This window comes from Streptomyces sp. ISL-96 (assembly GCF_018614035.1).
Taxonomy (GTDB): domain Bacteria; phylum Actinomycetota; class Actinomycetes; order Streptomycetales; family Streptomycetaceae; genus Streptomyces.
Window position 1 is genome coordinate 282926 of the sequence record NZ_JAGGPA010000011.1, and the last position, 98695, is coordinate 381620.

Below are 98695 nucleotides of genomic sequence, written 5' to 3' on the forward strand. Positions count from 1 at the left end.
CGGGGTCGTCCAGGTCCCGGCCGGGACCATGCCAGCACAGTCTCGACAGGGGTATGCCGAGGACGTCGTCGGCGGTGCGGTAGTAGCTCTCCACCAGATCGGGCCGCTGGGCGAGCAGGTGCCTGCCCATGCCCACTCGCTGTGAGCCCTGCCCGGGGAAGACGAATGCGGTGCGGTTCATCCTGTCACGTCCTTGTCATCGGTCAGCAGGGGTCGCGGAGCGGCCGGTACGCCTCAGCAGGCGAGTGCCGGCAGGGCCGGCCCGGGTACGTCCGCTGGGCCGCCGGTGGGGCGGGTGCACAGCCAGTCCCCGTTCAGCCAGCGGATGTTGACCGAGCGGGGAGCCGGCCCCCGGACCGCGGCCGCGGCGGAGTGTGTGGCGGTGCAGGGGATGTCGAGTACGGTCCAGCCGGGTGGGTGGAGCCGGTCGTCGGCGCCGAGGTAGTCCTGCGCGGGGGGACGGCTCAGCCCGGTGCCAATCCCTTTGAGGAAGGCCTCCTTGCGGGTCCAGATCTGGCCGAAGCGAGACTTCAGTTCCTGCGCCGGGGTGTCCGCCAGCTCGCGTTGTTCGCCCGGGTGCAGGGCCTTGCCGCAGATCTCGACGCTCTCCTGGCGCGGCAGTCTCTCCACATCTACCCCGACCGGGGTTGCCGCCACGCCCACCAGGGCGATGCCGCCGCTGTGCGAGAGGGAGAAGTGCAGGGGCGGCCGGGCCGGCGTGGGTGCCACCGCCGGCCGGCCGTGTGGCCCGCCGCAACCCGGGCAGGGCTCGCGGACGAACCGGATGTCCTGGGGCATGGTGTCGGTGTAGCGGCTGAGCAGCCTGCGCAGGGCGACATGGGCGGTGGCGTACAGCAGCCCGTCCGCCGGGCGGATGAACGATGCGGCCCGGCGCCGCTCCGCCTCGTCGAGCTGCGATGTGTCGAGCGCCGCTGCGTCTGTCGCGTCGAGGCGGTGCATCAGCCACAGGTCGACCCGGTCCATGGAGACGGTGAACTTCTCGCTTTGCGGAGCGGGTTGGTGTGAAGGCGGGCCGGGCACCAGTCTGTGCGCCCCCGTCATGCCATGACCCCGGAGCCGCTGCGGCGGGAGGTGCGGGCCTGTGCGAGCTGGCCTGCCAGGCAGTCGACGAGTTCGGCGGCGCTGTTGGCCAGCAGCAGCATCTGCAGGTTCAGTTCGACCTGAAGGGCGGCCTCCATCCGGTACTGGAGCTCTAGGCCGGCAATCGAGCCGATGCCCAGGCTGTTCATCGGCCGGCCCGTGGTGTCCACGCTCTGCGGTGCGATACCCAGGACCCGGCCGAGCTCCTGGCGTACGTAGGTGTCGAGCATGCTGCTGCGCTCGCTGTGATCGGCCGCGGCCAGCGCGGCGCGATCGGGCACGCTCACTTCGGCGGCGGACGGGCACGTCCGGGCGGCTTGTGGCGTCGCTGTCATGGTCTGTCCTGAGGTCGGTGACGTGAGTGAGGCGTGGCTCTGGCCGAGCGAGCGGGGTGAGCGGCTGTGTCCGCCACCCGCCGCGACCGCAGGCCGCGCAGTGCTATGGCCAGGCCGGCGAGTCCGACGGCCGTGATCAGGGCGAGTACCGGCCCGCGGCCCGCCGGGTACAGCGCGGCGCAGAGCACGGTCATGAGTGCCGCCGCCAGTTGGACGGCGCTCTGGTAGAGGCCGCCGGCCATCGCCTGCTGCGCGGCGGGAACCGATCCGGTGGCCTGCACATGGAAGGCGGTGAAGGCGAGGACGAACGCGGCGCCGACGAGCAGCAGGGTGGGCAGGACGTCGGTGGCGTAGTGGACGGGGTCGTCGTGGCGCGGGTAGAGCGCGTAGCCGAGGGGTGCGGCGGCGGCTCCTGCGGCGATCAGGCGGGCCGGCCCGAACCGGGTGACGATCCGCCCGGAGTGCAGTGCGGTCAGGGCCAGTGGTACGGCGGCCGGCAGGAAAGCGAGGCCGGTCTGCAGGGGGCTGAAGCCCGCCTGCTGCTGCAGGTCCAGGGTGCTCACCACAAGCAGTCCCAGATAGGAGCCGTTGAGGGCGCCGGCGCCGAGGGCGGAGCGTACCAGCGGCTCGTGGGTGAGCAGTGCCAGGTTCAGCAGGGGGTGTGCGGCGGTGAGTTCGACGCGTACGAAGACCACCGCCAGCAGCAGCGCGAGCGTGAAGGCGCCGATGGTGTGCGGGTGGTTCCAGCCGGCGGCCGGCCCGGAGGCGATCGCGTACACCAGGAGCAGCATCGCCCCGGTGAGGCTGAGGGCGCCTGCGGCGTCGTAGTGCCGCGGGGTCTTGGGGTCGGGCCTGTCGCGGGGGATCAGCCGCAGTCCGGCGGCGAAGAGGAGCAGTGCGACCGGCGTCGGGAAGGCGAAGGTCCAGCGCCAGCTCACCTCGGTGAGTGCCCCGGACAGGAGCAGTCCCAGCGAGAAGCCGCTGGCGCCGAAGAGCGAGTAGACGGAGAGGGCCCGGCTGCGCGCCGGGCCTTCGGGGAAGGTGGACGCGATGATGGCGAGCCCGGTGGGCGCGGTCAGTGCGGCGCAGAAGCCTTTCACGAAACGGGTGGCCACAAGCAGCGTCGCGCTGTCCGCGAGTGCGCTGACGAGGGACGCGGCGGCGAACACGAGCAGGGCGGTCAGATAGACCGGTCGGCGGCCCAGCAGTGCCACGACGCGGCCGCCGAAGAGGAGCAGGGCGCCGAAGCCGACGGCGAATCCGGAGACGACCCATTGCAGTTGGGCTGTGGGCAGGCCCAGGTCGTCGCCGATGGCGGGCAGTGCCACCAGGGCCACGGACACCTCGAGGGCGTCGATGAGCATGTTTCCGGCGAGTACGAACAGCAGGCCCCACAGGGCGGGGCTCCACCGTCCGTCGGCGTCGGCCGGCGCGGTGGCCCGGGGTGTCCTCGAACGTGTCATGGTCCCGTTCCGCCGTAGGGGTTGGGTGAGTGGCTTTGGTCAAAAGGGGTGGGCCGGCCGCGGAAGGGATCCGCGGCCGGCCCGGCCGGCGCGGCGGGGGATTTGCGCGCCGGCGGTCTGTGGGGCCGGGCGGGTCAGCCGAGCAGCGTGCCGCCCGTGGCGTCGACGAAGGAGCCGGTGATCCAGCGGGCTTCGTCGGTGGCGAGGAAGGCCACCACGTCGGCGATGTCCTCCGGCTCGCCGACGCGGTTGAAGGCGGACATCTGTGCCATCTGTTCCACGACTTCGGGGATGGTGAAGACGGGGTTGTCGTTGCGGGTGATGCCCGGTGCGACGGAGTTGATGGTGATGTTGCGGGGGCCGAGGTACTTCGCGAAGTGCAGGGCGAGCTGGTCGACGGCGCCCTTGGTCATCGCGTAGGCGATCTCGTCGGGGTTCGCGAAGCGGGTCAGGCCGGAGGTGATGTTGATGATGCGGCCGCCGTCGGGCATGTTCTTCAGGGCCCGCTGGATGAGGAAGAACGGCGCCTTGGCGTTGACGGCGAACAGCTCGTCGAACTTCTCCGGCGTGGTGTCCTCGGGTTTGACTCCGCCCATCACTCCGGCGTTGTTGACCAGGATGTTCAGGTCGGTGCCGCCGGTGCGCTCCCGCAGGCCGCTCTCCAGCCCGAGGAACAGTTCGTGTACGTCGCCGGGGACGCCGAGTTCGGCGCGGACGGTGAAGGCCCGGCCGCCGTCCTTCTCGATGGAGGCGACGACGTCGTCGGCCGCGTCCTTGCGCGAGGTGTAGTGGACGGCGACCAGCGCGCCCTCCTCTGCGAGGCGTACGGCGGCCGCGCGGCCCATGCCCCGGCTCGAGCCCGTGACGAGCGCGGTCTTGCCCGTGAGCCTGCCCATATCTGTTCTCCACTTCTTCGCCGTTGCTGTGTCCGGCGACTTGGTCGCTGCCGAAGTCGCCGGGGTCTTGTGGGACCCGGCGGATACCGGATCCCCGGGGGCCTGCCGGGACGTGGCCGGGCGTGCGGGTGCCGGTGCGCCGAACCAGCGGTTCAGTGCCTGTTCGAGGTCCGCTCCCCCGGTGCCGGCCCAGGCGATGTAGCCGTCGGGGCGCACCAGGAGGGCGTCGGCGCCCGCCACGGCGCCGGGTTGCGAGGTGGCGGTCACCGTGTGCACCGGGCCGGCCCAGCGGGCGGCGGCGGTGCGCATCTCTTGCTGCCTGGTGTGGTCGCCGGCAAGCAGGAGCAGGGCGCCGCGCCCGGAGCGCAGGATCTCGGTGCTGGTGAGCGGTCCGTCCTCGGTGGTGAGCCGCCAGTGCGGCATGCGCAGGCCGAGCAGGGGGTGGTCGCCCGCTGCCATGTCGTAGCGGATGTCCAGGCCGGAGATCTTCGCGGCCAGGTGGGCCCGTACGTTCTCGCTCTGTTCGGCCAGTTCGGCGAAGACCTGGCGCACCGCGTCGACCTTTTGTGATCCGAGGAGCAGCAGCGCCTGGGTCCTGATGTTGCTCAGGACCTCCTGGCCGACAGCGTGCCGTTCGCTGTGATAGGTGTCGAGCAGGCCGTCCGGGCCTTGCCCGGTCACCTGCGCGGCGAGCTTCCAGCCGAGGTTGGCGGCGTCCTGCAGGCCGAGGTTGAGGGCCTGGCCGCCGATCGGCATCTGCTGGTGTGCCGCGTCGCCTGCCAGAAAGAGCCGGTGGTCGCGGTAGGTGGCCGCCTGGCGGGAGGCGTCACCGAAGGAGTTCACCCACAGCGGTGTGCCGCCGCTGATGTCCTCGCCGGTGACGCGCTTGTAGGTGTCGGCGATGTCCGCGAACTGTGGCTGCGTACCGCGTGGCCCGGCACCGAACTCGTGCACCATCACCCGGGTCACTCCGTCGGGACGCCGGGCGGCGATGGCCAGCCCTTGGTCGAGCCGCTCGAAGCGGCGATTTTGGATGTCGATGCCCGCCACGTCGGCGCGCAGCAGTTCGCGTTGTGCGTCGGCGCCGGGGAAGTCGAAGCCTCCCAGGCGGCGCACGGCGCTGTTCTCGCCGTCGCAGCCGACGATGTACGTGGCCCGGAAGAACGCCGTTGTTCCCCCGGCCGTGCGCACTTGGGCTTCGGCGTGGTCCTCGCTCACGGTCAGGGCGGTCACTTCGTGACCGCGCCTGATGTCCGCGCCGAGGTCTTTCGCCCACTGTCCGAGCAGTTCCTCGATGCGGGTCTGCGGAACCTTCCACTGGCCCGGGTAGGGGGTGGGGAGGGTGAGGTCGAGCGGGATCCCCCCGAAGTGGCCCTTCGGGTCGTTGGGTATCTCACCGAGCGGTGCGAGCAGGCCGCGGCTGTCGAGGATCTCCATGGTGCGGGCGTGCAGGGTGGAGGCGCGCGACTCGGTGGTCGGCGCGGTGAGCTGCTCGAGGACCACCACGTCCGCGCCGGCGAGCCGCAGCTCGCCCGCGAGGAAGAGCCCGACCGGGCCCGCCCCGAACGATCACCTGGGTTTCGGTGCAGTCCCCGGCCATGGTCATGCCGCCTTGCGCTCGGCGTAGTCCTTGGCGTGGCCCAGGGTGGCGCGGCTGTTGGTGCTCAGCGCGCTCTGGACGTAGTTCCTGGCGTCGTCGACGCTCGCGTCCGCACCGAGGATCCTGGTGATGTTCTCGGTGTTGATGGTCACGGTGTGCTGGGACGAGGCGGCTACGCCCTGGTCGTTGGGGGCGAACGTCCAGTAGCCGGTGTGCAGGGTCATCAGCGCCGGCAGTGTCACCTGCTTGTAGGCGATCTTGTCGTGCGGGAAGGTCACCCGGTACGACTTGGTGGTGTGCACCGAGCCGTCCTTGGCGCGGGTGTCCATCTCGAGTTCCTGCAGGCCCGGGGACGGCTCCGTGAAGCGGACGGTGGCGACGTGCGGCAGCCGCTGGGGCCACTGGTCCGCCTCGTTGATGAAGTCGAAGACGTCCTTGGCGGAGCCGTTGATCTGGACGGTGTCCTCGAAGGAGAACGTCAGGTCCTCGGCCGCGTGGGCCGCCTCGACGTTGTTCTTCAGCGCGGCGAGCTCCGAGCGTGAGTTGCGGTCGACGGCCTCGTCGATCCACGCGAGGCTCTGGGGGTCGTCGTCGATGGCCCGGTAGTCGTGCAGGAGCCGGATGCGGGACTCGCTCGCGGAGAGGGCCTCGATGATCCAGGTGCCGCCCATCGAGGCGATCGGGGGCGCGGAGATCTCCTGGCGGAAGGTGATCCGCAAGCGCTCCGGGTCCAGGGTTCGGCGCGACGTCCAGTTCTTGGCCTCGCCGTTGGCGGTGGCCCAGATGCGGATGCGCTCCTCGCCCTCGCCCTGCTCCACGTGGTCGACGTGGATGGTCGGCGGGAAGATCCGGGGCCAGTTGTGCACCTCGGCGATCAGCCGGTAGACGGCGGCGGCCGGGGCCGAGACCGTGATCTCGTGCTCCACCTCGCGCAGGGCGGGCTGCGACATACTCATGCTCCTCGGTTCGGGATTCGGATACGCGTCGGGCGGTCGGCCCGATCGGGCGGTCGGCTCAGAAGTTGCCGAGGCCGCCACAGACGTTGAGCGCCTGCGAGGTGATGGAGGCGGCGGTGTCGGAGGCCAGATAGCCCACCAGGCCCGCGACTTCCTCGGGCGTCGAGTAGCGGCCCAGCGGGATCTTCGACTGGAACTTCTCCAGGATGGCCTCCTCGGTGGCGTCGTACGCGGCCGCGTAGCCCTGACGGACGCGCTGTGCCATGGGCGTCTCGACGTAGCCGGGGCAGACCGCGTTCACGGTGATGCCGGTCGGGGCCAGTTCGTTGCCGAGGGCCTTGGTGAAGCCGACGACGCCGTGCTTGGAGGCCGAGTAGGGGGCGCCGAGCACGACGCCCTGCTTTCCCGCGGTGGAGGCGATGTTGATGATGCGGCCGCGGTCCTTGTCGCGCATGCCGCCGGTGGTGAGCACCTCGCGGGTCAGGCGGAAAACGCTGTTGAGGTTGGTGTCGATGACGTCGTTCCACAGTTCGTCGTCGATGTCCGCGGTGACGCCGCCACCGCTGCGGCCGGCGTTGTTGACCAGCACGTCCACGGTGGCGAAACGGTCGACGGCGGCAGTTACGAAGGAACGGGCGTCAGCGGTGGAGCGGACGTCCAGGGTGGTGCCGTCGACGTCCAGGCCCTCGCTCTGCAGCTGCTTGACGGTCTCGGCGACGTTGTCGGCGTTGCGCGCGCCGATGAACACCCGGTGGTGGTGGGTGGCCAGGAGGCGGGCGACGGCGAGCCCGATTCCACTGGTGGCGCCGGTGACGAGGGCGACCCGCTTGTCCTGCTGCGACATGGCTTTTTTCTCCAAAGGAAAGGGGGGCTCGATGGCTTGGGCACCCGCCGCGCCGGGCTGCGGCGCGGCGGTGCCACAAAAAAAGGGGGGCACAGGGGCCCGGCCGGGCGCTACGCGGCGGACGCGAGCTCCCCGAGGTAGGCGTTGATCGCCACTACGAGGGTTCTGGGGGTGCGGTTGTCGGTGAATATCTCGTCGTCGAGGGAGATGCCGTACTCCCGCTCGATGAGGCCGCCGGTCTCCAGGAGCGCGAGGGACTCGTAGCCCAGCTCCTCGAAGTCGGCGTCGAGGATGTCGCCGTCGAGGTCGACGCCCTCCTCGGCGCCGGCGCCCTCCAGCAGAATGCGCTTGAGGTCCTCGATGGTGAATTCCTGCTTCGACATGGGGGTCCCTTCATACGTTGCCGCACCTGGTGCACGGGCTCGGGGTCGGGTAGAGCACCCACCGCCTCCGTGGGGGAAGGAGAGCGGGGGCGGTGAAGCACCCGCCGCCTCCGTGGGGGGAGGGCGGCGGGTACTGGCTGGGGGGCTAGTCGACGGCGCGGATGACCACGGCGGAGTTGAAGCCGCCGTAGCCCCGGGCGAGGACCAGCGTGGTACGCACCGAGGCGGTGCGCGGCTGGCCGGTCACCAGGTCGATGTCGTAGTCGGGCGAGAGCACCACGTTGGTGGTCGGCGGAATCAGGCCTTCGCGGATCGCCAGGACCGCGGAGACGACATCGACCGGAGCCGCGCCGGAGTAGAGGCGGCCGATCATCGTCTTGGGCGCGGTGACGGGGACCTTGGCGGGGCCGAACACCGCGGTGATGGCGTCGGCTTCCTCGCGGTCGAGCCGCGGGGTGCCGGCCGCGTCGGCGAAGACCACGTCGACCTGGCCCGCCTCGACGCCGGCGTCGGCGAGGGCCACCTCGATGGCGCGGCGCAGCCCCGGCTCACGGCCGCTGCCGGGCTTCGGGTCGAAGGTCGCCCCGTAGCCGGCGACCTCGCCGTAGACGTTTTCGGCGTCGCGCTCCAGGGCCGTCTGCTGGTTCTCGAGGATGAGCAACGCGCCGCCCTCGCCCGGCACATAGCCGTCGGCCGCCGCGTCGAAGGGCAGATAGGCGCGCTCCGGCTGGTCGCTGGTGGACAGCCGGCCGCCGGCGATCTGCGCGACCCAGCCCCACGGGCAGATCGACGCGTCGAAGCCGCCGGAGAAGATCAGTTTGCTGCCCTTGCGGATCTGGCGGCGCGCCTGGGCGATGGCGTCGAGACCGCCCGCGTGGTCACTGACGACGACTCCGCTGGGACCGCGCATGCCGTTGCGGATGGAGATCTGGCCGCTGTTGACGGCGTAGAACCAGGCGAAGGACTGGTAGGCGCTGACGTACCGGCTGCCCTGGCTCCACAGCTTCTGCAGTTCGTTCTGGCCGAATTCGAAGCCGCCTGACGTCGATGCGGTGACGACGCCCATGTCGAACTCGGGAATGTCGCCCGGTTTGACGCCCGCGTCCTCGAAGGCGCAGTCCGCGGCGACCAGGGCGAGCCGGGTCATCCGGTCGGTCTGCGGGATCAGCCTGCTGGGCAGGTGGTCCGCCGCCTCGAAGCCCCGTATCTCACCGGCCAGTTGCGAGGGGTAGGACGAGGCGTCGAAGCGGGTGATCTTGTCGATGGCGTTCTTGCCGACCCGGGTCGCGGCCCAGAAGTCGTCCACGCCGAGCCCGTTGGGGGTGGCGACGCCGATACCGGTGATGATTGTCTTGGTGTTCACGCCGGGCTCCTGTCGGGACGGGCCAGCACCATCGCGCTCTGGAAACCGCCGAAGCCGCTGCCGACCGTCAGGACCGCGTCGGTGCGGTGATCGCGCGCGGTGAGCGGGACGTAGTCGAGGTCGCACTCCGGGTCGGGGGTGTGCAGGTTCGCGGTGGGCGGCACCACGTGGTTCTCCATCGCCAGTACGGACGCGGCGATCTCGATCGAGCCGATCGCGCCGAGTGAGTGACCCACCATCGACTTGATGGAGCTCACCGGTGTGCGGTACGCGTGCTCGCCGAGGCTCAGCTTGAACGCGGCGGTCTCGTGCCGGTCGTTCTGCTTGGTGCCGGAGCCGTGGGCGTTGATGTAGTCGATCTGGTCCGGGTTCATGCGCGCCTCGGCGAGGGCCACGTCGATGGCCTCCGACATCTCCCGGCCGTCGGGACGCAGGCCCGTCATGTGGAAGGCGTTGCAGCGCGAGGCATAGCCGGCGATCTCGGCGTAGATGTGCGCTCCGCGCTTCTTGGCGCTTTCGAGTTCTTCGAGGACGAAGACGGCGCTGCCCTCGCCGAGGACGAAGCCGTTGCGGGTGCTGTCGAAGGGCCGCGAGGCGTGCTCGGGGTCGTCGTTGCGGGGCGTGGTGGCCTTGATCGCGTCGAAGCACGCCATCGTGATCGGTGAGATCGGGGCGTCCGTCGCGCCGGTGATCATGACGTCGGCGGTGCCCTCACGGATCAGCTCGACGGCGTGGCCGACCGAGTCGAGACCGGAGGTACAGCCGGTGGAGACCACGGTGGCCGGGCCCTCGGCGCCCACGGCCCAGGCCACTTCGGCGGCGAACGAGCTCGGCACGAAGTGGTTGTACAGGTGCTGCGGCGCATAGGTGTGGTCGACCAGGTCGAGCCGGCCGTCGTTGCTGACCACGCGGTACTCGTCGTCGAGCCCGGTGGTCGCGCCGACCGCGCTGCCGATGGTGACACCGGTGCGGTGCGGGTCGAACCCGGCGAGGTCGATCCCGGAGTCGGCGAGCGCCTCCCGTGCGGTGACCACGCCGAACTGGGCGGCGCGGTCCATGCGGCGGATGTCCTGCGGAGTCAGCCCGTGTGCGGCGGGGTCGAAGTCGGCCTCGGCCGCGACCCTGGAGCGGAAGGAGGAGGGGTCGAAGAAAGTGATCCCGCGGGTCGCTGTGCGTCCCTCGCTCAGCAGACTCCAGAAGTTCTTGGCGCCGATACCGCCCGGCGCGAGCACTCCCAGCCCTGTGATGACTACCCGGCGGCCCATCAGTGGTGGCCTCCTGTCGTGTTGGCGTCGAACGGCATCACTGAGCGGCCGTCCAGTTGTAGAAGCGGGTGGCCATGGCATCGGCCGGGGACCGCCAGGTCGCCGGGTCGTAGGCCTCGATGTACGGCTTGAGGTCCTGGCTGATCCGGACGAACCGCGGGTCGGTCTTGGCGTCCTCGATCAGCTCGCCGCCGTTGTCGCCGTCGAAGTCCTGCAGGTGGAAGTACAGGCCCTGGTACGAGAACAGCTGGCGGCGCCGGGTACCCATGCGGTGCGGCATCTCGCTCTGGTCGAACTCGCCGAAGAGCTTGGCGACCTCGACACTGGACTGCACGTCCATCCGGGCCACGATCAGGGTGCTGTGCATGTCTTCTCTCTTCCGTGGGTGGGCGGCTGTTCGTGGTTCAGCGGACGGATGCGGGGGCGAACAGGCGGACGAAGTCCGCCACCCCGTCGGCGATCAGCGCGTCGGTCTCGAAGTTGGCGAGCGGGAGCGCGCCGTGGAACGACCGCTGCACGATCTGGCCTGCGACCAGCTGGATGAAGCGTCCGGCGGCGTGGTCGGTGTCGGCGATGTCGAGGAGTCCTTCATCGGCGATACGCCCCAGCCGGCGGGCCAGTTCACGCTGGGCCTGGCGGGGTCCCGCGGTCTGCCACATCTCCAGCACTCCGGCCGGCAGCCGGGTGACCTCGCCGCCGAGGTGCCGCACGATGGCGAAGTGCTCGGGGAAGGCGGTCAGCGGCGTCAGCCAGGCGCGGCCCAGGGCGGTGAGGTCCTGCTCCAGGTCGGTGACCTGGCTCAGGTGGTTCTCGGCGACGACCGTCAGTGCGGCGGCGACGGAGGCGGCGCTGTCCAGCAGGACGGAGAGCAGCAGCTGCTCCTTGTCCTTGAAGTAGTGCTCGACCATGGCCTGTTCGACGCCGGCCTCGGCGGCGATGGCCTCGATGGTGGTGTGCGTCCAGCCTTCACGGGCGAAGACGGTGCGCGCCGCCCGTACGACGGCCCGGCGCTCCTGCGCCGGACCGGCCTGGACCCGTGCGATGGTTGCCTGCGGCGTAGCCATTGGGTGTTCCTCCCTTTGAGGTGCTGGTCTGATCGGATGCGCGGCGGTGCTCAGGCGGCCGGCGGTTTGCCGAACCAGCGCTCGATGGCCATCGGCAGGTCGTGGTGGCTGCCGGGGGCGGCCCAGGCGACGTAGCCGTCGGGGCGGATCAGCAGGGCCGTGGTGCCTTGGAGTTCGCCGGGCGCACAGCCTGCGCGCGGGGTGGCGGTGACGATGTCGATACGGTCGGACCAGGCCGCGGCACGTGCGCGAAGGCGGGGATTGTCGGCGAGGTCGAGCAGCACACCGCGAGCGGGGTGCAGCAGTTCGGTGCTGGAGGTCGTGCGCCCGGGGCCGGTCAGCTCCAGATGGGGCATGCGCTTGCCGAGCAGCGGGTGGCTGCCGGTGCCGACGTCGTAGGTGATCTCCAGGCCGCTGACCATGGCGGCGAGGTGTCTGGCGACGTCTTCGTACGTGATGAGCTCGCGCAGTACGTCGCGCAGCGGCTGCACTTCGGGTCCGCTGAGGAACAGCAGGCCCTGGGCCTGGGTGTTCATCAGGAGCCGTTTGCCGACCGCGTGCCGCTCGCTGTGGTAGGTGTCCAGGAGGTCCGGCGAGGCGGTGGCGTTGACCACGGCGCCGAGTTTCCAGCCGAGGTTGACCGCGTCCTGGATGCTGGTGTTCATGCCCTGCCCGCCGGCGGGCAGGTGGATGTGCGCGGAGTCGCCGGCCAGGATGACGCGGCCGCGACGGTATTCGGTGACCTGGCGGGTCGCGTCGCCGAAGGCACTGACCCAGACGGGCTCGGCGTGCGAAATGTCCTCTCCGGTCAGCCGCTTCCAGGCGTCGGCGACCTCGTCGAAGGGCGGCGGGCTCTCGCGCCGCTGCGGCGGGGTGCCGCGCTCGCAGACGATGATGCGGGTGATGCCGCCGGGCAGCGGGCCGACCATGACCATGCCGCCGGGCAGCGTCTCGCCGATCATGCGCGGCGCGAGCTCGATGCCCTTGATGTCGGCGAGGTACATCTCCATCGTGGCGGGGGTGCCGGGGAAGTCGAAGCCGGCGGCCTTGCGCACCATGCTGCGTCCGCCGTCGCAGCCCACCAGGTAGGCGGCGCGCAGCGTGTGTTCGCCCTGGGGGCCGCGGACCTCGACCGTGACACCGTCGCCGTCGTCTCTCAGCGAGAGCACCTCGTGGCCGCGCCGGATATCGGCGCCGAGGCTGGCGGCCCACTGCTCGAGGTGCGTCTCGGTGACGGACTGCGGGACGGTCTTGGCCGCCTGCAGGGCGCCTTCGAGAACGCCGAAGTCAATCGGCAGACCGCCGAAGTGCCCCTGGTTGCTGGTCTCGACCTCGCCGAATCGCGGCAGGATGCCCCGCTGGTCGAAGACCTCCATGGTGCGGGCGGTGAAGCCGAGCCCGCGGGACTCCCCGGTGCGCTTCTCGAGGCGCTCCAGGACGACGACATCGACTCCCGCGAGCCGCAGTTCGCCCGCCAGCATCATTCCGGCGGGGCCCGCGCCCACGACAATCACTGCTGCGTCCATGTACCTCTCCTTGGCCATCTCGGGGATTCCTTCAAGGGTTGGCGTATTCGCACTTCCCGGTCGTACGAATACGTGAGCACTCGCGGCTCAAGACAGAACAGCGGAAGCTAGTAATGAGCTTCTTCGCTCCGGAAAGGAATGACAAGGGCCTGCTGTTCAGGTCTCCGTGATGTTCCGTCACGCAGCTACATGACGGGAACCTGCTGGTCAGAGGAGTTACAGAGGCATGCAAACTCCGCCCGTCAAAGGCGGGGCGCGTCAGCTCTTTCGCGGCATGCGAGAGAACATTGAAATGCATGTCAGAGATTCCACAGAATACGCTCCGGTGCTTGTCCCGTACTGAATACAGGAATTACGTTGCCAGTGCTGCAGACAATGATGAGCGGGGGCTACGGTGATCCACAAAACGGTCCGTACGGCTAGAGGGACCATGGCGTGCGCGGGCGCGGGATGCCGGCGCCGTCAGTCCGCCGGGCAGGCCGGGCGTCTGGCCGTCACCGGAACGCGGCTGTGCCCGGTCTGCCGGGAGCGCCTGGTTCAGGAGCTCGGGAGGCTGCCGGCCCTGTACGAGGAGTGCGCGCGGCGCCTGGACGGCAGCTCGGACCGTGCGCGGGAGAAGACCTCCGGTGGTGCGCTGCCGGGCATGCCCCTGAACACCGCCGCGCTGGAGGTGCGTTCAGCGATGGTCTCGGTGCTCGCCTCCTGGTCCACCGTGGTCGCCGAACAGCGCCGCGTGCGTGGTCCGCGGCGCACGGTGGCGCTGCTCACCGAGTTCCTGCTGCGGCATGCCGACTGGCTCACCTGCCATGAGGCGGCGGGCGATCTGTCCCTGGAGGTCGCCCGGCTGGCGCGCGGCGCATGGCGGGTGATCGACCCGGGCCTGCAGCGCCGGGTGGCCATCGGCGAGTGCGTGGAGGACGACTGCTCCGGCGCCCTGACCGCCGTGGTCCGCCCGGACCGTCCGGCGGTGCCGGCCGAGATCACCTGTGACGCCTGCCCGGAGCACCACTGGTTCGGCCACCAGTGGCTGCAGTTGAGCCGCCGGCTCAGCGCTCGCAGGGCCTTGGCCGCGGGCGGCGAGGACGCGGGCGGGACACCGGCCGACGGGCACGAAACGGCCGAGCCCGAGGCGCAGCCGGTGACCTGGTTCGCCGCGGCCGATGTCGCCCGGCTGTGGAGCATTCCGTCGGGCACGGTCTACCGCCACGCCAGTCAGCAGAACTGGCGCCGCCGCAGCACGCGGGGCCGCACCTACTACCACCACGCCGACGTCCTGCAGACGCTCAGCGCCCTGCGCCGCCCGGCCTGACGCCGCCCCTGCCCCTGGTCACCAGCGAAACGAGCGGTGCTTCGTGCGACCGCTGATCGTCGTGTACGGCCTCGCGGCCGCGCCGGGAAGTGGCTGCAGCGCGAGGCTCCGCAGGCGGCAGGCGTCGACGCGCTGCGTCACGACCGGGTGGAGTCGGTGGCGGAGTGGGATGCAGCCGTCGCCCACACCGGGCTGCCCGCGGTCTGAAGATGGCAGGGATGCGCGGCTTGGTGAGCGGCTCGCGGATGGCGGTGTGCACCGGCGGGTCGCCGGCGGCCGTCATCGTGCCGGCCGCGAAGTCGGTGCCGCCGAGCACGGACAGCAGGTGCTGCGGTTCGGGGTGAAGCGGTGTGGTCGCGCAGGACGTCGTTGACGTCGTGGTACTTGGTGATGACCGGCCGCAAGGACCGGCCGTCGGGCAGCTCCTGGCGGTGGACGGGCGCGCGGGCGCGGCTCGTGCAGATGGGGTGCGGAGGGGGCCGGGCAGCCGGCGGCTGCGCCGGCTGCCGGCTTGTCCTCGGCCACTTGGGCCGGTTCGGCGATCGTGGGGTTGTGGTAGAAGGCCACGGGCCGGCACGGACACCTCGTAGGCGGTGGCCGGCCGGGCGGTGATCCCGGTGGCCGTCGGGAAGTGCCCGCCGGGCTCGAAGGAGTCGTCGTCGACACCCACTTCACCGAAGCCCGACGGGTCGGCCCACAGCTCGACGAGCGGGGTCTCGACGCCGGGTGGCGGGGCGCGGTGTTCGCTGCTCGCATCGTCAGCGATGCGGCCCGTGCCGCGTCTGCCGGCACGGCGGCGGCCGGGCTCGGTGCACCGCCCGCCGGGGGCCACGGTCGCGATCGTCGTACCGCCATACCGCCATACCGCCATACCGTCGTGCAGGGTGTGGCCGCCTCGGGTGCCCGGCCGGAAGTCCATGGGCGTGTCGAGCGGCGGCACAGCCGGCAGGGTGACGGCGGGAGGGCCCTGGAGGTGAGCGGCGGCCGTGCCCGCGAACGTCCCGACGCGCAGCCTGCGTTGGCGACGGCCTGCGGGCCGTTGTAGCGGCGGGTGTTGGTTCAGTCCTTGATCTCGCAGATCGCGGCGCCACAAGTGAGCGAGGCGCCCACGGCCGCGCTCAGGTCCTTGATGGTGCCGGCCTTGTGCGCGTTGAGGGGTTGTTCCATCTTCATTGCTTCGAGGACGACGACCTTGACGATGGTGCCCTGCATCGGGGAGGCGAGGGTGTCGCCGGAGGCGGCGGGGCCGGAGTTCTTGGCGGCCCGGCGCTTGGGCTTGGCGCCGGCGGCCATGGCGGTGCGGGCCGGTGTCATGCCCAGCGAGGAGGGCAGGCAGACCTCCAGGCGCTTGCCGCCGACCTCGACGACGATCGTCTCGCGGCCCGTCTCGTCCTTGGCGTCCGTGTCCGGCACGGTCGAGAAGGGCTTGATCTCGTTGACGAATTCCGTCTCGATCCAACGGGTGTGGACACGGAACGGGTCGGCGGTGAACGCCGGGTCGGTGACGACGGCCCGGTGGAAGGGGATGGCGGTGGCCATGCCCTGCACCGTGAACTCGCCCAGCGCACGCGCCGCGCGCTGCAGGGCCTGCTCACGGCTGGCGCCGGTGACGATCAGCTTGGCGAGCAGGGAGTCCCAGGCCGGGCCGATGACGCTGCCCGTCTCGACGCCCGCGTCCAGCCGGACACCGGGACCCGACGGCGGGGTGAAGAGCGTGACGGTGCCGGGCGCGGGCAGAAAGCCGCGGCCCGGGTCCTCGCCGTTGATACGGAACTCGAAGCTGTGGCCGCGCACTTGCGGATCGCCGTAGCCGAGTTCCTCGCCGTCGGCGATGCGGAACATCTCGCGGACCAGGTCGATGCCGGTGACCTCTTCGGTGACCGGGTGCTCCACCTGCAGTCGGGTGTTGACCTCCAGAAAGGAGATGGTGCCGTCGGTGGCGACCAGGAACTCCACCGTGCCGGCGCCGACATAGCCGGCTTCCTTCAAGATGGCCTTGGAGGCGGCGTACAGCTGGTGGTTCTGCTCCTCGGTCAGGAACGGCGCCGGGGCTTCCTCGACCAGCTTCTGGTGGCGGCGCTGCAGCGAGCAGTCCCGGGTGGAGACCACCACCACATTGCCGTGGCTGTCGGCCAGGCACTGGGTCTCGACGTGGCGGGGCTTGTCCAGGTAGCGCTCCACGAAGCACTCGCCCCGGCCGAACGCCGCGACGGCCTCACGGACGGCCGAGTCGTACAGCTGCGGCACCTCTTGCAGGGTGCGGGCCACCTTCAGGCCACGCCCGCCACCGCCGAAGGCGGCCTTGATCGCGATGGGCAGGCCGTGTTTTTCGGCAAACGCCACCACCTCGTGCGAACCGGTCACCGGATCCGGGGTGCCGGCGACCAGCGGGGCACCGGCGCGCTGTGCGATATGGCGGGCGGCGACCTTGTCCCCCAGATCACGGATGGCCTGCGGCGGCGGACCGATCCAGGTCAGCCCCGCGTCCAGCACCGCCTGGGCGAACTCGGCGTTCTCCGACAGGAAGCCGTACCCCGGGTGGATGGCATCCGCACCCGAATCCTTCGCCGCGGCCAGCACTTTGGAGATGTCCAGATAGGACGTCGCCGGTGTGTCACCGCCCAGGGCGAATGCCTCGTCCGCGGCACGCACATGCGAAGCGCCCCGGTCCGGGTCGGCGTAGACGGCTACGCTCGCGATCCCGGCATCCCGGCAGGCCCGGGCAACACGGACAGCGATTTCGCCTCGGTTGGCGATGAGCACCTTGCGCACGATTGGCTCCCTCCTGCGGACAGTTCCGGACAGTCCGGATACCTTCGCTCACCCTCACCGCAGCGCGCTTCAGGGATCAACGCCCTTGAGTACAGACCTTGGTCAACTCCCGTGCCGCGCCTGACCGGCGGGCCGGCCGGGCCGACGGGAGCGACGACGGCGAGGCGAGCCGGTCGCCTGGGAGCAGTCGAGGTTCGACGGCGAGCGGCACGACCGGCGCCCTGGCCGCCGGCGGCGAACGCTCAGGGATGGCCGAGCCGGAAGCCGACCCCTCGTACGGTGATGACCCAGCTGCTGGCCCCCAGCTTGCTGCGCAGGCTGCTGACATGCGTATCGATGGTGCGTCCCGGCCGCGACCAGGAGTCGTCCCAGACCTGGGTCATCAACTGCTTGCGGGAGACGACCGTTTCGGGCTGGGAGGCGAGCAGGTGCAGCAGGTCGAACTCCTTGCGCGTCACCTCGACGGACCGGCCGTCGAGGCGGATCTCACGTGTGCCGGCGTCGATCCTCAGCGGACCGCGCAGGATGATCTGCTCCAGGGGCTGCGGCGGCCTGACCCTGCGCATGATCGCTTCCATCCGGGCCATCAGTTCACGAAAGCCGTAGGGCTTGACCATGTAGTCATCCGCGCCGGCCTGCAGGCCCAGCACCCGGTCGAGTTCGGAGTCCCGTGCGGTGACGGCGATGACCGGGGTTTCGCAGGTGGCCCGGATACTGCGGCAGACCTCGAGACCGTCCAGGTCGGGCAGATCGAGGTCGAGCAGGATCAGGTCCGCGCTCCGGTGCACCTGCAGCGCCTTGGCGCCGGTCGCGGCACTTTCCGCCCGGTAACCGTGCCGGCGCAGGCCGAGCACCAGGGAGTCGGCGGCCCGGGTCTCGTTCTCCACCACGAGGATCCGCAGCGCCTCCCGACGGGGACGGGCGGCCGGTTCCGCCACCGGTACGTAAGAGACCTGCCCCACCAGGGACTCCGAGTCGCGGTGTCGTGGTATCCGCGGTGCCAGCAGGTCCGTCAGCTGCCCATCCATCGTGTCTCCCCCATGTCCGCGCACCCTGCGCATCCAAGCTAGACGTTCGATGCGAGATTACAAACCGCACTGGCGGTTTGTCAAAGACCTGTGCCTCACCTGGGGTTTTCCATGAACCTCACCCGGACCACGGTCTGGATTGAGCCAGTTGACCGCATCCCCCTGGGCGCCCGTGCGGCCCTCCATGCCAACATGGCCCTCGCCCGGCCGGCCCCGCGTTCTGCGAAGCGGAATAATCGATACTCGGCCATTCGGGAATACCGGACCCAACGCTGGAAATTAAACCGGCATGCTGGTTTGATGTATCCGCTGGTCAACACGTTCGCAACGGGAGCCAACTAGTGAGCAAACAGGAGCGGGCCGCCCGTACCCGCAACGCTCTGATCCACTCGGCAGCCGAGCTGTTCGAGCGGCACGGCTATGTCAAAGCCAGTCTGGACGAGATCAGTTCGGGCGCCGGGGTGAGCCGCGGCGCGCTGCACTTCCACTTCGCGAACAAGGCCGCCGTGGCCGACGCCGTCGAGACGGCCGCCGCCCGCTCTTTGCGCCGGGCGGCGGACGATGCCGGGCTGGCGCACGTGAACGCCTTGCAGGCGCTGGTGGACCTCTCGCACGCACTGGCACACCTGCTGCACCGGGAGGTGGTGGTGCGCGCCGGATTCCAGCTCAACTGCGACACAGGGCTGCACACCGACCTCAGCCTCCGCCGGCAGTGGCAGCGGTGCGTGCAGGGACTGGTGGCACAGGCCGCGCGCGAGAAGGCGCTCGCGAGGGGGGTGTCACAGGAGCGGTTCGTCGCCACTGTGGTGGCCGCGACCACCGGATTCGAAGTGCTGAACAGAGGCGACAGGAACTGGCTGTCCCACTATTCGCTCACCGGTTTCTGGCAGCTGCTGCTGCCGGCGGTGGCCGCCCAGCGGGCACTGGGCGAGCTCAATCCGAGGGGTACGGACCCGGCATACGACAGCCCGCCCGGTATGCCGGGTATTCCGGGGCAGTTCACGCCCACCACAGAGGCCCGGTCTCACTGACGCCCTTGGGCGCCAATCACGCGCGTCCGCGCAGACGCGCGCCCCGTGGGGGCTGAAGCTGCCGGCTGCCTGCCGCCAGTGCCACGGGAGTTCAAGCCCTCCCCCACGAGGCTCCGGCACACCCGGTCGCACGGTGTTCGCGGACCGGCCCGGTGAGTGCGGACCAGCACGTCGGCCTTGATCGCGACGGAGAGGACCACCGCGGCCGGCGACGAGGCTTCGATGCCGAAACCCGGCCAAATGGTTCAAGTCAAGGGTGACTTGTCCCCAGGCCGGCCGGCCTGCGAGGCGCGGATCCATAGAGCCGTGGGCCGTTGAAGCTCGGCAAACAGGCACACCGGTTTGGTACTTTCCGTACCCGCCCGCCTTCAGCCTCAGTCCGCGGAGACCTCCGTCGGCATACCCGAACGAGGTGCGCCGGGGATTTACGGCCGCTCTGCAGCGCTGGAGCGCCGTGGTCTCCCCGCCACAGCACGCGGACGAAGAGGAGTGGCCCCACGGTGTGCTGCCCCATGGGGCCGGTGCGATCCTTCGCCTCTTCGAGCACCGGCTGCACCCGGCACTGGAGTTCGACCGTGAACTGGAACTGGACACATTCGCGGTACGCACAGCGCTGGGCGCCTGCGCTCGCCGGATCCTCGATGACGGCGGGGTGAAGGCCGGCGGAGCAGCCGCCGAACCTGCGCCCCACGGCCCTGGCTTGCCGGCCCTGAGCCCGGAACTGACCTCTGCGACGGGCAGTCTGCTGATCGAGTGCGCGCTGCTCCACGTCCTGGCGGGCACGCGTCCACGCAGGCCGTTGCCCGCGCGATCGCGCTGATGCCGCTGCCGGGACCTGCTTGCGTTCAGCGCTTGGTCACGCGCGCGACCTGGTCACCGGCCTGCGCGAGGAGAGCGTGGTGCCACCGCTGCGGGAAGCGGTCGAATCCTTCACCGCGCAGGCGCGCCCGACTCGGTCCGAGTCACCTTCCGCGCCACCGGCGCCGAGCGTCTGGTGCCCGATTCCTCGCGGCGTCAGCTCTTGCCCGCCGTACGTGAATGCCTGCGCAACTGCTTCGAGCACGCGGCGGCCGGCCGGATCACGGTGACCAGCCGCGTCACACGCCGCTGGGCCCATGTCCGGGTGAAGGACAACGGCATCGGCTTGAACATGCATGAGGGCAACGGACTTCGCTGTGTGTCAGAGCGCATCGCGGAGATCGGCGGGCGCATCACGGTCGACAGCGTGCCCGGAGAGGGAAGCAGCATCGACGTCCATCTGCCGCTCCATGTACGGCCCAGGATGCGCGACGCCGGCCTTCTCCAGCGCCCGGGTAAAGCCTGTCGAGGCCGAAGCCGCACGGGGACGGCATGACGTAGTGGGCAGCCGGTGCGCCTGGTGCGCTCTGGCTACCCACTACTGGAACATCCCGGAACCGCACGTCACAGACGCAATCGCGGGTCTTTGAGGTGCGAGAGCGCAGGGTGCGTGACTCAGGCGGGCCGGAGCACGACCGGAAGGGTGTCGTAACTGTTGATCACAAAGGTCGGGCTCGGGCGGAGTTCCTCGGGAGAGCACGCCAGCGCCATGTCGGGGTAACGTTCGAACAGCGCCTCGAAGACGGCGGTCGCCTCCATCTGGGTCAGGCTGACTCCCAGGCAGCGGTGTACGCCGTGGCCGAATCCCAGAGTGTCCTGATCACGCCGCAGCACGTCGAAGGCTGCCGCGTTCGCGCCGTACCGCTTGGGGTCCAGACCGGCCGCCGCGAAGGACACGACGATGGGGTCGCCCTTCTTTATGAGGACGCCGTCCAGATCGATGTCCTCCACCGCGAAACGCATGGGCGCAAACGCCCCGGGCGAGTGGACGCGCATGGTCTCCGCGATCACATCGTCCCAGCCGGCCCGGCCGGCGCGCAGGTGCTCCAACTGCTCAGGGTCCGACAGGAGCGCACCCGCCGCGTTGACGATCAGCGCTGAAGTCGTGTCCTGGCCTGCCGCGATCATCAGGTACAGGGTGCCCAGGAGCTCCTGCTCGGTGAGTTGCTCGTCGTTGTCGCGTGCCGCGATCAGCGAGGAGGTCAGATCGTCCCCCGGCTCGGCCCGCTTTACGGCCACGTGGTGGGCAAGAAGCCCGAAGGCCTCCATACGCGCCCGCTCCATCTCCTCGGCCGGCACGGTGGTGTCGAACACCGTGTGCAGGGCGGCCGACAGCGCCTGCATGCTGCCGTCACGGGCGACGCCGAACAGTTCACAGATCACCCGGAAGGGCAGCTGGTCGGCGAAGGCCTTGCGCAGGTCCACCACCTGGCCGGGCGGCACCGAGTCGAGCGCATCGAGCTGCTCGGCGGCGATCTCGCCGATGCGCGGCCGCAGGGCTTCCAGGCGGCGGGGGGTGAATGCTCCCGCGACCAGCCTGCGCAGCCTCGAGTGGCTCTTGCCGTAGGAGAACATCATGTTCTCGTTGGCCACCCAGGGGTACAGCGGCCACGTTTCGGTTATCTCTCCGTCGATGAAACTCGGCCAGTGCAGCCTGGCGTCCCTGGAAACCCGCGGGTCGATCAGCAGGCGCTCCACGTATTCCTGACGGACGACCCCCCAGGCGATCACTCCGCCCGGCAACTCCACCTGGACCGCGTGGCCTTGCTCGCGCAGCAGGGCGCCCTCCGCGGCAAGGTCACGCCCGGTGATGTCTAGGGTGTACGGGCAGGCAGTAACACTTTTCATCAGTTGCGCTCCGTTTCGACTGTCCATGACACGTGCGCCCCGGGGGCGCACGTGTACACAGAAGGGGACGTGTGTCCCCTCCCCCTCAGCTGATGGATCGGTCGCCTCCTACGCGGGCACGAGCTCCTCCTGCTCGCGACGGCGTTCCATCACGGCCTGGTACACCCGCTGCGCCCTGTCCGCGGAGAAGTCGATCCGCACGAGCACGCCCGGAACCATGATGGAAGTCAGCAGGTAGCGCTGCATCTCCAGCACACGCTCAACGATGTCGGCGTGGTCCGTCATGATCTTCGAGAGCACTTGGGCGCCGGTGAACGATGCGACGAAGGCCTTGGAGGCCGCGCTCACCTCGACGTGCGGCAGGAGCTCTCCGGCCGCCTTCGCCCTCGCCAGGAGGTCGTCGTTGAAGTCGAGCCAGGACTGCATCGGAAGCCGGCGGTCCAGGCCGTTGCGCGGAGCTCCCTGCTCCACGGTGAGCCGTACGCTGCCTCGCACAAGCGGTTCTCGCCTGCTGAGCATGCACGCCAGCAGGAGCGCCCCGTCCAGCCCCTGCTGCATGATCAGCTCCTGCTCCGGGGCGGGAGGCATGGTCGTGAGCTGATTGCCCAGCACGTGCTGGGCCAGGTCTTCCTTGGACGTGAAGTGGAAATAGAGCGCCCCCTTGGTGACCTGGGCTCTCTTCAGGATCTCTGAGATGGTCGTGGCGTCGTAACCGAACTCATCGAATACCTCTGCAGCCGCGAGAAGGATCTTCTTCCGCGTCTGGATGGCCCGCTCCTGGCGTGCCATACGCAACCTCCCCAGCAAAGCAAACCGAAAGGTTCGTATGCTACCACTGTGACTCCAGGTCACCACATGACGGACCAGCCGGTGAAGCGTGCTACGCAGAGTTGAGTGCACCCTCCGGGCCCGCCAGAAACGACCGTAGCGGCAACAATAAAACCGGCTGCCCGGTTTTTCAAGGCTTCCGGGGTGCGGAGATCCGGCCACTTCCGGGCGCACGGTCCAGGCCATGAGTCCATGTCACCTCCCCCGCGCGCCGCCATCGGCCGGGATCGGAGGTCATCCGCTCCTGACGTCGGGTTCTCTCCATCGGGCGGCACGACTTCGCGAAGTGCCTTGAAAACAAAACCGGTTGGTACGTATCTTGTGGGCCTGAGCTTCCCGAGCTGCCGGGAAACTCACCTACGGGGGGAAGAATTCCATGACTGTGCTGACGTTTGTCGAGGAAAGACCTGCCGGCGACGCGACGGCTGCCCGCACCGCGACCTGCCACAGACAGGCGCCGCCTCAGGCTGGTGACCGGACCACCGGCGAACTCAGCTATCTGCTGTTCGACGGGCAGGAGCGGGACGAGATCCACACCGGCTGGCGCACGCTCATCGCCAGTGAGCCGTTCCGTCCCCGCCACGGCTTGACGCCGGACGAGCGCACGGTGCTGTCGTACGAGCGGCTGCGGCTGGTCAACGACACAGCCGCCGACCCGCTGGCGCTCGCGTACGACCCCCACCGGCTCGCGAGCCTGCACGAGTGGACCGGGGTGGTCGACAGCGGGCTGACGACACTGACCGGCATCCACTACAACTTGTTCCTCGGCAGCCTGCTCGACCATGACGGGTACCAGCGGGACCTGGCCGCCTTTACCTCGCTCAACCGCATCGGAACGTTCCTGTGCACGGAGCTGGAGCACGGCAACGACGCCGCCGCGCTGGAGACGACCGCCGAGTTCGACCGCGAGTCCGGCGGGTTCATCCTGCACACCCCCACTGCGGGGGCGGCGAAGTTCATGCCGAACACCAGCGTCACCGGTGGACCGAAGGCCGCTCTGGTGGCGGCACGGCTGGTGTCCGACGGCCAGGACCAGGGGGTGTTCCTCTTCCTGACCCCGCTCAGCGACGAGGTCGGCATCCTGCCCGGGATCACCGTGCGCGAACTGCCTCAGCGCATGGGCAGCCCGGTCGACCACTGTCTGACCACCTTCGACCGGGTGTGGCTGCCGCAGGCCGCCATGCTCCAGTCCGAGCACGGGAGACTGGACGACAAGGGCGCTCTGCGCAGCACCCTCGGCAACCGCCGCAAGCGGTTCCTGCGCTCCATCAGCAGGGTCACGGCAGGAAAGCTGTGCATGAGCGCCGCGGCCGTCGGTGTCTCACGCACCGCCCTGACACTGGCCGTGCGGCACGCCCACTTCCGGCACATCAGCGGACCTCGCACCGGCCAGTGGGCACCGCTGGTCGCCCACCGCAGCCACCACGGCCGGCTGCTGCAGGCGATGGCCACGGCCTACGCCATGACATTCCTGCACCGCACCGTCGTCTCCCGCTGGGCCGAGCACCAGGAGGCCGACCGGAGCGAAACCGAGCGTCTGGTGGCGATCGCCAAGAGCTGGAGCACCTGGCAGGCACGCGACATCATCATCGAATGCAGGGAACGGTGCGGGGCCCAGGGCCTGTTCACCCCCAACCGTCTGGCCGAACTCATGGCAGACATCGAGGGCACCATCACCGCCGAGGGCGACAACCTCGTGATCTGCCTGAAGGCCGCAGCCGAGATGATCTTCAACCATGAGGTGGACCTGCCCCCCACCGGCGCACTGCCCATGAGCGAACGCACCCTGAGCGATCCGGCGTTCCTGCAGGAACTGCTCGGCGAAGTCGAGGCGATCTGGCAGACCCGCGCCCGCCTCGCCCTGCGCCAGGGAAAGAAGGGCGATCCGACAGCACGGTGGAACGCGACCTCCGCCCCCGCCCTGGAAATAGTCTTCGCGCATGCCGAGCGGCAGGCCGCCCAGGCCCTGCTCACCGCCGCCGGCCTCGCCACCGACCCACTGGCCAGGTTCCTGCTCGACCGGCTGGGCCGTCTGTTCCTGCTCAAGCAGCTCAGCAAGCACACCGGGGACCTGCTCGCCGAGGAACGCATGACGGCCGACCATGTCCGCGCGCTGCCGCAGGCTGTCGAGACGGCCATCGCCGAACTCGCACCACACCTCATGACACTCGTCGAAGCCTTCGACATCCCGGAAGAAGCGCTCAGCGCCTACCCCCTCGCCCGCGGGGCGTACGTCGGCGACGACCTCACCACACCGGCGCACACCGCTGCCACCCGCACCGCCCGCCGTTTCGACACAGCGCCCCAAACTCCCGCGTAGGCCACGGCAAAAAGCCGCCCCCGCCCGCCCCGCCCGGCCTTGTGGCCCCGGTGTGCGGAGCTGGGGCGGCCGGCCGGCCGGGGCCACGGCCCGCCGCCAGCTGTCGCCCCGGCCCGGCCGCCGCCCACACGCACCTGCCGCCGCCTCACCCCTGGGCCGGCCCCCCGGCCCGGCCGCCCGGCTCGCGCACCTGCCGGCGGCGGCCGGTGCGCCCACGCCGTCGTACACGGCACACGCGGTCATACCGCCGCCCCGGCAGGGGCAGGGGCCCGGCAGGGGCAGGGGCCCGGCAGGGGCAGGGGCCCGGCAGGGGCAGGGGCCCGGCCTCAGGGCCGTGTCCCCCGCCCTTCGCTCACACCGCGGTCAGTCCCCGGGACCATGACACCCGAGCAGGTCAAGGACCGCGGCCAGCCCCCGTGGACGGTCCGGGCCCCGGTCGGCCGAAAGGATGTACGCGGGGATGCCCGCGGCTGTGGCCGCGCCGTCCCGTACCGCGTCATCGCCCACCATGAGGGCATCACCCGGCATCACCCCCAGCCGGTCGCAGGCAGCCCAGAAGATCGCCGCGTCCGGCTTCTGGACACCCACTTCGCAGGAAAGGACGAACTCCCCCACCAGAGGGGTCAGACCGGACCGGGTGAACGAGCCCCGAATGTCCCAGCCCGTGTTGCTCACCACAGCCGTCGCAATACCCGCCTCGTACAGCAGTCCTCCGGAGTGTGCAGTACCCAGACGTGCAGGGCGTCACGGGATTCGGACAGCGTCAACCAGGCGCCGTTCCCCAGTGCGGTCGGCTGGCAGGAGACCGGCGTTGGATAGGCGACCGGCACGAGCCCGTTCGTCCCCGAGGTGTCGAAGAGCCAGTGCCGGCTCTGTCCCCACTCCTCGTCGCACTCGACAGTCGAGACGAGCAGGGTCCCCTCATCGACGAAGCCACCCGCCCAGTCCCAATAGACAGGAACCTCGTCGTCATCGCCGGAAGGAGCGTCAGAGTGCCTGGGAATCACCGATTCGGCGTCCCACTCCAGCCCCTCCACGACGGCGCCACGGGAGTCGCGAACGGCGAGCGAGTCCTGGTCATGGGAAACGGTCATGAGCCTCTCGCCTGAGGGACTCACACTCAGCAGGCAGAGGTCGCCCTCCAGGTAGTCCACGTCCAATTTCTGCCCGTCCCACCGGCCCCAGCGCAGGGGCGCCCCGTCCTGCCCTTCGCCGATGCTCAGCCCCATCTGATGCGGATCGGTCGGGTGGGCAAGGTGGAAGCTGCCGGCCGCCGCGGCCTCGGCGTTGACCCGCGCGAGCACTCGACCGTTCTCGGCGTCGAGAACGAGCCACTCGTCGACCGTGTCCGGGTTCAGCTCGCCCTCGGGCAACGGGCCGCGTACGTGCGCCCAGACGAGTTTGCCGTCCAGTGAGAACCCGACTGAGCCGCCGTCCGGGTACCGATGGTCCTGGCGATCCGCATATTCGTCGTACGACTCGTGTATCTCCTGGCATGCGCCGTACCAGCATCCATGCCGCACCTCCCAGCGCGTCGCACCCGACGGCTCCACCGCCCGCACAGCATGGACCCCGGCGAAGACGGCCACACTTACGTCTGGCGCCACCTCCCACGTCCCACGGCGCCGCGGCCAGGGCGCGGGGAATCGGACGACGCTCGCCTCGGGGCGTGCGACGAAGGCGTCGTCCAGAGCCTGGACCACGATTTCCTCGTCGCTCCGCTGGACGAGGATCCTGCGCCCTGGCAGCCCGGCGATATCTGGCGGACCGGCCTGTGACGAGGACATGAGAGCGGGGATGGTGGCACAGAGCCGAGCACGAGCAGACACACGAATCTCCCAGGTGAGGCAAACTCCGGGAACCGTACGGCACACCTCGGACATCGTTCCGGGCGCCCAGTAGTCCGCATGTCAGCAGCACTCGATCACGCCCCCGGAGCACTCCGGACGACTCATCCGCCACCGTCGCCTTCGGCTAGGAAAGCGCCGTCCATGACGCCCCCACGAGGCAGCGAACTTCGCCGGCCGCGCAAAAGGTACGAGGCATTACTCAGCGTGCGCAGACCACAGAAGGTGAGCCAGAGCTCGAGTTGGATCGAGGCGGTTTCTGTCTGTAAGTGGCTGCTCGAGGTTCGAGGGAAGCAGGTCCCATACGTTTCTCCAGGCGCACTGGCTCCTTCTGCCAGGTCGGTGAATGGAGTACTTCGCTGACCCGTACCAACCTGCCGTGGGTGCCGGGTGGTTCGGTGCGGATCTCGATGCCGGGAAACGTCTTGTCGAATCCGGACGCCTTGATTCCGTGGGTGACGAGGTTGGCGAAGGCCCGCCGGATCACCGGCCGCTTCGCGAATCTCGGTTGACGGCGCCACGGCGATCCTCGGAGCATCGGAGTGCGGTCTTCGTGTGTGCCCGCACCGCCGCACGAGAGAAGAGTGGAACACCGATGAGGCCAGAGACCGTTGTGGCGTTGCTCGCCGAGCCCAGTCGGCCTGCGGGTCTTCTCCGCGGTCGTCCTCGGGACGTCCTCGCCCGCTGCCGTGGCCGGGGCGGCCGGGGTATCTGGCAAGCAGGCCGCCGTAGCGCTGCGGCGGCTGTGCGCCGGCGGACTGGTTTCGGAGACGGATGGGCGGCTCAGTGCGTACGCCGATCAGTTCAAGGGCATCGTGCGCGACAGCCTCACCACCGAGGCGCCCGAGCGCCACGGGTACGCCGACGAGGAGGTCGAGTCGCTGCTGCGCACGTTCGTACGCGATGGCCGGCTGGTACGGCTGCCCTCCCAGTGGGGGCGCCGTCGCATCGTGCTCCAGCACCTGACGCACCGTACGTTCGACACCGACACCACCTACGACGAGCGCACCGTCAACACGAAGCTGAAAGCCTGGTGCGAGGGGGCCGACACCGACCACGTGACGGTACGCCGCTACCTCGTCGACCTCTGCCTGCTCGGCCGCGAGGCCGGCCGCTACTGGTTGCGCACCGACATCCAGCCCGCGCTCTGACCCCGGCCGGCCGTCGGCCGGGGTCCGCCTTCGTGGGTCAGACGGAGGTCCCGTCGGCCAGGGCGTTCAGGGCCGCTGCCAGGGCCGGGCCGATCTCCGCCAAGGGGGCCGGGTCCATGAGGGCGTCGTGGTGGGCGGCCACCGGGATGTTCTTCACGCGGCCGGTCACGTGCGGGTGCCAGGCCTCGTGGGTGGCTCCGTTGGCCGGGGGGCTGTGGTCCGCCGTGAAGAAGAGCAGGTCTCCGTCGAAGCGGGCCGCCACCGGCTCGCGCAGCAGGTGCACGTGGCGGGTGTAGATGTCCGGCAGTGCCGCCAGGGCCTCGGGGCCGAAGCTCGACACCGCACTGTCCGCCGCCCGGAGCCGTTCGACGAACTGGGCGCGGCCCAGCGTGCCGTCACCGAAGGCGGCAGGTTCGAGGCCCAGGCTGGTCAGCAACTCGGCCAGCAGGTCCGGCTCGTCGAGGGAGTCCGCCAGTTCCTGCCACTCGGGCGGGTAGGAGTCCAGGAGTGCGAGCAGGGCCACCTCCTCGCCCTGCTCCCGCAGCCGGGTGGCAAGGGTGTGCGCCACGTTCCCGCCGAACGACCAGCCGAGCAGGTGGTACGGCCCGGCCGGCTGGACACGGCGGATGTGTTCCAGGTATTCGCCGGCCAGGTCCGTCATCGACCCGGCCGTCCGTCGCGCGGCCAGGCCGGGAGCCTGGAGTGCGTACAGCGGCTGGTCAGGAGGGAGATATCGGGTCAGGCCCGCGTACGACCAGGCGATGCCGGTGGCCGGGTGCACGCAGAACAGCGGGGGCCTGCTGCCCCGGGTGCGCAGCGGGAGCATGATGTCCGGCTGCTCCCGGCCCGGCACGGCGGCCAGGGCTTCACTGAGCAGCGCCACCGTGGGTGCCTTGACCAGGTCTCCTATCGAGAGGCCGGCGCCGAGTGCGTCGCGGATCGCGACGATGAGCCGCATACCGAGCAGGGAGTGGCCGCCCAGCTCGAAGAAGCCGTCGTCGATGCCGACCGACGGAAGCCCGAGCGCATCGGCGAACAGCGTGCAGAGCAGCTTCTCCTGCGGCGTACGCGGCAGGCGGCCCTGCTCCGGTGCGGTGAGGCCGGCAGGAGCGGGCAGCGCCTTCGTGTCGAGCTTCCCGTTGGCCGTCAGCGGGAGTGAATCCACCGGGACGAACGCGGTGGGCAGCATGTACGCCGGAAGCGTGGCAGCCATGTGGCGGCGCAGGGCGGCCGGGGAGATGGTCCGTCCGTGTCCGACCACGTATCCCACCAGGCAGCGGTCACCCGGGCGGTTCTCCCGTACGACGACGGCGGCCTGGGCCACACCGGGAGCGGAGCCGAGAACGGCCTCGACCTCTCCCAACTCAATGCGAAATCCCCGGATTTTGACCTGCTGGTCGGCCCGCGCGACGAATTCGAGCTCGTTTCGTTCGTTGTACCGCACCAGGTCTCCGGTGCGGTACATCCGCGAACCGGCGGGGCCGTGCGGATCGGCCACGAAGCGCTCCGCGGTCAGCCCCGGGCGCCCCAGGTAACCCCGGGCCAACCCGGCGCCCGCCACGTACAGTTCACCGGTCACACCCACCGGCACGGGTCGCAGCCGGTCGTCCAGGACATAGGCCCGGGTGTGGTCCAGCGGGGTGCCGATCGGGATGACGCCCCGGTAGTCGTGCGGGGTCCGCAGGCGGTGGCCGGTGGCGAACGTGGTGGTCTCGGTCGGGCCGTACCCATTGTTCACGACCGTATCGGGGCAGAACTCGGCGACCCGCCGCATCGCGACCGGAGAGGCCGCCTCGCCGCCTGTCCAGATCTCGCTGAGCCGGGCGAGGGTGGAGCTGTCCTCCTCCGCGACGAGGTTGAACAATGAGGTGGTGAGGAAGGCGGCGGTCACCCGGCCTTCAACGATCACCTTGCCCAGTACGCCGATGTCCAGGTCGCCCGGAGGCGCCACGACCACCTCTCCGCCCGAGAGCAGCGGCACCCACAGTTCGTACGTCGAACCGTCGAAGGCGAGCGAGGAGTGCAGCAGCACCCGGCGGTGGTCCCCGGCAGCGAAGGCCGAGTCGGTGGCCAGCTCGGCAACGTCGCGGTGGGTGACGGCAACGCCCTTGGGGGTGCCGGTGGAACCGGACGTGAACATGGCGTAGGCCAGCCCGTCCGGGTGGAGGGACGGCTGCGCCCCGGCCGGTGCGGCCGGCTCGTTCGCCGCCCCCGCCAGCAGATCGGCCAGCCGGATCACCTTGCTGACCTCGGGCAGGTTCAGGTGGTCGGTGGTGCGGTCGGTGATGACGAGGGGAGGCTCGCACGTCCGCAGGATGGTCTCGACCCGCGACTTCGGATACCGGGTGTCGAGCGGGACGTAGGCGCCCCCGGCCATCAGCACGCCGAGGACGGTGGCCACCAGGTCGACCGAGCGATCGAGGAAGAGGACCACCGGCGTCTCGGCCCGTACGCCCTCGGCCGTCAGCCGTCGCGCCAACCGAGTGGCCAGGGCGTCGAGTTCCGCGTAGCTGAGCGCCTCGTCGCCCATGCTCACGGCCGCCCGGCCGGGGGTACGGGCCGCCTGCTCGCGGAACAGTTCCGGGAGCGTACCGGCGGCCGGAGAGCGTTCCGCCCTGCGCCATCGGCGCTCGAACTCCTGCTCTTCCCTCTCGGTGAGCAGGGGCAGTTCACCGATCGCCGCGTCCGGCGTCGCGGTCGCGCGCTCCAGCAGCCGCACCAGGTGCGCCGCCATCCGCTCCACCGCGACCGCGTCGAACAGGTCACTGTCGTACTCGAAGTACGCCCGGACCGCGCCCGCCTCCTCGACGAAGCTGAGCATCACGTCGAATGCCGCCGTGGGGTTCGGCAGCGGGCGCCGGCGCACCGTGAGGCCGCCGGCGACGGTGCCGCTCTCCCCGTGCTCCCAGTGGTTGATCACCATCTGGAACACCGGGTGACGGTCGGCCACGCGCGGCGGATTCACCTCCTGGACCAGCCGTCCGAACGAGGCCCCCTGGTGCCGCAGCGCCTTGACGACCTTGGAACGGACCTGCTGGACCAGCCCGTTGAAGGAGGTGTCCGGCGTGATGCCCACCCGCACCGGCAGGGTGTTCACCAGCAGTCCGACCACCTCGTCGGTGCCCGGCATCATGCGGCTGGAGAGCGGCACACCAAGGGTGAGGTCGGTCTCCGAGGTGTAGCGGTGCAACAGGGTGAACGCGCCTGCGGCCAGGGTCATGAACAGGGTTGCGGAGTTCCCCGCGGCCACTTCACGCAGTCGTACGGCGAGTTCCGCCGGAATGTCCTGGCGGTGGCTTACCGCCCGACGGGTGCGGTCCGGCGGCGGTGTACGCATGAAGGGCAACTGCAGTGGCGGCGGAACGGTCCGCAGCTCCTCCAGCCAGTACGCCAGGGACCGCCCCGCGCGGGGCCCGTCGCACCTCTCCCGCTCCTGGAGCACGTACGCGGTGTAGCTCAGCCCGGGCGCGGGAACCGGCGCCCGGTCAGGACCTGCCGCGTAGAGGGCGGTGAGATCGCGGACCAGGATGTCGCAGGAGGCGCCGTCCGAGACGATGTGGTGCATGACGAAGAGCAGTACGTGGCGCTGCTGCGCCGAGCGGTAAAGCGTCGCACGGAACAGCGGTCCCTCGTCGAGCCGGAACGGCTGCTCCTGCTCCACCGCGATCAGCCGGTCAAGGACCGTTTCCGCTGCCGCGGGCACCTCGACCTCGGTGATCTTCAGTGGCGCGGTGGGCGAGACGATCTGGACGGGGGTTCCTGACTCCTGCACCAGGCGGGCGCGCAGCGCGGCATGCCGGCCGGTCAGCTCCCGCAGCGCCCACGTCAGACGGTCGCGGTCCAGGGGGCCGTCGAGGTGGAGGGCGAAAGAGACGTTGTGGGCGCTCGGCCCGGAACCCTCGATGAGCCACAGGCCCTCCTGCGCGGGCAGCAGCGGGAGTCGCTCCTGTGCCGAGGTGACCGGCGCGGTGTTCGCGCTGTTCGCGGTGGCGCTCATGCGAGTTCTCCCCAGAGACGGGCTGTGACGTCGTCGAGCACGGCGAACCGCTGGTTCAGGCGTTCCATGACGGCGCCGGAGCCGGTCGCCTCGTACCGCAGGGCGAGAACGCCCAGGGCTCGCCAGTGGCGGATCGCCTCCTCGCAGAGCTCCTTCGCCTCATCGGACGCCCCGGCCGCCTCCAGGGAGCGGCCCATCAGGGTCAGACTCGGCACGCAATAGAGGACCGTACTGTGGATGAAGAGGCGCCTGGCACCGAATTCGGTACTGCGGCCGGGGTCGTCGAAGCACTCCACACACAGCCGCTGGTAGTCCTTGATCGCATCACGGAAACGGTCCTCCGTGGCGAAACGGCGGGCCTGCTCGCGGAGGCTGCTCTCGAGTACGTCCGGTCCCTCGCGCTCGCCCGTCCCGGTGACGACGTAGAAGAACCCCATGCAGTCGTGCGCGTCACTCTGGATCCGGTCGCTGATGGCCTTCTCGAATTCGGCGAAGTCCAGCCGGGCCCGGCAGCTGAAACGCTCCGTGTCGACCACCATGCAGTCGAAGACGCGCAGGTCGGAGAGGTCTTCGGCTACCTCGTCGATCACGATGGAGTGAAGGTAGGAGCTGGTACGCCCGTAGACCTCGGCATAGCCCAGGTGGGAGGTGTTGACCCAGACGACCACCCCGCCGAACCGGTCGACCAGGTCCTTCAGCTGGGCTCCCACATCTCCGTACGCAATGGGTATGGCCTGGAGTCCGAACCCCATGCGGCGCATACCGAGGACGCCGGCCTCCTCGACCGGGAAGATGTATTCGGGGTAGCCCGATTCGTCGAGACCGGCCTGGAAGAGATACGCGTCGCCCTGCTCGAACAGGCTCTGTTCGGCGATGTCGCGGCCCAGCGTTCCGGCCAGGGCGCTGAAGCTGCCGGTGAAGCAGTTCACGGCGAATTCGGGGTACTGCTCGGTGATATGGCTGTTCATCAGGGCCCTCCTGGCCTGTCGTCGGGGTTCGGCGGTCCGTACGGCCGGCCCCCCGCACGGAGAAGAGTGAGCGGCTCCTGGGAGACCGCGGCGGCGACGGCACCCGAGTCCCGGGCGGTCCACCCGCGCACCTGCCACCGGGCGTCGTCGGCGCCGGATTCCGCGGTGCCGGATTCTGCTGTCGCGGGCCCGAAAAGGGACCCGTGTCCCACCTTCACCAGCGCTTCCTTGCGAACCCAGCGGCGGAGGAAGGCGAGTGCGGGATCGGCCGCCGTACGGACGGCAGCAGCCGCCTCGGCGCCGAGGACCCGCTCGGCGAGGCGTGGGTCGAAGACGAAGCCGGCCGTGGTCTCCACATCGATGCCCACGGGCGAACGACCGGCCGCCGCCGCCACCGTGCCCCTGGTGTGCGAAAGGCTCACCGACAGACCGGGATGGTCTCTGACGTACGGCCGCCCGTGGTCCGTGGCGCCGCATCCGGGACACCGCTGTTCGATCACAATCGACTGTGGCGGTACGTCGGCGAGCCGGGCCGCGCAGATCCGTACCAGAACGTGCGCCGCCACATAGTCGGGCCGGTCCGCACCGGTGAGGAGAGTGGCGCGGGCCTGCTCCTGGGGAGTCAGCAGCGTCTCGTACGAGCCGATTCCCCGGAGCACGCTGCGGCTGTCCTCGACCATCATGAGCGGACCGGCCACCGTCAGTGGCCCATGCCCATTCCGCCGTCGACCGGCAGGACCGCACCGGTGATGTACCCGGTCAGGTCACTGGTCAGGAACTCCGTCGCGGCGGCTACCTCTTCGGGCCGCGCCATCCGGCCGAGCGGAATCCGGCCGATCAGCTTCTGCTGGTGCTCCTCGGAGAGCACCGCCACCATGTCGGTGTCCGTGAGCCCCGGTGAGACGACGTTCACCGTGATGCCATGGCCGCCGAACTCCCGGGCCAGGGAGCGGGCCATTCCGATCAGCCCCGCTTTGGAGGCCGCGTAGTTGGCCTGCCCGGCCTCGCCGGACAGGGCCACGACGGAGGAGATGAAGACGATCCGGCCGAAACGGCTCCGGATCATGCCGCGTGCGGCGTGCTTGGCGGCGAGGAACGCCCCGGTGAGGTTGGTCCGCAGCGTCGCCTCGAACTCCTCCTCCGTCATGGCGTACAGCGGCTTGTCCCGGGTGATACCGGCGTTGACCACCAGGATCTCGACGGGTCCGTGCGCCTCCCCGGCCTCCTTGACGGCCCGCTTGACGTCCTCGGAGCTGGTCACGTCGCACCGTACGGCGAGCGCTCCGTCCGGGCAGTCGCCTGTGCGGTACGTCGCGGCGACCCGGTCGCCGCGCTCGACCAGGCGTTGCGCGATGGCACGGCCGATCCCTCGGTTTCCGCCGATCACCAGAGCGGATCGGGACACGGTTTCCTCATTTCACAGACGTGCGGGGAGGGGACGGCGGGGTGACGGGGGGATCAGACGGGTTGGACATCGCCTTCGGCGCTCCGCTCCGGTTCGCGCGCCGGCTTCACAAGCTGGTTCTCGCCCGATGCGGCGGCCCGGCGGATGCGCCAGAAGTAGAGCGCGCCCATAACGCCCTCGAACAGCGAGTACACGACCCAGATCAGCACCAGCACACCGGAACTGTCCCGGTTGGCCAGCGCGATGATCAGGATGGTCGGCACGCTCAGCACCCAGACCACCGCGATCCGGGTGAGGAAGACGAAACGGGTCAGCCCGAAGCTCTCCAGTACGGCGCCGCCGAACATGGAGAACATGAAGGCCACCGAGTACATCCAGAGCACCCGCGAGGTGTCGACGGCCGTACTCATCGTCGCCGGGTCCGCGCCGTCGAGGCCGAACGGGGAGAGCAGCAGGGTGGGCAGGAAGATCTGGAAGAAGGCGACGGTCAGGACGTACACCGAGGCCACCGCGAGCGTGGCCCGCAGGATGAGCGGCACGCGCTCGTGCTTGTTCTCGCCGACGGAGTTGCCCGACAGGATGCTGCACCCGATGCCCAGGCCGATCAGCGGGATGATCGCCACGTAGTTGAGCGAGAGAGCGACGTTGTTGGCGGCCAGCGCGACCGGGCCCAGGAGGCCGGCGATCCACACGAACGATGTGTGACCCATTTCCTCGAGACCGCTGGAGCCGCCCGACGGGGCCCCCTTGCCCAGCCGCGCCCCGATCAGCGCCGGGATCCTGCGGGCGCCGTTGCCGAGCAGCCGGGTGAACCCGGAGTAGAAGGTGCGGGGCAGACACACCACGTAACCGGCGAACATGACGGACACGGCGATGAACGTGGCGATGCCCGAGCCGCGCATGCCGAGTTCGGGCAGCCCGAACCTGCCGAAGATCAGGCCGACGCACATGACGACACCCACCACCTGGCCGACGACGCCCACCACCATCGGTACCCGTGTCTTACGGGTGCCGTTGAAGTACGACGCCAGCGCCATGTTGATGGTCATCACGGCGCCGAAGCGGGCCGACCACTCCAGGAACACCGACTCCAGCGCGACGCTGTCGGCCGGCCGGCTGCTGAGCTCCGGAATCCGGGTGATCAGCGGAGTGGCGAGCAGCAGCAGTACGGCCAGCCCCACGGCGAGCAGCACCCCGGCAGCGCCTTCGTCGGCGGCTGCGTCGCTGTCGCCGCGGCCGTGTGCCTGGGCGACGTACGACCGCGTGATGCCGGCGATCCCGGTGACGAACATGATGATCGTCATGCCGGTGAAGACGGCCGGGCCCGAGGCGATGAGGGTCGCCTCCGAATAGCGCGCCAGCGCGATGCGGTCGACCAGCATCATCACCAGGTTGCCGGCCATGCCGAACATCAGCGGCAGGGAGACCTGGACCACTTCCCGCGCTATGGACGGGTCGACCCAGGTACGGAGTGACTTCATGCCGCGGCTTCCCCGACCAGCTCGGTCACGCTCTTGACGAGGTTCTCGCGGGACGTCAGGTCGAAGGGGAAGACCTCGCCGACCTCGAGCATCGTGTCGAGGCGCTCCTCCACGGCGACCAGGAACCGCATCTGGTCGAGCGAGCTGACGATGATCTCGGCGGGCTGGGCGTCGGCCGGCACATCACGGGCCGCCGCGAGTTGCGCGAGCAGTTCGTCCACGATGGCTTCGATGTTCTGCATTGCTGAGAATTCCTATGGTCGGTGGTGGGTGGCGCACCCCTGCCGGTGCGCCACCCGGAGTCGGTCGGTCAGGGAAGCAGGCCGTACGCCTTGAGCGCGTAGGCGAGCCGGTCGAGCCCGATGCCCGCGCAGCAGGTCGCCTGGATCTTGCCGTCCTGGCTCAGCCCGAAGGAGTCGACGAACGCCGCGCCGTGCGAGTTGACGCTGGCCACGGAGAGTTCACCGTCCTCCATCGGGATCCGCACCTCGAACTTGCTGCCACTCATCAGCTGGGCGTTGCGCGTGAGCGTGGGGTCGTCGCCGAAGAAGGCGTCGGACGCACTCACGATACGGTGCGGAAGGCCGAGCGCCGCGAAGAGCTCGGTGTACGCCTCCAGGAGGTCCTGGAAGTACGTGGCGACCTCGTCCTGCGTGCCCATGCCGACGAGTTCGTACATGGTGAACTCGGCGAGCCGCGTCGCGGTGTGGTTGTGCGACTCATGGCGGAACACCGGGCCCTCGATGCCGAACATGCCGCCCGTGTGCCGCTCCATCAGCGCCTGCGCCTTGGCGTACACGTGGTAGCAGGTGACCGGGTTGAGCACCATGTCCGACGCGACGTAGAACGTCGCCAGCGCCTCGTCCTGACCGGGCCGGAGCTGGGACACCGAGACACCGTCCCAGTAGTCGGACCTGATCCGGGACACCGCGTTCACCAGGTTCGGGAACTTGCGGTAGTACCCCGCCTTGACCAGGACGTCACGCGAGATCAGAGCGGACCCGCGCAGTTGCGGTACGTCGAACCGGTCCGCCAGGTGCCCGCGCACCAGCGCGCGGGTGGTGTCCATCGCGTCGGCCCAGTCGGGTCCCTGGAGGTACGTTCCAGGGCCGACCTCCATCCGGTCGTCGTGCGGCAGACCGCACTGGGCACCCGGGCGGCCGGCGTTCTCGGCGACGACCTTGCTGGGCACCTCGCGCTGGCCACGCAGGAAGTGCCGTACGACGTCTCCCAGTTCCTTCTCGGAGAGGTCCGCGGGCACGCTGACCGTGAATCCTGGGTCGGCCTCGGTGACGGTCGCGTCGCCGTAGAAGAAGACGAGCGCCTTCTTCAGCTCCTGCAGTGCCGACTCGTCGGTCGAGCGCTTGTAGTGAAACGTCATCAGATGAGCTGCCGCATCGGAACGAAGTCCGTGAGCAGGATGGCGCGCTCGCCCGGGCCCTCGCCGGCGCCCTTCCTGATCGGGCCGACGTAGTGGCTGACCAGCTTGTCGGTGATGCCGTACGCCTCAAGTGGGCGGGTCAGCTCGAAGGAGGCCATGACCTCGCCCTCGGGCACCTGGTGGGGCTGCATGCCGCGGTACTTGGGCGGGGCGATGATGTTGTCGCCGCCCTCCGCGTTGCGCCGGTACATCAGGTGGGCGAAGACGAACGGCTCGCCGTCCTGGTGCAGTTCGTTCGGGGACGAGACGGCTTCGCCGCCGTCCTCGTCGATCGAGAGCTTGATGAAATGAACGCCGACGTGCAGCGGCCAGACCGAATCGACGTCGTTCCGGCGGGTCTGCTGGAAGTCGAAGTCGATGATGTCCAGCAGCAGTTGGTTGTTGCGGCCCCGCTCGCTGATGGCGGGAAGGTTGCGCACCACGCCCGGGTATTCGGGGTTGTGGTCGCCCTGGTAGTAGCCGTTCATCTCGTCGCGCGACTGGTCCTCCGTCGCGGGAATCCAGCTGAACTCCTTGGACCACGGCAGGTACATGCCGCGGGCGTATCGGCGGTAACGACCGGAGCCCGCGGCGTACGGGTCCTCCGGGAGGTCGTCGTACTCGCCGGCCAGCGCCCGGTAGTTACTGTCGCTCTCCGTGATGCCGAAAACGTCGGCGAGGTTCCACTTGTCGAAACCGTTTTTGGAGAGTTCCGAATCCAGTACGGACACTATTCAAATCCCCCTAAACGCAAACCACTTCAAGGATCCCAAGAAGATCACGGCCGCGGAACTTTGTAAACTCTCTGTGACCATGATCACTGGGGGTGGTTGGCCCCTCTGTGCGGCTGCTACGGTGACGCCGATCGGGCGTCCATGTAGTGCCCGATTCATGTACAGCCGGGGGGCATAGAGTGATTCAGGGCATCCTTCCCGCGCGGGTATTCGGTGAGGAGCTCTTCGTTGACCTGCCGTCAGCGGACCTCTATGCTGCCGAAGTCGACGCGCTGGGCGCGGTATCGTACGGACGGCGAATGGAGTTCGCCTCCGTCCGGCATTGCGCGAGACGGGCAATGACCGGGCTCGGTCTTCCAGCGGCGCCGGTCGTTCCGTCCCAAAGCGGCGCCCCGCAGTGGCCCGCCGGAGTCGTGGGCAGCATGACCCACTGCTCGGGCTACCGGGCTGCGGCACTTGCTCACAGGTCTGACCTGCACAGCATCGGCATCGACGCCGAACCGCACGGCCCGCTGCCCAGCGGAACCCTCGGTAAAGTGGCGCTGCCCTCGGAGCGTGCCCACTTGGCGGAGCTCTCCGGCGGCGAGCCCCGCGTGCACTGGGACAAGGTGCTCTTCACGGCGAAAGAATCGACGTACAAGGCTTGGTTTCCGCTGACCGGACGCCCGCTCGGATTCAAGGACGCGGAAATCACCCTGGACCCGGAACAGGGAACATTTGACGTCCGCCTCCGCACACAGGGGCCGCTCACCGATGGGCGCGAACTGAGCGGTTTCAGCGGGCGCTGGACCATTGGGCACGGCATTGTCGTGTCGGCTATCACGGTTTCTACTATTGAGGGGTTTCTCCATGTCGAACGCAATTGACTCCAGGATTTCCGATGTTCTGCGCAGCGTCGCCGAGCGTCCCGACTCATTCGAAATTACAGGTGAACAGCGCCTGAACGCCGACCTCGGAATCGACTCCCTGAAGTTCATCGACGTCATCGTCCACGTGGAGGCGGCGTTCGACATCGAGCTCGGCGACGACTTCTCACGCGACCTGGTGACGGTGGCGGACCTGGACACGTACATCGCGGGCATCGCCGCCAAGTAATCGCACCTGCTGCTGCTCCTGCCGTCCGGCATCAGCGGCTCTGCCATGGAGAGACACGTGTTTAAGTTCAGCCTTGACCGAGTCGCGATGTGTGCGGTGGATCCGGAACAATCACCGGGCGAGGCCCCCGCGGGCGCGCCGGAGGACTTCCACCTTGTCGTCGGAACCGCCGGCGACCAGTTCCGCGACTGGTTCACCCGGCTGTGTCTGTACCTCGTACTCCAGGACGAGTACGAGCGCGAGAGCGGCGAGACGGTGATCATCGGGACCGAGTACGGGAACTTCGGCGCCATGGCGGGGCTGCAGCGCACGGCGGCGGCCAAGGGCCGGCTGATGTCGGCCCAGTACTTCCCCAACGCCCTGACCAGTTCCGCGTCGGCCTTCGTCAACCTGGCGATCGGCGCCACCGGCCGGAACATGACCCTGAACGCCGCTCAGCTCACTCCGGTCGTCACCCTCTGGCAGGTGCTGGCCGCGCTCGGCAAGGGCAGTTCGTCGACGGGCCACCTCCTGATCGGCGATGTCTACTCCCCGGAGGCCCTGGGCGACGCGCGGCGCGAGGACGCGGACCTGCCCTGCGAATCCGGTGTCACGCACGCCCGGTTGAGCACGGGCGACGCATACTCGGCGCGCTTCGACTTCTGGCAGGAGGACGCGGCCTCGGCCGGGCCCTTCCCGGCAAGCGGCCGGGCATGGGTCGTAGCGCCGGGAGAAGGCGTCGTGCAGACCGCCGAGCCGAAGGAACACCTGGGCAGGAACGGGGCGTTTATCACCGCCGAGTTCCTCCGGATGCTTCAGGGGCTGGGCCCGGGCGGGAGTGCGGTCGTCGAATGCCGTGCCACGTCCGGCAAGCGCGCCAGTGTGACCGTAACGAAGAGGAGTTCGTGATGAGCCGAGGACCTGAATCCGTATTCGTCACCGGTCTCGGAGCGATCTCACCGGCCGGAGCGGGCAAGGAACGTCTCTGGGACGACCTGTGCACCACGACGGCCCGCTTCGAAGAACTGAAGCCCATCTACCCGGGCATGAAACCGGGCATCCTGAGCGGCCGCGTCCCCGGACCGGCCCGCGAGCGCGCCCAGGAACTCACCGGCCACCGCCCGGCGTACGGGACCGCTCGCTCGGCCTCGCTGTTCGCCGAGTACGCGGCGCTGGAGGCACTCGGCGACGCCGGGTTCACCCCCGGCCACCCGGCACTGCGTAACGCCGTGGTGTGCGTCGGCAGCAGCGACGGCCAGGCGGACGCCCTGGAGGACGTCGTCGCCGGCCGGTGCGACCCCGCCAGCTCGGGCGGCTACTCCAGCTACTCCATCTCGGACGACGTCGCCCGCGCCGTCGGCTCGGTCGGCCCCACCTTCACCGTGCACAACACCTGTGCCTCTGCCAACGTGGCGCTGTCGTGCGCGCTGGAGATGCTCCAGGCCGGGGTGGCCGACACGGCGGTCGTCGGCGGCGTCGACCCGTACTCCGAGAAGAACCTGATCGGTTTCAACACGCTGCAGGCGATCGGCCCGCACGCCTGCCGTCCGTTCGCCAAGGAACGGCGGTACGTGACGCCTTCCGAGGGCGCCGGCTTCCTCGTCCTGCAGACCGAGCGGTCCCTGACGGGCGCCCGCTCTCCGTACGCCGAGCTGCTGGCCTCCGCCGTGAACAACGACGCCAGCCACCCCACGGCCCCGGACCCCGGCGGTGTCGCGGCCTGCCACCGGATGGCGCTCGCACAGGCCGGCCTCGAAGAGTCGGACATCGACGTGATCTTCGCCCATGGGACAGGCAGTCGCGCCAACGACAGCATCGAAGGGGCGATCTTCCAGGAGCGCTATCCCCGGGCGGCGATCACCGCCATCAAGGGAACCGTCGGTCACCTGATGGGCGCCGCCGGAGCGGTCGGCGCCGTGGCTTCCTGCATGGCCCTGGAGCGCCGCCTGGTGCCGCCGACCAACATCGGCCGCGAGGACGTGGAGCTGGACATCAACCTCGTCACCGGCGCCCCCCGGTCCGTGCCAGGGCTGCGCCACGTACAGAACAACGCCTTCGGCTTCGGCGGCAACAACGCGATCAGCATCTTCCGGAGCGTCACGTGACGGACGAGCACCACGTGACGGACGCCCTGGGGTACGGGTCTCCGCTCCGGTTGACCATGGACGGCCCGCTGGCCGTCCTGACGATGGACAGTCCGCCGAAGAACCTCTTCGACGCCCCGATGTGGGAGGCCTGGAAGGCCGCGCTGAAGTGGCTCGCAGACCATCCACCGCGCGGGCTGCTGATCCGGGCCGAGGGCACGGTCGTCAGCGCGGGCGTCGACGTCGAGGTCTTCCGTCAGATGTCGCCGGACGACGCCGAGTCGTTCTGGGCCGGGCAACTGGCCACGACCCGGGCACTGGAGCAGCTGCCGTTTCCCACCGTGTTCGCGGCGCACTCCATGACGCTCACGGCCGCCTTCGAGCTCGCGCTCGCCTGCGACCTCATCGTGGCAACCGGCTCGGCGCGCTTCGGCCTCGTCGAGCGGGTGGTCGGGTTCACCCCCGCCATGGGCGGCACCCAGCGGCTCGCGGAGCGCGCGGGCCCGGGCCGGGCCCGCGAGGCGGTGATGACGGGCAAGCTCTACCGAGCAACCACCCTGGAGCGCTGGGGGGTCGTCAATGAGATCTTCGAGCTGGCCACGTTCCGGGAGGACGCTTATGCGTACGCCATGGAGCTGGCCACCGGGCCCACCGTCGCGCACGCGGCGACCAAGCAGGTCGTCGCGCACTTCCTGGCCGGTGGCACCGGGGCGGCGGACGCGGCTCTGCCGGGCATCGCCGCGGAGGTGTCGAGGAGCGAGGACCACCGTCGTTCGGTGGAGGCGTTCCTGACCGAAGGGCCGGGTCACCGGACCACCTGTCTCGGCCGCTGAGCCAGTGACGTGATCCGAGTGACCGAGACCCATGTGCCCGAGACCCATGTGACGGAGACCCATGTGACGGAGAGCCGCATGTCGGACAGAAGCAGGGGGCCTCGATGCCGGTGACCTCGGACCTGGTCGGGCGGAGCTACCCGACCACCGAGCCGTACGAGGTGTGCCGGGAGAAGATCCGGGAGTTCGCGGCCGCCATCGGCGACCCGCACCCGGCCTACCGGGACGTGGCCGCCGCCCGCGCGCTGGGCCACCCCGACGTGATCGCGCCACCCACGTTCGTCTTCGCCGTGGTCCACCGGGCCATGGCCGAGGTCCGCGGCGACCCCGCGATCGGCCTCGACATCGACCGGGTGGTCCACAGCGATCAGCGCCTGGAGTTCCACCGCCCGGTCCGGGCCGGGGACCGGCTCACCGTCACCCTGTACATCGACGCGGCCCGGAGCCTGGCGGGCAGCGGGATCCTGTCGACCCGGGGCGAAGTGGCCACGGAGAGCGGCGAACCCGTTGTGACGGCACACATGACGCTGATCTCCCGCGCACCACAGAACACAGACTGACCCACACCAGAGGAGCGAGTCTCGTGCCCATCGCCGATACGATCCATCCGGCACAGCACACCGTCCAGCCCGTCAACGCCCGCGTGGCAACCCCGCGCCGGCTGCTGATGTGCCGCCCCAGCCACTTCGACGTCACGTACTCGATCAACCCGTGGATGCACCCGGAGAAGCCCTGCGACGGCGGTCGCGCGGTGGCCCAGTGGGAGCAGCTGTACGAGCTCTACACGTCGCTCGGCCACTCGGTGGAGGTCATCGACCCGATCCCCGGGCTGCCCGACATGGTGTTCGCCGCCAACGGTGCGACGGTCGTCGACGGCAAGGTGCTCGGCGCCCGTTTCCGCCACGCGGAGCGGACCGCGGAGGGCCCTGCCTACCTGAACTGGTTCGAGAAGCAGGGCTTCCAGGAGACCCTCTGGCCGGAGTACATCAACGAGGGCGAGGGTGACTACCTCGTCGTCGGCCGGCGCATCCTGGCCGGAACCGGCTTCCGTACGGACCCCCGGTCGCACGCCGAGGCCCAGGAGTTCTTCGGTCTGCCGGTCACCGGCCTCACCCTGGTGAACCCGAACCACTACCACCTGGACACCGCGCTGTCGGTGCTCTCCGACACGGAGATCATGTATTACCCGGAGGCCTTCTCGAAGGGCAGCCAGTCGGTGCTGCGGGCGATGTTCCCGGACGCCATCCTGGCCCGCCACGAGGACGCCGCGGTGTTCGGCCTCAACGCCTTCAGCGACGGCTACAACGTCCTGTTGCCGCAGGCGGCCACCAACCTCATCGCGCGGCTCAAGAACAGGGGCTTCAACCCCATCGGCGTGGAGCTGTCCGAGCTGCTCAAGGCGGGCGGCAGCGTCAAGTGCTGCACTCTGGAGCTTCGATGAAGATACTCGTACTCGGCCGCGAGGAAGACTCCCTCGACTACCTGCGCTACTGCGAGAGCCACGGCATCGAGGCCACGTTCACCGAGCCGCCCTCGCTCGCCGGCATCGACCGGGACGCCTGGCAGGAGGCCCTGCCGGCGGTGGTGGCCGAGACCACGGACCTGGCCTCCTTCGACGAGATCGTCTCGTTCCGTGACGGCTACCAGGTGCATACGGACCTGCTGCGCCGCCACCGCGGCTGGCCGGCCCGTGACATCGACGCGGTGAACTGCCTCACCGACAAGACCGTGTTCAAGTCCCACCCCGCGGTACGGGACTTCGTCGCGCCGTACGTCGAGATCGCCCTGGCCGCCGATCCCCGCGAGGCACTGGACCGGGTCGAGGCGGAGCTGGGCTTCCCCGTCGTACTCAAGCCCTCGAACGGCTTCTACAGCGCGGGAGTCGTGCGCGTCGACCGGCCCGAGGACTTCCGTAAGGCCTTCGTCTCGGTGAAGCGCGTGTGCGGTCTGCTGCGCGACAGCCGGGGCCCGTCCCAGATCATCGCGGAGCGGTATCTGGACGGCGACGAGGTGATGGTCGACGGGTTCGTCGTCGACGGCAAGGTCACCTGCCTCCTGTTCCACATCAAGCTGCCCCGTCTGACCGGTCTGCCGTCCTTCCACGAGACGGGTTGCGTCACCCAGCCCTTCGACGGCGTGAAGGGCCCCGAGTTCCAGGAGATGCTGGAGCGCGTCATCTGGGGCACCGGCCTGGACAACTCGGCGTTCAACGCGGAATTCCGCTACGACGGCGACGGCCGCCTGTACATCCTGGAGTGCGCCCCGCGTATCTCCGGCGGGGGTGCCTCGGTCCACAACCTCCTGCGCATCTGCACCGGCCTCGACGCGTACGGAATCCAGCACCGCCTCGGCCGCGAGCCGGTCGGCCTCACCCCCACGCGGCGGAGCGCCGCGCTGGAGTACGACTTCTGCGCCGCCAAGAACGGCCACCTCGTACGCCTGGAGGACACGGTCGCCCTCCTGCGGGACCTCGACGCGGACACGATCCTGCAGTACCGCGAAAACGGTCAGTTCGTCTTCGCTCCCCCGCTCAACGTCGAGACCGTGCTCACCGCGTACTTCGCCTGCGAAACCGCGCAGGCCGCCGAGGAGCTGCTGGACGTGGTCCAGCACAAGTGCGTCATCGAAACCACCGAACAGCCCTGACCCACCGGTTTCACGAACCTCCCGAGCCCTGGCCGTTACGACGGCCAGGGCTAGGTCTCATTCAGCCGGTGCCGTCTGCGCCGCCAAGCCGTCCAAAGGCGCGCCGCATGGTCTCCGCGATGTTGACGCGGGCCTTGGCATTGGGCGGTGGGGAGAGGCCGGCCCGGCATTGGTGAGGATCCCCTGAGCAAGGGCACATGTGGTGGCCGAGCGCCTCTCCCACAAGGCGATGAAGGGCCGGCGTCGATGGTGCGGACAGGGACGACGAACCGCAGCCGTCGACCAAGGCCGGCAGTCCATCGCCGCGGCGATGGTGTCGGCGCGCATCCGGGCAGCCATACCCGGCGGCGGCGACCAGGTCACCCGTCGACCAAGAAGCCCTTCCCTTACGGTCGGGGTCAGCGGCGGACGCGGGCGATGAGCAGGGCGACGTCGTCGTGGTCGTCGGGATGGCGCAGCGCGGCCAGGAGGTGGTCGCAGGTGTATTCGAGGTCGCGGTGAGGGCCGCCGAGGAGAGTGGCGAGGGCGTCCAGGCGGGTGTCGATGTCCTGGTCCCGGGTCTCCACCAGGCCGTCGGTGTAGAGGACCAGCTGGTCGCCGGGGTCCAGGTCGATGGCGGTGGTGCGGAAGGGGACGCCGCCGACGCCCAGGGGCGCGCCGGTGGGCAGGTCGAGCAGTTCGGGGGCGTGGCCGGCCCGCATGCGGACGGGCGGCAGGTGGCCAGCGGTGGAGATGCGGCATTGCGCGCTGTGGGGGTCGTACAGCGCGTAGGTGCAGGTGGCGAAGTAGGGGTCCAGTCCGGCGGTGATCCGGTCCAGGTTGCGGAGCACCTCGGTCGGTTCAAGGTCGAGGCCGGCGAGGGTCTGGGTGGCGGTACGCAGTCGTCCCATGGTGGTGGCGGCCTTGACGCCGCTGCCCATGACGTCACCAACGACGAGGGCGGTCTTGTGGTCGGGCAGCGGGAGGATGTCGTACCAGTCGCCGCCGACCTCGCTGGCTGCGCTGGCGGGCTGGTAGCGGGAGGCAACATCCAGGCCGAAGAGCCGCGGTGGTGGGTCGGGCAGAAGGCTGCGCTGGAGGGTCAGGGCGGTGTCGCGCTGCTGCTGGTACCAGCGGGCGTTGTCGATACAGACAGCCGCGCGAGCGGCCAGCTCGCCGGCCAGGGTGGCGTCGTCCTCGGTGAACGGCTGCGGGTTCCGGGCGCGTACGAGATCCAGGGCGCCGATGACCTCACCGCGAGCGATCAGCGGCACAGCCAGGTAGGAGTGCACGCCGGCCCGGGCCAGCAGCGCGGCGGCCCGCGGGTCGCGGGCGATCAGGGACAGATCGGCCTCGCCCACGTGCGGCACCATGACGGGCCGGCTGGTGTTGACCGCCCGGGTGACCAGCCGGTCGGCGTCGTAACGGGCGACCTCGCCCGGAGGGTCGGTCGCCGCGGCGGCCTCGGTGGGATAGGCGACAGCGACAGCCAGGGCTCGGAACAGCGCCGGTCCGTCGGCGGGAACGATGGTGCGCTGGCCCGTCAGAGCGGAGTCGAGCACGTCCACGGCCGCCATGTCGGCCAACTCCGGCACGGCGACATCAGCCAGCTCACGGCAGGTCTCCTCCAGATCCAGCGTGGTACCGATGCACACGGAAGCGTCCGCGACCACGGCCAGCCGATGACGGGCCCGGTCCGCATCCAGAGCAGCGCGGTGCCGGTCGGTTACGTCCACCGACGAGGTGGCCACCCCCAGCACGTTGCCGGCAGAGCCTTCCAAACGGTAGTAGGACACCGACCAGGCATGTTCGGTGTCAGGGTCGGCCTGAGTGCTACCCACGGTGTACTGGTCCAGCAGCGGCACGCCGGTGGCGAGGACCTGCCGCATGGCAGATTCGACGCTCTTGGTGTCCAGGAACGGCAGCGCTTCTCGCACAGTTCGACCGAGGTGTTCTTCGGCGGGGAGGCCGTTGATCCGCTCCAGCGCCGGATTGACCATGACGTACCGCAGCTGGGGGTCCATGACGGCCAGCCCGATCGGTGACTGGTCGACCAGCCGCACCGACAGCGCCAAGTCCCGCTCCACCCGCCGCAGCGTCGCCTGGTCAGTGGCCAAGCCGAGGGCGTACAGATCACCGCGGTCGTCCAGCAGCCGCATGTTGCGAAACTCCAGCAACCGCATGCCACCATCTTTGTGCCGCACGGGGAAGACACCCGCCCAGCTCCCTTCACCCTCCATCACCTGGGCAAACAGCCGCAGCACAAGATCGACATGCTCGTCCGCCACCAGCAGCTGCGCCGCGAACCGACCGAGCGCCTCCGGGGCGCTGTAGCCCAGCAACGCCTGGGCCTGCGGGCTCCAGAACACGATCCGCCCGTCGGCGTCCAGAACGATCGCGGCCACACCCAGCACGTCGAGCAGCCCGCCCGGCGGCGACGGCCCCAGCTCCGCCCGCCCGGCATGGCCAAGATCAGCCTGGAACCCATTTGCATCCATGGCCGGCTGCTCCTTCCGCCCCGTCGACACGGTAGGTGATCGCACTGCTGGCAGCGGGCGACGTGGTCTCTTCCATCGTCGCCCCGCAACACCGGCCCGGCAGCCCGTTGGCCCAGCCTGGCTTCTGCCGTCACACGCAAGGGACACCTGTGGCTCTGTTCGCGAGCTGCGTTTCCGGGAGGCACCCGGCCCGGACCGGAGTCGGTGTTCACGAGAACGGGTTCTGGATCATTTGGGGCGGCCACTCTGCGCGACGATTGATTTTGATGACGGCTCCTGGGAGGTCGCCCGAAAACAGCCGTGGGCACTCCTGTCGTGGCTGACAGTTCTCGACTGTGAACGAGGTCTTGCTCCGCCTGGAGGAGTTGCTGTTCCTCTCGGCTCCAGAGGTTGGCGTGGTGTCGGTGAATGCTGTGGAGCTTGGTCGAGCCGGATGCACGGTTCCTATCTGCGGTTTCCTGCGGATTGCCGAGCACGGGGCGCCGTGTTGTCTGTGCCTGCACGTCCGTCGGTTCACCTGCGTGGATTCTTTGTGCGACCGGCGGACGTTCGCCGAACAGGTCCCGGGGCTGACGCGTCGGCACAGCCGGTGGACCGAATCGACGCGCTGCGCCACGAGCGGTACCGGTGGAGCCCAGTCGGTGCCGATGCGCGGCAGCTCGCGCTTCTCGGCGCCGGTCCCCTTGAACGCGAGGGAGCGCACCTCGGCCTTGCGCGGCTTCAGTCCGTCCTGCGCCGGGTCCGCGTCGGGATTGGCGATGGCGACGGTTACCGCCCCTGCACCACCGAGTACGACCGCGCCGACGGTCAGTCATGCTCGGCGTTTCATGCTCAGCGGTCTGTAGGCATGCGACTTGCGCGGGCTCAAATCCCTTACACCTCATGAGAGTTCACTTGCGGCGAACCTCTCACAGAGGCGGCCCTGCGGTACAACGGCCACACCCACGTCGAGACCCTGACCTCTAATACCGGTGACATTCACCGGCATTGACAAGCCGGATACGGCTGATCCGGAGAAGGAGGCCTACAACCCGTACCGCTTCAACGCCAAGCGGTGGGACTCGGCGTCCGGCACTTACGATATGGGTTTCCGCGAGTACGACCCAGGCCTGAACCGCTCACCACCCGGGACATGTACAACGGTGCCTTCGCCGACATGAACCTAGCTCAACGCGATGATCGAGCGGTGGGACGAGGCCGATGACGCCCGGCGGATCCGGTCCCGGCCCCGCACAATCGGCGAGTACTTAACAGCCGAGCAGCCACTGCTGGACCCGCTGCCGGACGAGCCGTTCGAGACGGGCCGGCTACAGGGTCAAGTACGTCCTGGCGACGAAGCTGGTCAACGAGCTCATCGAGACCGGCACCAATCCCCCGGCCAACTGCGCAGCAGGTTCACAACTCTACGAGCCACCAAGCTCTCCTGCGGTGTGCGGCTCCCGCCCATCCGGGTGCCGTTGGCAGGATGTCCAGGGGGTGAGCGCCGAGGCCGAGATGACCTCTCGGCCTGTGGGGTATCCCAGGTCGATCCGCGCGGCCTGGTCGAAGGAAAAGTCGACCTCGACAAGCCGCACGGCAGCAGCCGGTGCCGCAGGCAGCTCGGACACCAGAAGCGGCTGCGTTGGCACGCCGTATCCCGTGTAGCGATCGTCGTGCTCCTCGTCCCAGGTGAACAGATACGGCGCCCATGCCACCTCGACGATGCAGTGCTGAGGACAGTCATCCTCCACGCACCCCGCATCGAACCACTCCGGGTGCCGCGTCCTGGCCCAGGCCGTCGCCTCGTCCAGGGTCTGTTCATGGGCGTTTGCCGCCGAGGGCACCGGGCCGAACGCGGAGTAGAACAACCCGACTCGGCCGAACGGATCTACCGCCCACCAGTGGAACTGGAGTCCCCAACGGGGATGCGCAAAGGTGCTCGATACCGCCATGGGACAAACATATTGGAGGCGTCATGACTCCTTCTGTGCCACCGAGCCTGACCTACGGCGAAGCCTGGCGTTCATTCCGTTCCGATCCGGTCGTACCCAGTTGTCCAGCTGGGCACCGCAGACCCCGGTCTCGAACGATGACCGCCTGGCCGACTCGGGTGCTGCTATTTCTCAGCAACATCTGAGCCCGGCACAACAACGACTGATCCTCAAACCCACCGACAAGTGTTCTCGGGTTACACCTACGCAGCCACCATGACCGATCTGATGGCCCGCCGCCTCATCGGCGAGGAAACTCAAACGACTGGGTGCTCGCCATGCCCCAGGCCATGGCCGCTATGCCCCACCGCTTACGCGTCATGAGGCCGGCACGGCTCACCAGGCGCGGAGACAGGCGCTTACCTTGCGACAAAGACGTGCCGTAGCAGCAGGTACCAGCTGGCGTGCAGGCATACGGTGAGCGGTAGCCAGCGAATGGGGATCCGGCGCTGGTGGAGGACTTGGAGGCCGTCGGGTGCAGGGTCGGCGGGTGTCAGGTAGGGCTGTACCGCCCTGCGGATCCGCTTGGCGGTCCGGTATCCGGACCACCGGCCGCCGTTGGAGCGTGGCACTACGCGGCCGGCTACTGCACTGCCATCTTTCAGTTCGACGCGCAGACCGTCGTGCGTGGTCAGCCGCCGAATCAGCGCAAAGGGCACGACGGTCACTGTCAGATGGTTCTTGAGAAGCAGCGCTTCGGGCTCCAGACGGGCCTGGGTGCCAGCAAGTACGACGAATACTCCGGTGATCACGGTCGCTATCCCCCCGTTCACGAGCGATCGCTCGAGCAGCGGGATGGTTTCTAGCTTGCCCTGCTGCGCTGTGAACCAGAGCGAGGCCACGTTGATCCCGGCGATGAACAGACACCCGAGCCAAAACTCGTCGCTCCTGAACTTCCGCTGCGAGACGGGAGTTCCACGCACCTTGAGGCCTCCCGTGCCCGTATGTCATCGACAAGTCACTGCTCTTCCTTACCGAAGAGATCGCCCTCGCACCAGAGGGGGAGAGCGGTGGATTCGGTTTCGTGCGTGCGCATGATGCGGCGGTGGGGTGGCGTTACGGGCGCAGGCGTGCGGTTACTTCTTGCGCGCCACATAGACGGTGTTGGTTGCGATGCCACCCTGAAGCGGGTTGTCGAAGTCGACGACGAGGGCTTCGGCCGCCTCGAAGACGTCGGCGAGTGCGGCGGTGAACTGTTGGTCCGGTGGGTCGTTGGACCACAGGGCGAAGACACCGTCGGAGTGGAGGTGCTCGGTGAGGGCGCGAAGCCCTTGCGGACGGTAGAGAGCGGCGTGGCGGGGGTTGAGTACATGGCGCGGGGAATGGTCGATGTCCAGCAGGATCGCGTGGAAGCGGCGTCCCGGTGACCGCGGGTCCAGTCCGGCCGCGCTGCCGGCCGCCTCGAAGAAGTCGGCCCGCACCATGCGGCAGCGGGGATCGCCGGTCAGGCGTGCGCCGAGGGGTACCAGATGGCGCTCGTGCCAGTCGATGACCTCGCCGAGCGCTTCCACCACGATCAGGGAGCGCACCCGGGGGTCTTCCAGAGCAGCCCCGGCGGTGTACCCGAGGCCGAGCCCGCCCACCGCGACATCGAGCTCGGCACCGGACAGCGGAGCCAGCCCCAGGTCTGAAAGAGCGACCTCTCCGGCGGTGAAGAGGCTGGACATCAGGAACTCGTCCCCGAGCTTCACCTCGTACACATCGTCGTCCGACCCCGGATACCTGCGGCGCCGCAAGCTGATGTCTCCCAGCGGTGTCGGTCGCCAGTCGATTTCCTTGAAGCGCGCGCTCATCGGTGCTCCTCGTCTCTGTCCCGGCCGCCGGTCGGCAACTCTCGGGGGGCTCGGCCCGGCTCTGCCTCAGGCGTCGATGATGACGGGGATGATGAGCGGCTTGCGGCGGTACGTCCTGAACGCCCAGGCGGCCACGGCACGTGCGATCAGCTGCTCCAGCTGATGCGCGTCTCCGACGCCTTCCTCGGCCGCGGTGGCCAGTGTCTTCTCGATCACCGGGACGACCAGTTCGAAGGTCTTCTCGTCGTGGACGAACCCGCGGGCCAGGAAGTCCGGGGCCTCCGCCAGGGCGCCCGTGTCGGCGTCGACGATCGCGACGACGGTGAGCACGCCTTCCGCCGCGAGAGTGAGGCGGTCCTTGAGGGACGCCTCGGTGGCGCCGCCGACCTCCATGCCGTCCACGTAGACGTATCCCGCGGGCACCTTGCCGGTGATCTTCGCACGGCCGTCGACGAGGTCGACGACGACACCGTCCTCCGCGATGACGACGCACTCCGGTTCGACTCCGGTACGGATGGCCAAGTCGGCGTTGGCGCGCAGGTGCTTCCACTCGCCGTGCACCGGCATGACGTTGCGCGGCTTGACGATGTTGTAGCAGTAGACGAGCTCCCCGGCGCTGGCGTGGCCCGAGACGTGCACCTTGGCATTGCCCTTGTGGACCACGTTCGCGCCCCACCGGGTCAGTCCGTTGATCACCCGGTAGATGGCGCTCTCGTTGCCGGGGATGAGCGAGCTGGCCAGCAGGACGGTGTCGCCCTTGCCGATACGGATCTGGTGGTCGCGGTTGGCCATACGAGACAGGGCCGCCATCGGTTCGCCCTGGGAGCCAGTGCAGACCAGCGTGATCTGGTGGTCGGGGAGCTTCTCCAGCTCCTTAATGCCGACGACCAGACCGGACGGCACCCTCAGGTAGCCCAGCTCGCGAGCGATGCCCATGTTGCGGACCATCGAGCGGCCCACGAAGGCGACCTTGCGGCCGTGCTGGTGCGCGGCGTCCAGGACCTGCTGGATGCGGTGCACATGGCTGGCGAAGCTGGAGACGATGACCCGCTTCGGGGAGGTGCGCATGACCTGCTCAATCGCGGGGTTCAGCTCGCGCTCGGAGGTGGTGAAGCCGGGGACCTCGGCGTTGGTCGAGTCGACGAGGAAGAGGTCGACACCCTCCTCGCCGAGCCGGGCGAAGGCCCTCAGGTCGGTGATGCGGTCGTCCAGGGGGAACTGGTCCATCTTGAAGTCGCCGGTGTGCAGTACCAGGCCGGCGCCGGTACGGATCGCGACCGCGAGACTGTCGGGAATGGAGTGGTTGACCGCCACGAACTCGCACTCGAAGGGGCCAAAGCTTCGCCGGTCGCCCTCCCGTACGCGCACCGTACGCGGCTTGATGTTGTGCTCTTTGAGCTTGGCCTCCAGGAAGGCCAGCGTCAGCTTCGAGCCGACGACGGGAATGTCCCTGCGCTCGCGCAGCAGATACGGCACACCGCCGATGTGGTCCTCGTGCCCATGGGTGAGCACCACGGCCACGACGTCGTCCAGGCGGTCCCGGATCGAGGTGAAGTCCGGCAGGATCACATCTACGCCCGGCTGGGTCTCCTCGGGGAAGAGGACGCCGCAGTCGACGATCAGAAGCTTGCCGGCGTACTCGAAAACGGTCATATTGCGGCCGATCTCGCCCAGGCCGCCCAGAGCGACGACCCTCAGCCCCCCTTCGGGCAGCGGCGGGGCGGGCTTCAATTCTGGATGCGGATGACTCATGCCCTGACGTTATCGGAGAGTCCTCCCAGTGATCCATTGCATGTATCACCAATCGGTTTGACGCTGCGTGGCACAGACGCCCACGGAGCCGCCGGCGTTGTCGGAGGCGATGGCGAGAGAGCTGCCGCCTTCGGGGCGGCCTGGAAATCAACCACAGGGTGCCGCTCGCCCAATCGTGGGATTCCAAGTAGGCGGAGTTGCATCGGCCGCATCATTCCGCCTGCCGAGGTGACGGGCTCTGACCTGGTCGAGCGCCGCGGGCGGGTCCCCCATTCAGGTGACGGAAAGGGCTTTGTCCTCGGCCGACATCGATTCGACGCCACAAGGTTGCGTCTCATGCAACTGCGGGAGCGGCCGTGGATGGAGTCAATGCGCCGGGTGCGATGCGCCTGGTGGTGCCGGGGACTATCCGAGCGCTGGATCCACGCCGACGAGGAAGCAGATGGGTTTCCGGTGGAACCTGCGCCGGCTGATGATCACGAGAAACATGTTCCAGACCACCGATCTGGTGCCGAAGCTGGCCGAGTACGGCATGCACCTGTCGCGGGAGCAGGTGCGGGCTCAGTCCTGACCCGCCACCACCAAGTAGACGACGCGGCCGGCCGATGCCGGGCAAGCCAGGGCAGTTTGGGCAAGCCGCCCCGCGGGAGAGCTTGCCCGGCCACCGGTTGCGACAGCGGGCGGGAAAGCCCAGTCCTGTCGCAGTGAAAGCAGCGTGCTCTCCCCGGCTCCTGCGGGTGCCGTCGGCACCCGCAGGAGCCGGGTGAGACGCTGTCATGCCAAAGACCACCACCGCGCCGCTCGCCTCGCTCCCCGGCCTACCCCTGCGCGTGCCCCTCGCCCAGTGGACCGAGGCGGGACTGGAGCAAGTCTCGTCTGGTCGCCGAGCTGGTCGAATGGTCTCTCGAACTGGCCGGTCCGGCGATATCCGCATCGGCCAGTGGCGCAAGGCGTCACCTCGTTGGCATATCAGTGGTGGCCTGGAGGGACTGCCAGTTGGGCGAGCGTCGAGGTATGCATCTCGGTGGCGAAGACGCTGCGGGACGTTACCAACAGGCGGTGGGCCTTGGACAGCTGGGTGGGCAGCGCCACCGCCTCCTCGGAGATGATCCGCCGGTGTGAGCGGTCCAGTTCCACGCGCACGATGAGGTCCAGGACGCGATCGCTGATGATGGATGAGCCCAGAAGCCACAAGCCCGGGTGGCGGCCGGGCCGAGGAGGGTCGAAGGCGATGTGCAGCAGGCCGGCCGAGCGTGCCATGGGAGAGGACAGGCGGTACCAGCTGATCCGCCCGTGCTCGTCGATTCGGCCGAAGGTGCCCGTGCCTCCGCGCTCGGTGCCGAGCAGCGCCACCCACAGTGCGCCCAGACCGGCGATCACTCCGACCGGGGTGGAGCCGTGTTTCGCCGGGACGGCGATCTGCGTCGTGCGGCCGGACGGGGAGGGGATGCGCAGCAGGGAACTTGCCTTGTCCTGGCTGGCGTAGAACTCCCCGCTCACCGGATGCCGGCCGACGAAGACCGGCTGGGATCGGGCGTCGAAGAACCAGTGGCGTTCAGGGTGGCGGTGGTCGATGGCCAGCACCTGGTTGCTGCCCTTGAGGCTGACCCACAGCAGGTCCCCGTACTCCCCTACATAGTGGGGGCCCTTTCCCCCGTCGGGGATCGGGATACTGCGCAGCACCCGTGGCGCTGCCTTCAGCGAGTGGGCGGCCGGGTCCAGCAGCAGCAGATGGTGCCCTCCTTCCAGCGTGGCTCAGATCCGGCCGGGATAGCGGGTGGAGGCGGCCAGGCCGTGCGGCAGGTCCGTGTCTTCTCCCAGCGGGAACTGTGCCAGCCCGGTGACCTGTTCGGTGCGCGGGTCCAGTGCGAGCTTGAGCAGGCGGCTGGGATACCACTGGGTGACGAGCAGCAGCGGGGCGCCGGGGACTTTCAGCGGTTCGTGGGTTTGCTCGGCTTCGGGCAGTGCGTACTCGGTGAGCGACCGGTGCCGGAGCGACTCCCCCGTGGGGCGGTCGGGTGCGGGGCGCGTCGGCGTGGCCAACGCGGGGGCCGGGCCGAACGGGAGACCGGCTCCTGCTGCGGCGCCGAGCGCGATGAGCCCTCGCTGAAACGTACGACGGTCCATGGGTTCCTCCCCGGTTCGAGTCCTGTGCGACTGCCTACGCCATCTGCCGTGGGGGGCCAGCGCATGGAGGCCGCCCTGTGTCGAGTCGACGCAGGGTTGGGGCAGTCACGCGCATGTGGCCTGTCACGTCAGTAAGCGCGTGTGCCGTCCCGGCCGAAGGGTGGAACAGGCAACGCTCACCAGGCGCGTGACGCACATGATTCACGGCAGGAGCCGCTCGTTGCCCCAGTGACGGCGTTCGCCTCGCCGCGACCACTCTTTCGAGCGAGGCCGTACCGCGCCGTGCTGCGTGCCCTTCCGGTGGAAACGTCATGTCTCACAACAGAAACGTGAGGGCGGTGATGGAGCACAGGAGGAAGCGAGGACGGGCCAGTACAGCAGTTTGGGTGCCCGGTTGTCCCGCCACTGGTTCAGCGCGAGGTGCGTGATGCCGTGCCCCCTTGTAGCCGTGCTCCAGGGCTTGCGCTCGCACGACGAGCGCCTGGTCAAGCAGCTCGCTTCCCGCCCCCTGTCCCGTGGCCAGCACGAGCGGCGGGTGCACGTCCAGCGTGACGAGGACGGCCGGATCGTCGGCGCCGACGGCAAGGGTGAGGGCGAGGACCAGGAGCAGGACGACACGCAGGCCGCTGCCGAAGCAGCACTGCTGCACTTCTCCAGTCCGCGGGACGCGGCGATCATCACGGCGTTCCTGCGGAGCGGATGTACCGGCCAGAGTTGCTGGTGCGGGTGGAGAGCTACCAGGCCCTGCTCCGGGGGCGGGCGGAGAAGGAGATCACCGGCCTGCACGCCGAGCCCTACGACGTTGAGGTCGAAGTAGGGGTGACGAAGAACCTTCCGCTGGGCAGGTGGGTGCACCAACAGAAGAAGGCTTTGCGAGCTGGTGAGTTGGAGTACCGAACGGCAAGCAGCGGCATCACGCTTCGCGATGCTGTGACCAGGGCGACGCCATCGTCGATCTCCTCTGTCCGCCACGCGCACCGCTTGGCCTTGACAGAGGCTCACGGACGAGCGCCGGTCGGCCGATGACTGTCGCATGGAAACACGTTCTCCGGTCACCGCATGTCGTCTTGTGTCCCGCCGTCTGCACCTGGTGGCTGGCGGAGTGTTCGCTGCGCTGTGGGCGAGTGCGTCCGGATTCCTTGCTTCGTCAGCACGGCGCTTGGGGGCGGGGCGCGAGGGCGACCCGGTGGCGGGTGCGTCTGTGCGGCACCTACCGGCATGAGGGCCTGGAACTGGAGCGGGAGGACTGCCTCATCCGCTACGGCGTACCGCCCGATTCACCAGGGCGGGTCACGCGAGTGCGGCAGTACATCACCCCGCTGCCGTGCTCGATCCTGATGCCGCGGGGCCTCGCCAACGCGGGAGCCGCTACCCCGGACACGCGTCCGGCGAGCTCCTCGGCAGCATCACATGCTCGTGAGGCATTCCAGGTCCTGCTCGATCAAAGGAACCAGCCGAACCCTGCCAGGACCAGCCGTGCCGTTTCAGCAGCCGCCACACCGTCGCCACCGACACCCTCACACGCAGACGGCGGTGGACAGCATCTGGACCCGGGCCAGAGTCCATCGCTCATCCTCGTATCCGTGCGCTGTCGGGCCTTTGCCCAGTTCCTCCTCAAGCACGGCGAACTGGGCGTCGGTGACGGTCGGAGAGTTCGCCGGACCTGCCGAGCCTAAGGCATTCATTCCGCCCTCTCGCGTGCTGGCAGTGGTTCGCCGGCAAGATCGCCATAGACCTGGGGCAGGCGGGACAGGTCGCGGCAGTCGTGTCGGTGATCAGCCTGGGGCTACGGCTGTCGCCGGTGGCGCCGGGCCCCACCAGGCGCCCCAGGGCGGGGATTGCCTCGGGCAGGAGCAGGGCTGTGCAGCCGCTGGTGGTGAGGATCTACTGCCACTGGGCGTGCCTGCGGATGCTGGTGTAGGCGAAAGTGCGCAGTCCGGCCGCGAACGAACTCGGCCAGCCTGCGGCTGTCTTCGTGCATCGCCGCCATCGACACCTGGCAGATCACGATGTCCGCTTCCGCCCGTCCGCCCCGCGTGTACGCGACCGGCGGGAGTGTTCCGTCCACTTCCTCGTCCACGATGTGCGGCACGCTTCCCGCAGCCCGCAGGACTCCGGCGATGCGCAGCAGATCCAGGGGCGGCAGCAGGTTACGCGCACCGGGGTTGACCGTTCCGAGGCCGCCCGCGTATGTGCGCTACAGCTTGGGCCCGAACGATGTCTTGGGGCTGATGAGGAGCACCCTCTGGACGGCTTCAGGCTCTGCTTTTTTGTGCCCTCCATATCAATGCGGTCCCCTTCCGCTCCGCCAGAACGCGATTGAGTGCAGGGGTTGTTCTCGCTCGCCAGGGTCAATGCTTACCTGCCGGCAGACGCGCCGCAACGCACAGAATCCAGCCAGAGCGATCAAAAGCTCCGCCGGTGCCCGGCCTGATCTCGGCCTGGTCACCAACACGGTCACAGACAGCCTTCGCCAGCCCCCGTCGCGGGGAAGCCGTAAGCGTCCACGAGCAGGACGGGCCGCGCTGTGGGAGGCGTTTTCGGACGTGGGCTCTGGCTTGTCCGGTGGCGAGTGGCCCGCTGACCTATCTTCACGGTATGCATCGGCTGACTACGTCCCGCATTTGTCGCTGCCCGCCACGGAACCCCTGCGTCGGTGGCATAAAGAGGGCTACAAGGGCGACTTGGCCGGAGCTCCTCCTATCAGGACGATCCCGGCCACATCGACACGCGCGACGGAGGGGGAAGTCCTCAGTGGCATCGACGTGTTCGCTCCAGCGCTGCGCTGTATGCCCAGAGGCGGGAGGCCTCGCTCTCCCGGCTCGGTGACGAAGAGCGGCTCCAGCCTCAAGTGATCGGGGGATATATGACATCGACTTTCGGCAGTCAGAGCGCTGGGGCGTCACCACCTGGGGTGCGGGCAGCCGGGGCGGGCGTGCCTGTCTGCCGGGTGCTGGTGACCGATCTGGACGGCACGCTCTTGGGTGGGTCTGCGGCCGCGCGCGGCCGCCTGCAAGCTGTGTTGGCGGCGCACCCCGAGATCACTGTGGTGTTCGCCACCGGGCGGGGTCTGTCTTCCGTCCAGGACATCCTTCGGCGTGACCCGCTCGTCCCCCAGCCGAGATGGATCATCGGGGACGTCGGGGCAAGCATCGTCGACACGAGGGACATGAGTCACCTTGACGTGTTGGAGGAACGGCTGCGGGCGGGATGGCCCGGTACCAGCTCGGTGCGCGACGCTCTGAACCGCTTCCCTCAGCTGGTGTTTCAAAGCGGCGTACGGCAGGAAGGGCGCTGCTCGTACTACCTGCGGCCCGAGCAGCTCACCGAAGAGATCACCGACGCTGTCGCCCAGTTGGGCTGCCGGTGGACGTACTCCGCCGGCCGCTACTTCGACGTGCTGCCGCCGGGCGCGAGCAAAGGAAATGCGCTGGAGCTGCTGGCCGAGAACCTGCGGTGGCCCATGACCTCGGTGCTGGTCGCCGGCGACTCCCTCAACGACCTGTCCCTCTTCCTCCTCGGCGCACACGGCGTGATCGTGGGCAACGCCGAACCGGCCCTGCGTGCGCACGTCCCGGAGCTTCCTGCGGTGCGGCGTCCGGAGGAGGTGGGCGCGGCGGCGATCGCGGAGACGGTGTGTGATCTCGGCTGGGTGGAGCGGGCGCGTCCGGTCGTCATCGGCTATCACCGCCCGCCGGTGCGCTGGGCCGGTGGCAGTTGGAGGCAGCCCTCAAGCCCCAACGGGATCCTGCCGACCCTGCGAAGCGTCCTCGATCCCGCGGTCCCCGGCTCCCGAGCCGCTTTGGACGCGGTGTGGGCGACCGCGCTGGTGGGCGACACGAGCCCCGGCCCCGCCGGGCACGGAACCGGTCTCCCCCTGGCGTTCCTGCCCATCACGGCCCGCCGGTGGGCCGGCTACTTCCACCGCGCCTGCAAAGAAACCCTGTGGCCGGTGCTGATGTCTCAGCCCGACCGCATGCGATTCGACCCGTTGGCCTGGGCCGACTACGAGAAAGTCAACACGGCCTTCGCCGACCACATCAGCGCCCACGCCGATCAAGGGGCGACCGTGTGGCTGCACGACTACAACCTCTGGCTCGTCCCCGCCCGTCTGCACACGATGCGCCCGGACCTGCGTGTGGGGCTGTTCCACCACACCCCTTTCCCCGCTCCCGGCGTCTTCGCCCGACTCCCCGTCGCCCGGCAGATCCGTGCCTCCTTGGCCTGCCTCAACTGGGCCGGCTTCCACACGGATGCCTTCGCCAACAACTTCCACGACACCCTCGCCGGCGCCCCGCGAATTCCCGCCACCGGCGTCCATCCCCTCGGCATCGACCGGACAGCGGTCGAAACCCTCGCCCGTAACCACACCGCATTCACCTCGGGGCCCGAAACTGAGGGCGGGATCAGGGAGGGCAGCGACGAGATGTTGGTGCTCTGCGTCGAACGCCTCGACTACGCCAAGGCCCCCGTCCAAAAGATCCACGCATTGTGGCGACTGTTCGACCAGTACCCGCAGCTACGCGGCCGGTTACGCCTCCGCCTCATCTGCCCGCCTCCCGAGCCCGGCCTGCGCGCTTACGACACCACCCGCAGCCGGCTCGAAACCGCCATCACCGAACTCAACACCGCTCACGCCACACCCGGGTGGCAGCCGGTCCAGTACATCCCCCGATCTCTGCCCTTCGCCGACCTCGTCCACCACTACGTCGCCGCGGACGTGTTCTGGGTTACCTCCCTGGCCGACGGCATGAACCTCACGGCCAAGGAGTACATCGCCGCCCAGCACGCGACCGGCCGGCACGGCACCCTCGTGCTGTCCCGGTACGCCGGGGCCGCCACCCAGCTCGCCCCCGCAGCCGTCGTGACCGACCCCCACTCCCCCCACGACGACCTCGCCCGCGACCTCCACCAGGCCCTGACCATGCCCGCCACCGAACGCCGCGCCCGCATGGCCCACCTCGCCCGCCTCCTCGACGACCACAGCCCCGCGCAGTGGGCCCAGCAGATCCTCACCAGCATCCGGGTCGCCGGCGGGGCGCCGTCCTGAACGCCGGGAGGGTCACCTGTTACGTGGTTATGTGCCGTACCTGGGTTTCTTTCCGTATGTCCGCTCCCTGGTGGCGGGGGAAGCGCTCCCCCGCCAGCAGCGTCATGTCGAAGCCCTGCTGTGTCAGCAGCGTGGCCGCTGCGGTTCCCGCGAGCCGCCCCCGGTGATCAGTACCTGTGTCCGCTCGCTTACCTGCCGCTCCCCGTAGTCGAGAGAATGTCGTCTTTGCGTCCTGCCTCACGCTTACCGCCCGTGACAGCATGCTGACCATGACGAGTACAGGGCGTACGGATGCCGGTACACAAGGACTGCTCGCAGGCTACGGCCGAAGCCGCACCGTCGCGGCAGGCCGGTCCCGTTGACGGTGGGAGCGGAGGAGGAATTCCTGCTGGTCGCCCCTGTGTCGCGCGCAGTGAGCCCGGAGGCGGAAAAGGTGGTGGCCGAGGCCGCGGGTGAACTCGGCGATCGCGTCGGCATGGAGCTGACGCGCTACCAGGTCGAGGTACGTACCGACCCGCACACCAGCCTTGCCCAGTTCGCCGAGCAGGTCCGGTCCACGCGGGCGGCGGTCGTTCGGGCCGCCGCGCGTCAGGGTCTGCGCGTCATCTCCAGCGGCAGCCCGGTCCTTGGCCAGGCCTGCCCGCCGCCGCTGACCGCCGGCCCCCGCTACACGTTGAGTGCCGCAATGTTCCGTGCCCTGGACGATGAACAGTGTGCCTGCGCATGTCATATCCACGTCGGCGTTCCCGACCTCGCCACCGCGCTGCAGATCAGTAACCGCCTGCGCCCCTGGATCCCGGTCCTGATCGCTCTTACCGGCAACTCGCCCTTCTGGGCGGGGCGTGATACCGGATACGCCAGCTGGCGTACGACGACCTGGGGCCGGTGGCCGGTGGCCGGGCCTCCCCCGTACTTCGAGTCCCCTTCCCACTTCGAGGACCTCGTCGCCGGCTTCATCACCAACGGCAGTGTCATGGACCGCGGCGGCCTGTACTGGGACATCCGGCCCTCCCACCACGTGCCCACGCTGGAATTCCGCGTGGCCGACGCGACCGCCACCCCGGGTGAGACCGTGCTGCTCGCCGGTCTCATCAGGGCGATGACCGCTACCGCCCTGCAGGCCATCGCCGCCGGCGACCCGGTTTTCCGGCCCGGGCCGGAAATGCTGCGCGCCGCCTGCTGGCGCGCGGCCCGCGACGGCCTTGCCGGGCAAGGTATCGACCTGTCCACCGGCGGCCTGTCCCCCGCCATCGGCCAGGTAGACCAACTCCTGTCCTGGCTGCAACCCGCGCTGGAGAACCACGGCGACACGGAAATGGTCAACACGCTCTGGTCACGCCTGCGCGCTGCCGGCAGCGGCGCCGACCGGCAACGCGCCGCCTACCAACGCCGAGCCAGTCTCACCGACGTCATCGACCACCTCATCTCCGCGACAAATTCGTCGGGTTGATGACGTGCACCCGACTCCGGCTCGACGGCTCAGGAGCCGACCGGTGCAGGGGTGGTCAGAGACGGATAAGGGTGATGCCGGCGCTGAAGCCGCTGGCGAATCCGACCAGGGCCACCAGATCGCCCGGGCCTGCGTGGCCGGTCTGCTGGGCAAGGGTCAGTTGGAGGGGCAGGGAGGCCGAGGCCGCGTTGCCGTGTTCGGCGACGGTGAGCAGGCAGCGTTCTTCGGGCAGGCCCAGTGCGGCGATTGTCTGGTGGAACTGGGCCACGGTGATCTGGTGGATGGCAATGAACTTGCTGGTTCTTACGAGTTCGAGTTCGTGCTGGTATGCGGCTAGCGCGCGGGAAGCGTGCTGCTGCCCGGTGGTGGACAGGTTGCCTTGGAGCCGTACGTAGGTCGGCTCGTCGTCGGTGGGGCGCCAGTTCATCGACCCACCGGCCTGGACGGTACAGATTTCCCATGCCGTGGAATCGGCGCTGAAGACCGTGGTGAGGACGCCGGGGTCCTGTTCCCCGGCGGGCCCGGGCTTCAACAGGAGGGCGGCGCCGGCGTCGCTGACGGTGTAACCCGCCGCTGCCGCGTGGAGGGCCTTCACGTCCGGGAGGTGCCAGCGGGTGCCGAGGGTGGGTGTTTCTCCGCAGGTGATGAGGATGGTGTGGTGCTGGCTCGACTCGATGAGGGCTCGGGCGATCTGAAGGGCATTGAGGACGCTGTTGCAGGCGTTCTTCACGTCGAACACGGGGCATGAGGCGCCGAGTTTCGCGGCCACGATATGGGCCGTGGCGGGTTCGAGAAGGTCCTGGCAGGAGGAGGCGAACAGCAGCAGGTCGACATCTTCGATCGCGGTTCCCGCGGCGGCGAGGGCCTTGGCGGCGGCCTGGACCGCCAGGTCCGATGCCTGCTGGCCGTCGTCTCTGACGTGAGCCTCCAGGAGCCGCCGCTGCACATCCGACACCAGGTGCTGGAGTCTTCCCGGCCGCACACCCTCCCGCGCCATCCACTCGTCAAGGCGCGGACACAGATGCCGCACCATGCCCACTCCGTGGCGACGAAGCACTGAACGGCTGATCGAGATCTCTTCCTGAAACTCTCTCCGGAGATCATCGGTCCAGCCCTGTTCGCGGTCTTCTTGTTCCAAAGGAGCCTTGAGAGTGGCGACGGCCTCATCGAGAACCGCGAGCAAGTCCATGACTCCTCCGAAAGATCGCCACGCGCGCCCCAGCGCAGGAGCCAACCCGACCCAGAAACCGTAGCGGGTGCTCGCCAACTATCGCTCAAACCCGCCGCCCTACCGGTCAAGTCGCAGATGTCACGGAAAGCACCCCGTCCCCCGTCCGATGCCCGGACTCTGTCCACAGGTCCGGGCCCGCACCGTAGGGCGACGGGTCGAGCGCAGCAGGAGCCCGGCCCGCGAACAGCAAGGAGCCGTCATGGATACGACGTCGCCGCAGGTGCCGAACCCCCGGTGTGCTGCCGGGCGGCGGAGACGTGCTCAAACGCTTCCCAGCGGCACCAGGTGGCGGTGGACGGGTTGGTGAATTAATCCGCATGTTGAATGCTGGCCTTCGTTCCTCCACCCTCACTGAATGACTTTCAGCATCCAGTGACGCGGCCTCCTGACCACGGATCTCCAAATTCACTCAGGCGTCGGCTCGCGCCGGTTTCCTTGTCCAGCTGGGGGTGGCGCCGTTGCGGGCCAGGCGCCGGGTCATGAGGGTGATGGCGGCCCAGGTGATCAGGGTTTCGGAGTGCTGGACGAGCCGTTCGTAGTCCCGGGCATGGCGGCGTGCGTGCATCATCCACGCAAGACTGCGTTCGATGACCCACCGGCGGGGCAGCACGACGAAGCCGGAGGCGTCCTTGGGGCGGCTGACCGGCTTGTTGGTGAATGGCCGCCCAGCCCCAGGGCCAAGGGACACGGCGCGTCCCCCGGGGAAGTCGAATGTGAGCGACCTCAGCACCGCCTTCCCGCGGCGGTAGCCGAAAGCGCACTTACAACAGTCGACTGTGGGGTGGTCCGCGGCTGCCGAATGTGCTGCCGTTGATCTCCACGATGGCGAAACGGGCCGGTTCAGGACAGGCGCTCGTAACGGAAGAGGCGGGAGCGGGCGTCGGGTTCCGTCATGCCGAGCCCCTCGGCGATGCGGGACCAGGGGAGCTCATCTCCACGCAGGGCGAACGAAGCGGCCGTTGGGCCGATCCACGCGGTGATCGTCTCCAGTTCGTTCACCACCTTCAACGCGGCCAGCGGGCTGTCGTCGACCAGACGCTCCACGTACGCGCGAAGCTCCCGCAGCAACTCGGTGACGGCCTCGGGCAACGGCACGGTGAGGGCTTCGACCTCGTCGAGATGGGTCGCCCAGTCATTGCTTGGGCCGGAGGTGTCGTATGCGTAGGGATCCTCGCGGCACACCTCCTCCCAGTCGATGTGGTAGGTGTTCTCTCCGCGCCATCCGCAGGAGCACTTCCCGCGCATCCGGGTCGCGGTAGAGGCCCGCAGGGTACCGTCGTACACGAACCAGGCCGTGGATTCGTGGACGTAGCTGCCGCTTCCCGTGTCGAAGTAGGCGGGCCCCGGTTCACTGCCGTCAGCGAGCAGTACCCCGACCGCCCCTTTGTGCGAAGCGAACCCGTCGCGCTCCCAGTCCATGGACACCTCCCACGTTCCCATGCCAACAGCATGCGCCGAGCGCGATGCATCGACTGCTCCACCATGCAGGAGCCCGACATCGCCGCGCAGCCGAACCAGCTCAACCGGCAGACTGGTTGGAGGGCGAGAGAGGTCCGCGCGCCTCCCTGCCGGTCAGGCCCACCCCATGGGGCTATCGACGCCCTTCGGGCCTGATCGGGACATGCCGTTCGTAGTGGAAGAGGCGCCGGGTCCCCGGCGGAGAGCTTCACTCCGGCGGGACTGAGCCCGGTGAGGTCCATGCGGGCCCGCGCGGGCTACCGTCCGCGTGCGGCGGCGCGCGGGGTGCGCGGCCGGACGTACACGATTGGTGTGCTGTTGGACAACGTCCGCAACGCGTTCTTCGCGGACGTCCTCGACGGCATCAGCGAAGAGCTCCGCCAGAGCGAGTACACCGTGCTGATCGGCGCGGCCGGATTCGGGCCGGAGGAGCAGGCCAGGACCATCCGCGCCATGGTGGACCGTCAGGTGGACGGCCTGATCCTCATCGCGCCGGGAACTCCGCGCGCCGAGGTGCTGGCCACGGCCGCGTCGACGCCGAAGACTTCGGCGCCGACTTGGTGGTGGATCACCTGGTCTCGCTCGGACGCCGTGACATCGCCCTCGTCTCGCCCGCGGGTACCAAGGCCGGCCAGTGGAAGCGCATGCCGGAGATCGTGCTGACCGACGGCTACCTCAAGGCCATGGAACGGCACGGCCTCGCGGAGGACGCGGGGGTCCACCACGCCGCGTACTCCGACGAAGGCGGCTTCAAGGCGGGCATGACCCGGCTGACGGCCGAGCACCCGCCGACCGCGGTCATGACTGGCGCCGACGTCGCCGCCCTGGGCATCTACCGCGCGGCCCACGAACTTGGACTGCGCATCCCTGACGACCTCTCGCTCGTCGGCTACAACAACACGGCCCTCGCCGCCTTGGCCCCCGTACAGCTCACCAGCGTCGACCAGTCGGGCCACACCATGGGCTGCGCCGCCGCCAGGATTCTCATCGAACGGGGTGGAGGGCCGACGGGACAGGGCCATGCAGACCACGGTGACGCCCCGCCTGGTGGTGCGCTCCAACACCGCGGCGCCCAGAGGCCGCTAGGCCGTGGACCGACCGCGGGGCAGCTCCACGGGGGTTCGGCGGGTGAGGGGCAGGAGCACTGCCGAGACCAGCGCGGTGACCAGGCCGAGCAGTCCGACGGCCGCGGCGAGACCGCCGAGCGCGCCCTTGCCACCGAGGAGTACCAGCGGGCAGACGAACTGGCCGAGGAAGAACGCCGACGTCCACAGACCGGTGCCGCGCCCCCGGTCGGCGAAGTCGAGCCGGGACATCGCCAGCGTCAGCAGTGACGGCAGAAGCAGCCCCGTACCGACGCAGTTCACCACGGCCCCCACGATCAGCAGGGGCAGGCTGTCGGCCGTCCCCATGACGAGGAAGCCGACGGCACACAGCAGGAAGACGGCCGGCAGACGGCGTCGCGGGCGGTCGGTGAGCCGGGTGAAGGCGACGGAGCCGAGGACGGTGGCGACACTCGCGACCGCTGTGACAGCTCCGATCACGCCGGTGGAAGCCACGCCCAGGTCGTCGAGGAGGTACGCCATCTCCACCGGCACGGTGTAGAACACGACGGCGCCGAAGACGGTCAGCAGGCAGATACCCGCCATGCGCCGCAGGGGAAACGGCCGCGGCTCCCTCTCGGTCTCCGCTCCGGTGGGGCCGGCCGGGCCGGACGCCGGCAGGGCCCGGGCCATCAGCGGGGCGAGCAGCAGGCCGACCGCGTACAGCCAGAAGGGCGCACGCCAGCCGACCGCGCCCAGGGCGCCTCCCAGCACGAAGAAGACCGTGGCGGACGACGAGGCGCACATCGTCTGCAGTGCGAGGTACCGGTCGCGGACCCGTCCGGTGTAGTAGTCGCCGATCACCGTGGTGCAGGCGGTCATGATGGCCGCCTCGGCGATGCCCACCAGAGCCCGGCTGAGCACAATGGCGTACAGCGAGTCCAGCCACAGCGGGGCGGTGCCGAACAGCGTGTACAGGACGGTGGCCGTGACCAGCAGGCGTTTGCGGCCGAGCCGGTCGACGACGACGCCCGCGAACGGGGCGAGCAGAGCCAGCGACAGGGCCGGGACCGTCAGCACGAGAGGCACCAGGGCCGCGTTGCCGGCCACCCCTTCGAAGGCGTCCTGCATGCGGGGCAGTACCGGGGCGAGCAGAACCGCCCCGAGGACGGGCAGGCAGCTGCCGGCCATCAGCAGGACGGCGGGCAGCCTGCCGCGCACAGCCGGAGAGGGACCGTGGTCACGGGCGGGCAGGGCAGCGGGTGCGGGCATGGCGGCACTCCAGGGCGCGAGGCGGGAGGGTGGCGCCGCACGGCGGACGGGTCCGGTGGCGAGTAGGCGTCGGCGTACGGGCGTGTGATGTGCCACGACTATGCGTTCCGGGCGCTGACCTGCCCACCCCTGACGCGATCCAAGTTTGCGATGCCCCTGATCCAGCGCGTGGATACCCCCGTTGGATCCAGGGCGGGAACACAGGATGCACGCGGGGCGTGCCCGTCACGGTGCGCGCCTCACACCCGTGGCGTGTCCGCCAGTCGCCTGCCGACCCGTGCGGCCGTTTCGCGCAGCCAGATGTGGGCCGCGTCGTGCGTGTGCACCGGGTGCCACCACAACGCCTCGCGCAGGGGTACGGCCTCGTACGGCGGCTCCAGCACGCGAACGGCGGCGAGCGGCGCGAAGAGCCGGGCGAGACGTGCCTGTACCAGGGCGATGCGCCGGGTGCCCGCCACCAGCAGCGGCAGCAGCTGGAAGCTGTCGACGGAGACCTCCACGCGCGGTTCGATGCCGAGCATGCCGAGCTGACGTACGGCCGGGGCGTCGTAGGTCCGCTGATAGGTGACCCACGGCAGCCGGGCCAGGTCCTGCCGGGTGAGCCGGTCGTCGACGCTCGGGTGGTCGTCCGCGACGACGAAGACCCAGCGGTCCTCGTAGAGCTCGGTGGCGGGGAAGTCACTGATCACGCCGTGCGGCATGAGCAGGCCGTCGGTGGCGCTCAGCAGGGCGGCGGTGTCGTCGACCACGGTGGGCGGTGTCTGCGTGAAGCGCAGGCGGATGCCGGGGGCCTCCTCATGCACGACGCGGGCCAGTTCGATGCCGAAGACGGCGACGGCGTAGTCGGACGCCACGAGCCTGAACTCGCGGCTCTCGTTGGCCGGGTCGAAGTCGGCCTGGCTGGCGAAGAGGCGCTCCAGCACGTCGTAGGCGGTGGAGGTGCGGTCGAGGAGGACCTGCCCGAGAGCGGTGAGCTCGTAGTGACCGCCGACCCGGGCGAGCAGATCATCGTCGAAGTGGCGGCGCAGGCGGGACAGGGCGGCGCTCATCGCGGGCTGGCTGAGCCCGACACGCTGCCCGGCGCGGGTGACGTTGCGTTCCTCCAGGAGCGCGCGCAGGGCGACGACGAGGTTGAGGTCGAGGCGGGCCAGGTTCACGGGACTTCCCCTTGCGGTACGGCGCCGAACAGGGACGTATAAACGCCATGGATGTCAGTCATCCACAGAATCGATTTCCCTGATCGTAGGTGGCGGGTCCAGATTAGTCACACCGCAATCAGGAGGACATGTTCGTGAAACCCGATTCCGAATCCGCGTCCGCGCTCTTCGCCGGTCCCTTCGCCCTTGGCACCCTCTCGGCCCCGGACGGGCCGGCCTTCCCCGCCCTCGTCACCCCCGATGCCCAGGTGCTCGATCTGGAAGTCGCCTTCGAGGAGGAGAGGTTGACGGTCCGAAACCTGCTGGACCGCTGGGAGACGGCTCTGCCACGGCTGCGGACGCTGGCCGGTGAGAGCGGCCTCGAACGGCAACCGCTGGCGGACTTCCGGGTGCACGCGCCCGTCGAGCCGCGCCAGGTGTTCCAGTCGGGGGCGAACTACCGGCAGCACGTGATCGACCTGCACGTCGCGCACCGGGCCCCGGACGACGACCGCTCCGAGGCGGAGCGGCGCGCCGAGGCGGCGGAGATCATGGACCGGCGGGCGGCCGAGGACCTGCCGTACGTGTTCATCGGCCTGCCGAGCGCGATCACGGGTCCGTACGACGACGTCGTGCTGCCCGCCCGGGCCGGGAAGCCGGACTGGGAGCTGGAGTTGACGGCCGTGATCGGCCGGCCCGCGCACCAGGTGAGCGTCGAGGAAGCTCTGCGGTACGTCGCCGGATACACCATCGCCAACGACCTCACGGACCGCGCCACCGTCTTCCGCCGGGACATGCCCCAGATCGGCACCGACTGGCTGCGCAGCAAGAATGCGCCCGGCTTCACCCCGCTCGGGCCCTGGATCGTACCCGCCGAGTCGATAGGCGACCCCGACGACCTGCGGCTGACACTGAAGCTGAACGGCGAGACCATGCAGGACGAGTCCACCAAGGACATGATCTTCAACGTGGCGCGCATGGTGGCGTACGCCTCGCAGTCGGCCCGTCTCCTGCCCGGCGACCTGGTGCTGACCGGCTCCCCGGCCGGCAACGGCATGCACTGGGGCCGGCTGCTGCGGGACGGCGACGTCATGGACGGTTCGATCACCGGGCTCGGCGCCCAGCGCACCCGCTGTGTGGCGGAGGCTGCCTCGTGATCGACCGTACGGATCCAGAGGGTGCGATAGCCAAGTCGGCCCGGGAGTGCTCGAACTGGGGGCGCTGGGGCGCCGACGACCGGCTGGGGACGCTCAACTTCCTGGACGAGGCCAAGCGCCGGGAGGGCGCCGCGCTGGTCCGGCGCGGTGTGAGCTTCTCGTTGTCGCAGCGGTTCGACATGAACGGCCCCCAGAAGGGCTGGCGGCGGCGGACCAACCCGGTCCACACCATGCTGGACACGGGCACCGACGCGGCCCTCGGCAACCAGGGGTTCCCGCACGGCATCGGCGGCGCCGACGACGTGATCGCCATGCCGTTGCAGTGCTCCACCCAGTGGGACGGCCTGGGCCACATCTTCGACCACGGCAAGGCGTGGAACGGCCGTCCCGCCGAGAAGGTCGTCACCTCCGAGGGCGACCTCGTGACGGGAATCGAGCACATGGCTCCGTACGTCGCCGGACGCGGCGTACTGCTCGACGTCGGCCGTGCCGTGGGTGAGGACGGCGAACTGCCCGACGGCTTCCCCATCACCGAGGAACACCTGGAGCGCACCGCCGCCGCCCACGGTGTGACGGTCGGCCGCGGCGACATCGTCGTCGTACGCACCGGACAGCTCACCCGGACCCGCCGGGAGGGCTGGGGGGACTACGCCGGCGGCCCGGCGCCCGGCCTTTCGTTCACCACGGCCGGCTGGCTGCACGGCGCGGAGGTCGCCGCGATCGCCACCGACACCTGGGGCTTCGAGGTGCGGCCCAACGAGTTCGAGAACGCCTTCCAGCCGCTGCACCAGGTTGCCATCCCCAACATCGGCCTGCTCATCGGCGAGATGTGGGACCTCGACGCGCTCGCCGAGGACTGCGCCGGCGACGGCGTGTACGCGTTCTGGCTCACCGCCGCGCCCCTGCCCATCACCGGCGCCGTCGGGTCCCCGGTCAATCCGATCGCCGTCAAGTAACCAGCGGAACAAGGGAGTTCCCCATGAGCACACCGAGCACACCGAGCACACCCCGTACGGCCCTTGTGATCGGCGGCGGCGCGGCCGGCAACGCCGTGACGGTCCTGCTGCGCCGCGCCGGCATCACCGTGGAACTGATCGAGGCCAAGGACGACTGGAACGCCACCGCCGGCTCCGGCATCACCCTCCAGGGCAACGCCCTGCGCGTACTGCGCGAGCTCGGTGTGTGGGACCGGGTCAAGGAATCCGGCTTCAGCTTCGGGTCGGTGGGCATCAAGGCCCCCGACGGCACCGTCCTGCACGAGCAGCGCGACATCCGCGCCGGCGGCGACGACCTGCCCGCCACCGTCGGCATGCAGCGCCCCCAGCTTCAGCGGATCCTCATCGACGCCGTCCGCGCCAGCGGTGCCACGGTGCGTCTGGGCACCAGAGCCGAGTTCCTGGAGCAGGACGCCGACGGCGTGAACGTGCGGTTCAGCGACAGCACCGAAGGCCGCTACGACCTGGTGATCGCCGCCGACGGTCTGGGCTCCGCCACCCGCGCGGCCATCGGCATCACGGCCAGACCCGAGCCCACCGGCATGGCCATCTGGCGCATCGCCGCCCCGCGCCCGGCCGGCGTGGTGCGCACCGACCTCGCGTACGGCGGCCCGGCCTACATCGCCGGGTACTGCCCCACCAGCGACACCACCCTGTACGCGTACGTCGTCGAGGCCGGCCGCGACCGCGCCTCCATCCCGCCGGAGTCGTACGCCGACGAGATGCGGCGCCTGGCCTCCGCGTACGGCGGGTTCTGGCCGGAGATCACCGCGCACATCACCGACCCGGCGAAGGTCAACTACACCTGGTTCGACCGGATGCTGGTCGAGGGCTCCTGGCACCGCGGCCGGGTGGTCCTCGTCGGCGACGCCGCCCACTGCTGCCCGCCCACCCTCGCCCAGGGCGCCGCCCTGTCGCTGGAGGACGCGTGGGTGCTCGCCCAGATGCTGTCCGGCGCCGAGCAGTGGGACGACGCGCTGTTCCAGGCGTACTACGAGCGGCGGATCGCGCGCGTCCGTCCGGTCGTGGAGGCGTCCGTGCAGATCGGGCGGTGGCAGCTCGACGGCGCCCGGAACGCCGACGTGCCCGGCCTGATGGCCCGCACCATGACGATGCTCCGGGAGCTGCCGTGACCGCCGCCGCTCCGTGGCCGACCGTCGACGTACACGCTCACGTCCTGCTGCCCGAGGTCGAGGCGCTGGTCGCGGACCTGCCGGGGCTCGCCGGGGCGAAGGTGCTGGACGCCCGCCGCAACGGCCCCGCCGCCCTCGCCGTCAGCGGCCCCATGGTGCGCGAACGCATCCCCCGGCTGACCGACACCGTCGTACGCCTGGCCGCGATGGACGCCCAGGGCGTGGACGTCCAGCTGGTCAGCCCCTCCCCCTCGCACTACCACTACTGGGCCGACGAGGAGACGGCCGAGAAGGTGTACCGGCTGGCCAACGAGGCGACGGCCACGCACTGTTCGGCCGCCCCCGACCGGCTGCGCGGACTCGGACTCGTACCGCTCCAGCATCCGGAGCACGTGGTGCGCGCACTCGACCACGCCCTGGCGCAGGGGCTGTCCGGAGTGGAGATCTCCAGCCACGCACCGGGGCGGGAACTCTCCGACCCGGCCTACGCGCCCTTCTGGGCGCGGGCCGAGGAGACGGGCGCGATCGTCTTCCTGCACCCGTTCGGGTGCACACTCGACGAGCGCCTCGACCAGTGGTACCTGTCCAACACCGTCGGCCAGCCCACCGAGAACGCCGTCGCCCTCTCGCACCTCATCTTCTCCGGCGTGCTGGACCGCCACCCCGGCCTGAAGCTGATCGCGGCACACGGCGGCGGCTACCTGCCCACCCACATCGGCCGCTCCGACCACGCGTGGTCGGCCCGCTCCGACGCGGGCGCCGCCTGCGCGCAGCCGCCGAGCAGCTATCTGAAGCGGTTGTACTTCGACTCCCTGGTCCACGATCCGCATGTCCTGCGGGAGTTGGTCCGGGCCGCCGGTCCCGACCGGGTGCTGCTGGGTTCGGACTTCCCCTTCGACATGGGCACCGAGGACCCGGTGGCCGCCCTGCGCGCCGCGCGTCTTCCCGAGCCCGAATTCGACGCCGTACGCGGCGCCAACGCTTCCGCCCTGCTCAACCTCGCCCTCGCCTGAGGAGGAACCGTCATGAGCACACGTCTGCTCACCCATCTGCGGCACGTCGACCTCGCCGTGCCCGACTACGACAAGCAGCTCGACTTCTACGCGGGCGTCTGGGGCCTGACCAAGGTCGCCGAGGACTCCGGCATCTCCTTCCTGGCCGCCGAGGGCAGCCCGGAGCAGTACGTCGTACGGCTGCGCCAGGCCGAGGAGAAGCGCCTCGACCTCGTCTCGTACGGCGCCGCGAACCCCACGGACGTCGACACCCTCGCCGAACGCCTGCTCGCCGGCGGCGGCCGGCTGATCTCGCAGCCGGGCAGTGTCGACACCCCCGGCGGTGGCTACGGCTTCCGCTTCTTCGACGTCGACGGCCGAACCATCGAGGTCTCCGCCGACGTCGAGGTGCGGCAGCACCGCAAGATCGAGGAGAAGGAGGCCATCCCGGTCAAGCTGTCGCACGTAGTGCTCAACTCCCCCGACCTGAACCGCACCCGTGAGTGGTACGAGCGCCACCTCGGCTTCGCGCTGTCCGACACGCTCAGTTCGCCGCACATGGGCGAGGTCATGCACTTCATGCGGATCAGCAACCAGCACCACTCCATGGCCATCGCCCAGGGCCCGCACACCGCCCTGCACCACGTCTCCTTCGAGATGCGCGGCATCGACGAGTACATGCGGGGCTCCGGCCGCGTGTTGCGCGCCGGGTTCCGCAAGGTCTGGGGCCCGGGACGGCACATGGCGGGCGACAACACCTTCACGTACTTCCTCGACCCGCACGGCAACACCGTCGAGTACACGACGGAGCTGGAGGAACTCGACGAGGACACCTGGCACCCGCACGTCTACGACTTCTCCCAGCCCGAGGTCACCGACCAGTGGGGCACCGCCAACCCCATGAACGAACTCATCGCCAAGGAATCCTTCAACGACGTCGACCGCGGCGTGTTCGTCGCCCCGCCCGTCTGATTCCCCCGCCCCAGGGGGTCCGCTCACCCGCCTCACGGCTCCGTACCGGCTCCGCATCAACGACGATCGAAGGAACCGTCTCGTGACCGGACCCACGCCCCGCCGCTCCCGTCGCCTCTCCCGTCGCAGCCTCCTGGCCGGCAGCGCGGCCGCGACCGCAACCGCGCTCTCTGCCGCCCCGCAGGCCGCCGCGGCGCCGCGCCCGAAGCAGGATCGCAACGAGGCAACGAAGGACCGTACCGTCGTGCATCTGCTGGGCACGGCGGGCGGCCCTCCGCCGTACGGAGAGCGGATGGGCATCGCGTCCGCCGTGACCGTCGGCGGCGACACCTACCTGGTGGACTGCGGCCGGGGCGCCGTGACCCAGTACCTGCGGGCGGGGCTGTCCATGCCGTCGCTCAAGGGGATCTTCCTGACCCACCTGCACGCCGACCACATCGTCGACTATTTCGATTTCCCGCTGCTGTGCGCGGGGGTCATGCCGCCCCAGCCCGGGCTCGGGGGAACCGTGCGGGTATGGGGGCCGGGGCCGAGCGACACCGTCGCCTCGGGCCCCGTCTCCCCCGAGCGTCCCGCGCCGGGCATCGCCGAGACCACCCGCCGGGCGAACGCCACCTTCGCCGCCTCCACCAACGCCTTCATCGCCGAGGGGTTCGGCGTCGATCCCGTGTCCATGCTCGACGTGACCGAGCTCTCGGCGCGGCCCGGTTCGGTGGTGACCGTCCTGGACACGCCCGCGCTGAAGGTGACGGCGACCAGAGTCCCGCACGGCAACATGTCGCCCTCGTACGCCTACCGGTTCGACACCGCGGACGGCTCCGTCGTCTTCTCCGGCGACACCAGCCGCAGCGACGACCTCATCGCCCTGGCCCGGGACTGCGACCTCCTGGTCCACGAGGCCGCCGACACCGCGTGGTTCGAGCAGCAGGGACTGCCCGCCCGCCTCGTCGAGCACATGCGCGAGGTGCACACCGACATCAGCGAGGTGGGCGCGATAGCGACCGCGGCGGGTGCGCGCCATGTGGTCGTCAGCCACCTGGCTCCGGCCGACCCGACCCAGTTCCCGCAGCGCGAGTGGGCCTCGGCCGCCCACGCGTCCGCGCGGGCGGCGGGCTACCGCGGGCGCGTCACCGTGGGCCACGACCTCATGCGCATCCCCCTTCACTGACCTCCCCCCTCCCCTCTCCCCCTCCCCCCAACAGGAGTCCACCATGCGTTTCGCCGCCTACGAGCACCGGCACCGCCACCGAGTGGCCGTCGTGGAAGAGGACGGCACCCTCTTCCCCCTGCCTGGCGTCACCTCACTCACCGCTCTGCTCACGGAAGCCGAGGGCCTGCCGGGACTGCTCGACGCCGGAGCGGCGGCGCTCGACGTGCCGCCCGGCCCCCATGTCTCACAGGTACGGCTGCTTCCTCCCCTCCGGCCTTCCTCCATAAGGGACTTCGTCACCTTCGAGGAGCACGTCGAGGGCGTACGACGGGCCGTGGAGGGCACCGGCGGTGTCCCCGAACAGTGGTACGCGGCCCCGACCTTCTACTTCACCAACCCGCACGCCGTCTTCGGCCCGCACGACGACATTCCCGTGCCGCCCGGCTCCACCGCCCTGGACTTCGAGCTGGAGGTCGGTGCGGTGATCGGCCGCGAGGGCCGCGACCTCACCCCCGAGCAGGCCCGCGAGCACATCGTCGGCTACACCGTCTTCAACGACTGGTCCGCGCGCGACCTGCAATCGGCGGAGATGAAGGTCGGCCTGGGCCCCTGCAAGGGCAAGGACACCGCCACAACGCTCGGCCCGTACCTCGTCACCGCCGACGAGCTGGAGCCGTACCGGGACGCCGACGGCTTCCTGCGCCTCGCCCTGAACGCCGAGGTCAACGGTGAGACGGTCGGCAAGGACCTGCTGTCCAACATGAGCTGGACCTTCGAGGAGATGACCGCCTACGCCTCCCGCGGCACCCGCGTCGTGCCGGGCGACGTCCTCGGCTCCGGCACCTGCGGCAACGGCGGCTGCCTCGCCGAACTGTGGGGCCTGCGCGGCGAGCGGACACCGCCGCCGCTGAAACCGGGCGACACCGTCACCCTGACCGTCGAGGGCATCGGCACCGTCTCCAACACCGTCGTCCCGGGTGCCGAGCCCGTGTCCCTGCCGGCCGGCCGGCGCCGCAGCCGGGAGCGGCCGTGACCGGCCAACTCGCGTACGCACAGGGCGCTGGCGGCTGGAGGTCGTCTCCAACAACTGCGGCGTGGACGGCCGGGGCCTGGGCGTCCTGCCGGCCTCGGGCCGCATCGTCCGGGTGACCGGGTCGTACGTCGGCGAGAACAAGGAGTTCGCCCGCCAGTACCTGTCGGGCGAACTGGAGGTGGAACTCGTTACATCGGGGGCCGGGATCTCATTCCGGCTACTGGGGCGGTCCGTGGGACCGGCTCCAGTACGCCAGCGCCCTCCTTGACACCGGCGCACCGCGCAGCCGCAGCCGCACTCCTACGACCACGACAAGTACCGGCGCCTACGTAGTCGTGCCGAAAGGGTGCCCCGCATGTGTGCGTTCGCACGAGCGCGGGGCACCCCTGTCGATCCGGTGGGAGAGTCAGTTCCCCTCGGTTTCGAAGGTGCGCAGCAAATCGGCAGCGACGCTCACGGCGATTGTCGCGGGTTCCTTGCCGGTGATGTCGGCCAGCCCGATCGGGGTCTTGATCCGATCGATGGTGGGCTCGTCGTGACCGCCCTCGGTGGCGAGGCGTTTGCGGAACCGTACCCACTTGGCCGCCGACCCGATCAGCCCGATGGAGCCGAGATGGGTGGTGCGCAAGGCGGCGTCGCACAGAGCGGCGTCCTCGGCGTGATCGTGGGTCATGATCAGGATGTGGGTGCCGCGCGGCAACTCCGCCAGCACCTCCTCGGGCAGCAGCGGCGTGTGATGCACGTGCACTTGCGCCACCGCGTCCGCCAGCACGTCGAGCCGCTCCTTGGTGAGCATGTCGGCGCGGTTGTCGATCAGATGGAGGTCGAGGTCCTGACGGGCCAGGATGCGTGCCAGTTCCAGCCCGACGTGCCCGACGCCGAAGATCGCCACCGCCCGTACCACCGGCAGCGGTTCGAGCAGCACCGAGACCGTGCCGCCGCAGCACTGCACGCCATGCTGGTTGGTCACTTTGTCGTTCAGGGCGAAATCGATCAGCTCCGGCTCCGGCTTGGACGCGGCGATCATCTCCCGGGCACGATCGATCGAGACGGCCTCGACGTTGCCGCCACCGATCGAGCCCCACGTCTCGGTCTGCCCCACGACGAGCTTCGCACCGGCGTCGCGCGGGGCATGGCCGCGCACGGTCGCGACGGTCACCAGCACGCCGGACTCCCGGCGTGCCCGCAACCGTGCGACCGCGGCGACCCACGTCATGTCAGGCACCGCTCAGCGCTTCGGCGTCGGTACGGATCGTGCCGTCGGCGAGCCCGTTTCCGGCGTGGCCGTCGGTGGCCAACCCGTCGCCGGCGCCACCGCCCCGGCAGGCATCGCCCTGGCGAGCCGCCTGGACCGCCCAGTACACCGCTTCCGGCGTCGCGGGCGAGGCCAGCTCGACGCCGACACCGCTCGGCCCGAACGCGGCGGCGGCCTGCCGCAACGCTTCTCGCACCGAGAACGCCAGCATCAGCGGAGGCTCACCCACCGCCTTGGACCCGTACACCGCTCCCTCTTCGGTGGCGTTCTCGAGCAGCGTGACGTTGAACTCCTCGGGCATCTCCGAGAAGCTCGGCAGCTTGTAGGTGCTCGCCGCCTGGGTCAGCAGCCGGCCGCGGTTCGGGCCCTCGCTGGTGTCCCAGCGCAGGTCCTCGAGTGTCAGCCAGCCCGCGCCCTGCACGAAACCGCCCTCCACCTGGCCGATGTCGATCATCGGGGACAGGCTGTCGCCGACATCGTGCACGATGTCCACACGCCGGATGCGGTACGCACCGGTGAAGCCGTCCACCTCCACCTCGGTCGCCGCGGCGCCGTGGGCGAAGTACTTGAACGGCGTGCCCCGGAACGCCTTCGCGTCCCAGTGCAGCCCCTCGGTCCGGTAGAAACCGGATGCCGACAGCTGGACTCGCTGGAAGTACGCGGTGCGCACCAGGTCGTCCCAGGCCAGCTCCTTGTCGCTGCCCAGGGAGCGCGCGACGCCCTCGACGATGCGCACGTCCGAGGCGTTCGAACCCAGCTGGGAGGCGGCCACCTGCAGCAGCCGCTCGCGCAGCTGCTCACAGGCGTTCTTGATGGCCCCACCGTTGAGGTCCGCCCCGGCGCTGGCGGCGGTGGCGGAAGTGTTGGGCACCTTGTCGGTACGCGTCGGGGCGAGGCGGACCTTGTGCAGCGGGATGCCCAGCGTGGTCGCAGCCACCTGCATCATCTTGGTGTGCAGGCCCTGACCCATCTCGGTGCCGCCGTGGTTGATCAGGACGGAGCCGTCCTTGTAGATCAGCACCAGCGCGCCGCCCTGGTTGAAGGCGGTGAGGTTGAACGAGATGCCGAACTTGATGCCGGTGATCGCGAGGGCCCGCTTGGTGTGCGGGTGCGCGGCGTTGAAGGCGGCGATCTCGCGCTTGCGGTCGGCGATGCCGCCGTTCTCCTTGACCTTCTGCCAGACGGCGGAGATCCGCTCGGCCTGGGTGACCGGCTGTCCGTACGGCGTCGTCTGACCCTGACCCGGCTGGTAGAAGTTGCGCTCCCGCAGCTCCATGGGATCCAGGCCGAGCTGCGGCGCGCAGCGGCCCAGGATGTCCTCGATCACCAGCATGCCCTGCGGTCCGCCGAAGCCGCGGAAGGCGGTGTTGGAGACCGTGTTGGTCCTGGCGATGCGACCGGCGACGCGCGCGTTGGGGATCCAGTAGGTGTTGTCGATGTGGCACAGCGCGCGGGCGAGGACCGGCTCGGACAGGTCCAGGCTCCAACCGCCGTCCGCGACCAGGGTGGCGTCGAGGGCCTGGATGCGGCCGTCGACGTCGAAGCCGATCTTCCACTTGGCGTGGAACCCGTGCCGCTTACCGGACATGGTCAGGTCCTGGGTCCGGTTGAGCCGGAACCGGACCGGCCGACCGGTCAGCTTGGCGCCGAGCGCGGCGACGGCCGCGAACCCGTGCGGCTGCATCTCCTTGCCGCCGAAGCCGCCGCCCATCCGCAGGCACTGCACGGTCACCTCGTGGGCGGGCACACCGAGCACGTGAGAGACGATCTCCTGCGTCTCCGAGGGGTGCTGGGTGCTGCTCTGGATGAACAGCTGCTCGTTCTCGTCGACCAGGGCCAGCGCCGCGTGCGTCTCGAGGTAGAAGTGCTCCTGACCGGCGAACTGGAACTCGCCGGTGATCACATGCGCGGAGTCGGCGAAGCCCGCCTCGATGTCGCCGTGGACCATCAGCGGCTGGGCGCCGTGATAGCTGCCCGCCGCGATCGCGTCCTGCAGCGTGATGATGGAGGGCAGCTCCTCGAGTTCCACCTCGACGGCCGCCGCACCGAGCCGGGCCGCCTCCAGGGTCTCGCCGAGCACCCAGGCGACCGCGTGGCCGTGGAACATGACCTCGTCGGGGAACAACGGTTCGTCGTGCTTCATACCGGCGTCGTTGACGCCGGGCACGTCGGCACCGGTCAGCACGCGGACCACACCGGGCACGGCGAGCGCGGGCTCGGTGCGCAGTGCGGTGATCCTGCCGCGGGCCTTCATGACCTGGACCGGGTACGCGTGCAGCACGTCCTTGGTGCGCTGGACCAGGTCGTCGGTGTAGAGCGCGGTGCCGGTGACGTGCTGGAAGGCACTCTCGTGCGGCATCGAGACGCCGACGACGGGCTTTTCGGGACGCTCTGACAGATGACTCATGACGACACCGCCTCGGGGGTCTGTGCGTGCAGCTTCAGCAGGCTCTGGCCGAGCATCGCGGAACGGTAGAGGGAGCTGGCGCGATGATCGTCCATCGGCGTGCCCTCACCCCGCAGCACCCGGGCCGCGGCCTCGACGGTCTCCGCCGCCCACGGTTTGCCCTCCAGTGCCAGCTCGGTGGCGAGAGCGCGTATCGGAGTGGCGGCAACGCCGCCCAGGCCGATGCGTGCCTTGCGGACGATCCCGTCCTCGATGTCGAGCGCGAAGGCGACCGCCACGCTGGAGATGTCGTCGAAGCGCCGCTTGGCGATCTTGTGGAAGGCCACGACCGGCGACAGCGGCAGCGGGATGCGCACCGAGCGGATCAGCTCGCCGGGACGGCGCACGCTCTCCCGGTAACCGGTGAAGTACTCCGCCAGCGGGACCTCGCGCTCACCGTCGGCGTCGGCGAGCACCAGCGACGCCTCAAGGGCGAGCAGCACCGGCGGGCTGTCACCGATGGGCGAGCCGGTACCCAGGTTGCCGCCGAGGGTCGCCCCGTTGCGGATGAGCCGGGAGGCGAACTGCGGGAACAGCTCGGCAAGGAGCGGGACGTCGCCGTCGAGACGGCGTTCGATCTCGGTGAGCGTCAGCGCCGCACCGACCTCGATGAAGCCGGACTCGACGCGCAGCTCCCGCAGTTCGGGAAGCCGGTCGATGGCAACCACGCAATCCGCCCGGCGGGAGCGGATGTTCACCTCGACGCCATAGTCGGTGGAGCCGGCAACGACCACCGCGTCGGGCCGCTCGCGCAGCAACTGCAGCGTTTCGGCAAGGGTGCTCTTCCGCAGGAACGAGCTGTCGTCCTGGGTGTATTCGGTGGAAGCCGGTGCGGGCGGGGACTGCTCGCGACGCTGCGCCAGCGGGTCCTCATCGGTGGGCGTACCGACGGCGAACGCGGCATCGCGAATCGGGCGATAACCGGTGCAGCGGCACAGGTTTCCGCTCAGCGCGTGCAGATCGAAACCGTTCGGACCGTGCTCGGCGTCGGCGCTGTCGGCGCTGTCGGCCGCGTCCGCCTGCGCGCAGCGGCCGGGTCGGTAGTACTCGGCAGCCATGCTGCAGATGAACCCCGGCGTGCAGTAACCGCATTGGGAGCCGCCGCGGACAGCCATCTCCTCCTGCACCGGGTGCAGGGTGGGCGGCCTGCCGGGTTCGCCGGCGGTGGCGAGACCTTCGGACGTAATGATCTCCTGACCGTCGAGCGACGCGACCGGGACCAGGCAGGCGTTGACCGCCACCCAGTCGGTGGGCTTGTTCACCCCGGGACGGGCCACCAGTGCCGAACAGGCGCCGCATTCACCCTCGGCGCAGCCCTCCTTGGTACCGGTGAGGCCACGCTCGCGCAGAAAATCCAGCACTGTGGTGTGGGGCGCAGCCGGTGAAATCGGTGCTTCTTTCCCGTTGACCGTGATCCGCGCCGCTACCACGACAGGCCTTCGTTTCGGTGCGCGACGGGTCGATTCATCATGTTCGCCAATTTCAGGCAGCTTTCTGTGTTCAGACGCGCCACGTCAGAGGAGCGGACGCAAAATGGCACGCGACAGCGACGTGCGGGGAAGTGGAGACGGGAAACCCGGAATGTGCCACGGAAGGGCACATCAGAACGGCGTGCTCAGCAGCCGTGCGCGATCCGACCCGGAACCCAGACCGTGCACTGGGCGAGGCGACCAAGATCAGAGCTGGTGTACATCCGCTGGTCGCCTCCTTCCGGGAGTCATGGGTCGGCGTCTAGCGAAAAGTAGTGGCTGGGGTCACCGAGGTCAAGAGGCTGACCTCGGTGTCTCGAGAACTGATCGGATTCGAGGCTGCGGCGCCACCGTTGGGTGGCCGGGTGGATCCATAGGAACTCCCGGGATCCACGCCGTACGCATCCGGTGCGGGCCGCCCGCCTGTCGAGCCGCGCAAGCCAGGTGCATCGCGCCCGCTTACAGCCCGTACGTCTTGCCGATGATGTCGCGCTGGATCTCGCTCGTCCCGCCGTACACCGTGGAGACTACGGTCGAGCGCAGCAGGGCCTCCATGCCGTACTCCGTGGCGTACCCGTAGCCGCCCATCATCTGCATCCCCTCCAGCGCCACGTGCTTGGCGAGCTCGGTGCACTTGAGCTTGGCCATGGACGCCTCGCGGGCGAAGACGCGCCCGGGCTCGGCGTCGATCGCGGCCGCGACGTCGTCCACCAGGAGCCTGGCGCACTCAAGTTCGGTGGCCATGTCCGCGATCCGGTGCTTGAGCGCCTGGAACGAGCCGACCGGCCGGCCGAACTGCTCGCGTTGCCGCACGTACGCGACGGTGTCGTCGAAGGCGCGCCGTGCGGTGCCCAGCATCAGCGCGGCGAGGATCATCCGCTCCAGGTTCAGCCCGGCCATCAGCTGTGGCCAGGCCCGGCCCGGCGTGCCGACGACCGCCGAGTCCGGGACGAAGCAGTCGGTGAAGTACAGGTCGTTGACCTCCCGCCCGCCCATCGTGTCGATGCCCCGGATCCGCAGGCCCGCGGCGTCGGCGGGCACCATGAACTGGGTGAGCCCCTGGTGCTTGGACTCCCCCTGCGACGTACGGGCGATGAGAAGGATGTGGTCGGCGAAGTGCGCGTTGGAACACCAGGTCTTCTGACCGTTGATCAGGTAGCCGCCGTCGGTGCGTTCCGCGCGGCAGGTCAGCGCGCCCACATCCGATCCGGCGCCCGGCTCGGACATCGAGATGGCCTCGACCCGGCCCTTGGCGACGCCTTCGAGTACGACGCGCTTCTGGCTTTCGGTGCCGAACTTCTCGTAGGCCGCCGCGGCGATGACCGTCGTCCCGAAGCCACTGATCGGTGCGAGCCCGTAGGCGGTCTCCTCCAGGAAGAGGCACAGGTCCGTCATGCCCCGGCCCGCGCCGCCGTACTGCTCAGGGACGACGATGTCGAGCCAGCCCAGGCCGGCCATCTTCTCGTACAGCTTCTGATTGTGCGGTTCCTGGCCGCCCGCGGTCAGCTTGTCCCGCTGTTCCTTTGTGCCGCACTCGCGGCGGCAGAAGGTTCCTATCGCCTTGACCAGGTCGCGGCGCTCGTCCGTCAGCACTCGGGGCATGGCGTGCGTTCCTCCGTGAAGTGGTGCGAAGCGGTGTGAGTCGTGCTGTGCTAGTCGTCCCGTACGGCGGGGAAGACGGTGTGGAGCAGCTGGAGCACGGTGCGGGTGAGGATCACGTGCAGGTCGCTGCGACTGAGCGTGCCGCGTACCAGCCATTCGCGGGAGGCGGCCTTGAGCATGGCGCTGTGGGCGCGGATCACCGCCCGGAGCTTGGTCCGCCCCTCGGTGACGTCGGTCATCATCGCGGCCTCAAGAATGCGGTCGGTCGCGATCTCGTCCGCCTCGAGCATGATCCGGTCGATGTCCGGGTCGTTGCCGAGGGCTTCCAGGCCGATCGCGGACAGCCACATCTCCCGGTTCCGCTCGACGACTTCGAGCCATCGGTCGACGCAGATGGACAGGCGCTCCTCGGCGGTCGTCGGGGGCAGCCGCTGGGATACGGAGGCTGGTACGACCATCATTTGCCGCACCACCTCCAGGTAGAGCTCGCGCTTGCCGCCGAAGTAGTGGTTGATCAGCGCGCGGGCCACGCCGGCCTCGGCGGCGATGTCCGAGACCGACACCGTGGTGTAGCCGTTCCCCCCGAAGAGCCTGCGTGCGACGGTGAGGATCTCGGCGCGTCTCGCGTCCGGCGCCATCCTGCGTCGCTGCGTCTGGCGCTGACCTGTCATACCGTCGGCCCTTCTCGTTGCCCTGTGGTTCACGACGGACCTATGTGTACATCGACTCGATCGTCGCGGCGTACCGGGAGTGGATGCCCTTCCGCCGCAGACTCAGCTTCGGTGTCAGCTCCCCGGACTGCGGGGTCCAGGGCCCGGCCAGCACCTGGTACTTCTTCACCTGCTCCGCGCGGGAGAGAACGGCGTTCGCCTCCGCGACCGCCTGGTCGAGGGCCGCGAGCACCTCGGGGTGGCGCGAGAGTTCTCCCAGGTCGACGGTGGCGATCCCGTTCGCCCGTGCCCACAGGGGGGACGCCTCCTCGTCGAGTACGAGCAGCGCGGTGACGTACGGGCGCCGGTCGCCGATCGCGACGGCCTGGCCGACAAGGGGGTGCGCACGCAGCAGGGACTCGATCCTCGTCGGGGCGATGTTCTTGCCCCCGCTGGTGATGATGATCTCCTTCTTGCGGTCCGTGATGTGTACGAGGCCCCGCTCGTCGACCGTGCCGACGTCGCCGGTGGGCAGCCAGCCGCTCCCGTCGGTCGCCGGCTCGATGCCGCCGTCGGCCGTGAGGTAGCCGGGGAAGACCACGGGGCCGCGTACGAACAGCTCCCCGTCGTCGGCGGCCTTGACCTCGATGCCCGGTCCGGGGCGTCCTACCGCTCCGAGTGCGAATACCTCGGGTGTGCTGACCGTTGCCGCCCCGGTGGTCTCGCTCAGGCCCCACACCTCGTACACGGGGAGCCCCAGGCCGGCCATGAACTCCAGGACGGCAGTGGGGATCGGGGCCGCTCCGCTGAAGGCCCGGTGGCAGTCGTCCAATCCGAGGGCGGCCCGCATCGGCCGCAGCACCTGCGCGTCGAGCCGCTCCGCCTGCGCCGTCAATCCGGGCGGGACCTCCTTGCCGGCGGACCGCAGTCGGAACACGTCGACATTGACCCGCTGCGCCTGCGTGATCCGCGCGGACTGGTCTTCGGGGAGCGCGGCGAGTTTCGCCCGCAGTCCGGCGGCGAGCTTCTCCCACACGCGCGGGACGCCGAAGAAGCCGTGCGGCCGCACCGCGCGCAGCGTCGGCACGAGTTGGGCCGGGTCCGGGCAGATGGTGACGTGGCCGGCGTTGCAGATCGGCATGTAGATCCCGAGCACCCGCTCGGCGATGTGCGCCATCGGCAGGTACGCCACCGTCTTCGGGTGCGGCGGGACAGGGACGAGCTGATCCTGCATCAGGGACTCGTGGATGGCGTTGCGGTGGGAGAGCACCACGCCCTTGGGCTCGCCGGTGGTGCCCGAGGTGTAGACCACGGTCAGCGGTTGGCCGGCGGTGGCCGCGTCCGTGAGGATCTCGAACGCGGCGTCGTCAGCTGACGTTCGGTCGCGCAGGTCCGCGTAGGGGGTGAGCGCCAGGTCGCCGGGCGGGGCGACGTACGGGGCGGGGGCGGCGTACGGGTCGATGATGACGACGGCCCTCAGGTCCGGCAGGTCCTTGAGGACCGGCTGCCAGCGGTGCAGCTGTTCCCCGCCTTCCAGGACGAGGACGGTGGCCGCGCTGTGGCGGGCCACGAAGCGGATCTGCTCGGTGCTCAGCGTGTCGTACACGCTGCAGGGCAGGGCCCCGAGGTGTACGGCGGCCAGGTCGGCGATCCAGTGTTCCGGTCGCTTGGACATCGCGATGAGCATCCGGTCGCCACGGCTGAGGCCGAGCGCGGCCAGGCCCCGGGTGACGGCGGCGACCTCGCCGCGCAGCCGTGACCAGGACAGCGTCGTCGTGTCCGGACCGATCCCCGAGGTGAGCGCGGGCAGGTCGGCGAAGTGCTGAGCGTTTCGGCGGAGCAGACGGGTGATCGTCAGCTCATCGACGGACTGGCGCAGCGGCTCTGCTGTGGCCACGGCGGGCTCCCTCCCTCACAAACCGCGGGCGGACTCGTTGAGCGGCCCTCACGATGGAGGCACTGTTGGCTCAGTGTCAATAGGTCGCGCGGAAGGAGCGCGAAGACACTCTCGCGATGCAACAACGCTCTTGCTGCGCACCACAGTTGAGCGCGGTTTGGTGTTGAGCACTATTGCCATAACGCCAATAGGCGCCTTACTCCCCGCAAGGAGCGCTACGAGTGAGCGGGGCGCGGTGGCTCCAGCATCGGGACGAGGAACCGCCGGGCCACCGCGCGCAACTGCTCCTCGTCGTCGATGTCGATGACCTGACTGGGGATGACCAGGAAGGACGCGGAAACCCGGACCATCATCTCGGCCACGACGTCCACGTCCACGTCGCGGGCGACGTTCCCCGCCTGCTGCTCCAGGCGCAGTCGGCCCGCGACGAAGTGCCGTACGACCTCCAGGGTGCGGCCCTCGTCGCCGGCCATGGACGGCACGACCGCGTCCGGTTCAGCGGCGAGCAGGCCACCGATGAGGGGGTTGCGGCGGATGGTCCGCAGGGAGCTCACGAAACCGAGGACCACGCGGTCGGCGACGGTCTCGGCGTCCTGGACGTCGACGCTGAACTGGTCGAAGTACCGCCGGAATTCGCGCCGGACGACCTGCTCGATCAGCGCGTCCTTGGACGCGAACCGGCGGTAGACCGTGATCCGGGAGACCCCTGCCCGGCGGGCGACGTCCTCCATGGTGGAGCGCCGCATGCCCATGCGGCGGAACTGCTCGGAAGCGGCGTCGAGCACGCGCGTAGTGATCTCGTCATTGTCGTCGACGCGCTCGGCAGCCTCGGCGAACGCACGCTCAAGCACGGAATCCGAGTCGTGCGGCGTGACAGCGAAGGAAAACACAGGTTCCACGGTCGCCTTTCTTGGCACACATTACCGGCGGTTACAAAGAAGTTGACGCTCAAGTCTTGCGCTCGGATTCGGATTACGTTTCGCTGGAGATACGCAGATACAAGATCTGTATCAGGGTATCAGGCAGGGCCGGCTTCGGCGACTCGAGGAGGCGTTCAAGCATGGACGAACTGAGCAGGCGCAAGATGCTGCTCGCGGGCGGGACTCTGGGAGCACTCGGGCTGCTCGGCGTAGCCTCCCCGGCCCGCGCCAACACGGCCTGGACGTGGGGGGCCGACCGCTCATTAGCCGGCGCGGGGACGGGCAGCGACCCGAACTGGGTGTGGGACGAGGAGGCCGACCGGCTCCTCTCCGCCGTGATCGAACGGGGCGACGTACCCAAGGTCAACGAGCTGCTGCGGACCTGGACCCGCAACGACCAGCCACTTCCCGGCGAACTGCCCCAGTACCTGCGGGAGTTCATAGACAAGGCGCGCCGACTGCCCCCCTGGGCCGACCGGAACAAGCTCGACAGAGCCGCCCAGTTCAACGAGACCAGGGGCCTGTACCTCAACGTGCTCAACGGTATCGGTGGCGGCATGCTGAGCACCGCCATCCCGCGGGAGGCCCGAGCCGTCTACTACTCCAAGGGCGGCGCCGACATGGAGGACCGCGTCGCCAAAACGAGCAAGCTGGGCTTCGCTGTCGGGGACCTCAACGCGTTTCAGCCGGACGGCAGCGTCGTCGTGGAAGCGGTGAAGACCCGTCTCGTACACGCGGCCGTACGGCACCTACTGCCGAAATCGCCGGGCTGGTCCGGGACCAACGGCGGCCAGAAGATCCCGATCAGCCAGGCGGACATGCTGGTCACCTGGCACACCCTGCCCACCTTCGCGATGCGCAAGATGCTCGAATGGGACGTCCCGATCAGCTCCGCCGACTCCGAGGCGTATCTGCATCTGTGGCAGGTGACCGCGCACCTGCTCGGCATCCGCGACGAGTACATCCCAGCGACCTGGGATGCGGCCGACACCCAGTCCAAGCAGCTCCTCGACCCGGTCCTGGGCCCCACGCCCGAAGGGGTCAAGCTGACCGACATCCTGCTGCGCCAGCTCGCAGAGCAGACCAGTCCCGGCGGCCTCGACCGCCCTCTGGTCAACGCGTTCGCCCGCTACCTGGTGGGCGACCAGGTGGCCGACTGGGACGGCATTCCCCGAGCGCCGTTCTGGGAGACGGCGGTCAAGGCCGCCTGGCCGAAGCTCGTGGCGTACCGCGAGGGCCTGATCAAGCTGCCGCTGGTCCCGCAGATCGCCTGGACGATCGACGAAGCCGCCCGCCAGTACATCTTGTTCTACCTCTCCAAGGGGCGCGAGGTTCACATCGAGATCCCCGACACCAACCGTCCGGCCTGATCCCGGCCACGCGGAATACGTCGGTAATTCTTTCGCAATCTGCACTTCGTTTTCCATCGGCAGAACTCAAGGAGGGTTCAGGCATGGACGAACTCAGCAGGCGCAAGATGCTGCTCGCGGGCGGAACTCTGGGAACACTGGGGATGCTCGGCATCGCCTCCCCGGCCGCCGCCCAGACGGCCTGGACATGGGCGTCCGGCGGCTCGGTGGCCGGCGCGGGGACGGGCAGCGACCCCAACTGGGTGTGGGACGACGAGGCCGACCGGGTACTCGCCGCCGTGATCGAGCGGGGCGACGTTCCCAGAGTCAACGAGCTGCTGCGGACCTGGGCCCGCAACGACCAGCCGCTCCCCGGCGGACTGCCCGACGACCTGCGGGAGTTCATGGAGAAGGCGCGCCGACTGCCCCCCTGGGCCGACCAGAACAAGCTGGACAGAGCCGCCCAGTTCAACAAGACCAAGGGGATCTACGTCGGCGCCCTGTACGGCCTCGGCAGCGGTCTGATGAGCACCGCCATCCCCCGGGAGGCGCGAGCCGTCTACTACTCCAAGGGCGGTGCGGACATGAAGGACCGTATCGCCAAGACCGCGAAGCTCGGGTACGACGTCGGGGATCTGGACGCGTATCAGCCCCAGGGCTCAATGATCGTGACCGCGGTGAAGACCCGCCTCGTGCACGCGGCCGTACGCCACCTGCTGCCGAAGTCGCCGGGCTGGTCCGGGACCAGCGGCGGCCAGAAGATCCCGATCAGCCAGGCGGACATCCTGGTCACCTGGCACAGCCTGCCCACCTTCGTCATGCGCAAGATGCTCGAATGGAAGGTACGGATCTCGTCCGCCGAGTCGGCGGCGTATCTGCATGTGTGGCAGGTGACCGCGCACATGCTCGGCGTCCGCGACGAGTACGTCCCCGCGACCTGGGATGCGGCGAACGCCCAGTCCAGGCAACTCCTCGACCCGGCCCTGGGCCGCACCACCGAAGGCGTCAAGCTGACCGAGATGCTCCTCGACATCGTCGCCGAGATCGACGGCGGTCTAAGCCGCCCCCTGGTCAGTGCGTTCTCCCGGTACACGCTCGGTGACCGGGTCGGCGACCTGATCGGACTGTCCGAGGAGCCGTTCTGGGAGCCCGTGATCAGCAACGCCTGGCCGCTCCTTGTAGCCTTCCGCGAGGGCCTGATTCCGCTGCCGCTGGTCCCGGAAGCCGCCTGGACCATGGAGGAAGCCATCCGCAGGTTCGTCCTGCTCTTCCTCTCCGAGGGCAAACCGATCAACATTGAGATCCCCGACGCGAACCGTCCCGCCTGATCCCCGGCCGCGCCGGGGAAGAGCCCGGGTCACGCGCGCTACGACAGCGAGCCGCAGGAGAACGGATGAAGACGAGATGGTGCCGTGTGGAGCGATGGGTGAAGGGCGTCGTCGATGACCAGATATGACCGTCCGGCTCGGCCACCTGCTCGTACGACTCGGTCCGAGTCCGCTGCACCCGGCATCGGTCGGCGCCGGTTTCTCGGCTACGTGCTGGCCGCTCCAACGCTGGCGACCGCCGCCGAAATCGGCCGGGCGCCACAGGCCACAGCCCGGACCGCCGCGGCCGGGATCCCGTCGGCGGACATCACCGAACTGGTCGACCTCAACGACGTGATGACCGCGGCGGCCCTGCCGACCTCGAACCTGATCAAGGTCGTGGTCCACACGGACGGCACCGTGTCGCTCGCGTTGCCACGGGCCGAGGTCGGGCAGGGCATCACCACCTCGACGGCCATGCTGATCGCCGAGGAGATGGACGTCCCGCTCGACAAGGTGCGGGTCACGTCGGCCGACGCGCGGCCCGAGCTGGTGTTCAATCAGCTCACCGGTGCTTCGAACACAACGATCTCGACCTTCACCCCGGTCCGGGTCGCCGCCGCCGTCGCCCGGGGCCGCCTCCTCGATGCGGCGGCGATCGAGCTCGGCGCGGCGGTCACCGACCTCACCTTGAAGGCCGGCGTCATAACCGACCTCGTGGGCGGGAGCATCGGCATCGGTGCTCTCGCCGAGAAGGCCGCGAGTATCGAGCCGCGGCACGTGTCCGTGGAGCTCAAGGAGCGCCGGGACTTCGCTGTCATCGGCACGCCACAGAACCGTATCGACGCGCTCGACGCCGTCACCGGGCGCAAGAAGTTCGCTATGGACCTCAATGTCCCGGACGCCAGGCCCACCATGGTCTGCCGTCCGCCGACCATCAACGGCAAGGTCGGCTCCGTCACCAACCTCGCCCAGGTCAGCACCATGCCCGGCGTCACAGATGTCGCGGTGATCTCCACCGGCGTCGCGGTGCGCGCTCGGACATTCGGCCAGTGCATCGACGCCGTGCGCGCCCTGCAGGTGTCCTGGAAGCCCGGCAGCGCGGAGGGGAAGTCCGACGAGTCCGTACGGAAACAGTTGCGCGACGCCGAACTGCCTCTCGGACTTCCCCCGTTGACTCCGTCGGTGGAAGCCTCCTTCACCTTTCACTTCCGCAGCAACAGCGCCCTGGAGACCAACTGCGCCATCGCCGACGTGCGGTCCGACCGCGCGGAGATATGGTCGGGCCTCAAGGCACCGATCGTCGCCCAACAGGCCATCGCCGCCAAGCTCGGGCTGCCGCTCCACGCGGTCACCGTGCATGTCACCGAAGGCGGCGGCTCCTTCGGGCGCAAGCTGTTCTACGACGCCGCACTGGAAGCCGCCGAGATATCCAGGAAAATCGGCAAACCCGTGAAACTCATGTGGCACCGGGCCGACGACTCCCGCCAAGGGCGCACCCACCCCATGGCCATCTCCCGCGTGCGCGCCGCCTACCTCGGCAATTCAGTGCTCAGCTATGGGCAACGGCACACCAGTGTGGCCACCGACCTCGGCCATGGGCTCGGCGAGGTCTTCACCGCCCTGGCGGCGAGACTTCCGGTGGGTGACATCGGTTTCTCCGAGACGTTCTTCCAGCTCTCCCAGTCGATGCCCTACAACTTCGGCGTCCACAGCCGGCTGCTCGCCGAAACCGACAAGAGCTTCAACACCGGCAGTCTGCGGGGCGTCTACTCCCCCGACGTCACCTGTGCACGGGAGCTGATCGTCGACCGGCTCGCGGCGAAGATGGGCAAGGACCCCTACCGATTCCGGCGCGACTTCCTCCGCGACGACCGCTCCCGGGCGGTACTGAACAAGGTCGCCGAGGCCGGGAACTGGGGCCGCGCCATGCCGGACGGCACCGCGCAGGGAATCGCCTTCCACTCCGAGTACCACGCGCTCAGCGCGGTGCTGGTGGAGATCGACTGCCGGCCCGAGACCGTCAACCGCCCCATCCGCGACGGCGTGGCCGGGCCGCGTGTCACCAAGGCCGTCTTCGCCGTGGATGTCGGCCTGACCGTAAATCCCCGCGGCTTGGAGGCCCAGATGATGGGCTGCCTCATGGACGGGATCGCCCAGACGCTGACCTCCGGACTGCACCTGCGCGACGGGCACTTCCTTGAGGCCAGCTGGGACAACTACTTCTACACCCGGCAGTGGAACACACCACCTGAGCTGGAGATCATCGTCATGCCGACGACCACCGGGAAACCCGGCGGCGCGGGAGAACTCGGCGTCGCCGCGTCGATGGCCGCGGTCGCCTGCGCCTACGGCCGGGCCACTGGCACCATGCCGACAAGCTTCCCCATCAACCACAGCACCCTCTCCTTCACACCCAAACCCACCGTTCCTCCGATCCCCGCGTCCCCCACCGACGGCCTGGAACACGTCCGTTGAAGACAGGAGCCCCCCGTGCCTGAACACACCTTCCGCGTCAACGGCGAACAGGTCACCGTCGATGCCGCCGATGACGAGCGACTGCTGTGGGTGCTGCGCGACATCCTCGGCATCACCGGACCGAAGTACGGCTGCGGCATCAACGTCTGCAAAGCGTGCACCAGCCACCTCAACGGCAAGGCCGCCAATCCCTGCGCGATACCCGTCAAGGACCTGCGGCCGACCGACGAAGTCACCACGATAGAAGGACTTGCGGCCACCGTCGGCGCCGAACTGCACCCCATGCAGGAGGCTTGGCTCGACCATGACGTGGCCCAGTGCGGCTACTGCCAGCCCGGCCAGATCATGGCCGCCGTCGCCCTGGTCCGCCGCGTCAAGGAGGAAGGCCGCCGGATCACCGACGACGACCTGGACGGCATCCGCAACATCTGCCGCTGCGGCACCTACGTCCGCATCCGTGCAGCGATCAAGGCCGGCGCCGAGCACATGTGAGGGCTGCGCCCGCGCGTACGACAGCCCGTTCCCGTGGCCTGAGCTGTGACGGCGCACACTCAGGCCGAGCGGTCCAGCCCCCGTCTGCGCACCGGGTCGGCGAACGGCAGGCCCTGGCCGTAGCGTTCCAGCTCGTCGAGCGCCGTGTGCGCCATCCGGCCCAGTTCGTTGCCGAGCGAGCCCGCCACGTGCGGGGTCAGCAGCACATTGGGCAGGTCGTACAGCGGCGAGGAGGCGGGCAGCACCTCGGGTTCGGTGACGTCCAGGACGGCGTTGAGGCGGCCCGAGGTCAGCTCCTCGGTGAGTGCGTCGGTGTCGACGAGCGAGCCCCGCGCCGTGTTGATCAGCGTGGCCCCGTCGGGCAGCAGCGCCAGCCGCGCCCGGTCGAACAGGTGCCTGGTCTCGGGGAGTTCGGGTGCGTGGATCGTCACCACGTCGCTCGACGACGCCAGGGTGTCCAGCCCCACCGTCCGTACGCCGAGGGCCTCGGCCTCCGCCCCGGTGACGTACGGGTCGTACAGCAGCACGCGCAGGTCGTACGGGCGCAGCAGCTCGATCACCCGGCGCCCGATCCGCGACGCGCCCACCACGCCGACCGTGCGGCGGAAGTTGCCGCCGTCGGCGATCACATCGATCGGGCTGACCCGGGTGCGCTGCTCCCCGTACGCACGGGCCGCGCCCAGCACCCCCTTGCCCGCGAAGAGGATCGCCGCGACGGTGTACTCGGCCACCGGCAGCGCGTTGGCCCCGGCCGCCGAGGCGACCGCGATGCCCCGCTCCCAGCAGGCGTCGGTGATGTGGTGCTTCACGGAGCCCGCCGCGTGGACGACCGCACGCAGCCGGGGCATGCGGGCCAGCGCGTCGTGGGTCAGCGGCGGGCAGCCCCAGCCGGTGAGCAGGACCTCCGCCTGCTCCAGTGCCGCCGTGTGCACCGGATCGGCGAAGTCGCGTACCACGGCCGTGGGGTCGGTGTCGGCCACGGCGGCGAGGCGGTCCAGGGCATCGGCATCGAACAGCGCCTCGAACACCGGCGGGTCCATCGCGAGGACGGTACGGGGGCGGCGGGACGGAAGCGGGGACTGGGGCGGGGGCGTCACTTGACGGCTCCTGCGGTCAGGCCCGAGCGCCAGTAGCGCTGGAGCGACAGGAAGGCGATGGCAAGCGGGAGGACGGACACCAGCGCGCCGGTGACCACGAAGGCGTAGTAGTGCGGCTCCTGCGGGAGGATCGCGTTCCAGTTGAACAGGCCGAGACCCACCGGGTAGAGCGTGGCGTCGTTGAGCATGACCAGCGGCAGGAAGAAGCTGTTCCAGCTCGCGGTGAAGGAGAACAGGAAGATCGTCACGAAGGCCGGGGACAGCATCGGCAGCGCCACCGACCGGAAGATCCGCATCTCGCCCGCCCCGTCGAGGCGCGCTGCCTCCAGGGTCTCGGCGGGGACGTACCCCTCAGAGAAGACCCGGGCCAGGTAGACGCCGAAGGGGTTGACGAGGCCGGGGATCAGTACCGCCCAGTAGGTGTTGACCAGGCCGATGTCGGAGGCCATCAGGTACATGGGCAGCGAGATGACGGTGTGCGGGACGAGGATGCCCAGCAGCACCAGCCCGTAGAGCTTCTCCTTGCCGGGGAAGGAGTACTTGTCGAAGGCGTAGCCCGCGAGCAGTGACAGCAGGGTGGAGCCGATCGAGCCGACGACCGAGTAGAGCATGCTGTTCGCGAGCCAGCGGCCGAAGAGGCCGTCCTGGTGCGTGAACAGGTCGGCGAGGTTCGTGAAGAAGCTGAAGTCGCCGAACGCGAAGCCGGGCCGGCCGAACAGGTCGGCGTTGTTCTTGGTGGCGTTGACGACCAGCCAGGTCAGCGGCATCAGGGTGTAGACGGCGACCAGGGCGAGCAGGGTGTTGACGGTGACGCGCGAGGAGAGGGCCGACCGGGCGTTCGGCCCCCGGCGCGGCCGTGTGGGACGCGGCGGGCCGGCGGGCGCGGCGGCATGGGCCGGTGCGGTGTCGAGAGCCATGGTCACGCGTCCTTCCAACGGTTGCCGAACTTGGTGATCACGAAGGACAGCGCGGCGCCGAGGACCGCGAGCAGCAGCGAGGCGGCGGCCGCCAGGCCGTAGTCGTTGCGGCTGAACGCCGCCTGGTAGATGAACATGACCGGGCTCCACTCGGTGGAAATCGCGCTGGATCTGCTGCGCAGCACCTCCGGCTCATTGAACAGCTGGATCGCGCCCACCGCGGTGAAGAGCATCGTCAACACCACCGAGGAGCGGATCATCGGCAGCTTCACGGACCAAGCGGCGCGCAGGTGGCCGGCGCCGTCCACCACGGCCGCCTCCAGGGTCTCGCGGGGCACGGCCTGCAGCGCGGCGTAGAAGATCACCATGTTGTAGCCGATCCACTGCCAGGCCGCCGCGTTGGCCAGCGAGAACACGACCGCGTCCGGCCCCAGCAGGTCGGCGTCCGCGCCGAAGGCCGACAGGAAGTCGATGACCGGGCTGAGGCCGGGGGTGTAGAGGAAGCCCCAGATGATGGCGGCGATCAGGCCCGGCACGGCGTGCGGCAGGAAGTAGGCCAGCTGGAAGAACTTCTTGGCGCGGGCGAGGGCGGAGTCCACCAGCAGGGCGAGCGCCAGCGCGCCGCCCACCATCACCGGGATGTAGACCAGGCAGTACAGCGCGACGTGCAGGAAGCTGCGGCGGAACGCGGGTGAGCCCAGTGCCCGCAGGTAGTTGTCGGCGCCGACGAAGAGCGTCTGCGTACCCCCGAAGCCCAGGCCGGACGTGGACTGTTCGCGGAACAGGCTCATCCAGAGGGCGTAACAGATGGGGGCGACGAGCGTGGCGAGGAAGAGGACGAGGAACGGGGCGATGAAGAGGGCCGGTGTGCTGCGCTGTCCGCGGGCGAGCCGGGATGCCATCGGCGGTAGCTCCTTGGGGAACCGGCCGCCGGGGAGGGGCCCAGGACGAGGGGCCAGGACGCCTCCCCGGCGGCGTGTACGGGGCGGAGGACGGGGGACGGGGCCCGGAGGGGCCCGCGTTCACCGGGTCACTTGGCGAGCTTGAGGCCCCGGTCGGTGATCCCCTTCTCGGCCGCGGTCTGCGCCGCCTGGAAGGCGGGCCAGAACTCGCCGGTCTTCTGAGCCTTGCCCAGCTCGTTCTGGAGGGTCAGCGTGGTGGAGTTGTGCACCGGGCTCCACGTCCAGCCCTTGGCGATGGTGGGGACCTGCTCGGAGGCCACCGCGTAGATGTCCTGGCCGCCGTAGAACTTCGTGTCGAAGCTGGCCTTGGCGGTGGCGCGCAGCGTCTCGTTGGCGGGCAGGGCGCTGGACGTGCCGCTGGCGAGGCGGGCCTTCACCGCGGCGGGGTCGGTGGTCGCCCAGAGGGCGAACTCGGCCGCGGCCTTCACCTTCTTCGTGTCCTTGCTGAGGGCGAAGGAGCTGCCGCCGACCGCGCCGGTGGCGGGGGTGCCCCAGTGCGGCAGCGGGGCCTCGGCCCACTTGCCCTCCTGCTTGGGGTACGTCGTCTTGATGGAGCCCGCGCTCCAGGAGGCGCCGAGCAGGGCGATCGCCGTCGAGTCGGTGACGGCCTTGGTGGCCTCCGGGCTCCAGGCCTTGTGGTTGAGGACGAGGTCGTTCTTGACCAGGTCCTTCCAGTAGCCGGCGACCTTCTTGGTGGGCGCGTCGGTGATGGTCACCTTCCAGGCGTCGGCCTCGCTGCCGTACCAGTGGGCGCCGGCCTGCTGGGCGAGACCGGCCCAGGTGGCGGTGTCGTCGCCCCAGAAGTCGAGGATGCGGGCCTTGCCCTTGGAGGCGGTCTTGACCTTTTCGGCGGCGGCCTTGAACTCGTCCCAGGTCGTGGGGACCTCGATGCCGTACTTCTTGAAGAGGTCGGCGCGGTAGTACAGGGTCTGCGGGCCGACGTCGAAGGGCGCGGCCCACGTCTTGCCGCCGAGCGTGACCAGGCTCCGCACCGCCTCGGGGCTGCCTGCCACGGACTCGCCGAGCTCGTTGGTGGAGTCGCGCAGCAGGCCCTGGGTGACCAGGTCGGGGACGGCCTGGTACTCGACGTTGACGACGTCGGGCGCGTTGCCGGCCTTGACCGCCTTGGCGAGCTTGTCGTAACCGCCGTTGAGGCCGGCCGGGATCTCCGAGTGGACGACCTTGACGTTCTTGTGGGTCCGGTTGAACTCCTCGGCCATCTCCTTGGTGCCCGGCTGCCAGGACCAGTAGGCGATCTCGACGGGCTTGTCGGCGGTGCCGGAGCCCGGGTCGGCCGCGCCGGTGTCGGAGCCTCCACAGGCGGTGGCGAGGACGGCCAGGGAGGCCACTGCGGCCGCGAGGGCTATGGAGGACTTACGGGAGGTTGGCTGCATTGCGCTACTCCTACGGGAGGCCTACGGAAGGCGACGAGTTGACGCACATCTTTCGGCCACGAACGATCAGAGTCAATAGGAAGTGAACAAACGATCAATCAGAAGGGATATCGATCTAAAGAACGGTCGTTTGATCGCCTCTACTGGGCGCGGGTGTGCGTACCGTCCTCCCAGGTCAGACGCTGGAGGCCCGGACGTGCAGTTCCGGCAGGATCGCCAGCCGGTGCCGGGCTCGCCCCGGGTCGGCGAGCCGGCGTACGAGCAGCTCCACCGCGGCCGCGCCGACGGCCTGCTTCGGCGGGGCGATGGCGCTGAGCGGAATGTCGGCGAGCGAGGCCACCTCGTCGTCGTACGCGACGATCGCGAGATCACCCGGTACGTCGATGCCGCGGGAACGCAGCCGCTGGAGCAGCATGATCGCGTCGTGATCGTTGTGGATGAGTGCCGCGTCGAGCCGCCCCGCACCCACCGCGTCGGTGAACGCGCCCAGCAGCCGCTCCCGTTCGGCCGCGTCCCCGGCCGGCGGTGGCAGCCGGAAGAGGGAGGGATCGGGTGCGTCGAGGCCGGCCGAGGCGAGGCCGCTCCGGTACCCCTCCAGCACCAGCGCGCCGTGCGGGCTGTCGTCGCGCAGCATCAGCCCGATCTGCCGGTGCCCGGTGTCCGCCAGGTGCCGTACGGCGAGCCGCGCGCCGTACACGTGGTCCGTGACCACCCGTTCCGCTCCGGAGATGTCGTCGCCGGGGCGCCGCTCCACCAGCACGTGCGGCATGGCCAGTTCGGCCAGCCACGGCCCGGCGTCCGCCGAACTGCACGGCGTGATGAGCAGGCCGTGGATGCCGTCGGCGAGCATCTGGCGGACCTGGTCCCGCTCCTGCTCGGGGCTGTACTGCGAGATGCCGAGGACCAGCCGTACGCCGTGCTCGGCGGCGGCCTCCCGGGCGCCCTTGATCACTTCCGGGTAGTAGTAGTCGGCCGCCGGTACGATCAGGCCGAAGACCTGCGCCTCCCCGGGCACCGACGAGCCGCGCGTCTCGGCCCGGACCGCGCCCCCGTGGACGCGCGTCAGCAACCCGCGTTCGGCCAGCGCCTCCACGTCCCGGCGGATGGTGACGGGGGAAACGCGCAGCTCGTGGGCGAAGTCGGTCACCCGCAGCGAGCCCCGCTCATGCAGCGTGTCGAGTATGGCCTGATGCCTGTCTTCGGCCTGCATGTGCTCCGGTACCCCTTTTCGGTGGTTTCGATCGTCTAGGCCCAGTCTAGCCGTCACCTGATCGATCCATGAACGTTTTTGCTCGAACAATCAATTCGGTGGCGGAACGTGCGATTCATTGCCGGTCTGTTGTCTCCGTGCTAGAAACCGCTCACCCCAAGTGTGGTTCTGGGTTCAACGACGCACCGCTCCCCCGGAGGTTTCACCGATGCCCTCCCGCCGCGCCCTCCTGCGTACCGCCACCGCTCTCGCCGCGGCCGCCGTCGCCTCCCCTCTCGGTGCGTGGTCCGCCCACGCCGCCGACGCCTATGACGCCCTGCGCCTCACCTGGCGCGAACTGACCCTCGGCGCCGGTTTCGATCCCACCGCCGAACCGTACGCCGGCAAGCTCGCCGCCCTCGGCTCGACCGCCTCCGCTCTGCGCGCCGCCATGAACCCGCAGGCCGGCTCGCTCTGGCCGGACCTTCCCTACGCCGACCCCGAACCCGACACGGACGCCGAGTCGTACACGTACTCCGGCAACCTCGGCACCAGCTACAACCGGCTGCGCACCATGGCCGAGGCGTACGCCCAGCCCGGCACCGGCCTCACCGGCGACGCCACCCTCCGCGCCGAGATCCTCACCGGCCTCGACCACCTCCACGACCAGGCGTACAACGCCACCCAGGCCCGCTACGGCAACTGGTACAACTGGCAGATAGGCATCCCGCAGGCCCTCCTCGACATCGACGTCCTGCTGTACGACCACCTCGGCGCCGCCCGCATCGCCGAACACTGCGCCGCCGTCGACCACTTCGTCCCCGACAGCGCGGTCGCCACCTATAGCGGCACCTCCACCGGCGCCAACCGCGTCGACCTGTGCCGCGTCCTCGCCCTGCGGGGCGTCATCGGCAAGAGCTCCGCCAAGCTCGCCCTCGCCCGCGACGCGCTTTCGCCGGTCTTCCCGTACGTGACGAGCGGCGACGGCCTCTACGCCGACGGCAGCTTCATCCAGCACACGTACGTGCCGTACGCCGGGTCGTACGGCGCCGTGATGCTGGGCGGGCTGTCGATGCTCTTCGCGCTGCTCAGGGGGTCGGCCTGGGAGGTCACCGACCCGGGCCGGCAGATCGTCCTGGACTCCGTCGAGAAGGCGTACGCGCCCTTCCTCTTCAACGGCCTGGCCATGGACGGCGTCTCCGGGCGCGCGCCCAGCCGGGGCGTACAGAAGACGGACACCCGGCAGATCCGCCAGGACGACCACCTGCGCGGACACTCGATCATCGCGTGCACAGCGCTGCTCGCGCGCAGCGCCTCGGCGGCCGAGAAAGCGCGCTGGGACGGGATGGTGAAGGGCTGGATCGCCCGTGACTACTTCAGCCCGCTCCTGACCAGCCCCGTGCTCGGCGTCGCCCAGCTCTCCCGCCTCAAGGCGGTGAACGACGGCCCGGCGGCAGTGAGCTCCGAACCGGTCGGCCACCGCCTCTTCCCCGGCATGGACCGGGCGGTCCACCGCCGCCCCGGCTGGGCCGCCGCCCTCTCCATGGCGTCGAACCGGATCACGTACTACGAGAACGGCAACGGCGAGAACCTGCGCGCCTGGCACAGCGGCTCCGGAATGCTCTACTGGTGGGGCGACACGTACGCCAACGGCCAGTACAGCGACGACTTCTGGCCCACCGTCGACCCGTACCGGTTGCCCGGCACCACCGCCTCCCGCAAGGCGCTCGCCGACGGGGAAGGCGGGGTCTGGGGCGCGGCCCGGCCCGACGTGCGCTGGGTGGGCGGGGCGACGGACGGGACGTACGCGGCCGTCGGCCAGTACCTCAAGGGCCTCTCCTCCACGCTGCTCGCCAAGAAGTCCTGGTTCTTCCTGGACGACTCCGTCGTCTGCCTCGGCGCCGGCATCCACGGCCGGGACGGCACAGGCGTCGAGTCGGTCGTCGAGAACCGCAACCTGGGCGCGAACGGCGCGCACGCCCTCACCGTCGACGGTACGGTCCAGCCCGCCACCCTCGGCTGGAGCACCACCCTCACCGGCGCGCGCTGGGCGCACGTCGCCGGACACGGCGGGTACGTCTTCCCCGGCGGCGCCACCGTCAAGGCGCTCCGTGAGGCGCGCACCGGCGCCTGGTCGGACATCAACAAGGGCGCGGTGACCGACCCCGTCACCCGCCGCTATCTGACGCTGTGGTTCGACCACGGCACGGACCCGACGTGGGCGACGTACGCGTACGTCCTGCTGCCGGGCGCGACGGCCGCCGAGACCGCCGCCCGCGCCGCCGACACGGGCCGGGTCACCGTGCTGGCCAACACCAACGACCAGCAGGGTGTCGCCGTCCCCGCGCTCGGGTTCACCGGCGTCAACTTCTGGTTCGCCGGGACGGCCGGCCCCGTCACCGCGTCCGCGCCCGCGAGCGTCGTGATCCGCGAGAGCGGCGACACGGCCACCGTCCGCGTCTGCGGGCCGCTGCGCGACGGCGCCACGATCGACCTGACGTGGAACCGGGCCGTCGCCTCGGTGACCTCCAAGGACGCTGCCGTTCAGGTGCTGTCGACCGGCTCCGCACTGCGACTACGCATCACACCGGGCACCCTCGGGGCGGTGCACCGGGCAGAGTTGCGGCTTGCCTAGACCCGTACTTCGCGG

84 protein-coding genes and 5 pseudogenes (1 of these 89 only partly in view) are annotated in these 98695 nt (G+C 69.4%); 36 read left to right on the forward strand and 53 right to left on the reverse strand.

Translation table 11 applies throughout. The features are described 5' to 3' along the window. The 13 genes from fabD to J7E96_RS08565 form a co-directional block, all read right to left on the reverse strand. Positions 1–181, reverse strand: the beginning of a protein-coding gene (gene fabD, locus J7E96_RS08505; protein WP_215129076.1) for an ACP S-malonyltransferase. 779 nt of this gene lie to the left of the window's left edge; the window shows 181 of its 960 coding nt (coding positions 1–181); the start codon lies at positions 179–181; its stop codon lies off the left edge, out of view. Between the two features lie 53 nt (positions 182–234). Then, a complete protein-coding gene (locus J7E96_RS08510) occupies positions 235–984 on the reverse strand; it encodes a 4'-phosphopantetheinyl transferase superfamily protein (protein ID WP_251069555.1) in 750 nt (249 codons plus the stop codon). A gap of 74 nt (positions 985–1058) precedes the next feature. After that, positions 1059–1436, reverse strand: coding sequence for an acyl carrier protein (locus J7E96_RS08515; protein ID WP_215129080.1), 378 nt, complete (start codon positions 1434–1436; stop codon positions 1059–1061). Further along, positions 1433–2899 carry an MFS transporter gene (locus J7E96_RS08520; protein WP_215129082.1) on the reverse strand — a complete coding sequence of 489 codons (1467 nt, stop codon included), beginning with the start codon at positions 2897–2899 and terminating at the stop codon, positions 1433–1435. The genes J7E96_RS08515 and J7E96_RS08520 overlap by 4 nt, the downstream gene beginning before the upstream one ends. A 134-nt stretch (positions 2900–3033) precedes the next feature. Beyond that, positions 3034–5301, reverse strand: a complete 2268-nt coding sequence (locus tag J7E96_RS08525; RefSeq protein WP_308295876.1) for an SDR family oxidoreductase — start codon at positions 5299–5301, stop codon at positions 3034–3036. A 96-nt stretch (positions 5302–5397) separates the two neighbouring features. Then, positions 5398–6345, reverse strand: a complete 948-nt coding sequence (locus J7E96_RS08530) for an aromatase/cyclase (RefSeq protein ID WP_215129084.1) — start codon at positions 6343–6345, stop codon at positions 5398–5400. Positions 6346–6409: 64 nt separating this feature from the next. Then, positions 6410–7195, reverse strand: coding sequence for a 3-oxoacyl-ACP reductase FabG (gene fabG, locus J7E96_RS08535; RefSeq protein ID WP_215129086.1), 786 nt, complete (start codon positions 7193–7195; stop codon positions 6410–6412). Between the two features lie 110 nt (positions 7196–7305). Further along, complete coding sequence (locus J7E96_RS08540) at positions 7306–7578, reverse strand: acyl carrier protein (RefSeq protein ID WP_215129088.1); 273 nt, start codon at positions 7576–7578, stop codon at positions 7306–7308. A 145-nt stretch (positions 7579–7723) separates the two neighbouring features. Beyond that, on the reverse strand, positions 7724–8941 hold the full coding sequence (locus J7E96_RS08545) for a ketosynthase chain-length factor (protein ID WP_215129090.1): 1218 nt from the start codon (positions 8939–8941) through the stop codon (positions 7724–7726). Next, entirely contained in the window at positions 8938–10206 is a 1269-nt protein-coding gene (locus J7E96_RS08550) for a beta-ketoacyl-[acyl-carrier-protein] synthase family protein (protein WP_215129092.1), read from the reverse strand. The genes J7E96_RS08545 and J7E96_RS08550 overlap by 4 nt, the downstream gene beginning before the upstream one ends. Positions 10207–10243: 37 nt before the next feature. Next, entirely contained in the window at positions 10244–10573 is a 330-nt protein-coding gene (locus J7E96_RS08555; protein WP_215129094.1) for a TcmI family type II polyketide cyclase, read from the reverse strand. A gap of 37 nt (positions 10574–10610) precedes the next feature. Further along, the gene (locus J7E96_RS08560; RefSeq protein ID WP_215129096.1) at positions 10611–11270 is read right to left on the reverse strand and encodes a TetR/AcrR family transcriptional regulator; all 660 of its coding nucleotides are present in this window, start codon (positions 11268–11270) and stop codon (positions 10611–10613) included. 50 nt (positions 11271–11320) lie between these two features. Further along, the gene (locus J7E96_RS08565) at positions 11321–12796 is read right to left on the reverse strand and encodes an FAD-dependent monooxygenase (protein WP_215129098.1); all 1476 of its coding nucleotides are present in this window, start codon (positions 12794–12796) and stop codon (positions 11321–11323) included. 430 nt (positions 12797–13226) lie between these two features. On the opposite strand from J7E96_RS08565, the gene J7E96_RS08570 reads away from it, so the two are divergent. The 3 genes from J7E96_RS08570 to J7E96_RS08580 all read left to right on the forward strand — a co-directional run bounded on the left by J7E96_RS08570 (position 13227) and on the right by J7E96_RS08580 (position 15150). Beyond that, positions 13227–14105: a hypothetical protein gene (locus tag J7E96_RS08570; protein ID WP_215129277.1), complete on the forward strand. Its 879-nt coding sequence runs from the start codon at positions 13227–13229 to the stop codon at positions 14103–14105. A gap of 36 nt (positions 14106–14141) precedes the next feature. Beyond that, on the forward strand, positions 14142–14312 hold the full coding sequence (locus J7E96_RS08575) for a hypothetical protein (protein WP_215129100.1): 171 nt from the start codon (positions 14142–14144) through the stop codon (positions 14310–14312). A gap of 424 nt (positions 14313–14736) precedes the next feature. Then, positions 14737–15150, forward strand: coding sequence for a hypothetical protein (locus J7E96_RS08580; RefSeq protein WP_215129102.1), 414 nt, complete (start codon positions 14737–14739; stop codon positions 15148–15150). Between the two features lie 14 nt (positions 15151–15164). Here the strand turns inward: J7E96_RS08580 and J7E96_RS08585 are convergent, their stop codons facing one another. Both J7E96_RS08585 and J7E96_RS08590 read right to left on the reverse strand, forming a co-directional pair. After that, on the reverse strand, positions 15165–16877 hold the full coding sequence (locus J7E96_RS08585; protein WP_215129104.1) for a biotin carboxylase N-terminal domain-containing protein: 1713 nt from the start codon (positions 16875–16877) through the stop codon (positions 15165–15167). A 242-nt stretch (positions 16878–17119) separates the two neighbouring features. Beyond that, positions 17120–17905 (reverse strand): response regulator transcription factor, encoded by a 786-nt coding sequence (locus J7E96_RS08590; RefSeq protein ID WP_215129105.1) that lies wholly within the window; start codon positions 17903–17905, stop codon positions 17120–17122. Positions 17906–18246: 341 nt separating this feature from the next. Between J7E96_RS08590 and J7E96_RS08595 the strand changes: the two genes are divergently transcribed. The 3 genes from J7E96_RS08595 (at position 18247) to J7E96_RS08605 (ending at position 20290) form a co-directional block, all read left to right on the forward strand. Next, positions 18247–18936 carry a ScbR family autoregulator-binding transcription factor gene (locus J7E96_RS08595; protein ID WP_215129107.1) on the forward strand — a complete coding sequence of 230 codons (690 nt, stop codon included), beginning with the start codon at positions 18247–18249 and terminating at the stop codon, positions 18934–18936. Between the two features lie 412 nt (positions 18937–19348). Further along, a complete protein-coding gene (locus J7E96_RS08600) occupies positions 19349–19756 on the forward strand; it encodes a hypothetical protein (protein ID WP_215129109.1) in 408 nt (135 codons plus the stop codon). A 201-nt stretch (positions 19757–19957) separates the two neighbouring features. Next, complete coding sequence (locus J7E96_RS08605) at positions 19958–20290, forward strand: sensor histidine kinase (protein WP_215129111.1); 333 nt, start codon at positions 19958–19960, stop codon at positions 20288–20290. 119 nt (positions 20291–20409) lie between these two features. Here the strand turns inward: J7E96_RS08605 and J7E96_RS08610 are convergent, their stop codons facing one another. Further along, the gene (locus J7E96_RS08610) at positions 20410–21642 is read right to left on the reverse strand and encodes a cytochrome P450 (protein WP_215129113.1); all 1233 of its coding nucleotides are present in this window, start codon (positions 21640–21642) and stop codon (positions 20410–20412) included. A 108-nt stretch (positions 21643–21750) separates the two neighbouring features. Next, positions 21751–22431 carry a ScbR family autoregulator-binding transcription factor gene (locus J7E96_RS08615; RefSeq protein WP_215129115.1) on the reverse strand — a complete coding sequence of 227 codons (681 nt, stop codon included), beginning with the start codon at positions 22429–22431 and terminating at the stop codon, positions 21751–21753. 415 nt (positions 22432–22846) lie between these two features. Between J7E96_RS08615 and J7E96_RS08620 the strand changes: the two genes are divergently transcribed. Continuing rightward, positions 22847–24790: an acyl-CoA dehydrogenase gene (locus J7E96_RS08620; RefSeq protein WP_215129117.1), complete on the forward strand. Its 1944-nt coding sequence runs from the start codon at positions 22847–22849 to the stop codon at positions 24788–24790. A gap of 363 nt (positions 24791–25153) precedes the next feature. On the opposite strand, the gene J7E96_RS08625 is transcribed toward J7E96_RS08620, so the two are convergent. Together J7E96_RS08625 and J7E96_RS08630 are read right to left on the reverse strand one after the other, a co-directional pair. Then, on the reverse strand, positions 25154–25468 hold the full coding sequence (locus tag J7E96_RS08625) for an HAD-IA family hydrolase (RefSeq protein WP_308295877.1): 315 nt from the start codon (positions 25466–25468) through the stop codon (positions 25154–25156). After that, positions 25462–26577: a hypothetical protein gene (locus tag J7E96_RS08630; protein ID WP_251069556.1), complete on the reverse strand. Its 1116-nt coding sequence runs from the start codon at positions 26575–26577 to the stop codon at positions 25462–25464. Before J7E96_RS08630 ends, J7E96_RS08625 begins: the two co-directional genes overlap by 7 nt. 671 nt (positions 26578–27248) lie before the next feature. Here J7E96_RS08630 and J7E96_RS08635 point away from each other — a divergent pair. Beyond that, positions 27249–27788 carry a DUF2087 domain-containing protein gene (locus J7E96_RS08635; protein ID WP_215129120.1) on the forward strand — a complete coding sequence of 180 codons (540 nt, stop codon included), beginning with the start codon at positions 27249–27251 and terminating at the stop codon, positions 27786–27788. A gap of 37 nt (positions 27789–27825) precedes the next feature. On the opposite strand, the gene J7E96_RS08640 is transcribed toward J7E96_RS08635, so the two are convergent. From J7E96_RS08640 to J7E96_RS08675, 8 genes are all read right to left on the reverse strand, one after another. Then, entirely contained in the window at positions 27826–31785 is a 3960-nt protein-coding gene (locus tag J7E96_RS08640) for a non-ribosomal peptide synthetase (RefSeq protein WP_215129122.1), read from the reverse strand. After that, on the reverse strand, positions 31782–32753 hold the full coding sequence (locus tag J7E96_RS08645; RefSeq protein WP_215129124.1) for a hypothetical protein: 972 nt from the start codon (positions 32751–32753) through the stop codon (positions 31782–31784). The genes J7E96_RS08640 and J7E96_RS08645 overlap by 4 nt, the downstream gene beginning before the upstream one ends. Next, a complete protein-coding gene (locus tag J7E96_RS08650; protein WP_215129126.1) occupies positions 32753–33451 on the reverse strand; it encodes a 4'-phosphopantetheinyl transferase superfamily protein in 699 nt (232 codons plus the stop codon). The genes J7E96_RS08645 and J7E96_RS08650 overlap by 1 nt, the downstream gene beginning before the upstream one ends. Positions 33452–33453: 2 nt before the next feature. Continuing rightward, positions 33454–34158: a 3-oxoacyl-ACP reductase FabG gene (gene fabG / locus J7E96_RS08655; RefSeq protein ID WP_215129128.1), complete on the reverse strand. Its 705-nt coding sequence runs from the start codon at positions 34156–34158 to the stop codon at positions 33454–33456. Positions 34159–34211: 53 nt separating this feature from the next. Beyond that, entirely contained in the window at positions 34212–35639 is a 1428-nt protein-coding gene (locus J7E96_RS08660; RefSeq protein WP_215129130.1) for an MATE family efflux transporter, read from the reverse strand. Further along, positions 35636–35881 (reverse strand): hypothetical protein, encoded by a 246-nt coding sequence (locus J7E96_RS08665; RefSeq protein ID WP_215129132.1) that lies wholly within the window; start codon positions 35879–35881, stop codon positions 35636–35638. The genes J7E96_RS08660 and J7E96_RS08665 overlap by 4 nt, the downstream gene beginning before the upstream one ends. Before the next feature lie 68 nt (positions 35882–35949). Beyond that, positions 35950–37020: an aminoacyl--tRNA ligase-related protein gene (locus tag J7E96_RS08670; protein ID WP_215129134.1), complete on the reverse strand. Its 1071-nt coding sequence runs from the start codon at positions 37018–37020 to the stop codon at positions 35950–35952. Next, positions 37020–37790 carry a 2OG-Fe dioxygenase family protein gene (locus tag J7E96_RS08675; RefSeq protein WP_308295878.1) on the reverse strand — a complete coding sequence of 257 codons (771 nt, stop codon included), beginning with the start codon at positions 37788–37790 and terminating at the stop codon, positions 37020–37022. The genes J7E96_RS08670 and J7E96_RS08675 overlap by 1 nt, the downstream gene beginning before the upstream one ends. A 182-nt stretch (positions 37791–37972) precedes the next feature. On the opposite strand from J7E96_RS08675, the gene J7E96_RS08680 reads away from it, so the two are divergent. From J7E96_RS08680 to J7E96_RS08715, 8 genes are all read left to right on the forward strand, one after another. After that, on the forward strand, positions 37973–38659 hold the full coding sequence (locus tag J7E96_RS08680; protein ID WP_308295879.1) for a 4'-phosphopantetheinyl transferase superfamily protein: 687 nt from the start codon (positions 37973–37975) through the stop codon (positions 38657–38659). Then, complete coding sequence (locus J7E96_RS08685) at positions 38643–38888, forward strand: acyl carrier protein (protein ID WP_215129138.1); 246 nt, start codon at positions 38643–38645, stop codon at positions 38886–38888. The genes J7E96_RS08680 and J7E96_RS08685 overlap by 17 nt, the downstream gene beginning before the upstream one ends. Positions 38889–38945: 57 nt before the next feature. Then, positions 38946–39776, forward strand: a complete 831-nt coding sequence (locus J7E96_RS08690) for a hypothetical protein (protein ID WP_215129140.1) — start codon at positions 38946–38948, stop codon at positions 39774–39776. After that, on the forward strand, positions 39776–40972 hold the full coding sequence (locus J7E96_RS08695) for a beta-ketoacyl synthase N-terminal-like domain-containing protein (protein WP_215129142.1): 1197 nt from the start codon (positions 39776–39778) through the stop codon (positions 40970–40972). Before J7E96_RS08690 ends, J7E96_RS08695 begins: the two co-directional genes overlap by 1 nt. Continuing rightward, positions 40969–41784, forward strand: a complete 816-nt coding sequence (locus tag J7E96_RS08700; RefSeq protein ID WP_308295880.1) for an enoyl-CoA hydratase/isomerase family protein — start codon at positions 40969–40971, stop codon at positions 41782–41784. Before J7E96_RS08695 ends, J7E96_RS08700 begins: the two co-directional genes overlap by 4 nt. A gap of 104 nt (positions 41785–41888) precedes the next feature. Next, positions 41889–42344, forward strand: a complete 456-nt coding sequence (locus J7E96_RS08705; protein ID WP_215129144.1) for a MaoC family dehydratase N-terminal domain-containing protein — start codon at positions 41889–41891, stop codon at positions 42342–42344. A 23-nt stretch (positions 42345–42367) separates the two neighbouring features. Further along, positions 42368–43225 (forward strand): dimethylargininase, encoded by an 858-nt coding sequence (gene ddaH / locus J7E96_RS08710; protein WP_374196644.1) that lies wholly within the window; start codon positions 42368–42370, stop codon positions 43223–43225. Continuing rightward, entirely contained in the window at positions 43222–44430 is a 1209-nt protein-coding gene (locus J7E96_RS08715; RefSeq protein WP_215129146.1) for an acetyl-CoA carboxylase biotin carboxylase subunit family protein, read from the forward strand. The genes ddaH and J7E96_RS08715 overlap by 4 nt, the downstream gene beginning before the upstream one ends. Positions 44431–44828: 398 nt before the next feature. On the opposite strand, the gene J7E96_RS08720 is transcribed toward J7E96_RS08715, so the two are convergent. Further along, positions 44829–46907, reverse strand: coding sequence for a SpoIIE family protein phosphatase (locus J7E96_RS08720; RefSeq protein ID WP_215129148.1), 2079 nt, complete (start codon positions 46905–46907; stop codon positions 44829–44831). A gap of 928 nt (positions 46908–47835) precedes the next feature. Here J7E96_RS08720 and J7E96_RS38700 point away from each other — a divergent pair. Beyond that, positions 47836–48072, forward strand: a pseudogene (locus J7E96_RS38700) (RHS repeat-associated core domain-containing protein); the annotation flags it as partial. Between the two features lie 238 nt (positions 48073–48310). Here J7E96_RS38700 and J7E96_RS08725 read toward each other — a convergent pair. The 4 genes from J7E96_RS08725 to J7E96_RS08740 all read right to left on the reverse strand — a co-directional run bounded on the left by J7E96_RS08725 (position 48311) and on the right by J7E96_RS08740 (position 52422). Further along, positions 48311–48838, reverse strand: coding sequence for a hypothetical protein (locus J7E96_RS08725; protein ID WP_215129150.1), 528 nt, complete (start codon positions 48836–48838; stop codon positions 48311–48313). A gap of 398 nt (positions 48839–49236) precedes the next feature. After that, complete coding sequence (locus tag J7E96_RS08730) at positions 49237–49800, reverse strand: hypothetical protein (RefSeq protein WP_215129152.1); 564 nt, start codon at positions 49798–49800, stop codon at positions 49237–49239. Between the two features lie 153 nt (positions 49801–49953). After that, the gene (locus tag J7E96_RS08735) at positions 49954–50670 is read right to left on the reverse strand and encodes a spermidine synthase (RefSeq protein ID WP_215129154.1); all 717 of its coding nucleotides are present in this window, start codon (positions 50668–50670) and stop codon (positions 49954–49956) included. A 66-nt stretch (positions 50671–50736) separates the two neighbouring features. Continuing rightward, on the reverse strand, positions 50737–52422 hold the full coding sequence (locus J7E96_RS08740; protein ID WP_215129156.1) for a ribonuclease J: 1686 nt from the start codon (positions 52420–52422) through the stop codon (positions 50737–50739). Positions 52423–52864: 442 nt separating this feature from the next. On the opposite strand from J7E96_RS08740, the gene J7E96_RS08745 reads away from it, so the two are divergent. Next, positions 52865–52993: a hypothetical protein gene (locus J7E96_RS08745; RefSeq protein ID WP_374196645.1), complete on the forward strand. Its 129-nt coding sequence runs from the start codon at positions 52865–52867 to the stop codon at positions 52991–52993. A 398-nt stretch (positions 52994–53391) separates the two neighbouring features. On the opposite strand, the gene J7E96_RS08750 is transcribed toward J7E96_RS08745, so the two are convergent. Both J7E96_RS08750 and J7E96_RS08755 read right to left on the reverse strand, forming a co-directional pair. Next, positions 53392–54105: a hypothetical protein gene (locus J7E96_RS08750; protein WP_215129158.1), complete on the reverse strand. Its 714-nt coding sequence runs from the start codon at positions 54103–54105 to the stop codon at positions 53392–53394. A 72-nt stretch (positions 54106–54177) separates the two neighbouring features. Then, on the reverse strand, positions 54178–54549 hold the full coding sequence (locus tag J7E96_RS08755; RefSeq protein WP_215129160.1) for a hypothetical protein: 372 nt from the start codon (positions 54547–54549) through the stop codon (positions 54178–54180). Between the two features lie 436 nt (positions 54550–54985). Here J7E96_RS08755 and J7E96_RS37170 point away from each other — a divergent pair. Continuing rightward, positions 54986–55446, forward strand: a pseudogene (locus J7E96_RS37170) (helicase); the annotation flags it as partial. 471 nt (positions 55447–55917) lie between these two features. Here J7E96_RS37170 and J7E96_RS38705 read toward each other — a convergent pair. Further along, positions 55918–56115, reverse strand: a complete 198-nt coding sequence (locus J7E96_RS38705) for a winged helix-turn-helix domain-containing protein (RefSeq protein WP_374196646.1) — start codon at positions 56113–56115, stop codon at positions 55918–55920. Next, on the reverse strand, positions 56067–56234 hold the full coding sequence (locus J7E96_RS08770; protein WP_215129166.1) for a hypothetical protein: 168 nt from the start codon (positions 56232–56234) through the stop codon (positions 56067–56069). Before J7E96_RS08770 ends, J7E96_RS38705 begins: the two co-directional genes overlap by 49 nt. Before the next feature lie 1250 nt (positions 56235–57484). Between J7E96_RS08770 and J7E96_RS08775 the strand changes: the two genes are divergently transcribed. Both J7E96_RS08775 and J7E96_RS08780 read left to right on the forward strand, forming a co-directional pair. Continuing rightward, positions 57485–59599, forward strand: coding sequence for an HAD-IIB family hydrolase (locus J7E96_RS08775; RefSeq protein ID WP_308295881.1), 2115 nt, complete (start codon positions 57485–57487; stop codon positions 59597–59599). Between the two features lie 364 nt (positions 59600–59963). After that, the gene (locus tag J7E96_RS08780; RefSeq protein WP_308295888.1) at positions 59964–61049 is read left to right on the forward strand and encodes a glutamate--cysteine ligase; all 1086 of its coding nucleotides are present in this window, start codon (positions 59964–59966) and stop codon (positions 61047–61049) included. A 55-nt stretch (positions 61050–61104) separates the two neighbouring features. Here the strand turns inward: J7E96_RS08780 and J7E96_RS08785 are convergent, their stop codons facing one another. The 3 genes and pseudogenes from J7E96_RS08785 to J7E96_RS08795 all read right to left on the reverse strand — a co-directional run bounded on the left by J7E96_RS08785 (position 61105) and on the right by J7E96_RS08795 (position 63720). Then, complete coding sequence (locus tag J7E96_RS08785) at positions 61105–62082, reverse strand: 3-oxoacyl-ACP synthase III family protein (protein WP_251069557.1); 978 nt, start codon at positions 62080–62082, stop codon at positions 61105–61107. 607 nt (positions 62083–62689) lie between these two features. Further along, a pseudogene (locus J7E96_RS08790) lies at positions 62690–62935 on the reverse strand (transposase); the annotation flags it as partial. A 185-nt stretch (positions 62936–63120) separates the two neighbouring features. Beyond that, on the reverse strand, positions 63121–63720 hold the full coding sequence (locus J7E96_RS08795) for a hypothetical protein (RefSeq protein ID WP_215129174.1): 600 nt from the start codon (positions 63718–63720) through the stop codon (positions 63121–63123). A gap of 258 nt (positions 63721–63978) precedes the next feature. On the opposite strand from J7E96_RS08795, the gene J7E96_RS37175 reads away from it, so the two are divergent. Both J7E96_RS37175 and J7E96_RS37180 read left to right on the forward strand, forming a co-directional pair. Further along, a complete protein-coding gene (locus tag J7E96_RS37175) occupies positions 63979–64401 on the forward strand; it encodes a hypothetical protein (protein ID WP_251069558.1) in 423 nt (140 codons plus the stop codon). Beyond that, positions 64302–64685, forward strand: a pseudogene (locus J7E96_RS37180) (substrate-binding domain-containing protein); the annotation flags it as partial. The gene J7E96_RS37175 and the pseudogene J7E96_RS37180, both read left to right, overlap by 100 nt. A 135-nt stretch (positions 64686–64820) precedes the next feature. On the opposite strand, the gene J7E96_RS08805 reads toward J7E96_RS37180, so the two are convergent. Beyond that, the gene (locus J7E96_RS08805; protein WP_215129176.1) at positions 64821–66053 is read right to left on the reverse strand and encodes an MFS transporter; all 1233 of its coding nucleotides are present in this window, start codon (positions 66051–66053) and stop codon (positions 64821–64823) included. Between the two features lie 239 nt (positions 66054–66292). After that, positions 66293–67210: a LysR family transcriptional regulator gene (locus tag J7E96_RS08810; RefSeq protein ID WP_215129178.1), complete on the reverse strand. Its 918-nt coding sequence runs from the start codon at positions 67208–67210 to the stop codon at positions 66293–66295. Positions 67211–67338: 128 nt separating this feature from the next. Here J7E96_RS08810 and J7E96_RS08815 point away from each other — a divergent pair, with 128 nt between their 5' ends. From J7E96_RS08815 to J7E96_RS37185, 8 genes and pseudogenes are all read left to right on the forward strand, one after another. Further along, complete coding sequence (locus J7E96_RS08815; protein WP_215129180.1) at positions 67339–68346, forward strand: fumarylacetoacetate hydrolase family protein; 1008 nt, start codon at positions 67339–67341, stop codon at positions 68344–68346. After that, a complete protein-coding gene (locus J7E96_RS08820) occupies positions 68343–69302 on the forward strand; it encodes a cyclase family protein (protein WP_215129182.1) in 960 nt (319 codons plus the stop codon). The genes J7E96_RS08815 and J7E96_RS08820 overlap by 4 nt, the downstream gene beginning before the upstream one ends. 23 nt (positions 69303–69325) lie before the next feature. Then, positions 69326–70474, forward strand: a complete 1149-nt coding sequence (locus J7E96_RS08825) for an FAD-dependent oxidoreductase (protein WP_215129184.1) — start codon at positions 69326–69328, stop codon at positions 70472–70474. Then, complete coding sequence (locus tag J7E96_RS08830) at positions 70471–71487, forward strand: amidohydrolase family protein (RefSeq protein ID WP_215129186.1); 1017 nt, start codon at positions 70471–70473, stop codon at positions 71485–71487. Before J7E96_RS08825 ends, J7E96_RS08830 begins: the two co-directional genes overlap by 4 nt. A gap of 12 nt (positions 71488–71499) precedes the next feature. After that, entirely contained in the window at positions 71500–72438 is a 939-nt protein-coding gene (locus J7E96_RS08835; protein ID WP_215129188.1) for a VOC family protein, read from the forward strand. Between the two features lie 82 nt (positions 72439–72520). After that, positions 72521–73606 (forward strand): MBL fold metallo-hydrolase, encoded by a 1086-nt coding sequence (locus J7E96_RS08840; RefSeq protein ID WP_215129190.1) that lies wholly within the window; start codon positions 72521–72523, stop codon positions 73604–73606. 43 nt (positions 73607–73649) lie between these two features. Beyond that, positions 73650–74621, forward strand: coding sequence for a fumarylacetoacetate hydrolase family protein (locus tag J7E96_RS08845; RefSeq protein WP_215129192.1), 972 nt, complete (start codon positions 73650–73652; stop codon positions 74619–74621). A gap of 22 nt (positions 74622–74643) precedes the next feature. Then, positions 74644–74820 (forward strand): annotated as a pseudogene (locus J7E96_RS37185) (CoA transferase); the annotation flags it as partial. A gap of 207 nt (positions 74821–75027) precedes the next feature. Here J7E96_RS37185 and xdhC read toward each other — a convergent pair. The 7 genes from xdhC to J7E96_RS08885 form a co-directional block, all read right to left on the reverse strand. Next, positions 75028–75837 (reverse strand): xanthine dehydrogenase accessory protein XdhC, encoded by an 810-nt coding sequence (gene xdhC, locus J7E96_RS08855; RefSeq protein WP_215129194.1) that lies wholly within the window; start codon positions 75835–75837, stop codon positions 75028–75030. 1 nt (position 75838) lies between these two features. Beyond that, positions 75839–78283 carry a xanthine dehydrogenase molybdopterin binding subunit gene (xdhB, locus tag J7E96_RS08860; protein WP_215129196.1) on the reverse strand — a complete coding sequence of 815 codons (2445 nt, stop codon included), beginning with the start codon at positions 78281–78283 and terminating at the stop codon, positions 75839–75841. Then, entirely contained in the window at positions 78280–79752 is a 1473-nt protein-coding gene (locus J7E96_RS08865; protein WP_215129198.1) for a xanthine dehydrogenase small subunit, read from the reverse strand. Before J7E96_RS08865 ends, xdhB begins: the two co-directional genes overlap by 4 nt. A 498-nt stretch (positions 79753–80250) precedes the next feature. Further along, a complete protein-coding gene (locus J7E96_RS08870; protein ID WP_215129200.1) occupies positions 80251–81393 on the reverse strand; it encodes an acyl-CoA dehydrogenase family protein in 1143 nt (380 codons plus the stop codon). A 50-nt stretch (positions 81394–81443) separates the two neighbouring features. Beyond that, the gene (locus J7E96_RS08875) at positions 81444–82064 is read right to left on the reverse strand and encodes a TetR/AcrR family transcriptional regulator (protein ID WP_251069559.1); all 621 of its coding nucleotides are present in this window, start codon (positions 82062–82064) and stop codon (positions 81444–81446) included. Between the two features lie 40 nt (positions 82065–82104). Next, complete coding sequence (locus J7E96_RS08880; protein WP_215129202.1) at positions 82105–83940, reverse strand: long-chain fatty acid--CoA ligase; 1836 nt, start codon at positions 83938–83940, stop codon at positions 82105–82107. Between the two features lie 215 nt (positions 83941–84155). Next, positions 84156–84839: a helix-turn-helix domain-containing protein gene (locus tag J7E96_RS08885; RefSeq protein ID WP_308295884.1), complete on the reverse strand. Its 684-nt coding sequence runs from the start codon at positions 84837–84839 to the stop codon at positions 84156–84158. A gap of 161 nt (positions 84840–85000) precedes the next feature. On the opposite strand from J7E96_RS08885, the gene J7E96_RS08890 reads away from it, so the two are divergent. The 4 genes from J7E96_RS08890 (at position 85001) to J7E96_RS08905 (ending at position 90486) form a co-directional block, all read left to right on the forward strand. Further along, positions 85001–86230, forward strand: coding sequence for an oxygenase MpaB family protein (locus J7E96_RS08890; protein WP_215129204.1), 1230 nt, complete (start codon positions 85001–85003; stop codon positions 86228–86230). A gap of 83 nt (positions 86231–86313) precedes the next feature. After that, on the forward strand, positions 86314–87537 hold the full coding sequence (locus J7E96_RS08895) for an oxygenase MpaB family protein (protein WP_215129206.1): 1224 nt from the start codon (positions 86314–86316) through the stop codon (positions 87535–87537). Between the two features lie 114 nt (positions 87538–87651). Next, on the forward strand, positions 87652–89994 hold the full coding sequence (locus tag J7E96_RS08900; protein WP_215129208.1) for a molybdopterin cofactor-binding domain-containing protein: 2343 nt from the start codon (positions 87652–87654) through the stop codon (positions 89992–89994). A 15-nt stretch (positions 89995–90009) separates the two neighbouring features. Continuing rightward, a complete protein-coding gene (locus tag J7E96_RS08905) occupies positions 90010–90486 on the forward strand; it encodes a (2Fe-2S)-binding protein (RefSeq protein WP_215129210.1) in 477 nt (158 codons plus the stop codon). Between the two features lie 59 nt (positions 90487–90545). Here J7E96_RS08905 and J7E96_RS08910 read toward each other — a convergent pair whose 3' ends face one another. From J7E96_RS08910 to J7E96_RS08930, 5 genes are all read right to left on the reverse strand, one after another. Then, the gene (locus J7E96_RS08910; RefSeq protein ID WP_215129275.1) at positions 90546–91526 is read right to left on the reverse strand and encodes a hydroxyacid dehydrogenase; all 981 of its coding nucleotides are present in this window, start codon (positions 91524–91526) and stop codon (positions 90546–90548) included. 53 nt (positions 91527–91579) lie between these two features. Further along, entirely contained in the window at positions 91580–92500 is a 921-nt protein-coding gene (locus J7E96_RS08915) for a carbohydrate ABC transporter permease (protein ID WP_215129211.1), read from the reverse strand. A gap of 2 nt (positions 92501–92502) precedes the next feature. Further along, a complete protein-coding gene (locus J7E96_RS08920) occupies positions 92503–93402 on the reverse strand; it encodes a carbohydrate ABC transporter permease (protein ID WP_215129212.1) in 900 nt (299 codons plus the stop codon). A 128-nt stretch (positions 93403–93530) separates the two neighbouring features. Beyond that, a complete protein-coding gene (locus J7E96_RS08925) occupies positions 93531–94856 on the reverse strand; it encodes an ABC transporter substrate-binding protein (RefSeq protein WP_215129213.1) in 1326 nt (441 codons plus the stop codon). Between the two features lie 175 nt (positions 94857–95031). Then, a complete protein-coding gene (locus tag J7E96_RS08930; protein WP_215129214.1) occupies positions 95032–96066 on the reverse strand; it encodes a substrate-binding domain-containing protein in 1035 nt (344 codons plus the stop codon). A gap of 208 nt (positions 96067–96274) precedes the next feature. On the opposite strand from J7E96_RS08930, the gene J7E96_RS08935 reads away from it, so the two are divergent. Continuing rightward, positions 96275–98680, forward strand: a complete 2406-nt coding sequence (locus J7E96_RS08935; protein ID WP_215129216.1) for a polysaccharide lyase 8 family protein — start codon at positions 96275–96277, stop codon at positions 98678–98680. The last annotated feature ends 15 nt before the right edge of the window (positions 98681–98695 follow it).

Excerpts from the sequence above, each read along its gene's own strand:
- J7E96_RS08510 (WP_251069555.1), bottom strand. The coding sequence starts at position 984 with ATGGACCGGGTCGACCTGTGGCTGATGCACCGCCTCGACGCGACAGAC.
- J7E96_RS08515 (WP_215129080.1), bottom strand. The coding sequence starts at position 1,436 with ATGACAGCGACGCCACAAGCCGCCCGGACGTGCCCGTCCGCCGCCGAA.
- J7E96_RS08520 (WP_215129082.1), bottom strand. The coding sequence starts at position 2,899 with ATGACACGTTCGAGGACACCCCGGGCCACCGCGCCGGCCGACGCCGAC.
- J7E96_RS08530 (WP_215129084.1), bottom strand. The coding sequence starts at position 6,345 with ATGTCGCAGCCCGCCCTGCGCGAGGTGGAGCACGAGATCACGGTCTCG.
- fabG (WP_215129086.1), bottom strand. The coding sequence starts at position 7,195 with ATGTCGCAGCAGGACAAGCGGGTCGCCCTCGTCACCGGCGCCACCAGT.
- J7E96_RS08540 (WP_215129088.1), bottom strand. The coding sequence starts at position 7,578 with ATGTCGAAGCAGGAATTCACCATCGAGGACCTCAAGCGCATTCTGCTG.
- J7E96_RS08550 (WP_215129092.1), bottom strand. The coding sequence starts at position 10,206 with ATGGGCCGCCGGGTAGTCATCACAGGGCTGGGAGTGCTCGCGCCGGGC.
- J7E96_RS08555 (WP_215129094.1), bottom strand. The coding sequence starts at position 10,573 with ATGCACAGCACCCTGATCGTGGCCCGGATGGACGTGCAGTCCAGTGTC.
- J7E96_RS08560 (WP_215129096.1), bottom strand. The coding sequence starts at position 11,270 with ATGGCTACGCCGCAGGCAACCATCGCACGGGTCCAGGCCGGTCCGGCG.
- J7E96_RS08565 (WP_215129098.1), bottom strand. The coding sequence starts at position 12,796 with ATGGACGCAGCAGTGATTGTCGTGGGCGCGGGCCCCGCCGGAATGATG.
- J7E96_RS08570 (WP_215129277.1), top strand. The coding sequence starts at position 13,227 with ATGGCGTGCGCGGGCGCGGGATGCCGGCGCCGTCAGTCCGCCGGGCAG.
- J7E96_RS08590 (WP_215129105.1), bottom strand. The coding sequence starts at position 17,905 with ATGGATGGGCAGCTGACGGACCTGCTGGCACCGCGGATACCACGACAC.
- J7E96_RS08610 (WP_215129113.1), bottom strand. The coding sequence starts at position 21,642 with ATGAAAAGTGTTACTGCCTGCCCGTACACCCTAGACATCACCGGGCGT.
- J7E96_RS08615 (WP_215129115.1), bottom strand. The coding sequence starts at position 22,431 with ATGGCACGCCAGGAGCGGGCCATCCAGACGCGGAAGAAGATCCTTCTC.
- J7E96_RS08620 (WP_215129117.1), top strand. The coding sequence starts at position 22,847 with ATGACTGTGCTGACGTTTGTCGAGGAAAGACCTGCCGGCGACGCGACG.
- J7E96_RS08630 (WP_251069556.1), bottom strand. The coding sequence starts at position 26,577 with ATGTCCTCGTCACAGGCCGGTCCGCCAGATATCGCCGGGCTGCCAGGG.
- J7E96_RS08640 (WP_215129122.1), bottom strand. The coding sequence starts at position 31,785 with ATGAGCGCCACCGCGAACAGCGCGAACACCGCGCCGGTCACCTCGGCA.
- J7E96_RS08645 (WP_215129124.1), bottom strand. The coding sequence starts at position 32,753 with ATGAACAGCCATATCACCGAGCAGTACCCCGAATTCGCCGTGAACTGC.
- J7E96_RS08660 (WP_215129130.1), bottom strand. The coding sequence starts at position 35,639 with ATGAAGTCACTCCGTACCTGGGTCGACCCGTCCATAGCGCGGGAAGTG.
- J7E96_RS08665 (WP_215129132.1), bottom strand. The coding sequence starts at position 35,881 with ATGCAGAACATCGAAGCCATCGTGGACGAACTGCTCGCGCAACTCGCG.
- J7E96_RS08670 (WP_215129134.1), bottom strand. The coding sequence starts at position 37,020 with ATGACGTTTCACTACAAGCGCTCGACCGACGAGTCGGCACTGCAGGAG.
- J7E96_RS08685 (WP_215129138.1), top strand. The coding sequence starts at position 38,643 with ATGTCGAACGCAATTGACTCCAGGATTTCCGATGTTCTGCGCAGCGTC.
- J7E96_RS08695 (WP_215129142.1), top strand. The coding sequence starts at position 39,776 with ATGAGCCGAGGACCTGAATCCGTATTCGTCACCGGTCTCGGAGCGATC.
- J7E96_RS08705 (WP_215129144.1), top strand. The coding sequence starts at position 41,889 with ATGCCGGTGACCTCGGACCTGGTCGGGCGGAGCTACCCGACCACCGAG.
- J7E96_RS08715 (WP_215129146.1), top strand. The coding sequence starts at position 43,222 with ATGAAGATACTCGTACTCGGCCGCGAGGAAGACTCCCTCGACTACCTG.
- J7E96_RS08720 (WP_215129148.1), bottom strand. The coding sequence starts at position 46,907 with ATGGATGCAAATGGGTTCCAGGCTGATCTTGGCCATGCCGGGCGGGCG.
- J7E96_RS08725 (WP_215129150.1), bottom strand. The coding sequence starts at position 48,838 with ATGGCGGTATCGAGCACCTTTGCGCATCCCCGTTGGGGACTCCAGTTC.
- J7E96_RS08735 (WP_215129154.1), bottom strand. The coding sequence starts at position 50,670 with ATGAGCGCGCGCTTCAAGGAAATCGACTGGCGACCGACACCGCTGGGA.
- J7E96_RS08740 (WP_215129156.1), bottom strand. The coding sequence starts at position 52,422 with ATGAGTCATCCGCATCCAGAATTGAAGCCCGCCCCGCCGCTGCCCGAA.
- J7E96_RS08745 (WP_374196645.1), top strand. The coding sequence starts at position 52,865 with ATGGGTTTCCGGTGGAACCTGCGCCGGCTGATGATCACGAGAAACATG.
- J7E96_RS08755 (WP_215129160.1), bottom strand. The coding sequence starts at position 54,549 with ATGGACCGTCGTACGTTTCAGCGAGGGCTCATCGCGCTCGGCGCCGCA.
- J7E96_RS38705 (WP_374196646.1), bottom strand. The coding sequence starts at position 56,115 with ATGGACTCTGGCCCGGGTCCAGATGCTGTCCACCGCCGTCTGCGTGTG.
- J7E96_RS08770 (WP_215129166.1), bottom strand. The coding sequence starts at position 56,234 with ATGAATGCCTTAGGCTCGGCAGGTCCGGCGAACTCTCCGACCGTCACC.
- J7E96_RS08785 (WP_251069557.1), bottom strand. The coding sequence starts at position 62,082 with ATGGTGCGGCATCTGTGTCCGCGCCTTGACGAGTGGATGGCGCGGGAG.
- J7E96_RS08795 (WP_215129174.1), bottom strand. The coding sequence starts at position 63,720 with ATGGGAACGTGGGAGGTGTCCATGGACTGGGAGCGCGACGGGTTCGCT.
- J7E96_RS37175 (WP_251069558.1), top strand. The coding sequence starts at position 63,979 with ATGCGGGCCCGCGCGGGCTACCGTCCGCGTGCGGCGGCGCGCGGGGTG.
- J7E96_RS08805 (WP_215129176.1), bottom strand. The coding sequence starts at position 66,053 with ATGCCCGCACCCGCTGCCCTGCCCGCCCGTGACCACGGTCCCTCTCCG.
- J7E96_RS08815 (WP_215129180.1), top strand. The coding sequence starts at position 67,339 with ATGTTCGTGAAACCCGATTCCGAATCCGCGTCCGCGCTCTTCGCCGGT.
- J7E96_RS08825 (WP_215129184.1), top strand. The coding sequence starts at position 69,326 with ATGAGCACACCGAGCACACCGAGCACACCCCGTACGGCCCTTGTGATC.
- J7E96_RS08835 (WP_215129188.1), top strand. The coding sequence starts at position 71,500 with ATGAGCACACGTCTGCTCACCCATCTGCGGCACGTCGACCTCGCCGTG.
- J7E96_RS08845 (WP_215129192.1), top strand. The coding sequence starts at position 73,650 with ATGCGTTTCGCCGCCTACGAGCACCGGCACCGCCACCGAGTGGCCGTC.
- xdhC (WP_215129194.1), bottom strand. The coding sequence starts at position 75,837 with ATGACGTGGGTCGCCGCGGTCGCACGGTTGCGGGCACGCCGGGAGTCC.
- xdhB (WP_215129196.1), bottom strand. The coding sequence starts at position 78,283 with ATGAGTCATCTGTCAGAGCGTCCCGAAAAGCCCGTCGTCGGCGTCTCG.
- J7E96_RS08870 (WP_215129200.1), bottom strand. The coding sequence starts at position 81,393 with ATGCCCCGAGTGCTGACGGACGAGCGCCGCGACCTGGTCAAGGCGATA.
- J7E96_RS08875 (WP_251069559.1), bottom strand. The coding sequence starts at position 82,064 with ATGACAGGTCAGCGCCAGACGCAGCGACGCAGGATGGCGCCGGACGCG.
- J7E96_RS08890 (WP_215129204.1), top strand. The coding sequence starts at position 85,001 with ATGGACGAACTGAGCAGGCGCAAGATGCTGCTCGCGGGCGGGACTCTG.
- J7E96_RS08895 (WP_215129206.1), top strand. The coding sequence starts at position 86,314 with ATGGACGAACTCAGCAGGCGCAAGATGCTGCTCGCGGGCGGAACTCTG.
- J7E96_RS08900 (WP_215129208.1), top strand. The coding sequence starts at position 87,652 with ATGACCAGATATGACCGTCCGGCTCGGCCACCTGCTCGTACGACTCGG.
- J7E96_RS08910 (WP_215129275.1), bottom strand. The coding sequence starts at position 91,526 with ATGGACCCGCCGGTGTTCGAGGCGCTGTTCGATGCCGATGCCCTGGAC.
- J7E96_RS08915 (WP_215129211.1), bottom strand. The coding sequence starts at position 92,500 with ATGGCTCTCGACACCGCACCGGCCCATGCCGCCGCGCCCGCCGGCCCG.
- J7E96_RS08920 (WP_215129212.1), bottom strand. The coding sequence starts at position 93,402 with ATGGCATCCCGGCTCGCCCGCGGACAGCGCAGCACACCGGCCCTCTTC.
- J7E96_RS08925 (WP_215129213.1), bottom strand. The coding sequence starts at position 94,856 with ATGCAGCCAACCTCCCGTAAGTCCTCCATAGCCCTCGCGGCCGCAGTG.
- J7E96_RS08930 (WP_215129214.1), bottom strand. The coding sequence starts at position 96,066 with ATGCAGGCCGAAGACAGGCATCAGGCCATACTCGACACGCTGCATGAG.
- J7E96_RS08935 (WP_215129216.1), top strand. The coding sequence starts at position 96,275 with ATGCCCTCCCGCCGCGCCCTCCTGCGTACCGCCACCGCTCTCGCCGCG.